Source organism: Streptomyces cyaneofuscatus (assembly GCF_033109485.1).
In the GTDB taxonomy this organism is placed as follows: domain Bacteria; phylum Actinomycetota; class Actinomycetes; order Streptomycetales; family Streptomycetaceae; genus Streptomyces; species Streptomyces cyaneofuscatus.
On sequence record NZ_CP137002.1, the window covers coordinates 1,371,948 to 1,487,290 of the forward strand.

The 115,343-nt window shown below is 71.5% G+C and carries 91 protein-coding genes and 2 pseudogenes (1 of these 93 only partly in view); 48 read left to right on the plus strand and 45 right to left on the minus strand.

Translation table 11 applies throughout. The features are described 5' to 3' along the window. Positions 1 to 561, minus strand: partial view of a GH1 family beta-glucosidase gene (locus R2B67_RS05735; protein WP_317816731.1) — the 5' end (the start) only. 837 nt of this gene lie to the left of the window's left edge; only the first 561 of its 1,398 coding nucleotides appear in the window; its start codon is at positions 559 to 561; its stop codon lies beyond the left edge, outside the window. Between the two features lie 220 nt (positions 562 to 781). On the opposite strand from R2B67_RS05735, the gene treZ reads away from it, so the two are divergent. Continuing rightward, on the plus strand, positions 782 to 2,542 hold the full coding sequence (gene treZ / locus R2B67_RS05740) for a malto-oligosyltrehalose trehalohydrolase (protein WP_317816732.1): 1,761 nt from the start codon (positions 782 to 784) through the stop codon (positions 2,540 to 2,542). 51 nt (positions 2,543 to 2,593) lie between these two features. Here treZ and R2B67_RS05745 read toward each other — a convergent pair whose 3' ends face one another. Beyond that, positions 2,594 to 3,733: a M24 family metallopeptidase gene (locus R2B67_RS05745; protein ID WP_317816733.1), complete on the minus strand. Its 1,140-nt coding sequence runs from the start codon at positions 3,731 to 3,733 to the stop codon at positions 2,594 to 2,596. A 159-nt stretch (positions 3,734 to 3,892) separates the two neighbouring features. Next, positions 3,893 to 4,558 carry a nucleoside/nucleotide kinase family protein gene (locus R2B67_RS05750; protein ID WP_317816734.1) on the minus strand — a complete coding sequence of 222 codons (666 nt, stop codon included), beginning with the start codon at positions 4,556 to 4,558 and terminating at the stop codon, positions 3,893 to 3,895. 72 nt (positions 4,559 to 4,630) lie between these two features. Here R2B67_RS05750 and R2B67_RS05755 point away from each other — a divergent pair, with 72 nt between their 5' ends. Beyond that, positions 4,631 to 5,023: a VOC family protein gene (locus R2B67_RS05755; protein ID WP_317816735.1), complete on the plus strand. Its 393-nt coding sequence runs from the start codon at positions 4,631 to 4,633 to the stop codon at positions 5,021 to 5,023. 62 nt (positions 5,024 to 5,085) lie between these two features. After that, entirely contained in the window at positions 5,086 to 6,360 is a 1,275-nt protein-coding gene (locus R2B67_RS05760; RefSeq protein WP_317816736.1) for a low temperature requirement protein A, read from the plus strand. A 22-nt stretch (positions 6,361 to 6,382) separates the two neighbouring features. Here R2B67_RS05760 and R2B67_RS05765 read toward each other — a convergent pair whose 3' ends face one another. From R2B67_RS05765 to R2B67_RS05780, 4 genes are all read right to left on the minus strand, one after another. Next, positions 6,383 to 7,306: a LysR family transcriptional regulator gene (locus tag R2B67_RS05765; RefSeq protein WP_109980096.1), complete on the minus strand. Its 924-nt coding sequence runs from the start codon at positions 7,304 to 7,306 to the stop codon at positions 6,383 to 6,385. A gap of 48 nt (positions 7,307 to 7,354) precedes the next feature. Further along, positions 7,355 to 8,557 carry a glycine C-acetyltransferase gene (locus tag R2B67_RS05770; protein ID WP_317816737.1) on the minus strand — a complete coding sequence of 401 codons (1,203 nt, stop codon included), beginning with the start codon at positions 8,555 to 8,557 and terminating at the stop codon, positions 7,355 to 7,357. Between the two features lie 43 nt (positions 8,558 to 8,600). Next, a complete protein-coding gene (gene tdh / locus R2B67_RS05775; protein WP_317816738.1) occupies positions 8,601 to 9,629 on the minus strand; it encodes an L-threonine 3-dehydrogenase in 1,029 nt (342 codons plus the stop codon). A gap of 341 nt (positions 9,630 to 9,970) precedes the next feature. Next, positions 9,971 to 10,813 carry an alpha/beta fold hydrolase gene (locus R2B67_RS05780; protein ID WP_317816739.1) on the minus strand — a complete coding sequence of 281 codons (843 nt, stop codon included), beginning with the start codon at positions 10,811 to 10,813 and terminating at the stop codon, positions 9,971 to 9,973. 283 nt (positions 10,814 to 11,096) lie between these two features. On the opposite strand from R2B67_RS05780, the gene R2B67_RS05785 reads away from it, so the two are divergent. From R2B67_RS05785 to R2B67_RS05825, 9 genes are all read left to right on the plus strand, one after another. Continuing rightward, entirely contained in the window at positions 11,097 to 14,183 is a 3,087-nt protein-coding gene (locus R2B67_RS05785) for a 3-keto-alpha-glucoside-1,2-lyase-like domain-containing protein (protein ID WP_317816740.1), read from the plus strand. 164 nt (positions 14,184 to 14,347) lie between these two features. Then, on the plus strand, positions 14,348 to 16,591 hold the full coding sequence (locus R2B67_RS05790) for a hypothetical protein (RefSeq protein WP_317816741.1): 2,244 nt from the start codon (positions 14,348 to 14,350) through the stop codon (positions 16,589 to 16,591). 1 nt (position 16,592) lies between these two features. Further along, on the plus strand, positions 16,593 to 17,858 hold the full coding sequence (locus R2B67_RS05795) for a TRAFAC clade GTPase domain-containing protein (RefSeq protein ID WP_317816742.1): 1,266 nt from the start codon (positions 16,593 to 16,595) through the stop codon (positions 17,856 to 17,858). Continuing rightward, positions 17,855 to 20,464, plus strand: a complete 2,610-nt coding sequence (locus tag R2B67_RS05800; RefSeq protein WP_317816743.1) for a GTPase-associated protein 1-related protein — start codon at positions 17,855 to 17,857, stop codon at positions 20,462 to 20,464. Before R2B67_RS05795 ends, R2B67_RS05800 begins: the two co-directional genes overlap by 4 nt. Continuing rightward, positions 20,461 to 22,098 carry a TRAFAC clade GTPase domain-containing protein gene (locus R2B67_RS05805; protein ID WP_317816744.1) on the plus strand — a complete coding sequence of 546 codons (1,638 nt, stop codon included), beginning with the start codon at positions 20,461 to 20,463 and terminating at the stop codon, positions 22,096 to 22,098. The genes R2B67_RS05800 and R2B67_RS05805 overlap by 4 nt, the downstream gene beginning before the upstream one ends. Positions 22,099 to 22,159: 61 nt before the next feature. Further along, on the plus strand, positions 22,160 to 22,306 hold the full coding sequence (locus R2B67_RS05810) for a hypothetical protein (protein ID WP_317816745.1): 147 nt from the start codon (positions 22,160 to 22,162) through the stop codon (positions 22,304 to 22,306). Positions 22,307 to 22,391: 85 nt separating this feature from the next. Further along, positions 22,392 to 23,054: a vWA domain-containing protein gene (locus tag R2B67_RS05815; RefSeq protein ID WP_018514556.1), complete on the plus strand. Its 663-nt coding sequence runs from the start codon at positions 22,392 to 22,394 to the stop codon at positions 23,052 to 23,054. Further along, complete coding sequence (locus R2B67_RS05820) at positions 23,051 to 23,950, plus strand: protein phosphatase 2C domain-containing protein (RefSeq protein ID WP_317816746.1); 900 nt, start codon at positions 23,051 to 23,053, stop codon at positions 23,948 to 23,950. The genes R2B67_RS05815 and R2B67_RS05820 overlap by 4 nt, the downstream gene beginning before the upstream one ends. Next, the gene (locus R2B67_RS05825; protein WP_317816747.1) at positions 23,947 to 25,281 is read left to right on the plus strand and encodes a protein kinase domain-containing protein; all 1,335 of its coding nucleotides are present in this window, start codon (positions 23,947 to 23,949) and stop codon (positions 25,279 to 25,281) included. Before R2B67_RS05820 ends, R2B67_RS05825 begins: the two co-directional genes overlap by 4 nt. Positions 25,282 to 25,299: 18 nt before the next feature. On the opposite strand, the gene R2B67_RS05830 is transcribed toward R2B67_RS05825, so the two are convergent. From R2B67_RS05830 to R2B67_RS05840, 3 genes are read right to left on the minus strand one after another with little or no spacing between them, the layout of a single operon-like run. Then, entirely contained in the window at positions 25,300 to 26,121 is an 822-nt protein-coding gene (locus R2B67_RS05830) for an inositol monophosphatase family protein (RefSeq protein WP_317816748.1), read from the minus strand. 1 nt (position 26,122) lies between these two features. Then, a complete protein-coding gene (locus tag R2B67_RS05835) occupies positions 26,123 to 26,452 on the minus strand; it encodes a hypothetical protein (protein ID WP_317816749.1) in 330 nt (109 codons plus the stop codon). 29 nt (positions 26,453 to 26,481) lie between these two features. Next, positions 26,482 to 27,960: an AbeC-like domain-containing protein gene (locus R2B67_RS05840; protein WP_317816750.1), complete on the minus strand. Its 1,479-nt coding sequence runs from the start codon at positions 27,958 to 27,960 to the stop codon at positions 26,482 to 26,484. Positions 27,961 to 28,187: 227 nt separating this feature from the next. Here R2B67_RS05840 and R2B67_RS05845 point away from each other — a divergent pair, with 227 nt between their 5' ends. From R2B67_RS05845 to R2B67_RS05870, 6 genes are all read left to right on the plus strand, one after another. Beyond that, on the plus strand, positions 28,188 to 30,683 hold the full coding sequence (locus R2B67_RS05845; RefSeq protein ID WP_317816752.1) for a GTPase-associated protein 1-related protein: 2,496 nt from the start codon (positions 28,188 to 28,190) through the stop codon (positions 30,681 to 30,683). 286 nt (positions 30,684 to 30,969) lie between these two features. After that, complete coding sequence (locus R2B67_RS05850) at positions 30,970 to 35,142, plus strand: SpoIIE family protein phosphatase (protein WP_381073577.1); 4,173 nt, start codon at positions 30,970 to 30,972, stop codon at positions 35,140 to 35,142. Then, positions 35,142 to 35,423 (plus strand): STAS domain-containing protein, encoded by a 282-nt coding sequence (locus R2B67_RS05855; RefSeq protein ID WP_317816753.1) that lies wholly within the window; start codon positions 35,142 to 35,144, stop codon positions 35,421 to 35,423. The genes R2B67_RS05850 and R2B67_RS05855 overlap by 1 nt, the downstream gene beginning before the upstream one ends. A gap of 77 nt (positions 35,424 to 35,500) precedes the next feature. Then, on the plus strand, positions 35,501 to 35,911 hold the full coding sequence (locus tag R2B67_RS05860) for an STAS domain-containing protein (RefSeq protein ID WP_275428498.1): 411 nt from the start codon (positions 35,501 to 35,503) through the stop codon (positions 35,909 to 35,911). Next, positions 35,908 to 38,133, plus strand: a complete 2,226-nt coding sequence (locus R2B67_RS05865; RefSeq protein WP_317816754.1) for a SpoIIE family protein phosphatase — start codon at positions 35,908 to 35,910, stop codon at positions 38,131 to 38,133. Before R2B67_RS05860 ends, R2B67_RS05865 begins: the two co-directional genes overlap by 4 nt. A 117-nt stretch (positions 38,134 to 38,250) precedes the next feature. Next, positions 38,251 to 38,610, plus strand: coding sequence for a GvpU-like protein (locus R2B67_RS05870; protein WP_317816755.1), 360 nt, complete (start codon positions 38,251 to 38,253; stop codon positions 38,608 to 38,610). A gap of 21 nt (positions 38,611 to 38,631) precedes the next feature. Here R2B67_RS05870 and R2B67_RS05875 read toward each other — a convergent pair whose 3' ends face one another. Next, the gene (locus tag R2B67_RS05875) at positions 38,632 to 39,054 is read right to left on the minus strand and encodes an ATP-binding protein (RefSeq protein ID WP_317816756.1); all 423 of its coding nucleotides are present in this window, start codon (positions 39,052 to 39,054) and stop codon (positions 38,632 to 38,634) included. 341 nt (positions 39,055 to 39,395) lie between these two features. Here R2B67_RS05875 and R2B67_RS05880 point away from each other — a divergent pair, with 341 nt between their 5' ends. Together R2B67_RS05880 and R2B67_RS05885 are read left to right on the plus strand one after the other, a co-directional pair. After that, positions 39,396 to 39,890: a DUF5753 domain-containing protein gene (locus R2B67_RS05880; protein WP_317816757.1), complete on the plus strand. Its 495-nt coding sequence runs from the start codon at positions 39,396 to 39,398 to the stop codon at positions 39,888 to 39,890. Continuing rightward, entirely contained in the window at positions 39,887 to 40,132 is a 246-nt protein-coding gene (locus R2B67_RS05885) for a DUF397 domain-containing protein (protein ID WP_317816758.1), read from the plus strand. The genes R2B67_RS05880 and R2B67_RS05885 overlap by 4 nt, the downstream gene beginning before the upstream one ends. Before the next feature lie 36 nt (positions 40,133 to 40,168). Here R2B67_RS05885 and R2B67_RS05890 read toward each other — a convergent pair whose 3' ends face one another. The 4 genes from R2B67_RS05890 to R2B67_RS05905 all read right to left on the minus strand — a co-directional run bounded on the left by R2B67_RS05890 (position 40,169) and on the right by R2B67_RS05905 (position 44,266). After that, on the minus strand, positions 40,169 to 40,897 hold the full coding sequence (locus R2B67_RS05890) for a polysaccharide deacetylase family protein (RefSeq protein ID WP_317816759.1): 729 nt from the start codon (positions 40,895 to 40,897) through the stop codon (positions 40,169 to 40,171). Between the two features lie 217 nt (positions 40,898 to 41,114). Continuing rightward, positions 41,115 to 41,723 (minus strand): DsbA family protein, encoded by a 609-nt coding sequence (locus tag R2B67_RS05895; RefSeq protein WP_317816760.1) that lies wholly within the window; start codon positions 41,721 to 41,723, stop codon positions 41,115 to 41,117. Positions 41,724 to 42,058: 335 nt separating this feature from the next. Next, positions 42,059 to 43,630 (minus strand): alpha/beta hydrolase, encoded by a 1,572-nt coding sequence (locus R2B67_RS05900; protein ID WP_317816761.1) that lies wholly within the window; start codon positions 43,628 to 43,630, stop codon positions 42,059 to 42,061. Positions 43,631 to 43,837: 207 nt separating this feature from the next. Next, positions 43,838 to 44,266, minus strand: a complete 429-nt coding sequence (locus R2B67_RS05905) for a hypothetical protein (RefSeq protein ID WP_317816762.1) — start codon at positions 44,264 to 44,266, stop codon at positions 43,838 to 43,840. Positions 44,267 to 44,403: 137 nt separating this feature from the next. Between R2B67_RS05905 and R2B67_RS05910 the strand changes: the two are divergent. Further along, a pseudogene (locus tag R2B67_RS05910) lies at positions 44,404 to 44,956 on the plus strand (mycothiol transferase). Between the two features lie 63 nt (positions 44,957 to 45,019). Further along, positions 45,020 to 45,853 (plus strand): NAD(P)H-binding protein, encoded by an 834-nt coding sequence (locus R2B67_RS05915; RefSeq protein ID WP_317824786.1) that lies wholly within the window; start codon positions 45,020 to 45,022, stop codon positions 45,851 to 45,853. Positions 45,854 to 45,874: 21 nt separating this feature from the next. On the opposite strand, the gene R2B67_RS05920 is transcribed toward R2B67_RS05915, so the two are convergent. Then, a complete protein-coding gene (locus tag R2B67_RS05920) occupies positions 45,875 to 47,440 on the minus strand; it encodes a variant leucine-rich repeat-containing protein (protein WP_317816763.1) in 1,566 nt (521 codons plus the stop codon). Positions 47,441 to 47,613: 173 nt separating this feature from the next. On the opposite strand from R2B67_RS05920, the gene R2B67_RS05925 reads away from it, so the two are divergent. Together R2B67_RS05925 and R2B67_RS05930 are read left to right on the plus strand one after the other, a co-directional pair. Beyond that, positions 47,614 to 48,084 (plus strand): hypothetical protein, encoded by a 471-nt coding sequence (locus tag R2B67_RS05925; RefSeq protein WP_317816764.1) that lies wholly within the window; start codon positions 47,614 to 47,616, stop codon positions 48,082 to 48,084. Positions 48,085 to 48,176: 92 nt separating this feature from the next. Continuing rightward, on the plus strand, positions 48,177 to 48,323 hold the full coding sequence (locus R2B67_RS05930; RefSeq protein WP_010072536.1) for a hypothetical protein: 147 nt from the start codon (positions 48,177 to 48,179) through the stop codon (positions 48,321 to 48,323). 106 nt (positions 48,324 to 48,429) lie between these two features. On the opposite strand, the gene msrB is transcribed toward R2B67_RS05930, so the two are convergent. The 4 genes from msrB to R2B67_RS05950 form a co-directional block, all read right to left on the minus strand. Beyond that, on the minus strand, positions 48,430 to 48,837 hold the full coding sequence (gene msrB, locus R2B67_RS05935; protein WP_030562242.1) for a peptide-methionine (R)-S-oxide reductase MsrB: 408 nt from the start codon (positions 48,835 to 48,837) through the stop codon (positions 48,430 to 48,432). A gap of 50 nt (positions 48,838 to 48,887) precedes the next feature. Then, positions 48,888 to 50,288 carry a UDP-N-acetylmuramate--L-alanine ligase gene (gene murC / locus R2B67_RS05940; protein ID WP_317816765.1) on the minus strand — a complete coding sequence of 467 codons (1,401 nt, stop codon included), beginning with the start codon at positions 50,286 to 50,288 and terminating at the stop codon, positions 48,888 to 48,890. 66 nt (positions 50,289 to 50,354) lie between these two features. Further along, the gene (locus R2B67_RS05945) at positions 50,355 to 50,807 is read right to left on the minus strand and encodes a hypothetical protein (RefSeq protein ID WP_018514530.1); all 453 of its coding nucleotides are present in this window, start codon (positions 50,805 to 50,807) and stop codon (positions 50,355 to 50,357) included. Between the two features lie 217 nt (positions 50,808 to 51,024). Beyond that, on the minus strand, positions 51,025 to 51,822 hold the full coding sequence (locus tag R2B67_RS05950; protein WP_317816766.1) for a pyrimidine reductase family protein: 798 nt from the start codon (positions 51,820 to 51,822) through the stop codon (positions 51,025 to 51,027). Between the two features lie 37 nt (positions 51,823 to 51,859). Between R2B67_RS05950 and zapE the strand changes: the two genes are divergently transcribed. From zapE to R2B67_RS05975, 5 genes and pseudogenes are all read left to right on the plus strand, one after another. After that, positions 51,860 to 52,954: a cell division protein ZapE gene (zapE, locus tag R2B67_RS05955; protein WP_317816767.1), complete on the plus strand. Its 1,095-nt coding sequence runs from the start codon at positions 51,860 to 51,862 to the stop codon at positions 52,952 to 52,954. Positions 52,955 to 53,064: 110 nt separating this feature from the next. Further along, positions 53,065 to 53,490: an OsmC family protein gene (locus tag R2B67_RS05960; protein WP_317816768.1), complete on the plus strand. Its 426-nt coding sequence runs from the start codon at positions 53,065 to 53,067 to the stop codon at positions 53,488 to 53,490. Between the two features lie 138 nt (positions 53,491 to 53,628). Then, positions 53,629 to 55,041, plus strand: a complete 1,413-nt coding sequence (locus tag R2B67_RS05965) for an alkaline phosphatase PhoX (RefSeq protein WP_317816769.1) — start codon at positions 53,629 to 53,631, stop codon at positions 55,039 to 55,041. Positions 55,042 to 55,128: 87 nt separating this feature from the next. Continuing rightward, the gene (locus R2B67_RS05970; RefSeq protein ID WP_317816770.1) at positions 55,129 to 55,983 is read left to right on the plus strand and encodes a polysaccharide deacetylase family protein; all 855 of its coding nucleotides are present in this window, start codon (positions 55,129 to 55,131) and stop codon (positions 55,981 to 55,983) included. A 94-nt stretch (positions 55,984 to 56,077) separates the two neighbouring features. Then, a pseudogene (locus R2B67_RS05975) lies at positions 56,078 to 56,885 on the plus strand (IS5 family transposase). A gap of 5 nt (positions 56,886 to 56,890) precedes the next feature. Here R2B67_RS05975 and R2B67_RS05980 read toward each other — a convergent pair. Together R2B67_RS05980 and R2B67_RS05985 are read right to left on the minus strand one after the other, a co-directional pair. Continuing rightward, positions 56,891 to 57,292: a DUF6896 domain-containing protein gene (locus R2B67_RS05980; RefSeq protein ID WP_317816771.1), complete on the minus strand. Its 402-nt coding sequence runs from the start codon at positions 57,290 to 57,292 to the stop codon at positions 56,891 to 56,893. A gap of 90 nt (positions 57,293 to 57,382) precedes the next feature. Beyond that, positions 57,383 to 58,096 (minus strand): restriction endonuclease, encoded by a 714-nt coding sequence (locus R2B67_RS05985; protein WP_317816772.1) that lies wholly within the window; start codon positions 58,094 to 58,096, stop codon positions 57,383 to 57,385. Positions 58,097 to 58,393: 297 nt separating this feature from the next. Here R2B67_RS05985 and R2B67_RS05990 point away from each other — a divergent pair, with 297 nt between their 5' ends. Next, on the plus strand, positions 58,394 to 59,365 hold the full coding sequence (locus R2B67_RS05990) for a GNAT family N-acetyltransferase (RefSeq protein ID WP_317816773.1): 972 nt from the start codon (positions 58,394 to 58,396) through the stop codon (positions 59,363 to 59,365). Positions 59,366 to 59,386: 21 nt separating this feature from the next. Here the strand turns inward: R2B67_RS05990 and R2B67_RS05995 are convergent, their stop codons facing one another. Both R2B67_RS05995 and R2B67_RS06000 read right to left on the minus strand, forming a co-directional pair. Further along, complete coding sequence (locus R2B67_RS05995; RefSeq protein ID WP_317816774.1) at positions 59,387 to 59,587, minus strand: hypothetical protein; 201 nt, start codon at positions 59,585 to 59,587, stop codon at positions 59,387 to 59,389. A gap of 26 nt (positions 59,588 to 59,613) precedes the next feature. Beyond that, positions 59,614 to 60,288 carry an AIM24 family protein gene (locus tag R2B67_RS06000; RefSeq protein WP_317816775.1) on the minus strand — a complete coding sequence of 225 codons (675 nt, stop codon included), beginning with the start codon at positions 60,286 to 60,288 and terminating at the stop codon, positions 59,614 to 59,616. Positions 60,289 to 60,360: 72 nt separating this feature from the next. Between R2B67_RS06000 and R2B67_RS06005 the strand changes: the two genes are divergently transcribed. Beyond that, entirely contained in the window at positions 60,361 to 61,119 is a 759-nt protein-coding gene (locus tag R2B67_RS06005; RefSeq protein ID WP_317816776.1) for a peptidyl-tRNA hydrolase, read from the plus strand. Positions 61,120 to 61,211: 92 nt separating this feature from the next. Here the strand turns inward: R2B67_RS06005 and R2B67_RS06010 are convergent, their stop codons facing one another. Further along, positions 61,212 to 62,054: an NmrA/HSCARG family protein gene (locus R2B67_RS06010; protein ID WP_317816777.1), complete on the minus strand. Its 843-nt coding sequence runs from the start codon at positions 62,052 to 62,054 to the stop codon at positions 61,212 to 61,214. 153 nt (positions 62,055 to 62,207) lie between these two features. On the opposite strand from R2B67_RS06010, the gene R2B67_RS06015 reads away from it, so the two are divergent. The 4 genes from R2B67_RS06015 (at position 62,208) to R2B67_RS06030 (ending at position 67,210) form a co-directional block, all read left to right on the plus strand. Then, positions 62,208 to 62,954 (plus strand): DUF4142 domain-containing protein, encoded by a 747-nt coding sequence (locus R2B67_RS06015; RefSeq protein WP_317824787.1) that lies wholly within the window; start codon positions 62,208 to 62,210, stop codon positions 62,952 to 62,954. Positions 62,955 to 63,064: 110 nt separating this feature from the next. Next, the gene (locus R2B67_RS06020) at positions 63,065 to 64,405 is read left to right on the plus strand and encodes an MbnB/TglH/ChrH family RiPP precursor modification enzyme (RefSeq protein ID WP_317816778.1); all 1,341 of its coding nucleotides are present in this window, start codon (positions 63,065 to 63,067) and stop codon (positions 64,403 to 64,405) included. Between the two features lie 5 nt (positions 64,406 to 64,410). After that, complete coding sequence (locus R2B67_RS06025) at positions 64,411 to 65,448, plus strand: TIGR04222 domain-containing membrane protein (protein WP_317816779.1); 1,038 nt, start codon at positions 64,411 to 64,413, stop codon at positions 65,446 to 65,448. A gap of 193 nt (positions 65,449 to 65,641) precedes the next feature. After that, entirely contained in the window at positions 65,642 to 67,210 is a 1,569-nt protein-coding gene (locus tag R2B67_RS06030) for an alpha/beta hydrolase (RefSeq protein ID WP_317816780.1), read from the plus strand. 167 nt (positions 67,211 to 67,377) lie between these two features. On the opposite strand, the gene hemQ is transcribed toward R2B67_RS06030, so the two are convergent. Next, complete coding sequence (hemQ, locus tag R2B67_RS06035) at positions 67,378 to 68,106, minus strand: hydrogen peroxide-dependent heme synthase (RefSeq protein ID WP_026241928.1); 729 nt, start codon at positions 68,104 to 68,106, stop codon at positions 67,378 to 67,380. 4 nt (positions 68,107 to 68,110) lie between these two features. Beyond that, the gene (gene hemG / locus R2B67_RS06040; RefSeq protein ID WP_317816781.1) at positions 68,111 to 69,598 is read right to left on the minus strand and encodes a protoporphyrinogen oxidase; all 1,488 of its coding nucleotides are present in this window, start codon (positions 69,596 to 69,598) and stop codon (positions 68,111 to 68,113) included. A 126-nt stretch (positions 69,599 to 69,724) separates the two neighbouring features. Between hemG and R2B67_RS06045 the strand changes: the two genes are divergently transcribed. Together R2B67_RS06045 and R2B67_RS06050 are read left to right on the plus strand one after the other, a co-directional pair. Then, entirely contained in the window at positions 69,725 to 70,738 is a 1,014-nt protein-coding gene (locus tag R2B67_RS06045) for a DUF4349 domain-containing protein (protein ID WP_317816782.1), read from the plus strand. Between the two features lie 77 nt (positions 70,739 to 70,815). Beyond that, positions 70,816 to 72,195, plus strand: a complete 1,380-nt coding sequence (locus R2B67_RS06050; RefSeq protein ID WP_317816783.1) for an FAD-dependent oxidoreductase — start codon at positions 70,816 to 70,818, stop codon at positions 72,193 to 72,195. A gap of 48 nt (positions 72,196 to 72,243) precedes the next feature. On the opposite strand, the gene hemE is transcribed toward R2B67_RS06050, so the two are convergent. Further along, positions 72,244 to 73,329 carry a uroporphyrinogen decarboxylase gene (gene hemE, locus R2B67_RS06055; protein ID WP_317816784.1) on the minus strand — a complete coding sequence of 362 codons (1,086 nt, stop codon included), beginning with the start codon at positions 73,327 to 73,329 and terminating at the stop codon, positions 72,244 to 72,246. Positions 73,330 to 73,421: 92 nt separating this feature from the next. Here hemE and R2B67_RS06060 point away from each other — a divergent pair, with 92 nt between their 5' ends. The 5 genes from R2B67_RS06060 to R2B67_RS06080 all read left to right on the plus strand — a co-directional run bounded on the left by R2B67_RS06060 (position 73,422) and on the right by R2B67_RS06080 (position 80,017). Beyond that, the gene (locus R2B67_RS06060) at positions 73,422 to 74,081 is read left to right on the plus strand and encodes a DUF3000 domain-containing protein (protein ID WP_317816785.1); all 660 of its coding nucleotides are present in this window, start codon (positions 73,422 to 73,424) and stop codon (positions 74,079 to 74,081) included. 213 nt (positions 74,082 to 74,294) lie between these two features. Next, complete coding sequence (locus R2B67_RS06065; RefSeq protein WP_018491682.1) at positions 74,295 to 74,957, plus strand: helix-turn-helix transcriptional regulator; 663 nt, start codon at positions 74,295 to 74,297, stop codon at positions 74,955 to 74,957. Between the two features lie 116 nt (positions 74,958 to 75,073). Next, the gene (locus tag R2B67_RS06070) at positions 75,074 to 76,348 is read left to right on the plus strand and encodes an HRDC domain-containing protein (protein ID WP_109980055.1); all 1,275 of its coding nucleotides are present in this window, start codon (positions 75,074 to 75,076) and stop codon (positions 76,346 to 76,348) included. Positions 76,349 to 76,670: 322 nt separating this feature from the next. Continuing rightward, complete coding sequence (locus R2B67_RS06075; RefSeq protein WP_069739262.1) at positions 76,671 to 77,891, plus strand: thiolase family protein; 1,221 nt, start codon at positions 76,671 to 76,673, stop codon at positions 77,889 to 77,891. Further along, complete coding sequence (locus R2B67_RS06080; RefSeq protein WP_317816786.1) at positions 77,888 to 80,017, plus strand: 3-hydroxyacyl-CoA dehydrogenase NAD-binding domain-containing protein; 2,130 nt, start codon at positions 77,888 to 77,890, stop codon at positions 80,015 to 80,017. The genes R2B67_RS06075 and R2B67_RS06080 overlap by 4 nt, the downstream gene beginning before the upstream one ends. 66 nt (positions 80,018 to 80,083) lie before the next feature. On the opposite strand, the gene R2B67_RS06085 is transcribed toward R2B67_RS06080, so the two are convergent. From R2B67_RS06085 to galE, 7 genes are all read right to left on the minus strand, one after another. Then, positions 80,084 to 80,827, minus strand: a complete 744-nt coding sequence (locus tag R2B67_RS06085; RefSeq protein WP_317816787.1) for an Ig-like domain-containing protein — start codon at positions 80,825 to 80,827, stop codon at positions 80,084 to 80,086. Then, positions 80,824 to 81,642 (minus strand): rhamnogalacturonan acetylesterase, encoded by an 819-nt coding sequence (locus tag R2B67_RS06090; RefSeq protein ID WP_317816788.1) that lies wholly within the window; start codon positions 81,640 to 81,642, stop codon positions 80,824 to 80,826. Before R2B67_RS06090 ends, R2B67_RS06085 begins: the two co-directional genes overlap by 4 nt. Further along, positions 81,632 to 86,164, minus strand: a complete 4,533-nt coding sequence (locus tag R2B67_RS06095) for a bifunctional glycosyltransferase/CDP-glycerol:glycerophosphate glycerophosphotransferase (RefSeq protein ID WP_317816789.1) — start codon at positions 86,162 to 86,164, stop codon at positions 81,632 to 81,634. Before R2B67_RS06095 ends, R2B67_RS06090 begins: the two co-directional genes overlap by 11 nt. Before the next feature lie 10 nt (positions 86,165 to 86,174). Next, positions 86,175 to 87,479 (minus strand): CDP-alcohol phosphatidyltransferase family protein, encoded by a 1,305-nt coding sequence (locus R2B67_RS06100; RefSeq protein ID WP_317816790.1) that lies wholly within the window; start codon positions 87,477 to 87,479, stop codon positions 86,175 to 86,177. A gap of 182 nt (positions 87,480 to 87,661) precedes the next feature. Beyond that, complete coding sequence (locus R2B67_RS06105) at positions 87,662 to 89,188, minus strand: DUF8189 domain-containing protein (RefSeq protein WP_317816791.1); 1,527 nt, start codon at positions 89,186 to 89,188, stop codon at positions 87,662 to 87,664. Next, positions 89,185 to 90,282 (minus strand): PLL family lectin, encoded by a 1,098-nt coding sequence (locus R2B67_RS06110; protein ID WP_317816792.1) that lies wholly within the window; start codon positions 90,280 to 90,282, stop codon positions 89,185 to 89,187. Before R2B67_RS06110 ends, R2B67_RS06105 begins: the two co-directional genes overlap by 4 nt. Before the next feature lie 140 nt (positions 90,283 to 90,422). After that, entirely contained in the window at positions 90,423 to 91,433 is a 1,011-nt protein-coding gene (galE, locus tag R2B67_RS06115; RefSeq protein WP_317816793.1) for a UDP-glucose 4-epimerase GalE, read from the minus strand. Between the two features lie 178 nt (positions 91,434 to 91,611). Between galE and R2B67_RS06120 the strand changes: the two genes are divergently transcribed. Further along, positions 91,612 to 92,691 carry an LCP family protein gene (locus R2B67_RS06120; RefSeq protein WP_317816794.1) on the plus strand — a complete coding sequence of 360 codons (1,080 nt, stop codon included), beginning with the start codon at positions 91,612 to 91,614 and terminating at the stop codon, positions 92,689 to 92,691. 39 nt (positions 92,692 to 92,730) lie between these two features. Then, a complete protein-coding gene (locus tag R2B67_RS06125; protein WP_317816795.1) occupies positions 92,731 to 93,138 on the plus strand; it encodes an NTP pyrophosphohydrolase in 408 nt (135 codons plus the stop codon). A 170-nt stretch (positions 93,139 to 93,308) separates the two neighbouring features. Here the strand turns inward: R2B67_RS06125 and R2B67_RS06130 are convergent, their stop codons facing one another. The 9 genes from R2B67_RS06130 to ngcE form a co-directional block, all read right to left on the minus strand. Continuing rightward, positions 93,309 to 94,811, minus strand: coding sequence for an amino acid permease (locus R2B67_RS06130; RefSeq protein WP_317816796.1), 1,503 nt, complete (start codon positions 94,809 to 94,811; stop codon positions 93,309 to 93,311). A 215-nt stretch (positions 94,812 to 95,026) separates the two neighbouring features. After that, a complete protein-coding gene (dxs, locus tag R2B67_RS06135; protein WP_317816797.1) occupies positions 95,027 to 96,940 on the minus strand; it encodes a 1-deoxy-D-xylulose-5-phosphate synthase in 1,914 nt (637 codons plus the stop codon). A 163-nt stretch (positions 96,941 to 97,103) separates the two neighbouring features. Continuing rightward, complete coding sequence (locus tag R2B67_RS06140) at positions 97,104 to 98,417, minus strand: sugar ABC transporter permease (RefSeq protein WP_030572396.1); 1,314 nt, start codon at positions 98,415 to 98,417, stop codon at positions 97,104 to 97,106. Further along, positions 98,414 to 99,202, minus strand: a complete 789-nt coding sequence (locus tag R2B67_RS06145; protein WP_031127054.1) for an ATP-binding cassette domain-containing protein — start codon at positions 99,200 to 99,202, stop codon at positions 98,414 to 98,416. The genes R2B67_RS06140 and R2B67_RS06145 overlap by 4 nt, the downstream gene beginning before the upstream one ends. A gap of 283 nt (positions 99,203 to 99,485) precedes the next feature. Continuing rightward, positions 99,486 to 100,598, minus strand: a complete 1,113-nt coding sequence (locus tag R2B67_RS06150; protein WP_026241919.1) for a sugar ABC transporter substrate-binding protein — start codon at positions 100,596 to 100,598, stop codon at positions 99,486 to 99,488. A 120-nt stretch (positions 100,599 to 100,718) separates the two neighbouring features. Then, a complete protein-coding gene (locus R2B67_RS06155) occupies positions 100,719 to 101,918 on the minus strand; it encodes an ROK family transcriptional regulator (protein ID WP_018514490.1) in 1,200 nt (399 codons plus the stop codon). A gap of 172 nt (positions 101,919 to 102,090) precedes the next feature. Further along, positions 102,091 to 103,041 carry a carbohydrate ABC transporter permease gene (locus R2B67_RS06160; protein WP_018514489.1) on the minus strand — a complete coding sequence of 317 codons (951 nt, stop codon included), beginning with the start codon at positions 103,039 to 103,041 and terminating at the stop codon, positions 102,091 to 102,093. Further along, positions 103,041 to 103,961, minus strand: coding sequence for a carbohydrate ABC transporter permease (locus R2B67_RS06165; RefSeq protein WP_317816798.1), 921 nt, complete (start codon positions 103,959 to 103,961; stop codon positions 103,041 to 103,043). The genes R2B67_RS06160 and R2B67_RS06165 overlap by 1 nt, the downstream gene beginning before the upstream one ends. A gap of 49 nt (positions 103,962 to 104,010) precedes the next feature. Next, positions 104,011 to 105,456 (minus strand): N-acetylglucosamine/diacetylchitobiose ABC transporter substrate-binding protein, encoded by a 1,446-nt coding sequence (gene ngcE / locus R2B67_RS06170; protein WP_030572407.1) that lies wholly within the window; start codon positions 105,454 to 105,456, stop codon positions 104,011 to 104,013. A 509-nt stretch (positions 105,457 to 105,965) separates the two neighbouring features. Between ngcE and R2B67_RS06175 the strand changes: the two genes are divergently transcribed. Continuing rightward, positions 105,966 to 109,838 (plus strand): GH92 family glycosyl hydrolase, encoded by a 3,873-nt coding sequence (locus R2B67_RS06175; RefSeq protein WP_317816799.1) that lies wholly within the window; start codon positions 105,966 to 105,968, stop codon positions 109,836 to 109,838. A 71-nt stretch (positions 109,839 to 109,909) separates the two neighbouring features. On the opposite strand, the gene R2B67_RS06180 is transcribed toward R2B67_RS06175, so the two are convergent. Beyond that, the gene (locus R2B67_RS06180) at positions 109,910 to 110,527 is read right to left on the minus strand and encodes a histidine phosphatase family protein (RefSeq protein WP_018514485.1); all 618 of its coding nucleotides are present in this window, start codon (positions 110,525 to 110,527) and stop codon (positions 109,910 to 109,912) included. 95 nt (positions 110,528 to 110,622) lie between these two features. On the opposite strand from R2B67_RS06180, the gene R2B67_RS06185 reads away from it, so the two are divergent. The 3 genes from R2B67_RS06185 to R2B67_RS06195 all read left to right on the plus strand — a co-directional run bounded on the left by R2B67_RS06185 (position 110,623) and on the right by R2B67_RS06195 (position 115,281). Then, complete coding sequence (locus R2B67_RS06185; protein ID WP_317816800.1) at positions 110,623 to 111,276, plus strand: FxLYD domain-containing protein; 654 nt, start codon at positions 110,623 to 110,625, stop codon at positions 111,274 to 111,276. Positions 111,277 to 111,652: 376 nt separating this feature from the next. Continuing rightward, complete coding sequence (locus R2B67_RS06190) at positions 111,653 to 113,944, plus strand: transglycosylase domain-containing protein (RefSeq protein WP_317824788.1); 2,292 nt, start codon at positions 111,653 to 111,655, stop codon at positions 113,942 to 113,944. Positions 113,945 to 113,994: 50 nt separating this feature from the next. After that, the gene (locus R2B67_RS06195) at positions 113,995 to 115,281 is read left to right on the plus strand and encodes a polysaccharide deacetylase family protein (RefSeq protein ID WP_109980035.1); all 1,287 of its coding nucleotides are present in this window, start codon (positions 113,995 to 113,997) and stop codon (positions 115,279 to 115,281) included. Positions 115,282 to 115,343 lie beyond the last annotated feature (62 nt).

The following is a 115,343-nucleotide window of genomic DNA, read 5'->3' on the forward strand; positions in this document are numbered from 1 at the left end:
CAGGAGGGTACGGCCGGGGGCGTGCTCGCCCAGCGCGTAGCCGAGCATCGTGACCTCGGCGGGTTCGTTGATGGTGATCCACATCGGGACCCGGTCCGCGAGGCGTTCGGCGACGATTCCGGCGTACTCGGCGAAGCGGTAGGCGGTGTCCCGGTCGAGCCAGCCGCCCGCCTCCTCCAGCGGGAGCGGGGTGTCCCAGTGGTAGAGGGTCGGGGCGGGGGTGATGCCGTGGGCGCAGAGCTCGTCGACGAGCCGGTCGTAGAAGTCGAGCCCGTCGGCGTTGACGGCGCCGCTGCCGCCCGGGACGACGCGGGGCCAGCTGATGGAGAACCGGAAGGCGTCGGCGCCGAGCCCGGAGAGCAGGGCGACGTCCTCGCGGTAGCGGGCGTGGAAGCCGGTGCCCCGGGTGGTGTCGGTGCCGTCCTTGATCCGGCCCGGCCGGGCGGCGAACGCGTCCCAGCCCGAGGGGCCCTTGCCGTCGGCGTCCACCGCCCCTTCGGTCTGGAAGGCGGAGGCGGAGGCTCCCCACAGGAAGCCGGGCGGGAACTGCGGTACGGGCATCGCGGCCTCCATGAGCCGTACGGATGAACGGAACCTGTATGAGCGGGGAGCAGGCCGGGCAATGATCAGGACCAGACCTTAATGGCCGGTAACCGGCGGTTCCAGAGGCCGGCGGTCATGGATGGTGGTGAGCCGGGCGCGGGGCCGCCTCCGGACACCGGGACGGCCCGGCGGTCTCTCTGTCACGCATGTGGCGGACGGTACGGACGAGGAGTGGTGGATGCGGTTCGAGGTGTGGGCCCCCGAGGCGGACACGGTCGTGCTGGAGGCGGCGGAGGTCCGGTACCCGATGGAGCGCGATCCGGAGCGGGAGGGGTGGTGGAGCGCCGAGGCGGAGGCGGCGGACGGGGAGCGTTACGGGTTCCGGGTGGACGACGGGCCGCTGCTGCCGGACCCTCGCTCGCGGCGCCAGCCGGACGGGCCCGACGGGCCGAGCGCGGTCGTCGACCAGGGGGCGTACGCCTGGCGCAACGGCTGGGCGGGGCGGCGGCTGAACCGCGCGGTCCTGTACGAGCTGCATGTGGGGACGTACACCCCGGAGGGCACGTTCGACGCGGCGGCGGCCCGGCTGGGCCATCTGGCGGAGCTGGGGATCACCCATGTGTCGCTGATGCCGGTCTGTCCGTTTCCCGGCACCAACGGGTGGGGGTACGAGGGGGTCTCGCTCTGGGCGGTGCACGAGCCGTACGGAGGCCCTGAGGGACTTAAGCGCTTTGTCGACACGGCGCACGGGCTGGGGCTCGGGGTGGTCCTGGACGTGGTCCACAACCATCTGGGCCCGTCCGGCAACTACCTGCCCGCCTTCGGCCCGTACTTCACCGACACCCACCACACGCCGTGGGGCGCGGCGGTCAACCTGGACGCGCCGGGCTCGGACGAGGTGCGGGCGTTCCTGCTGGGGAGCGCGCTGGCCTGGCTGCGGGACTACCGGCTCGACGGGCTGCGTCTTGACGCGGTGCACGCGCTCGCCGACACCCGGGCGCTCACCTTCCTGGAGGAGCTGTCGACGGCGGTCGACGCGCTCGCGGTGGAGCTGGGCCGTCCGCTGGGGCTGATCGCCGAGTCCGACCTCTGCGACCCGCGCACCACCACCCCGCGCCCGGCGGGCGGCCTCGGACTGCACGCCCAGTGGAACGACGACTTCCACCACGCCCTGCACACCGCGCTCACCGGGGAGTCCCAGGGCTACTACGCGGACTTCGCCCGGGCCCCGCTCGCCGCCCTGGCCAAGACGGTGACGTCGGCGTTCTTCCACAACGGGACGTGGTCCAGCTTCCGGGGCCGCACCCACGGCCGCCCGGTCGACGTCTCCCGCACCCCCGCCCACCGCTTCGTCGGCTACGCCCAGACCCACGACCAGATCGGCAACCGGGCCCTCGGCGACCGCCTCGCCGCCGCCCTCTCCCCCGGCCTCCAGGCCTGCGCCGCCGCCCTCGTCCTGACCGGCCCGTTCACGCCGATGCTCTTCATGGGCGAGGAGTGGGGGGCGCGGACCCCGTGGCAGTTCTTCACCGACCACACCGACCCGGAGCTGGCGGAGGCCGTACGCAACGGCAGGCGGCGGGAGTTCGGCGCGCACGGCTGGGCGGAGGAGGAGATCCCCGACCCGCAGGACCCGGCGACCCGCGACCGCTCATGTCTGGACTGGTCCGAGCCGGAACGCGAACCGCACGCCCGGCTGCTGGCCTGGTACCGACAGCTGATCGCACTGCGGCGGACGCTGCCCGACCTCCACGACCCCGACCTCGCCGCGGTGAAGACCGCGTTCGACGAGGACGCCCGCTGGATCGCGTACCGGCGGGGCGATCTACGGATCGCGGTCAACCTGGCGGACAAGCCGGCCGCGATCCCGCTCGGCTCCGGCCGCCACCGGCGCGTCGGCGGACGGGTGGTGGCGGCCTGGGAGCCGGTGGAGGCGCCGGGGGCGGACGGGGTGCTGCATCTGCCGCCGGAGTCGTGCGTAGTACTGGCCGACGACTGAACTCGTCGGGGTGCGCCGCCTGCCGACGACTGAACTCCCTTGTCCACAGGGCTACTCCACGATCGCCAGCTCGCGCGCGGTAGCGTTGAGGCGGCGGCCGCCGTCCTCGGTGACGGTCACGATGTCCTCGATACGGACCCCGAAGCGGCCGGGGAGATAGATGCCCGGCTCCACGGAGAAGCACATGCCGGGGACGAGCGGCTGCTCCTCGCCCTCGATCATGTAGGGGGGTTCGTGGGTGGTGACACCGATGCCGTGGCCGGTGCGGTGGATGAACCGGTCGCCGTAGCCGAACTCGGTGATGACCGCCCGGGCCGCCCGGTCGATCTCCTGACAGGCGACACCGGGCCGGACGGCGGCGCACCCCGCCTGCTGGGCCTCGCGGACGATGTCGTGGACCCGCTGCTCCTCGGCGGTGGGCTCCCCGACATGGACCGTACGGGAGGTGTCGGAGCCGTAACCGTGCTTCAGGCCGCCGAAGTCCAGGACGACCATGTCCCCGCTCTCGATGGTGCGTTCCCCCGCCTCGTGGTGCGGGTTGGCACCGTTGGGGCCGGAGCCGACGACGGTGAAGTCGACCTGGGAGTGGCCGAAGTGCTTCAGCAGCGCGGCGAGATCGGCGGCCACGTCGGTCTCCCGGCGGCCGGAGAACCGCACCTTCAGGATCTCCTCGTACGTGGCGTCCGCCGCTTCCCCCGCCGCCGTCAGGCGCTCCAGCTCGGCGGCGTCCTTCACTGCCCGGAGCATCGGGAGGGCCTCGGTGAGGGCGGTGTACGTGGTGCCGGGCAGCGCCCGCTGGAGGCCGAGGAGGTGCATGGCCCAGGCGTTGTCGCTGACGCCGAAGCGGCCCTGGGGCGCGAGCAGCGGGGAGGCCACCGCGTACGGGTCCACGCCGTCGGTCCAGTCCCGCAGGGCGAGCGCGGGCGCCCCGGCGGCGGCCGCGGCGTCGGGCGCTTCCAGGGTCGGGACCACCAGGACGGGCTCCTCACCGGCCCGCAGCACGAGGAGGGTGAGGCGTTCGGTGGAGACGGGCTGGTAGCCGGTGAGGTGGACGAGGTCGGGGCCGGGCGCGACGATCACACCGGCCAGCCCGGCCTCGGCGGCGGAGTCGGCCGCCTTCGCCATCCGGGCCCGGTAGACCTCGGCGGTGAAGGGCACGGGGTGCGGGGCGGGCGGGTTCGGGCTGGACATCGGACCTCCTGGCGGTGCGGGGGTGCGGGGGGGGTGCGGCAGGGCGTGGCTCCCTGCATCCTGCCCGCCGGGCGGGACGTACGCGAACAGGTTCGGGGGCGTACGGGAGCGGGCGGCGTACGGGAGCGGGCCGCCGGGAAGCCGGGCGCGGCAGTCCGGTCACGACGGCAGCCGCACCACCACATCCGCCCGGTCGCGGCCGCGCTCCACCAGCCGGGCGTTCGCCTCGTCGGAGCGCTCCACCCACGCCCGCGCGTACGCCGGAGGCTTCCCGTACCGCACATGGCGCTCGACAAGCCGCCGCACCCGGACCTCCGGGTCGAGCTCCAGGAACCAGACCTCGTCCAGCAGCCCGCGCACCGGCGCCCACGGCCCCTCGTCGAGCAGCAGGTAGTTGCCCTCGGTGATGACGAGCGGGACGTCCGGGGTGACGGCCAGGGCCCCGGCGACCGGCTCCTCCAGGGCCCGGTCGAAGGCGGGGGCGTACACCGCGTGGTCCGGGTCCGGGTCGCGCAGCCGTCGCAGGAGGGCCGCGTACCCGGCCGCGTCGAAGGTGTCCGGGGCGCCCTTCCGATCGGCCCGACCCAGGCGCTCCAGCTCGGCCCCGGCGAGGTGGAAGCCGTCCATGGGGACGAGGGCGGCGCGCCCCTCCAGGGCCTCGACCAGCCGCTGCGCCACCGTGGACTTCCCGGCCCCGGGCGGCCCCGCGATGCCGAGGATGCGGCGCCTGCCGGTCTGCGCGAGGCGGCGGGCCCGCTCCGTCGCGTCGGCGAGGCCGCGGGGGGTCGTGGCGTCCAGGATGTCCGGGGAGTCCATGCGGGGCATTGTGCGGGGGCGGGGACGGGAAGCGTTAGTGTTACGTATAACTCAGCTGTCCGAAGCCGTGGAAGGAACCCCATGTCCCACATCGCCCTGGTCACCCTGGTCGTCCGCGACTACGACGAGGCCCTCGCCTTCTACCGCGACGCGCTCGGCTTCGAGCTGGTCGAGGACACCGACCGGGGCGACGGCTCCCGCTGGGTGGTGGTGCGCCCGCGCGGGGCGGCGTCCGGTACGGGGCTGCTGCTGGCCCGCGCGAAGGACGGGGCGCAGGAGGCGAGCGTGGGGGCGCAGACCGGCGGCCGGGTCGGGTTCTTCCTGCACACCGAGGACTTCGCGGGCGACCACGCCCGGATGAGCGCGGCCGGGGTGCGCTTCCTGGAGGAGCCCCGGCACGAGACGTACGGCTCGGTCGTGGTCTTCGAGGACCTGTACGGCAACCGCTGGGACCTGCTCCAGCCGACGGACTGACCCGTCGCCGTTCGGCCCACGGTTTCGGGCGCGGCCGGGCGCCCTGCGCCGACCATGAGGTCATGGAGTCCACGGAGAGCGCCGCCCCGGCCGAGCCCGAGCGGCACGCCGGCTGGAACGAGCTGTTCTTCGACCTGGTGGTCGTCGCCGGGGCGGGGCAGCTGGCCCACCTCCTGCACGACGGCCCGCACCTGGCGGACCTCGCCCTGTTCGGGGTCCTCTACCTCGCCTTCTGGACGGTGTGGGCCGGGTTCGCCGTCTACGGGGACATCGCCGCCTCCGCGACCCGCGTCAGCACGCTGCTGATCGCGATGCTCGGCATGGCCGTGATGGCGGCCTCCGTCCACGCGGTCCTCACCCACCACGCGATCACCTTCGTGGTCGCCTACGTGGCCCTGCGCTGGCAGGCGGGGCGCGTCTGGCAGCGGGGCAGCGTCGTCGTCGACTGGCCGCTGGCGCAGTTCGGCGCGGGGGCGCTGCCCTGGCTCGTCTCGCTCTTCGTCCCGACGCCGTGGCGCTACTGGCTCTGGGCGCTGGGCATCGCCGTCGACATCGTCACCCTGCTGGTCGCCACGCGCGGCCGCACCCTCCGCCGCGCGTCCGAGCGGGTCGCCGCCCGCCGGGGCGACCGCCCGCCGCCGGGCCCGCCGCACGCCGCCACACCCGCGCCTGAGCCCGCGCCCGCCCCTCCCCAGCTCAGCGAGGAGCGCATCGACACCGCGCACATGGGTGAACGGCTCGGCCTGTACGTGATCATCGTGCTGGGCGAAGGGGTCATCCAGATCATCGGCGCCGCATCCGGGCGCGACGACTGGGACCTGCCGCTGGCCGCCACCGGGCTCGGGGCGTTCTGCCTGCTGGCCGGGGTCTGCACCCTGAGCCTGCTGTACGGCACCAACGGCATCCCGCACCTGCGCAAGGACGCGCTCCCGCCCCGGCTGGCGATGCTGCTGCACGCCGTGATGACCGGTTTCCTGGTCGCCCTGGCCACCGCCCTGGGCTCGGCGATCACCCACTTCGACGACGTCCTGCCGAAGGGGCAGCACTGGCTGCTGTGCGGGGCGATGGCGGGGTACTTCGCGGCTGGCGTGGTCGCCGTGCTGCCGCTCGCGGAGCGGGCCGACCGGGTGTGGGTGCTGGGCTGGGGACTGCCGTGCGTGGCGGTGGCCGTGGCGCTGGCCCCGCTGGGCGTACGGCTGCCGACCTGGGCGACGATCGGGATCCTGGTGGCGCTGGTGGGCTGGCAGATCCTCTACGACCCGGGGCGGGCGGGGATGTCTGCGGCCGGTGGGCGACGGTGGGGCGGCAGGATCAGGCGTACGGCCCGGATCGGCTGAGCAGCAGGCGTATGCCCTCCGCTCACGCCCGGGCCAGCCCCGCCTCCCGTACCGCCACCGCCTCCATCGCGTCCAGCACCGGCCGGATCAGCGGATGGCCCTCGGCCCCCTGGCGTACGGCCGCGAAGACGCGGCGGGTGGGGGCGCTGCCCTCCACCGGGCGGACCACCACCCCGGTCAGCTCCATCCCGCGCAGCGCCGAGCGCGGCACCAGCGCCACCCCCGCGTCCGCCCCGGCCAGCGCCACCACCGCCCGGAAGTCGTCCGACGAGTGCTCCAGGCGCGGCTCGAACCCGGCGAACTCGCAGGCGAGGACCACCACCTCATGGCACGGGTTGCCCGGGTACGGCCCGATCCACGGGTCCTTGGCCAGGTCGGCGACCGCCACCTGGTCCTGGTCCGCGAGGCGGTGGTCCACCGGGAGCACCGCGTCGAACGGCTCCGAGTAGAGGGGTACGCGAGTGAGGCGACGGTCGTCCTCGGCAGGGGCGCCCCGGTATTCGACGGCCACCGCCACATCCACCTGCCGGTCCAGCACCATCGGGACGCTCGCGTCGCCCTCCGCGTCCTGGACCTTGACCCGGATGCCGGGCGCGGTGCGGGCCAGCTCGGTGAGGGCGGGGGCGAGGACGAGGCCGATGCCGGTGGCGAACGCGGCGACCGTGACCGTACCGGCGACGCCCGCGCTGTAGTCCGCCAGCTCCGCCTCCGCCCGCTCCAGCTGGGCCAGGACCACGTTGGCGTGGCTGAGAAGGATCTCCCCGGCGGCGGTGAGCCGGGCGCCGCGCGCGCCGCGTTCGACGAGGCGGTGGCCGGTCTCCTGCTCCAGGGCGGCGAGCTGCTGGGAGACGGCGGAGGGCGTCAGGTACAACGCGGCGGCGGCCGCGGTCACCGTGCGGTGGTCGGCCACCGCACGGAGGATTCGCAGCCGCCGCGCATCGATCATGTGCCCATTGTCCCAGCTCGCGGCGGAGGCCCCGACCCGGCCGTCAGGTCAGACAATCTCCGTCTCCAGGGCCGCCCGCGCGTCGACGAACGCGTCCACGGCGCGGTTGACGTCGGCGGTGGAGTGGGCGGCGGAGAGCTGGACGCGGATGCGCGCGGCCCCCTGCGGGACGACCGGGTACGAGAACCCGATCACGTACACCCCGCGCTCCAGGAGCAGCTCCGCCAGCCGGGCCGCCTTCGCCGCGTCCCCGATCATCACGGGGGCGATGGCGTGGTCGCCGGGCAGGATCTCGAAGCCCTCCTCGGTCATCCGGGTGCGGAAGAGCGCGGTGTTGGCGTTGAGCTGGTCGCGCAGGTCGCCGGCGGACTCCAGCAGGTCGATGACCTTGAGGGAGGCGGCGGCGATGACCGGGGCGAGGGAGTTGGAGAAGAGGTACGGGCGCGAGCGCTGGCGCAGCAGGGCGACGATCTCGGCGCGGGCCGCGACGTAACCGCCGGAGGCGCCGCCGAGCGCCTTGCCGAGGGTGCCGGTGATGATGTCGACCCGGTCCATGACGCCGTGCAGCTCAGGCGTGCCGCGGCCGCCGGGGCCGACGAAGCCGACGGCGTGCGAGTCGTCGACCATGACCATCGCGTCGTAGCGGTCGGCGAGGTCGCAGATCTCCTGGAGCGGGGCCACGTACCCGTCCATGGAGAAGACGCCGTCGGTGACGATCAGCCGGCGGCGGGCGCCGGACGCCTCCTTGAGCTGCTTCTCCAGGTCGGCCAGGTCGCGGTTGGCGTACCGGTAGCGCTGGGCCTTGGAGAGGCGGATGCCGTCGATGATCGAGGCGTGGTTGAGGGCGTCGGAGATGACCGCGTCCTCGGGGCCGAGGATCGTCTCGAAGACGCCGCCGTTGGCGTCGAAGCAGGAGGAGTAGAGGATCGTGTCCTCCTGGCCGAGGAAGGCCGAGAGCCGCGCCTCCAGCTCCTTGTGGACCTCCTGGGTTCCGCAGATGAAGCGGACGGAGGCGAGTCCGTAGCCCCAGCGGTCCAGCGCCTCGTGGGCGGCGGAGATGACCTCGGGGTGGTCGGCGAGGCCCAGGTAGTTGTTGGCGCAGAAGTTCAGCACCTCGCCCGGGCGGCCGCCCGCGGTGACGGCGACGGTCGCGGACTGCGGGGTGCCGATGACGCGCTCGGGCTTGTGCAGGCCGGCGGCGCGGATCTCGTCGAGGGTGGTGCGCAGATCGTCGCGTACGGATTCGAACATGCGGATTCCTTAAGAGGTCAGGTAACGGACCAGGGGGAGGCGGTCAGGCGGTCCAGTCGAGGATGACCTTGCCGCCGAGGCCGCTCGCCGCGTCGTCGAAGGCCGCCTCGAAGTCGCGGAAGCCGTACCGGCCGGTGATCACGGGGGCGAGGTCGAGGCCGCCCTCCAGCAGGACGGACATGGCGTACCAGGTCTCGTACATCTCGCGGCCGTAGATCCCCTTGATGGTGATCATCGAGGTGACGATCCGGGACCAGTCGACGGCGAACTCCTCGGCGGGCAGGCCGAGCATCGCGATCCGGCCGCCGTGCGTCATGTTCGCGACCATGTCGCGCATCGCCTCGGGGCGGCCGGACATCTCCAGGCCGATGTCGAAGCCCTCGCGCAGGCCCAGCTCGCGCTGGCCGTCCGCGATGGTGCGGTCCGCGACGTTGAGGGCGAGGCTGACGCCGACCTTGCGGGCGAGGGCGAGGCGGGCCTCGCTGACGTCGGTGATGACGACGTTGCGGGCACCGGCGTGCTTGGCGACGGCGGCGGCCATGATGCCGATCGGCCCGGCGCCGGTGATCAGGACGTCCTCGCCGACCAGCGGGAAGGAGAGCGCGGTGTGCACGGCGTTGCCGAACGGGTCGAAGATCGCCGCGATGTCGAGGTCGACGGGGACCCGGTGCACCCACACGTTGGAGGCGGGCAGGACCACGTACTCCGCGAACGCACCGTCCCGGCCGACGCCCAGGCCGATGGTGGAGCGGCAGAGGTGGCGGCGGCCGGCGAGACAGTTGCGGCACTTGCCGCAGACGAGGTGACCCTCGCCGCTGACCAGGTCGCCCACCGCGATGTCCGCGACGTCGGAGCCGAGGGCCGCGACCTCGCCGACGAACTCGTGGCCGAGGATCAGCGGGGTGGTGACCGCCTGCTGGGCCCAGCCGTCGTAGGCGCGGATGTGCAGGTCGGTGCCGCAGATCCCGGTACGCAGGACCTTGATCAGGACCTCGGTGGGGCCGTACTCCGGCTCCGGCACGTCCATCAGCCACAGTCCCGGTTCGGCCTTCTGCTTGACGAGTGCCTTCACAGCTGCGGCTCCCTGCACGTGGTACGCGGGTGGTGGATACCCCGGGCCTGGGGGCCTGTCGGAGGAGCCCTGCGGCCCGGGGTGGTCTTCGGGGGGTTTCCACCCCCATGGTGGGGGCGGGGATACGGCGGGACGGGACGGAACACGCCCGTGCGGCTCCACGCACCGTCCCCGGCCGTCACCCAGAAGGCTGCCGTACGGCGGGGTCCCGGGTCCATCGAGGATTTCTTAAGCAGGGTCGCAGGAGATCTTCACGCCTGGGCAACGCTTCACGGACCGCAGCCGACCGCGCGCCTTCGATCGCGCGGTGACCGCTTCTCCGGCGTCCGGCGCCTCAGCCGTCAGGCCGCCGTCTCCGCCAGGAACGCCGTGATGTGCTCGACGAGGGCGTCCGGCCGGTCCTCCGGCAGGAGCGTGTAGCTGTCCGCGACCTCCACCAGCCGCCCCTGCGGGAGGAGGGCGGCGAGCCGCCGTCCGTGGTCGAGGGGCATGACCCGGTCCTCGGTGGCCCAGATGACGAGCGCGGGGCGGTCGAACGTCCGCAGCTCCTCCGCCCAGCGCAGCAGCTCGGCCCGGTCCGGCACTCCGAGCACATACGTCCGCAGGTCGCGGCGGATCTCCCTGGAGGCCCACAGCGGCCGGAACCAGCCGTCCATCACGGCGTCCGGCACGGGCCGCTTGCTCATCCATCCCCAGGTCATGGGCAGCCGCCGGGCGCGCTTCAGCCTCAGCAGGGTGAAGGCGAACTCCAGCCCGCCGGGCAGCCTGGCCAGGGTGGCCAGGTTCCGGCCGGGGAGCCCGGGCGGGTAGTTGTCGAACGCCTCGCAGGACGTGATGACGAGCCGGCCGATCCGGTCGGCCCGCCCGTCGGCGACGAGGGCCTGGGCGCCGCCCCAGTCGTTCATCACCAGGGTCACACCGTCCAGCCGGAGCACTTCCAGGAACTCCGCGACCAGCCGGGCGACGCCGAGCACCGTCAGGTCCGCGTCGGGTTCCATCGGCCGTCGGTGCCCGCCGAGCGGCAGGGTCGGCACGATGCACCGGACCCCGTCCCCGAGCCCGGCGACGACGTGGCGCCAGAGGGAGCCGTCCATGGCGACACCGTGCAGGAGGACCACCACGGGTCCGTCGCCGCCGCTGTCCTCGTACGTGATCACACCGCCGGAGAGCCTCACTTCGTCCATGGCGGCCAACGTAGTACGAACCGGGAGCTGATAAACCAACAGAAACCCTCAGGCCCCACCACGTTCAGACCTTTGCACGAAGACCGGCGAACTTTGAACACAGGGGTGACGAAGTATGGACGGCGTCAGCAGAAGCCTCCTACTGTTTCGGTCGCGACCCGCCGGAGTTCCACCCGGGTCACGCCAGCTTGACCCGCACGAGCCGAACCGTTCACCCCCGGGCGCCGGGTGGCCCCACCCACCGCCGCGACGTGCCCCTCGCTGCGAGGGGCCAGGAGGAAGAATGCATCCACGGCCGTTCCACCGCTCCCGCAGACGACCCGCCTTCAGGCCCTCTGCTCTCAGGCCCCCTGCTCTCAGGCCCCCTGCTCTCAGGCGCCTCAGGCACCGACCGTTCCTCCGCAGGCATCTGACGGGCCTGCTGGTCTCCTCGTTCCTCGTCGGCGCCTTCTCCGCCGTCCCGGCCACCGCCGCCCCCGCCGCGCCGGCCGAACTCCCCCCGCAGGAACCGGGGGTGACCCTGCGCGTCTTCGATGTCCAGGTGCCTCTGGACGAGCTGTGCGACATCAAGGCGGGCCAGACGCCGAACGTCGACAAGCTGATGCCGCAGATCGACTGGGACGCGGCGGACGACTTCGGCTTCGAGGACCGCTTCGTCTCCCAGGTGACCGGCAACATCAAGGTGCCCGAGGACGGTTCGTACACGTTCCGCCTTACCAGCGACGACGGGTCGCGGCTGCTGATCGACGACCAACTCGTCATCGACCACGACGGGTTGCACGGCGCCGACCCCAAGGACGGTGCGGTCACCCTCACCGCCGGCTACCACTCCCTGCGTATCGACCACTTCGACCGCACCGGCGGCCAGCAGGTCACGCTCGCCTGGCAGCCCCCGGGCGCCGGTGACTTCGCCGTCGTACCGAACTCCGTGCTGTCCACGGACGCCGACGTCGTACGGGTGACGGCGCCGGGCCGCAAGGAGTGCGAGGGCGCTCTCGACTCACCGGGCGACGGGCTGCCGCTGAACGACGTGCACCCGGACTACGCGCTCACCGATCTGCGCCCGGCGGGCTTCGAGCCGCAGGTCTCCGCGATGGACTGGCTGCCGGACGGCCGCCTCGCCGTGACCACCTGGGGCGGTACGGACAACGAGACCGGTGAGGTCTACCTCCTCGACGACGTCCAGGGCGAGACCGGCCCGGGCCAGGTGAAGGCCAAGAAGGTGGCCGAAGGGCTCAAGGAGCCCATGGGCATCAAGGCCGTCGACGGAAAGCTCTACGTCTCCCAGAAGCACGAGCTGACCGAGCTGACCGACACGGACGGCGACGACGTCACCGACGAGCAACGGACCGTGGCCACCTGGCCGTTCGGCGGCAACTTCCACGAGTTCGCCTTCGGCCTGCTCTACCGGGACGGCCACTTCTACCTCAACCTGTCCGTGGCGATCGACTACGGCGGCGCGACGACCGACCCGCAGCCGGCGGAGAACCGCGGCACGACCATCAAGGTGAACAAGGAGACCGGCAAGGTCGACTACATCGCCGGCGGACTCCGTACGCCCAACGGCATCGGCTGGGGACCGGAGAACGACCTGTTCGTCCTGGACAACCAGGGCGGCTGGCTGCCCTCGTCGAAGCTGGTCCACGTCAAGCAGGACCGCTTCTTCAACCACTACACCAACCCGTCGGGCCCCTTCGACGCGAAGCCGGTCACCAAGCCGGTGCTGTGGCTCCCGCAGAACGAGATAGCCAACTCACCGAGTACGCCTCTCCAGTTGACCGAGGGCCGGTTCGCCGGGCAGATGCTGTTCGGGGACGTCACGTACGGCGGTATCCAGCGCGCCTACCTGGAGAAGGTCGACGGCGAGTACCAGGGCGCGGTCTTCCGCTTCACCCAGGGCCTGGAGGCAGGGGTGAACCGGATCAGCATGGGTCCGGACGGCGCGATCTACGCCGGCGGGCTCGGCGCGGGCGGCAACTGGGGCCAGGAGGGCAAGCTCACCTACGGCCTCCAGAAGCTCTCCCCCAGCGGGGACAAGGCGTTCGACATCCTGGCGATGCGGGCGAAGCCCGGCGGCTTCGAGCTGGAGTACACCGAGCCGCTCTCGGAGGAGACGGCGGCGAAGCTCGCCGAGAGCTACCAGGTCGAGCAGTGGACGTACGCGCCCACCCCGGAGTACGGCGGCCCCAAGATCGACGAGGAGACCCTGAAGGTCGGCTCGGCGACGCTCTCCGAGGACCGCAAGAAGGTCACGCTCGCCCTCCCCGGCCTGAAGGCGAACCGCGTCGTCCACGTCCGCTCCCCGCGCCCCTTCTCCTCCGCGAGCGGCACGGAGCTGTGGTCCACGGAAGCCTGGTACACGCTCAACTCCCTTGCCGGTGACCATCCTTCACCCACCCTGTACGAGGCGGAGGAGGCCGCCCTCACCGGCGGCGCGGGCGTCGACACCGAGCACGCGGGCTACTCGGGCGGCGGCTTCGTCGACAACTTCGGCAACCAGGGCGCGGCGGTCACCTTCGACGTGCGGACGGAGAAGGCGGGGACGTACGACGTCGGCCTGCGCTACTCCAACGGCCCGAACCCGGCCCCCGGCACCAAGACGATCAGCGTCCACGTCAACGGCACGAAGGTCCGGCAGACGAGCCTGGCCTCCACCACCGACTGGAAGACCTGGGCGACGAAGAACGAGCAACTGGAGCTGGCCGAGGGCCGCAACACCATCACGTACTCCTACGACAGCGGCGACACCGGCCATGTGAACCTCGACATGATCGCCGTCCACCCGAAGGGCGCCCGTATCCCGCTCTTCGACGGGACCGGCCAGGCGAACTGGCAGCACCCGGACGGCCGGACACCTCAATGGCCGGTGAGCGGCGGGGAGATGGAGGTGAAGGACGGTGATCTCCGGACCAAGCAGGGGTTCGAGGACTTCCGCGTCCATGTGGAGTTCTGGCTGCCGAACCTCCCGCCGGACGTGACCGGCCAGGACCGGGCCAACAGCGGGGTCTACCTCCAGGAGCGGTACGAGGTGCAGATCCTGGACTCGTACGGTGACACCACGCTCGCCGACAACGAGGCCGGGGCGATCTACACGAAGAAGGCCCCGGACGTGAACGCGGCCACCGCGCCGGAGACCTGGCAGACCTACGACATCACCTTCCGCGCCGCCCGCTTCGACTCCTCCGGCAACAAGACGGAGGACGCGAGGATCAGCGTCGTCTGGAACGGCGTCACCGTCCACGACGACGTGGCGGTCGACGGCCCGACCGGCGGCGGAGCGGCCGAGGCCGCGACGGCGGGGGCGATCAAGCTCCAGGACCACGGCAGCAAGATCAAGTACCGGAATGTGTGGGTGGAGCCGCTGACGTAAGGGGCGGGACCATGAGGGGGGGCGGCGGCCGCTTCGGGCCGCCGCCCCTTTGCCGGTCTCGCTCGGTCTCGCTCGGGCCGCAACATGGCGAAACACCGTCGCGCAGGCCCTGGATCTGCTGGGATGGGTGGTGGGAGCACGAGTGGTGAGCACGGGGGCGCACGGTGGGGCTGGAGTTCGGGCACAACCTCGGGCTGCGCCGTGCCCTGCGCGGGCTGCCGCTCTCCCCGCTCGTCCCGGGGTACGGCCGGCTGGTCGCCCGGCAACGGGCCCTGGGGTTACGGCACATCGGCGACGCGCTGGTCGAGCGCGGGCGGGTGCTTGGGGTGCTCGACGGAGTCTTCGAGGAGGGCGGCGCGCGCCGCCGGCGGCACATCGGCGCCGACCGGCTGCGTCAGCTGGGTGCCGCGCGCGGCGGGGCGTACGGGCCGCTCCTCGCCCAGCTGGAGGCGGTCCAGCTCCGGGACCCCGCCGCCCTGCGCCGCATCCTTCTCTACCAGCTCGTCGAACTCCTCCAGGCCCACCCGCAGGGCTCCGACCCCGCGACCGCCGTCGCGCTCGGGGTCTGTCCGCAGGAGGCGGGCCCCCTCGTCCGCGTGGCCGCCGCCCACCTGCGGCTGGACGAGGAACAGCGGCGTGCCGTGGAGGAGTTGGCGGACGCGTGGGCCGACGGGAAGGTGCGGCGCGCCGCCGGTCTTGCGGCCCTGCTTCCGGCGGGCGGCGGGGGCGACGCGCTGCTGCGCGGGCGGCTGGCGGAGATCGCCGGGCGGGTGAAGGAGGCCGACGACGCCCTCGACGCGGCGCGGGAGGCCGAGCAGGCGGGCGATGCGCGGGCGGCCGAGGACTGCATGCTCCGGGCCGCCCGCCTGGCCTCGGACTGCCCCCGCGCCCTGCTCGGCCTGGTGCGGCTGCATCGGGCGGGGAAGGACGATCCTGCCGAGGCCCGTGAGGTGCTGACGGTCCGCCCCGCGCCGGAGACCGTGACCGTGGCGCTCTCCCCCGCGCCCCCGGCCGCCGACGTGGCGAACGGCCGGCGGGTCCTCCGGCTGACCCGGGTGCCGGGCGGCCCCACCGGGATCACCGAGATCACGGACCTCTCCCCTGCGGGCGGCTGGGTGGACCCCAGCCCCCCGTTCGGCCAGGAGGTCCGCTACGCCGCCCTGCCCCTGCGGGACGGCAGGATCGACGGCCCGCCCGTCGTCTCGGACGTGCTGCTCGTCGCCCCGGACGTGTCGGGGCTGCGGTCCACCACGGGCCGGGGCCGTATCGAGGCCACCTGGACCGAGCCGTCGGGCGCGCTGGGCGTACGGGCCCAACTCGTCGGCCCCGCAGGCCCGGTGGACGGCGCTGACGTACGTACGGGGGCGCTGACCGCGACCGGGCTGGGCGTCGGCGCGTACAGGCTCCGCGTCCACTGCCGCTACCGGTCGCCGGACGGGACCGTCATCGAGTCGACGGGCGCGGAGCACCCCGTCTCCGTCGACCCCTGGCCCACCCCGGTGGACCGGCTCGACGCCACGGCCGCCCACGGGTCCGTCCGGTTCTCATGGAGCGGCGGGGACGACGCCGACGTACGCCTCGTCGCCTGGCCGGCCGGCCCGCCGGAGCCGGGGGCCGAGCTGACCGACGACCCGGCGCGGCCCTGGCCCGCCCCGCTGCCCTGGGCAGCCGGGTCGGGCGGCGGTCTGGTGCCTCCCCCGGGCTCGGTCACCCGGGTGTCCGCCCTGGCCGTGCTCGGCCCGCGCGCGGTGGCGGGGCCCGGCCTCGTCGTCGAGTGCCCACCCGCCGTGGCCGGGGCCCGGGTGGAGCGGGTGGGCGGAGGCCGGGCCCGCGTCACGTTCGACTGGCCAGCGGAGGCGGGCGAGGTCGCGGCCACCGTGGAGCAGGACGGGGCGGGCACCGCGCACCGGGTGGTGGCCCGCAGCACCTACGTACGGGAAGGGCTGTACGTGGACGTGGCGCCCTCCGCGTTCTCGGTCACCCTGTCCGCCGCACCCCGGACGCCGGACGCGGTGGTCGTCCCGCCGCCGGGCGGCGCGGTCCGGGTGCCCGCGGACATCGCCGTCAGCTACCGCATCGTTCCCGGTGCCCGCCGGGCGCTGCGCCGGGGGCCCTCGCTGCTGCGGGTCACCCTGTCCTGCCCGGGTGAAGTGCCGGACGGTCTACCGGAGTTCGTCCTCGTGGCAAGGCCGGGCAACGGCCGGGATCCGGTCCGGCCGCGCACCCCCACGGACGGCACGACCCTGCTCCGCATCGGCGGCGGCACCCTGAGCCCCGGTAGCCCCGTCGAGCTGCCCGTGCCCTCCGGCCTCCGGCCCCCGTACGCCCTGCGCGGCTTCCTCCTCGGCGAAGGGGCCGCCGACGTACGCCTCGACGAACCCTCTCCCACGACCCTGGTGGTGCGCTGACATGACGACCGTCATCTGTCCCTACTGCTTCGACCGCGCACCGGCCGCGCGCCTGCCCTACCGCTGTCTGATGATGGCCACCGGGGTACGCGGCGGCACCCCGTGCGACGCCGAACCCGACGACGTCTGGGCCGACTTCATGGGTCCGAGCCTGCCGCCGTCCCGGCGGCTGCGGGGCCCGGTCTTCCCCGCGCCCCGCACCCTCTCGGCCCTGCGCGGCGCCTCCGCCCGGCAGCCGTGTCCCCGGTGCGGTGTGGCCACCTCGGTACGGGTCTGCCGCGGCTGCCACAACGACTTCCCCAGCGAGTACTGCGACCAGGACAGCCGCATCATCGCCCTGGTCGGCGCCAAGGCTTCCGGGAAGAGCACCTATGTGTCGGTGCTCGTGAACGAGCTACGGGGCAGGGTGGGGCGGGAGTTCACCATCTCGCTGCCCGCGATGGGGGCCGAGACCCAGCGCCGGGACCGGGAGATGGAGGAGGACCTGTACGAGCGGCTGCGGCTCCCGGACACGACGCGTCCGGCCGCCATGGGCTTCAACGACCCGCTGCTCTACCGGCTGAGCGTGCCGCGCCGGGGCAGGTACGCCAAGGGCAGCAGGCACACCACGCTGGTCTTCTTCGACGCGGCGGGCGAGGACCTCAAGAGCGCGGAGGCGATGGCCCGTTACACCCAGTACCTGGCCGCCGCGGACGGGATCATCCTGCTCGTCGACCCGCTTCAGATGGGTTCGGTACGCGACCGCAGCGCCTCGGCCGACGGCCCGCCGCTGCCCGCCGTCGAGACGTCACCGCAGCAGATCGCCTCCGACCTCGCCGCCCAACTCCGTTCCCACGGACGGAGTGTGTCGCGGGGCCGGGTCACCACACCGATGGCCGTCGCCGTGACGAAGACGGACGCACTGCGGGCACTGCTCGGGGCGCACTCACCGCTGCTGCGCAACGCCACCCACACCGGCGGCGAACTGGACGACGACGACCGGCTGGCCGTGCACGAGGAGTTGCGCTCCCTGCTGAGCGACTGGGACTCCGGGGTGCTCTGCCGCCAGTTGGAGAACGACTTCGCCGAGCTGTCGTACTTCGGCCTCTCGGCGCTGGGCGCACCGCCGCCCGCCGACGCACCGGCCGACGCCCCGAAATCGGGTCCGCAACCGCTGCGGGTGGAGGATCCGCTGCTCTGGCTGCTGGGGCGGCGCGGTCTGGTCCCGGTGCGCAAGAGCCGGCCGGAGGGCCGACAGGAGAACCGTACGGGGAAGGCCGACGCATGAGCCTGGGACAGCTGCACTACACCTCGGCGCCGCCCGGCCCGGACGGCTCGGGGTTCCGCTTCACCGCGCTCACCCCGGGGCTGCCGCAGTCGGTGCTCCGGGAGGCCGAACAGCTCATCGGCTACGAGCCACCGCGCAACGCCCCCTCACGCCCCTCCGCCACCGAACTCGAAGCGTTCCCTCGGGCGTTCAGCTACAGCGAGCTGTCCGACGGCAGCCGGCTGCTGGCCCGTACGGTCTACACGGGCGCCGACTACAGCGGCCGCTGGGGCAACTTCCACGCCCACGCCGTGCACCTGGCCCCGGGAGAGCATCTGCCGGACGGGGCGCTGGCCGTCAGCGCGTGGGAGTCCCCCGGATGGGCCGCCGCCACCCCGCAGGGAGACGCCCCGCCGGCCCTGGCCGCGCTGCCGCCCTCCACCCTGCTGGACCCGGCCGGACTGATCGCCTTCGCCGCCTCCCGGGCCCCCTGGCTCGCCGCCGTGTTCACCGACCTCCAGCGCCAGGCCGAGGACGAGACCGCGCCGCAGGTCGTCCTCGTGGAGCGGGACAGCGCCGATGTGGCCCGCTGGGTGGCCCTGGCGAGCGCCGCGCTCCCCCGCGAGGCCGCTCACCGGCTGACGTTCACCACGTACACCCGGCGCCCGCACCTAGCCGGGCAGCGGATCGTCGGCGTTCTGCCGGACGACGCGCACGGGCTCGCCGGTTCGGGGCGCCGCTACCGGGTCCACGACTGCTCCGCCCCGCCACCCGCCCCGGACGGGCCGGCGCCCGGCCCGCACGGATCGGCGCCCGGCCCCGACGGTTCGGAGCAGGCCCCCTGGTCGGTGGCCGCCGCCCGCATCTGGTCGGCCGGTGCCTTCGAACTCTTCCAGCACGCCCACCGCCTCCCGGGAGAGCCGTTCACGGCGGGTCCCGTCTCCGCGCTCGCCCTGTGCGCCGGGATCGACCTGCCGTCGTCGCACCGCACGGCGGCGGCCCTGTGGGCGTGCGACCACCCCGCCGAGCTGGACGGGCAGGAGCTGGACGGGCTCGTACAGACCTTGGCGGCGCCCCGGCAGGAGGCGGCGGTACCGGCGGCCGAGACCGCCGCCCTGGCCGAGCTGTTCGCCCGGGTCGGCGGGAACCTGCGGCCGGAGACCGCCGCCCCGCTCGCCGCACGGCTGCTCACCGCCGCCGTCCGCTCGGACGAACCGGTACGTCCTCCCGAGCGCGAAGCCCTGACCGACGAGGTGGCCCGGCAGCTGGCGGCCGAGCTGGGCCCGGAGCTGCGGGCCGGGATCGCGGACCCGGCGGGCGGCTTCGCCCGTCCGCTGCGGCTGCTGCGGGTGGCCGGCCTCCTCGCGGTGGACTGCTCCGACCTCGTCACCCCGCTCGCGCACCGGCTGGCGGCCGCGCTGCTGGCCGATCCGTCGGCGTACGGAGGTGAGCTCCACGAGACACTGGCGGACCGGCCCGACCTGCACACCGCCCTGCTGCGCGACCTGGACGCGGCGGCTCTGGCCGGTCCCGCCTCGGTCACCGTGCTGCTGGAGCGCGCTCCGGTGGAGCTGGAGAGCCGGGAGCTGGGGAGCCGGGAGCTGGGGAGCCGGGAGCCGCTGCCGTATCTGCGTATGTGCGGCTGGAAGGCCCGTGGCCCGGCCGGGGGCGGGGGCGGCGACCGGAACGGTGAGCTGCGCGCCGTCCTGGAGGCGGCCCGGGTCTCCGTCTTCGCGCATCCGCCGCTCCTGCGCGTCGCCTTCCGCCTGGTGTGGGGCTCCGACACACCGACGCCGGAGGAGGCCCGGTACGTCCTCGCGGAGACCGGGGCCGATGTCCACCGTCCGGCGGAGACCTGGCCCTTCCTGGTCACGGCGGCGCTGAACGGCCGGCCGGGAGACCCGCACGCGGACGAGCTCGCACACGAGCTCCTCGCGGCCTTCCCCACGCAACTGCGGCCCGACGACCGGGCGGCGCTCCTGCTGCTGGAGTTCGCGCGGGACCTGCGGGCGGGCGGTGCGGGGCCGGGTTGGGTGGACCGGTACCTCGGCCTGCGGAGGGCCGCCGAACCGGTGAACCCGACGGTGCTGGAGCACGTCTGCGGCCGCATCGCCCGGCGGCTGCTGACCGACCCCGGGGCGGGCCGCGAGCTGGACGACCTGATCCGCAGCCGCGACGCCGACCTCTGCGCGGCCTACGAGCGGGCCGCCCGCGAGGATGCGGTCCATAGCCAACTCCTGCGCGAACCACGCTACTTCGCGGACCGGTTCGTCGACTGGAACGCCCATCCCCAGGCGGGCGGGGCCTGGGGCAAGGTGCGCGGTGCGCTGCTGGACGGGGTGCTGCGGCCGGCCGCCCGGGCGCTGGCCGCCGAGGACCTGGCCGCCGTCGAAGCGGCTCTCGCCAAGCGGGGCGCGCGGCACGCGGAGGACTTCCGCGCCTGGAACCGGCCGGGGGCGCTGAGCCGGCTCGGGCTGCGGTTCGGCGGACGGGACAGCCGCGCGGGCAGGACCGCACCCCGCCGCCGAGGCTCCGGCTCCGATCCCGGTTACGGCTCCGGCTCCGGTTCTGGTTCCGGTTCCGGTTCCGGTTCCGACGACCGGTACCGGGACGGGGGCGTCCGATGAGCGGGCTTCTCGCGGCGGCCGCCTGGCTGACGGTGGCCGTCTGGGCATGCGTGTGCCTCTTCCGCGCGTTCTGGGAGTTCCTCGCGCTGGCGCTCCGCGCCTCCGCGCAGGCGCTCCGCCCCCGGACGCCCGGCACGCCCGACCCCCGGATCCCGCCTGTCGGGACCGAGCCCGCGCAGCGCGCGTACTGGTCGCAGCTCATGTGGGTGGACGCGTACACCTCCACCCGCGCCGCCGCCTCGGCCGTACGGCACCGGCTGCTGGGCCGCTGGATGGCGGTCACCGCCCGCCGTATGTTCACCGGCCACCAGCCCTCCACCGGCTACCGCTTCGACCACTGGATCGCCCGCTTCGTCGTCCGCCTCCTGGCCCCGGGCACCGCGCTCGGGGCGATCACCGGGGCACTCCTCGCCTCGGCGGTCCTGGTGCTGGTCCACCTCGTGATGTGGCTGCTGGTGGCCCTGGTGTGGCTGGCGGCGGTGGCCGGGGTAGCCGTCCTGCGCGGCGCGGACCGGGCCGGGGCACTGGGGCGGCGGGTCCGGATGAAGTGCCCCTATCCGGGCTGCTATCGCGCGTTCCCGCTCGCCGTGCACCGCTGCCCCGGGTGCAGCCGGGCCCACCGGGAGCTGCGGCCGGGCCGGTTCGGCGCGCTGTGGCACGTCTGCGCGTGCGGGCGCCGGCTCACCACCGTGTCCCTGGCCGGCCGCGACCGGCTCGCGGTCGAGTGCCCGCACTGCGACCGGTCGCTCCCGGCCGGGATCGGCCGGCTGCGGATCGTGCACGTGCCGGTGATCGGCGGGACCTCGTCGGGCAAGACGATGCTGATGGCGGCGGCGGTCACCGGGCTGCACGCGACGGCCGGGCGGAGCGCGCTGAAGGTCACGTTCGCGACGGACGACGACCGGCGGGACGTCGTGGACCTCAACGGGCAGCTCAAGCAGGACGGCTGGGTGCGCAAGACCCAGGGCGGCCAGCCCCGGGCCCTGATGCTGCGGGTCACCCACCGCCGCAAACACCGGCTGGTCTACCTCTACGACCCGATGGGCGAGTCCCTGTACGACGTGGACTCCACCCGTCGCCAGGAGTATCTGGCCCACGCGGACGGGGTGGTCCTGGTCGTCGACGTGCTGGCCGAGCCCCAGGTGCGGCGGTCCCTCACGGCCGCCGAGGAGGAGCTGGCGCGGGCGGCCAACCCCTCGGAGCCGGGGCCCTGGCAGACGTACCAGACGTTCACCGGCGAGCTCTCGGCGCTGGCCGGACGGCGTCGGCGCGGCCGGCTGCCGCTGGCGGTCGTGGTGACCAAGCGGGATGTGCTCGACCGGATCGAGCGCCTGCGGGTCCCCGCGACGGGGATCGGTCCCTGGCTGGCCACGATCGGCCTGGATCCGCTCGTGCGGGACCTGGGGCACCGGTTCCGGACCCGGCGGTACTGGGCGCTCAGCGCCTACGCGGCCACCGGTACGGGCCCCCTGGTGAGCGAGCAGCAGCGGGCGGCGGAGGCGGTGTTGTGGATTCTGGCCCGCACGGGCCTCCGGGTCGGCAAGCTGCTCTCCGAGGGCTCGTCCGCAGACCGTGCCGCCGCATCCGTACCGGGCCCGCGCAACGCCCCCGTACAAGATCGTTCAACCCGCTGACGGAGCCTGACGTGGTCGTTAAGGTCGGTCACGTCCGAGAAGAGAGGGACGGTCCACGCCCATGACGGTCGTCACACCGAACATCGCGCGAGGGCGTCGGCTGCTCCTCACCCTGTTCGTCATCGCCTCCGTGCTCACGCTCGCCGGGCTCCTGGCCTGGGGGCTGGCGCACCTCGGAGAGCTGCTGACCGAATGGCAGAGCGAATGACGGCGCCGCCCGTCTCCCCAACAGCACCACGCATCACACACCACCACAAGGAGGGCTTCGAGTGAGTGACATCCCCGGCGGTCCCATGGCGAACCGGCCGGTCCACTTCATCTGGCTGCTGGACTGCTCCTATTCCATGCAGGGTGAGAAGATCGGACAGCTCAACTACGCGATCCGGGAGGCCGTTCCCGAGATGCGGTCGGTGGCCCACGACAACCCGGCGGCCCAACTCCTGCTGCGGACGCTGACGTTCTCCACGGAGGCGCGGTGGCACCACAAGGACCCGGTGCCGGTCGACGACTTCACCTGGCAGGACGTCCAGGTCGACGGCATGACCAACCTGGGTGAGGCGCTGGAGGTGGTCTCCCGGGAGTTCCAGACCCCGCCGATGCCGCAGCGGGCCCTGAAACCGGTGCTGGCCCTGGTCTCCGACGGGGTGCCGACGGACGACTGGAAGTCGGGCCTGCGGGCGCTGGACGCCACCCCGTGGGGCAAGAAGGCGGTGCGGGTGGCCATCGCGATCGGGGCGGACGCGGACCGCAGCGTGCTCCAGGAGTTCCTGGGCAACCCCGAGCTCCAGCCGCTGGACGCCAACAGCCCCAAGCAGCTGGCGGCGGCGATCCGCTGGGCCTCGACCGCCGCGGTGAAGGCGGCATCGCAGCCGGTGGCGGCCCCCACCGATGCCACGGTGAAGCAACCGCCCTACGCGCCGCCGCAGTTGGACGACGACGATGACGACGTCTGGTGAGCGCTCCTGAGCGGCCGCTGTGGGAGACGCTCGAACACAGCGTGCAGGGGGTCAACAAGCAGACCAACCAGGACTGGTACGTCGCCGAGGGGTCCGGGTCGCAGGGCGATCCGCTGATCCTCTCGGTGGCGGACGGCCATGGCTCGGCGGCGCACGCCCGCAGCCATATCGGGGCGCGGTGCGCGGTCGACCTGTTCGCCGTCGAGGCCCGTAGATTCGCCGAACTGGCCCGCTCCGAGGGCCCGGACGGGGCGACGCACAGCCTGAGCTGGCTGATGAACTACGCGCGCAACGAGCTGCCCCGGCAGCTGGTGGCCGCCTGGCAGGAGCAGGTGCTCGCCCACTGGGACCGCTACCCGGAGACGGTGAACCCGGCGGCCGAGCCACCGCACAAGGGCCGGAAGCTCCTGCTGTACGGGGCGACGCTGGTGGGTGCGGTGCTCACCCCGCAGATGTTCGCGGCCTGGCAGCTCGGTGACGGTGAGCTGACGGTGATCGACGCCGACGGGGCGATCGCGCTGCCGCTGGCTCCGGTGGAGGCGGATCTCGGCGACGAGACGGAGTCCTTGTGCAGCCGGCAGGCCTGGAAGATGGTGCGGGTGCACTGGGCGCCGGTCGTCGCGCGCGACCGCACCCCGCGGCTGGTCGCCCTGTCCACCGACGGCCTCTCCAAGAGCTTCGCCTCCGACGAGGGCTTTGCCCAGTTCATGACCGGGCTCGACCAGCGCCTCGCCAAGGACGGCGGCCCCGACGACGTACGCGACGCCCTGCCCGGGTGGCTGGCCGAGGCGGCCCGCTACTCCGGCGACGACACGACCCTGGTCGCCGCCCGGCGGCCCGGCCCCGACGCGGCGGACCACGGCGCCGCGGCAGACAGACCACGGAGTGACGCATGACCGGCATGCTCGACGGAGGAACGCTCCTCACCGCTGACGACGGGGAGTCCGTCCGCGTCATCGACATGCTCGGGGCCGGCGGCCAGGGGGAGGTGTACCGGGTGGCGACCGCGTCCGGCGAGCGCGCCCTGAAGTGGTACTACCCGTCCTGCGCGACGCCCGAGCAGTCCGACATCGTACGGGAGTTGGTCGCCCGGGACTTCGACGACGACCGCTTCCTGTGGCCGACGGCGTACGTGCCGTCCGGCACGGGCGGCGCGTACGGCTATCTGATGGATCTGCGGCCGGACCGGTTCAAGGGGCTGCCCGATCTCTTCCGCCGCAGGCTGCGGACCACACCGCGCGCTCTGCTGACCGCCGCGCTCTTCACGGTGGAGGCCTACCAGGCCCTGCACTCGCGGGGGATCGCCTACCGGGACATCTCCTGGGGCAACATCTTCTTCGACCCGGCCACCGGTGACGTCCTGGTCTGCGACAACGACAACGCCGTGGTCGAGGGGGATACCACCGGCATCTCGGGGACCATGGAGTTCATGGCGCCCGAGCTGGTGCGCGGCGAGAAGGGGGCAAGGCCGGGCACCCAGTCCGACCTCCACTCGCTGTCGGTGCTGCTGTTCATGCTGCTGATGAACCATCACCCACTGAAGGGGAAGCGGGAGTTGGAGATCCACTGCCTGGACGAGGCGGCGGAGAAGCGGCTGTACGGGAAGCAGCCGCTGTTCGTCTTCGACCCCGCCGACCAGGCGAACGCCCCCGATCCCGTCGAGCAGTCCACCGTCCTGCACACCTGGGCGGCGGCTCCCCCGGCGCTCCAGGACCTCTTCACGCACAACTTCACCGTGGGTCTGCACCAGCCGACCGCCCGGGTGCGGGAGTCGCAGTGGCGGGACGCGCTGCGCTCGGTCCTGGACGCCCTCGTGGACTGCGCCGACTGCGGCCGCCAGAACATGACGCAGCCCGCCGCGACCACGGCGGGGACGTGCTGGTCCTGCGGCAGCTCCCTGATCCTGCCGCCCCGGCTGAGCATCATCACGCCCCTGCCCCGCTCCGAGCGCCATGTCCGGCTGCGCCGAAACGCCCGGGTGCACGAACACCACCTGGCGCCGGAGCCGTCCCGGCACGACTACAGCGACGCCACGCTGGTGGCCGAGCTGACCGAACACCCCAGCAGGCCGGGGAAGTTCGGGCTGGCGAACCGGTCGTCGACGAGCTGGACGGGGACGCGTTCCGACGGCACCTCGCAGGAGATCGCCCCGGGCCAGACGGTCCCGCTCCGGGCGGGCCTGCGGCTCGACCTGGGCGGGGCGCAGGCGGCGGTCCACGCCCAGTAGGCCCGGGGCGACCGGACGTCAGCCGTCGCGGAATCCGTCGCGGAATCCGCTGCGGAAGCCGCCGCGGATCAGCGACATCAGCAGCCCGTGGGTCTCCTCGTCGGCGGCGGCCACCAGCCCGTGGCCCTCACCGACGGGGGCGCCGTCGACCCCGGTAACGACGCACCCGGCCGCCCGGCACAGGGCGATACCGGCGGCGAAGTGCACGCTCCCGGAGAGGTCGCCGCCGTCGGTGACGTACGCGGCGCGCTTCCCGGCGGCGACCCAGGCCAGCGCCAGGGTCGTGGAGACGACGCGCGGCCGGAAGTGCTCGACGAACCCGGGGCGGGCCAGCAGCTCCACGGCCCGGAATTCCGGCGCGCTCGGGAACGGCGGATCGAGGTTGACGTCCACCAGCCGGGTGGCGGAGGTGGGCGCCAGCAGCGCGTCACCGGCCCCGTCCTGCCGTAGGTGGGCGGTCTCCCCGTCGGTGAAGTAGACCTCGCCGCCGAAGGGGTCGGCGACCGCCGCCGCCCCGTCGCGCAGCGCCACGTTGACGGCGACCAGCAGGTTGCCGACGGCGTAGTTCAGCGTGCCGCACAGGGGGTCCACGAGCCACTGGCGTACGGCCTCGGCGGGACCGGCCCCCTGCTGCCCGCCCTCCTCGCCCAGCACGGCGTCACCGGGCCGGGCGGCGCGGAGGATGTCGAGGATCGCCTTCTCGGCCTCCACATCGGCGGCGGTGGCGAAGTCCCCGGCGCCCTTGTCGATACGGGTGAGCCGCTGCCCGTACAGGTTGCGGACCACCTCGGCGCCGGCCCGCGCCCCGGCTATGGCTACGTCGACATCAGCAGGTGCCATCTCAGAGCCCGACCAGCCGGCCGATCTCCTGGGCGAGGGCGATTCCGCCGCTGCCCGCAGCGAGCCCCACCGTCAGCGTCTCCAGCGCCTGCCGGATCCGCCCCTGGTCGGCGGGGCGCCCCTCCTCCCCCGCCCGGACCAGCTCGCCGCGCACGATCTCCGCCTGCGCCGCGAGCTCCGGCCGCGCCGCCTCCTGGCGGACGAGCTGGACGAGGTCGGCGGCCAGCTTCAGCGCCTCCGCCGGGGGTGTGCCGTAGGTGACCTCGATCTTTCCGTGGTCGCCGAAGTTGCTCGGTCCGGAGATGTTGCCGTGGAAGTTGTACGTGCTCATGTCGCTCCTGGTGCTCGGTGGGTGCGGGCTCAAGGCGTGGGGCCCGCGGCCGCCGGGGCCTGGGCTCCCTGCCCGTAGGCGGCGGAGATCTGGCCGTTGTTGCCGATGTTGGCGGGTCCGGTGATGTCGCCGGAGATGTTGTACGTCTGGGTGTTGATGACCTGCTGGGCCTGGTCGAACGAGCTGGTGTCCACGTTGTGGTCCTTCAGGAACCGCTCGGTGGCGATGAGCACGCCCTGCTGGAGCCGGTGCAGGAAGTCCTGCGAGTCGGTGCGCTCGGAGTGGCCCAACTGGTCCCAGGAGGCGACCCGTTCGCGCAGGCTGTCCGTGGTGCCGTAGTCGTACAGCGCGTGCTTCTTGGTGATCTCCTTGCGCGCCTTCTCCAGCTCGCGGGCGCGCCGCTTGTGCTCGGCGTTGCGGCGCCCGATCCGCCCGGGGGCGCCGGTCAGCCCGGACCAGGTGTGCGAGGTGGCGAACCGGACCAGGCTCCACCAGCGTTCGAACCCGTCGCGCGGGATGTAGTCCGCGCCGTAGTAGCGGGAGTGCAGCGGCGGGATGCAGTAGGCGGCGACCTCCCAGGAGAGGCTGGGGTGCTGGAGCCGGGCCCGCAGGTGCATGGAGACGATGACCCGGCCGCCCTCGCCGACCCGCTCCAGGCTGAGGTAGGTCCGCATCCCCGCGCCCGGCTTCAGCAGTCCCGCCTTGACCAGCGGCGGCGGGATCTCGCTGTTGGGGGGCCGCAGCCGGTCGGGCAGCACATCGTCGCCGAGGTAGAAGACCTGGGGGCCGAGCACGTAGAGCCGGTTCTGCGCGCGCAGCCCTTCGAGACCGGCGAGGTTCCCCAACTCCCTTGCCAGGTACGTGTGGAGGTCGACGGCGTCGAAGGGGACCAGGGTCGCCTTGCCGCCGCCGGGGGCGTCGGCGGGGCGGCTGATGTCGATCGGCTGCCAGACCGTCTCCTTGATCTTGTCCCCGCTGCCGACGAAGGGATTCTGCCGCTCCGCGCTCTGCGTGTACGGCACCATGTTCGGGCGCCGCAGCCCGCGCAGCCGCCGCTCGGCCTCGTCCGCCACCTCGGGCGCGAGATCCTGGGGGCGGGCGGCGGAGTAGCGCACGGCGAGGGCGTCGCCGCGGGCCTCGGCCTCGGCCCGCCGCATCAGCCACCAGGTGCAGCCGAGCACGAGCAGCAGCACGGCGACGGCCGCCTCCGCCACGCCGGGCGCACCGCTCACCAGGCCGCCGACCACGCTCAGCACGGCGAGCCACCACACCGCGCAGAGCCAGGCCAGCCTGCGGTCGCGGAGGTCGGTCCGCCCGGTCGCGCGGCTCGCGTGGCGGGCCAGGGCCAGCAGGTTCACGCCGAGCGGCAGGCCGGGTGCGGTGAGGCGGTCCCCCGAGAGCTCCTGGTGCGCGTACCGGGCGAACGCGTCGTCCAGGTGCACCGACGAGCAGAGCAGTCTGGTGGTCGCGTCCTTGTCGTACGTGGGCAGATTGGGCACCTGCCGCATCGCTTCCCCCCTTTCGGCGCGCCCGGTCCGGCGCGCCCCTCACAGTCTTCTACACAACGGCCTCTCGCACGTCCCGGATCACTCCTGAGGCCAGGACCTGACGCAGCGTAGGGATACCGCCCCCGTCCTTGATAACGTCGCCCCCGCGGCCGTGGACTTCTCCCCCGACCCGGTCGCGTGTGGGTGGAGCGGGGACCCGGTCGCGGCAGGACGAAGAGGGCCGACAATTGAGCCTTGCACAGGTGCACCACATCTCCGCCGCGCCGGGGGACGCGGAGGAGACGGGCCGGTTCACGGCGGTGGGGCCGGGGGTGTCGGCGGCGCTCCTCGCGGAGCTGGAGCCACTGGTCCGCTACGCGCTCCCCGACGGAGCCTCGCACCGCCCCGCCGACGCCGAACTCCGCTCCCTCCCCCAGGCGTTCACGTACGCCGTGTTCTCCGACGGCAGCCGCGTGGTCGGTCGTACGGCTCCGGCGCGCGGCGACGGCACGGCACCGGTCCGGTTCCACACGCACGCGGTGCACCTGCCCCCGGGCGTCCCGCTGCCCGGCGGCCGGCTGCCGGTGGAGGCGTGGCGCTCGCCGCACTGGGTGTCCGCGACGCCGGTCGGCGGCGGCGCGCTGTCCGACCCGCTCGGCCTGCTGCCGCCGGGCCCCGCGCCCGTACGGGAGGGGCTCGACGACTTCGCCGTGTCGCGCGGCCCGTGGCTGGCGGCCGTCCTCGCCGATCTGCGCCGGGCGAGCGAGGAGGAGGCCCCTGCGGGCGGGCCGGTGGTGCTGGTGGAGAAGCAGAACGCGGATGTGGCGCGCTGGCTGGGGCTGGCGGCGGTGGCCCTGCCGAGGGAGAGCGTGGAGCGGCTGACGTTCACCACGTACACGCGGCGGCCGGGGAGTTCGGTGCTGCGGGTGGTGGGGGCGCCGCCCGAGGACGCGGCGGCGGCGCGGGAGGCGGGGCTGCGGGTCCATGTGTGCGCGGAGCGGCCCCCGGTGGACGGTACGGCGGACGCGTGGGCGCGGACTGCGGCGCGGGTGTGGCGGAGCCGGGCGCCGGAGCTGTTCGAGGAGGCGCGCGGGCTGCCCGGGGACCCTTTCGCCGCCGGGCCGTTGGCGGTGATCGCGCTGTGCGCGGGGGTCGCGCTGGGGCCCGAGGAGCGTGCGGCGGCGGCCGGCTGGGCGGCGGAGCGGCCGTACGCGCTGGACGCGAAGCGGACCGGCCAGTTGGTGGAGGCGCTGACGTCGCCGGGGATCGATGACCGTACGGGCTCCGAATTCGACGCGGTGGGCCGGCTGTTCGGGGCGCTGGACGGACGGTGCCCGGCCTCGGTCACCGCGCCGCTCGCCGCGATGCTGGTGACGGAGGCGGTGCGGGGCGGCAACGGTTCGCTGGAACTGCCGCGCCGGGACGCATTCGTGGGCCCGGAAGGGGAGGCGATCGCGGGGGTGCTGGCCCCGGAGATCCTGACGGAGCTGGAGAGCGGTGCGGGCGGGGCGCGCCCGGTGGCTCGGACCGTACAACTGCTGCGGGTAGCTCGGCTGTTGGGCGTGAACGGTAGGGAGGTGCTGCCGGAGGTCGTCGAGCGGCTGGCCCGGACGATCCTGATGGAGGCGGACGGGTCCGAAGGGGCGCCTGCCTTCGCCCCGGCGCTCCTGGAGTTGCTGGACGAGCAGTTCGACGTACGTACGGCGCTGCTGGGCGCGCTGGACCGGATCGCGCCGGATGCCCCCGGGGCGGTGGCCCGGTTCCTGGAGCGGGTCGCGCTGCCGTTCACCGGGACGCAGGCGCTGCCGCACCTGCGGATGTGCGCCGAGGCACCGGGCGCGATGACGACCCTCGGCCGGGACCGGACGGCGGTCTGGCACCGGGTCCTGCGGGCGGCCGGCCTCTCCCCGTTCGCCGAGCCCCTGGTCCTGCGTACGGCGGTGGGCCTGGTCTGGGAGGACCGGCCGCCCTCGGTGGCGGAGGCCCGGCTGCTGCTGGAGGCGGCGACCTCGGACGCGCACCGGGCGGCCGGGACGTGGGCCCGCCTGGTCGACGCGGCGCTCGGCGCCCCGGCGGAGACGGCGGGAACTGCGGGAACTGCGGGAACGGCGGAGACGGCGGAGACGGCGGGAACAGAGGACGGCACCGCGCTCGCCCACGACCTGCTGCGGGCCTTCCCGCAGGAGATCGGCGGCCGGGAGCGGGCCGCGCTCCAGCTCCTCGAACTCTGCCGCGACCTGCGCACCGGCGCACCGGAGCCCGGCTGGACGGAGCAGGTCCGCACCCTGCGCGACCGGGCCGCCCCGCTCGAACCGGCCATCCAGGAGCGGGCGTTCACCGCCCTGGTGGAACGCCTGCTGGCCCCGGACCGGCCGGGCGCGGAGCTGTACGCGTTCGTCCGGAGCGACGACCCGGACCTGATCGCCGCCTACGACCGCGCGGCCCGCGCCGAGCCGACCCGCGCGCGGCTGCGCACCCACCCCGCCTACGCGGCCGACTGCTTCACCCACTGGACCGCCCACCCCCACGCGGGCACCGCCTGGACGACCACGGCCGCCGCCCTCCTGGACGAGGTGCTGCGCCCGGCGGTGCGCGGGATGACGGCGGAGACCGTGGCGGAGGTGGAGGAGACGGTGGGCCGGACGGGCAGCAGCGGCCGGGCGAACGCCTTCCGGGACTGGAACCGGTCCCGCGCGCTGGGGCGGCTGGGGCGGCGGATCGCGGGGCGGGTGCGGCGGGGCTGACCCGGACCGTCGGTCCCGGCCGCGCGCACCGCCCCTGCATGCGTTCCACCCGTCGATCCGCGCCGCCGCCGTACGGGCTGCCGCCAGGTGCTGCCTACCATGGCGTCTGCACCAGGCCCGGTTGTCTTATCCTACGTATTGCGCCGGCGGATCTTCGGGCGGTGGGAGAGCTTCTCGTGGTCTCCGCGGGGTAGAGGGTTGGGTGTTTGCCGGTCGGTGGCGCTGTGGAGCAGCCTCGGGCGGTACGTCGCGTGAAGAGGCTGAGGTCAGTGAAGGGGTGTCTGCTGTGACGTGCTCGGAGGACGGTGAGCTCGCCATTCCCTCGGCTGCGATGGACGAGGCGTTCACAGCCGACCGGAACATCGGCCGGGAACTGGCCAAGGTGGACTGGTCGGCGACGCCGCTGGGAGAGCCTGAGGGCTGGCCGCAGAGTCTGCGGACGGCAGTGAGCATCCTGCTGTCGTCGAAGTTCGCCATGTGGATGGCGTGGGGACCGGAGCTGACGTTCTTCTGCAACGAGGCCTACCGGCGCGACACCCTGGGCCAGAAGTACCCCTGGGCGCTGGGCCGGCCCAGCGCCATGGTGTGGTCGGAGATCTGGGACGACATCGCCCCTCGGATCGACACCGTCCTGAACAGCGGTGAGGCCACCTGGGACGAGGGGCTGATGCTGTTCCTGGAGCGGTCCGGCTACACCGAGGAGAGCTACCACACCTTCTCCTACAGCCCCCTGCGCGATGAAGGGGGCGCTGTGGTCGGTCTGCTGTGCGTGGTCAGCGAGGACACCAAGCGGGTCATCGGTGACCGCCGGATGGCGACCCTGCGCGACCTGGGCTCCGACCCCAGCGTCATCCGCACCGAGCAGGAAATGCTCGACTTCGCCGGGGGGCAGCTGAGCCGCAACCCGTACGATCTGCCCTTCACCCTGACCTATCTGTTCCAGGACGACGGCAGTGCCCGTCGCGCCGCGGTGACCGGGATCGGGACGGCGCATCCGGCCGCGCCGGACATCCTTCCCCCGGACTCCGTCTCGCCCTGGCCCGTCGACGTACCGGCTCGGGGGGATTCCGTGCTGGTGCCCCTGGACGGCGAGCCTTTCACGGACCTGCCGGCCGGGGCCTGGGAGAAGGCGCCGACCCATGCCATGGTCGTGCCCCTGCTGCAGCAGGGTGGAGTGCCGTACGGATTCATGGTGGCGGGTCTGAACCGTTTCCGTGCCCTGGACGAGGACTACCAGGGCTTCCTGGATCTGGTCGCCGGACACATGGCCGCCGGCGTCGCGAGCGCCCGCAGCTACCAGGCCCAGCAACGGCGTGCCGAGGAGCTCGCGGAGCTCGACCGGGCCAAGACGACGTTCTTCTCCAACATCAGCCACGAGTTCCGCACCCCGCTGACCTTGATCATGGGGCCGGTCGAGGAACTGCGGGAGCGGCTCGCCGACGCGGAGCCGCGCGTGCGCGAGGATCTGGAGGCCGTGCACCGCAACGGTCTTCGGCTGGGCAAGCTCGTCAACACGCTGCTGGACTTCTCCCGCCTGGAGGCGGGCCGGATGCAGGCGGGCTACGAGCCGGTCGACCTGGCCACGGTCACCGGCGCGCTGGCCAGTGTCTTCCGTTCCGCCGTCGAGAACGCCGGCCTGGACTTCCGCGTCGAGTGCGAACCCCTGCCCGAGCCGGTGTACGTCGATCGCGGTATGTGGGAGAAGGTGGTCCTCAACCTGCTCAGCAACGCGCTGAAGTTCACCTTCGAAGGCTCGATCCGGGTGGGCGTGGGCGTCCAGGACGACGAGGCCGTGGTGCGGATCACGGACACCGGGATCGGTGTGGCGGCCGAGGAGATGCCACGGCTGTTCGAGCGGTTCCACCGCATCGAGAACGCCCGCTCCCGCTCCAACGAGGGCAGTGGCATCGGCCTGGCGCTGGTGAAGGAACTGGTCGACCTGCACGGCGGTGTCATCACAGCCGCCTCCGCCGAAGGCGAGGGCACCAGCTTCACCATCCGCCTGCCGTTCGGCTCCGCCCACCTGCCGGCCGACGCCGTCCGTACCCACGGGGGCGACGACGTCACCTCTCCCGGTGCCGCAGCCCCCTTCGTCCAGGAGGCCCTGCGCTGGCTGCCGGGCGGGCAGACCGGTGTGCCGGCCGGCGAACCCTACAGCGGGCCGCAGACGAACGGCGAAACTTCCGCGGCCCGCCTGTCGGCTCAGGCGCGGGTACTGATCGCCGACGACAACGCCGACATGCGCGAATACCTCACCCGGCTGCTGCGCGACGCCGGATACCAGGTCGACGCGGTCGTCGACGGACAGCAGGCCCTCGAGGCCGTTCGCGTCGACGCCCCCGATCTCGTGGTCAGCGACGTCATGATGCCCCGCCTGAACGGCCTGTCCCTGGTGCGAGCGCTGCGCACCGACTCGCGTACCGCCTCGGTCCCGGTGGTGCTGCTGTCCGCCCGCGCCGGGCAGGAGGCGTCCATCGAGGGTCTGCAGGCGGGCGCGGACGACTACCTCGTCAAACCGTTCGCCGCCGCCGAACTCCTGGCCCGCGTCGAGGCCAACGTGAAACTGGCCCGGCTGCGCAACCACCACGCCCGGTGGCGTACCGCTCTGATCGACTCGCTCCAGGAGGCGTTCTTCGTCTGTGACGAGGACGGCGCGGTCATCGAGATCAACACCTCCTTCACCGGCATCCTCGGGTACGGCCCCGAAGACCTGCCCTACCAGCCGGTGCACCCCTGGTGGCCGGATGCCGCCACCGACCCCGAAGCCCACCGCCTGGTTGCCGAGGCCTTCGCCACACTGACCGGCCAGGAACGCGGTAGCTACACCATTCCCGTCACCCACCGCGACGGACATCGCCTGTGGGTGACGGCCACGTTCAACCAGGTCCAGGACCCCGACACCGGCCGTACGGTCATCGTCGGCACCTTCCGCGACGTGAGCGCCGAGCACTACGCCATCCAGCGGGAAACCGCCCTGGCCGCTCTGAGCACGCGGCTGTCCCAGGCCCCCAGTCTGGGCGAGGCCCTCGGAGGCTCTCTCGAGGAGCTGAAGAAGCTGTGGCACGCCCAGCACGTGACGGCTGTGGTCTTCGGTCCCCGTGACGAGCCCGCTCTCACCGGCACCGACACCGGCCTCGTCTGGCAGGATCTGCCCGCCGAACGACGCCGGATACTCACCGGTCTGCGGGAACAGCCGGCGCTCACCGCCGTTCCGGGCCAGGGCGAGGCCACCGTCGTCCTGGAACACCCGCAAGGCGTCCTGGCCTTGTGGATCGCCCTGGGCGAGCGGCGCCCCTTCACCGGCGAGGACCAGCTCCTGCTGTCCCTGCTGGCCGGCCGCCTGGCCCAGGGCCTGGCCCGCGCTCACCAGATCGACCAGCAGCGCGAGACCGCCATCGCGTTGCAGCGGGCCATCCTCGGCCCGTCCCGGCTCCCGGACGGCTTCGCCGTCCGCTACGAGCCCGCCACCCGTCCCCTGGAGGTCGGCGGCGACTGGTACGACACCTTCGCCCTGCCCGACGGCCGCATCGGCATCGTCGTGGGCGACTGCGTCGGCCGCGGCCTGGAGGCCGCCTCCGTGATGGGGCAGCTGCGCAGCGCCTGTCGCGCCCTGCTGCTCCAGGACGCCGGTCCCGCCCGGGCGCTCATGGCCTTGGACCAGTTCGCCGCCGGTGTCCCCGGCGCGATGTGCACCACCGTCTTCTGCGGAGTTCTCGACACCCGGACCGGGCACCTCGTCTACTCCAGCGCGGGGCATCCCCCCGGCATCCTCGTCCAGCCCGACGGCGCCACCAGGCTTCTGGAGGACGGACGTTCCCTGCCCCTGGCCGTTCGCCCCGACCGACCGCGGCCCGAGGGCAGCTGCACCATCTCCGCCCGTTCCACGCTGCTGCTGTACACCGACGGGCTGGTCGAACGCCGCCGCCGTCCGCTCAGCGCGGGCATCGACCGGGCCGGCGAGGCCCTTCAGGACGGCCGGGACACCGCGGTCGACGATCTCGCCAACGACGTGATGTCCCGGCTGGCTCCCGACGGCGGCTACGACGACGACGTCGCCCTGCTTCTCTACCGTCACCCGGCTCCGCTGGAGATCTCCTTCCCGGCGGAATCAGGCCAGCTCGCTCCCGTCCGGAAAGCTCTGCGCGGCTGGCTCGAACAGTGCGACCTGCCGCCGCGCACCGCGCAGAGCGTCCTGGTGGCAGCGGGCGAAGCCTGTGCCAACGCCATCGAACACGGACACCGCGACGCCCCCGGCGACACCGTCTACTTCCGCGCCGAGGCGTCCGTCGACAACCTGCGCCTGACCATCGCCGACACCGGCCGGTGGAAAGTGCCCCAGCCCGAGCTCAACGCCCACCGCGGCCGCGGTATGGGGCTGATGCGTGCCCTGATGCAGCAGGTCACCGTCGTCCAAGGACCGACCGGTACCACCGTCGACATGCACACGAGGATCGCCTGATGACTACGCCCCTGACACTCACAGCCAGTCGGCGGCCGGACGGCGCCACCGTGCTGACCGCGGTCGGCGAGATCGACATGAGCAACGCCCAGAGCCTGGCGACCGCCCTCGACGACGCACCCGGCCCCCTCGTCCTGGACCTGAGCGACGTCGAGTACGTCGACAGCGCCGGCCTGAGCGTCCTGTTCCCGCACGCCGAACGCCTCGAACTCATCGCCAACCCGGTCCTGGAGCCCGTACTGAGCATCTCCGGACTCACCGACCTGACCACACACCACTGAGGGCCGCACCGTCCCTGCTGGCAGAGACCGCCCCATATCCTGGGCGGCACGGAGAAACCCATGTGGAGGAAACCGAAGTGTTCACGGTAGACGTCAGGCGGGACACACGAGGAGTGGTGTTCACTCTGCGCGGGGACCTCGACTTCCACAGCGTGGTGCAGCTGTACGAGGCCGGCGAAGAGGAACTGGGCACCGGCAGGGTGACGGGGGCCGTGGTGATCGACTGCGCCCACCTGGCCTACTGCGACTCCACCGGCATCAGCGCCCTGCTGAAGCTGTACCACCAGATGTCCGCGCAGGACGGGGTTCTGTGCCTGGCCTCCGTGACCGACAATCTCAACCGCCTGTTCGAACTGACCGGGCTGAAGCAGATCTTCTGTCTTCACACCGACCCGGAAGAGGCTCTCGACGCCCACCTGCATGTTCCCGGAGCCGTCGCGGCCGGCGCCGAAGGCGCAGCGCGGACCGGTACGGAGCACGGCGGATGACGGGCTCACCGGACCAGCAGGCACCCCCGCCTGTCCGGACCGGCCCGGTGCCGGCGGCACGTACCGCCGCATCCAGCGACGGGGAGGACGATCTACGGTCGTTGTTCGGGCAGTCGATGGCCTTGTTCGCCTCCATGGCCGGGCCGGCTCACCTGCTGGAGGCGGCGAACCCGGCGTTCTTCGCGGCGATCGGCCCAATCGAGCGCACCCGTACCGGCGTGCCGCTGGGGCAGCTCATGCCGGAACTGGTCGAGCAGGGGTTCATCGCTCTGCTGGACCGTGTCTACCGCACAGGTGAGGCCTATACCGGCCGGGACGCCCGCGTGATGCTGGGCGAGGGAGCGGATGCCCGCGAGGCGTTCTTCGACTTCACCTACGAGCCTCGTCTGGACTCCGGCGGCAACGTCATGGGCGTGCGGATGATCGGGGTGGAGACCACCCAGGTCAAACATGCGCAGCGTCTGACGGCCGAGCACCGGGCCCTGCTGGAGCAGATCGCCCGCCAAGCCCCTCTCTCCGAGGTGCTCGAAGGCATGGCACGGGCGATCGAGGATCTCACTCCTGAGGAAGTGCTGGTGTCGGTCCTGCTCGCCGACGCCGACGGCCGACACCTGCGCCACGGCGCCGCACCGAGCCTGCCCGACTTCTACAACCAGGCCATCGACGGTATCGCCACAGGTGAGGGCGTCGGCTCCTGCGGCACCGCCGCTCACCGCCGCAGGCCGGTGATCGTCGCCGATATCGCCACCGATCCGTTCTGGGACGACTTCCGCGACCTGGCCGAGAAGGCCGGTGTCGCCGCCTGCTGGTCCACCCCGATCCTGGCCCGCGACGGTTCGCTGCTGGGCACCTTCGCGATGTATCACCGCGTTCCGCGCGTCGCGCGGGAGGCCGACCTCGCCCTCGCCCGGGTCTTCGCCGGCACCGCTGCCCTGGCCATCGAACGCCACCAGGCCGAACAGGCGTATCAGGCGGCCGAAGCCCGCGAGAAGACCGCCCGCGACGACCTGGCCTTCCTCCTGAACGCCAGCACCCTCCTGAGTACCGACCTCGACGTCGCCCAGACCCTCAACCGTCTGGCTCAGGCGTGCAGCCCGCGCCTGGCACCGCTGTGCGCGGTCGATGTCATCGAGGGCGGACGGGTCCGCCGTGTGGCCACCGCCGCCCCGGCCCAGTGGCAGCAGGATCTGCTCGCCGGTCACGCCCCTGTCTACGACGACACCGACGACGCCGTCGCACGCGTCCTGGCCTCCGGCGTGACCGAAGTGGCCCGGCGAACCCCTACCGGCCCCGGCCCCTGGCACGATCTGGGCGTCACCGGCTATCTGTGCATCCCCCTGCTCGACCGGGACAGCGTCGTCGGCACCGTGACGCTGCTGTCCACCGACCGGTACACGTTCGACGGACACACCGTCGCCCTGGCCGAGGAGCTCGCCGGACGCGCCGCCCTGGCCGCGCGCAACGCCCGCCAGTACACCCACCGCGCCGTCCTCGCCCGCGATCTGCAGGCAGGGCTCCTCCTGCCGGAACTGCCCTGCGTGCCCGGCACCGAGGTGGCCACCTACTACCACCCCGCCGGTGAGGGACTCGACGTCGGCGGCGACTTCTACGACGTCTTCCCTCTGCCCGACGGCCGATGGGCGTTCCTGCTCGGCGACGTCTGCGGCCGCGGCGCCATCGCCGCGACCACCACCGCCCTGGTACGCCACACCGCCCGCGCCGTCGCCCCGCTCGTCCCCGGTCCCCAAGAGGTCGTCGAAGCGGTCAACCAGGCGCTGTGCAACCGGCCCGTCGGTCACGGCACCGGATTCGTCACCCTCGTCTACGGCCGGATCACCCCCACCGACGACGGCCTCGACGTCGAACTCGTCCGCGCCGGCCACACCCTCCCTCTGCACCTGGACGCCCATGGCACCGTCCGGGCGGTCGACGCGCCGGGCGTCCTGCTGGGCATCGGGCCCCAGACCCACCTCACCGCACGCACCCTGCGTCTGCGCCCGAACGAGAGCCTGGTGCTCTACACCGACGGCATCACCGAAGCCCGCCGCCACGACAACGAACTCTTCGGCGACCGACGCCTCGCCGACGCCTTGGCGGACGCACCGGCCGGACCCGCCGCCCAACAACTGATCGACGCCGTCACCCACTCCGTGCACGCCTTCACCGGAGGCCACGGCATCGACGACGACCAGGCCATCCTGGTCCTGACCGCCACCGGGTGACCCGTACGGTCCACCAGCCCGCCGCCCTGCGGATCTATCCGACCTTCGAAGAGACGCACACCACCTGAACCGGACCGCAGGGACCGCGGCCGGAGCCGCCGACTAGAATCGGCTTCCATGTCGAAGCCTGACGAGTTGCTCGTTGATGTGGCCGCCCTGGTGGAGTCCGGGCACAGCAACCAGATGTCGCTGACCGTCGTCGCCGGAGGTGCCGTCATCACCGGTCGGCTGGCCCCCGAGGCCGTCTGGCGGCAGCGGGTGTCGGAGGTCCTGGCGGACTCGGCCCGGCTGGGCGAGTTCGCCGCAGCCTTCACCGCCACCGCGCGCAAGGAAGGCCCGCCCACGCATCTGCACTTCCACGTGGCGCGGATCCTGCAAGGCGCGGTGGGAATCCCGGAGACGGGCGGGATGTACCGCGTGGCGATCGAGGACGTCAGCGCCTGGACGATGGGCGACTTCAGCTACTCCGACCACTGACCCCACGCGCGACCGCGTTCGTCACAGCAGGTCCAGTTCCACCCGAACGGTCTTGCCCGGCTGCGGTACGCGGTCGAGAACCGCCCACCGGTCCGCCAGCGCGTCCACGATCAGCATCCCGCGCCCACTGTCGTCACCGTCGGCCGGTACGGCGATCTCGCCGGGCCCCGGCGGCCGGCACTCGCCCCGGGTGTCGGACACCTCGATCCGCAGCACCCCGAGGATCTCCCGGCCGCCGGGCGTGTGCGTCAGGCAGAGCGCGAAGTCGCGCCCGGGGACCCGCCCATGGGTCACCGCGTTGGCCGTCAGCTCCCCGATGATCAGCGCCGCCGACTCCGAGGCGTCACTGAGGTACGGGACGCCCCAGGTGTGCAACTGGTGGAGGCCGACGCGGCGGGCGAGCCGGGCACCGCGCGGATTCGAGCTGAATTGCCGCTTGAACACACTTACGGTTACATCGGGTTGGGCCTTCGTAGGTGCTTCCACGCCCCCAGATTCCGGGCTTCGCCCCGCCATCACCAGGTCAGCGACCCGTACGCTGAGTCAGCGTACGGGCGCGAAGGGTAGACAGTACGAATCACCTTCCGTGAGCATGGACGGGTTGGCGAATCAGGACAGGCGCACGGGGAGGTGGCCGTACACGACGCACGGCACGGATGGCATCGACAGCACGTACGGGACGTTCGGCAACGGCGGCGCGGTCCGTCCCGGATCCGAACCGCACTACAACCTGAAGATGTTCGGAGAAATCGTCAAGTCCTTCTCTGTACACGTACGAGTGCCGGTTGATTCCGGGGCTGTTGCAGACGCCTGCGTACACGCGGACGCTGTTCGCGGACCGGTTGCCGCCGCTCGACGACGAGCAGATCGAAGCGCGGCTCGCGGCCCGGCTGGAACGTCAGGAACTCCTGCGGAACCGCCCCAACACCGCGTTCACCTTCATTCTCGAAGAGCACCTGTTCCTGCGGCAGTTGGGCGGCGACGAGGTCACCAGGGAGCTGATCGACCACATCCTCGACCTGTCCGAGCTGCGCAATGTGGACGTCCAGATCATGCCGTTGGTACGGCATCACCACGCAGCCATCGACGGGCCGATGCAGTTGCTGGAGACGCAGGAACACCAGTGGTTCGGCTACCTGGAGGGGCAGATGTACGGACAGTTCATCTCCGACCCCAAAGTGGTCAGCATGATCCAGATGCGGTGTGCCACTATGCGTTCACAGGCTCTCTCGTTGGACGAATCCAAGAGCCTGATGCGGCGGATGCGAGGAGCGAGATGAGCACCACAGCCCTGGCCTGGTTCAAGAGCAGCTACAGCAGCGCTGAAGGCGACTCCTGCGTGGAAGTCGCCCTGGAGTGGCACAAGTCGAGCTACAGCGGCGGATCCGGTGACGACTGCGTCGAGGTAGCCGCCTGCCCCTCCACCGTCCGCGTACGCGACTCCAAGATCGAGGAGAGCCCGCAGCTCACCCTCGCCCCCACCACCTGGACGCACTTCCTCGCGTACGCCGCCCAGGGCTGAGCCCCGGGCGGCTCGTGCGTTGCCGACCCCCTGGCGTCAACGCCAGGGCGCTGCCTTGGCATGGAAGGTCAGACCCGGCCACGCCTGGACCGGTGTGGGTGAGTACACGATCCGACCCGCACACAAGCTCCGCTCGGCGAGCCCTTGGACGATCTTCGGGATGGCCGCGAGGGTCGTCTGCAGACCCTCGTGCATCAAGATGATGCCGCCCGGCTTCACGGTGAGCGCGTTCGCCACGATCGTCTCGGTGGGGATCCCGCTCCAGTCGACGGTGTCGGCCGTCCAGATCACCTCGATCATCCCCAGTCGGGCCGCGTCCCGCCGGGTCCGCGCGTCGGTGCTCCCGAAGGGCGGCCGGAACAGCGTGGGCGCACGCCCCGTCTGGGTTCGGATGACGCGGCTGGTGTCGCGCAGCTCAGCGAATGCGGTGGTCGCGTCGAGCTCCACGAGATTCGCGTGGGTGTAGGAGTGGTTGCCGGCCTGATGGCCCTCGGCGACGATCCGCCGTGTCCCGGCGCGCTGCCCGTCGGCCAGTGTGCCGGTCACGAAGAACGTCGCCCGGACGCGTCCGGCATCCCGCAGCGCCTTCAGATACGCGGCCGTGAGATCCGTCGGACCGTCGTCGAAGGTCATGGCCACGTAGCCCCCGGAACAACGGCTCCCGGTAGCCGCCGGATGCGCGACCGCCGTCGGTAACGCGAACGACGTCATCAGCATCGCCACAGCCGCGCTGAACCATATGCGCGTTCTGTATCGCTTGCCCATACGAGGATCCTCTCCAGGGGTGGACTGGTGAACCAGCAAGGCACCGGGGCCGCACGAAGCAGCGGCTCACTCACCCATATCCGCCCTGGGTATGGCTGCAGCCGGACGTCACACACGTGACGCAGGACAGTCCTGTCCCACGGCCGAATGCGGCAAACGCGGGAAACGCGGGAAACGGGAAACGTAGTACGGGGCCCTGGAGAGCCCGGCAGGCGCGTCAGTCCAGGTCCAGCTCGGCGAGGAACGCCTCAGGTGTCACCGCGTAACCCATGGGGTTGACGACGGTGACGGGGCGGCCGTCGAGGAGCACGGTGGGCGTGCCGGTGACACCGCTGGACTCGAAGGCTGCCGAGACCCGGTGGGCCCAGGGGAGGTAGAAGCCCTCGGTCACCTTGCGGTCGAAGTCGGGGCCGCGCAGTCCCTCGACCTCCTCGGCCAGACGCAGCAGGACGCCGGTGTCGGCGAAGGCATCGTCGTCCTCGGCGGGCTGGGAGGCGAACAGGGAACGGATGTAGCGCTGGGCAGCCACCGCGCCCGCGTCGGACGCCGCTCCCACGGCGCTCAGTGCACACAGCGACCCGGTGCCGCCGGCTCCGTCGTCGATGAACGTGGCGAACTGATACTCGAGGGTGACGCGACCCTCCTCGGCAAGCTTCTCCATGACCGGGCCGAGGCCACGCTCCACGCGTTTGCAGAAGGGGCAGCGAAGGTCGGCATAGACCCGCAGGGTGTGACCGGGCTGCGACCCGGAGCCCCGGCCGTAGACGAGGATCGTGCCGCCGGGTCCCGTGGTGTTGGCCGGTGCGGAGGTGCTCGATGACGTCATGGTCGCCTTTCGGATGGCCGTGCGCATGCGTTTCCCCGACGAAGGCGGCGGCGCGGACCCCGTTTCGGTGAGCTGCCCACGACCGGCAGGTCCGCGTGATGCGCCCGGACGGGAATCGGCACCGATCGTGTCAGGAAGGCATCCGGCGCGGCAGCCCTGACAAGGCGTTACGCTCGCGAGCCACTCCCCCGGGTGACAGGTGTGCGGCCCTCTGCCGAAGTCGCTGGAGATCTCGGGCGGTCTGCTGACAAGTACGGGCTGTCCGGCCGGAGACCGGACAGCCCCACAACAAGATCTTCCGCAACTCCTCTACGAGGGGATACGTCTGCCGGCGCTCAGCGGCCGGAGAAGGGGAGGCGGGCCGGTGCCGTGGCAGGGCTCGGCGAGGCGGAACGGGAGTCGGCCGCGGGGAGCGGGTCGGCCGCGCAGGTGACGTCCCGGGCCGGAAGCCTGCCGGTGGTCAGATAGCGCGTGGCGACAGCGTCGGCGCACGCGCTGACGCCGAGCGAGTACACGCCGTGGCCCTGCCCCTCGTCCACGGTGACGAGCCGGGAGCCCTTCAGCGCCCGGCGCAGGCCGAGTGCGGTGGCCAGGGGGGTCTGCGAGTCCCATTCGTTCTGGACGATGAGTGCGGGCACCCTGTTGTCGATCTTGGTGGCCGCTTCGACGGGACGGTCCCAGTAGGCGCACGGGAAGATGTTCGAGACGGAGTCGCCGTACAGCGGGTAGCGGACGCTGTCACGCCGGGAGTCGGCTCGGTAGACGGCCGGGGCGGTGGGCCAGCGGGTGTCACCGCACACGATCGCCAGGTAACTCGCCAGCTCGTTGTCGGTCGGCACGAAGGTCGGGAAGGTGGGGACGGGCTTGCCCGCGGCGGCGTCCCGAAGCAGCCCCAGGGTCCTGGCGGCGACGGACGGGTGGGTGAGCTCCCAGCGTATGTACTCGCGGACCTCGGCACCGTCGAACCTGGTCCCGCCGAGGTCGAGCGGCTCCCGGTCGGCACGCGCCACGATGTCCCAGAACAGTCCCTCGACCTCGGCGGGAGTGTCACCGAGTCCGTACCGTGCCGAATGACGAGCGGTCCAGTCCGTCCACCGGTCGAACGCGGTCTCGGCCTGTTCCGCCCAGGACTGCCCCATGCCCCTCCAGATCCGCTTGGGGTCGACCGCGCTGTCCAGGACGAACCGGTCGACCCGTCGGGGGAACAACTGGGTGTACACAGAACCGAGATAGGTCCCGTACGACAGGCCGAAGTAGGAGATTCTCCGTTCCCCGAGGGCCGCGCGGATGAGGTCCATGTCGCGTGCCGTGTTGCGGGTGGTGATGTGCCGTAGCGTCTCCTTGTTGCGGTCACGGCACCGGTCCGCGATGTCGCGCGCCCACGCGACGTCCTTGGCGAACGTCGCGTCCTTGTAGGGGCGGTACGTCAGCCGTTCGTCGGCGGTGGTCGTGCCACAGGCGAGCGGACTGCTGGCGCCGACCCCGCGCGGATCGAAACCGATCAGGTCGTACCGGTCCTTCACGGACTGCGGCAGAAGACCGCTGAGCGCCAGGGGGTAGAAGAGCCCGGAACCGCTGGGGCCCCCCGGATTGAAGAACAGGACACCGCGGCGCTCGGCCGGGTCGGCGGCCTTGATCCGCGACAGCGACACGTCGATCCTCTTGCCGCCCGGCTTGCGGTGGTCCAAGGGCACCTTGAGGGTCGCGCACTCGACGGTGGCGGGGATGTCACCGCCACAGCCCTGCCAGGTCAATGAGGAGGGGGCAGGGGCGGCCGCCGACGAACCGGGACCAGTCGCGGGACCAGTCGCTGGCGCAGCCGTGGCCGCGGTGCCGAGGAGTGCGGGGGCGAGTAACGCGGCGACGCACCAGGCGATCTTGGAGGTCGCTCTTCGTCTCAGGAGCAAGGGAGTGCCTTCGTTCGCTGGGATGGTGAATGGCGCTCAGCGGCCCGGAGAGACGGACCACTGAGCAGATCGCTGGACAGGCTAACGGCCTTACGGATCAAGAGAGTTCGGATACGCAATTTCAGCGGGGCACCTTGGCCGGGGGGTGCGGTGCCTTTACGGAGGAGACGAGGGGCGTCGCGAGCGGGGTCGGATCGGCCCCACCGGTCAGCGGTCGTCAAGGTGCCGCCCGAAGGCGGCTTCGATGACGGCGGGCAGGTCGGCCTCGGGGACGGCGGCGCGCACCTGGTCGAGGACGTGCGGGAAGTCGGCGTCGTCGATGGCACCCATGTGCTCCTGGCGCAGGTCGTGAATGACCGCCACCAGTTCGGGCCGCAGCCGTATCCAAGCGCGGGGCGTCCGGATCTCGGCGTCCACCCGGTCCATGAACCACCGCATGACCTCGTACGGAATGTCCGGATGCGGCCCTCGGGAATCGAAACAGACCGTCGGTTCGCGCGCCGGGTCCTCGTCGGGGACCATCGCGGTCACGCGGGTTCGTCGATCCCGGACGCGGTCCAGTTCCAGGTACCAGGCGTCGTCAGGTACGGAGTACATCTCGGTGATCGCGTAGTCGCCGCCCGGGTCCGCGAACATCGGCCTTGGGCCCTTCTCTCGACTCTCTCGATCGAGCCGTCTCCTCAACGGACCGAGCCGTTCAGGCTTCTGTCCCGGCGCGTGCCGACGGCGGCCGCAGACCGGGCCCGCCGACGGCCCACGGCAGGCTCAAGCCCATGATCGATGATTTCGCGAAAGAGTACCTGCACAACGATTTGCGAGAGATCCGCGAGGTGATGCCCTGGAAGCCCGACGGACTCGGCGAGTCCGACATCCGCCGCCCTCTGACCTCGACGGGCACCAACCTTCTCGGCTTGGTCAAGCACCTGTCGATGGTGGAGTCCAGGTACTTCGGCGAGGTCTTCGACCGGCCGTTCGCCGACCCTCTGCCTCGGTGGAACGATGCCGAGGAACACGGTGCCGACATGTGGGCAACCGAGCACGAGACGCGCGCCGAGGTCGCCGGGCGTTACCGTCACGCCTGGGAGCACTCGGACGCGACGATCACCGCCCCTCGCCATCGACTCGCCCGGCCACGTGCCCCGGTGGCCACGCCCCGACGTGAAACTGTTCAACAGCCTGGTCCATGTGCTCACCGAGACAAACCGGCACGCGACTCCACATCGCGACGCGACCTTCTGGGAAGCCCTGCGCGCGAAGATCGAGCGAGCCGCCGAAGCTGCCGCCACCCAACCCGATCACGCCGGTCCCCATACCACCTTTACCTGAAGCATGGTTGAGGTCCTATCGTCATGTCACGTTGATCACCACATGACGGCGGGAGAAGACCCCATGATCCTTGTGACCGGCGCCACCGGAAACGTAGGAAGCGCCCTCTTGAAGGAGCTCCAGCAGTTCGGAGCCGGACCGTTGAGAGGGCTCACCCGTGACACCGCACGGGCCGCTTTTCCCGTAGGAGTCGAAGCCGTTGAAGGCGACTTCGCTCGGACACCCTCGCTGGAGCGCGCATTACAGGGGGTGCGTTCGCTGTTCCTTCCGTCGGGCATGGGCGCAGACGCCGAGATCCTCGATGCCGCCCGGCGAGCGGGTGTGGAACACGTTGTGCTGGTGTCCTCCATCACCGTCCAGACCCATCCGCATCTGGGCCCCGCCGAAGAGAACCTGACGGTCGAAGATCTGCTCAAGGCCAGTGGCATGGCGTGGACGATCCTGCGGCCGACACAGTTCGCCTCGAACGCCCTGTGGTGGGCTGATGCGATCCGTGCACACGAGACGGTCCGCGTGCCCTATGCGGACGTCGGCCTCCCGACGATCCACCCCGCGGACATCGCATCGGTGTCCCGGCTGGCGCTGACCGAGTCCGGCCACCGGGGGCGGACGTATGCGCTGACCGGTCCGGAGCGGATCACACCCCGGCAACAGGCCGGGGCCATCGCGGCAGCGCTGGGACGGGAGGTGCCGTTCACCGAGATCAGCCGGGAGGCGGCCCGCCGCCAGATGGCCGCCTTCCTGGGCTACGAGGCGGCGGACGCGGTCCTCGACGTGACGGGCGGCGACGTCAACGACGAGCTGCTCACCGTGCGCGACACCGTTTCCCGGATCGTCGGTGCCCCGGCCAGGACGTTCCGGCAATGGGCCGCGGAGAACGCCGCCGCCTTCCGCTGAACGGCCCGACCCTGAGCACGTTCATCCGTACCTACCGAGCTGCCTGCTCTCCTGGTCCCGGCCGAGCACGCGCCTCTGCTGCACCAGCTCCAGCATCACGTGCGGCGGCAACGACGGGTTGGCGGCTGCCGCTTCCGCCACCTGGGGGTCGGAGTCGTCGAGCAGGCCCACGATGACCGGTGGCGGGAGGGCAGGATGCCGGGCAGCGACGGGCCGCGCTCGTCCGTTCTCCAAGCAGGCGAGCAACGCCGGAGCCGTCGCGCGGCGGTGCCGGGCGATCTCCCGGAGTGCCTTCTGCGTCGGCGGATCGTGCAGGGCCAGTTCCTCCAGCAGCTCCGACGGCGCGTCCGGGTTGGCGGCGACCTGGGCGAGGACCCGGATGCCGTGCCGGCCGGCCATGGAGCGCAACTGAGCTGCGGAGAGGCCCGGGTGCGGGGCGATGGACTTGACCACCTTCGCATCGGGGTCGGCCGCCAACGCGTCGCGTACACCGGCCGGAAGGTCGCGCCGCCGGGCCACGAGCATCCGTACGGCCGGGTGGGGTGACCGGGCCAGTTCCTCGGTCTCGGTGGCGGAGGCGGAGGCGATCCTCGGCAGCAGGGTTTCGCCGGTCTTCGTCGTGCCGGCCAGGTGTGTGAGCACGTCCAGGGGGACGCGGGGGTGGTACGCGAGGCCGCGGCGCACGTCGGGGTCGCGGTCCTGGGCCAGTACGCGGATCAGGTCGTCGTCGATCGCGGGGTTCGCGGCGAGGTCTGCCCGTACACCGGGGACAGGGTCCGCGGCGAGCCGTCGGCACACCGCCGGCGGCAGGTCCGGACGGGCGGCCAGGGCCCGGCGCAGCAGGAGGGAGGGGTGTTCGGCGAAGTGGACGGCTGCCCCGGTCGGGGTGGCCGGGTTCTGAAGGGCCGCCAGCCCTGTGTCGTGGGTGACGGACTCGTGGGAGCCGTCGCACGAGGCGCCCGGGAGCAGATCGCAGTCGGGCCTCGGGCCGTGCGGATCGTGCGTGAACGGAATCTCCTCGCGGTCGCAGACCAGGCAGTGGAGCGCGGGAGGCAGTCCTGCGCCGGTGATCAGTGCCGCGAGTGTGCCCGCAGGTGTCGCCTCGTTCGCCGCCACCGCGCGTCGGACCTCGGCGTGGGGGTGCTGGGCGAGCCGGGCGGCCACCTCCGGAGTGGCCCACCACGCCAGCTCGGCGGCCACGTGGACGTCCGGGTCCGCGGCGAGCCGCTCCACCACATCGTGCGGAAGCCCGGGGCAGGCGGCCAGCTTCGCCCTCCGCTCCCCGTCCGGATCCGCTGCGAGGAGACGCGCCCACTCCGGGCGGCCTGCTCGTCGGTCGAGCAGGGCCAGGGCGGCCTGCGGGTGCGTCACGGGATCGATGTCGGCGGCGGTCAGCCGGCCCTCGTACACGAGCCGCACCGCGCTGTCTCCGGCGCGGGCCGCCAGCGTGACCGCTCGGTCCCGGCCGAGATCCGGACGGCAGGCGAGGATGTCGGCGAGGTCGTCGTCCGCGAGCGCGATCAGCCGGTCGACCGCCTCGGGCGGCAGCGACGGGTTGGCGGCGAGACCGTGCAGAACGGGGGTCACGGACGCATCCTGCCGGTACCCGGGCCGGTGGGCCCGCGAATTTCAGGTGCGGGGCCCGGCCGGTGCGGGGCACAGCCGGTCCGGGGGCCGGTGCCGGGCGGGTAACGTAATGAGGTACTGATTGTGACTCGTGGGCCTCCTGGCGGGCTGCGTGAACCCCAGGAGGAGCCGATATGACGACCAACCGCGGACGCAAGGACGTCATCCGCGACCGGATGGCCGCCACCGGCGAGTCGTACAACGTCGCCGCCCGCAACCTCAAGGCCATGAAGGACACCGCCGCCACCCGCGACGCCGTCCTCGTGCAGCGCTGGACCCCCGCCGACAGCTTCGACGTGCCCTGTCCGTGCGGCGGGACCTGCGAGCCCGGTGAGACCTGCGGCCACTGCCACGCCCGCCACCGCCATGTGAAGCGCTACCCGGGCTCCACCACCGAGGTCGAGACCTGGGCCGACCGCTACGAGTGCACCGGCTGCTCCTCCTCGTACACCCTGACCGTCCACCTGGCCGGGCGGCCCTGGGGCGTCGCGGAGACGGTCGTGCAGGGCGGGTCGGCCGAGGAGGTCGTGCAGGCGACCGTCTTCCCCGGGGTCATCCACCCGCTGCTGCGCTCGGAGGCGGCCGAGGACTCCCAGCAGCGGTGAGGCCAGCCCCTCGGTGAACATCCCGTCACCGTGAGCGTGCGGTCGGCCGTTTACGGGGTAGGCGGGAGGCAGGCCCGCCCCGAGGAGGAACCATGTCCCGCCTGATCGCCCGCATCACCCAGTTCACCCGCAGCCCCCAGGGCCGACGGACCATCGAGTCGGCCCGCCGCGCCGCGGCCGACCCCCGTAAGCGCGCCCAGGCCCGCAGCCTGTTCGGACGGTTGCGCGGACGCCGGTGACTCCGGCGCTTCGGCGGACGGCCGGAGCGGTGCCGGGAGGCGTACGCAGAAGATGCCCGCACAGGTCCCCCCGTGCGGGCATCTTCGCGTTCCGTCGTCGTCCGGCTCAGCTCTCGTCCGGTGCCAGGGTCAGCGAGATCGAGTTGATGCAGTAGCGCTGGTCCGTCGGGGTCGGGTAGCCCTCGCCCTCGAAGACATGGCCCAGGTGCGAGCCGCAGCGGGCGCAGCGGACCTCGGTGCGGACCATGCCGTGCGTGCGGTCCTCGATCAGCTCGACCGCGTCCGTGTCCTTCGGGTCGTAGAAGGACGGCCAGCCGCAGTGCGACTCGAACTTGGTGTCGGAGCGGAACAGCTCCGCCCCGCAGGCCCGGCAGGAGTAGACGCCCGCCGTCTTGGTGTCGGTGTACTCACCACGGAAGGCGGGTTCGGTGCCGGCCTGGCGCAGGACCTGGTACTCGGCGGGGGACAGCTCCGCCCGCCACTGCTCGTCCGGCTTCTCGACGTCGTACGGCACGGCTCGCTCCTCAGCTCGACAGATGGTCGCTCGCTCCGGTCGCCCCTCGGCTACCGGGCGCTCGACAGGTGGTCCAGGATGCGCGGGCCGAGGTCGGTGACATCGCCCGCTCCCATGGTGAGAACGAGATCACCGGGCTTGGCCATTCCCGCGACGGCGGCGGGGACGCCCGCCTGGTCGTGGACGGCGGTGACCTCGGCGCCCGCCGCCTTCGCCGCGTCGATGATCAGGGCGCTGCTGATGCCGGGGATCGGGTCCTCCCGGGCCGGGTAGATGTCAAGGACCACGGAGGCGTCGGCCAGCGCGAGGGCCTGGCCCATCTCGGTGCCCAGCTCCTGGGTGCGGGAGAACAGGTGCGGCTGGAAGACGACCAGGATGCGGGCGTCGGCGGCGGCGCCGCGCATGGCCTCCAGGTCTGCGGTCATCTCGGTGGGGTGGTGCGCGTACGAGTCGATGACCTGCACGCCCGCCGCCTCGCCCTTGAGCTGGAGGCGGCGCTTGACTCCGGTGTACGAGCCGAGGGCCGAGGCCAGGTTGTGCGCCGGGATGCCGAGGGCGACCCCGGCGGCGAGGGCGGCGACCGCGTTGTGGGCGTAGTGGCTGCCGGGGACCGAGACGGTGAAGGTGAGGAACTTGCCGTTGAGGAGGACGGTGACCTCGCTGGTCAGGCCGCGCGGGGTGACCTTGTGGACACGGACGTCGGCGTCCTCGGCGGAGCCGTACGTGACGACCTTGAGGTCGGCGAGGTCGCGGACCCGGCGGGTCAGCTCGACCGCGCCGGGCTGGTCGGCGGAGATGACCAGGGTGCCGCCGGGGACGATCTTGCCGACGAACGTCTCGAAGGAGTCGTAGATCTCGTCCATCGAGGCGTAGTTCGCGTGGTGGTCCAGCTCGACATTGAGGACGATCGCGACCTCGGGGTCGTACTTCTGGAAGCTGCGGTCGCTCTCGTCCGCCTCCGCGACGAAGATGTCCCCCTCGCCGTGCGTGGCGTTGGTGCCGGGGCCCTCCAGGTCGCCGCCGATGGCGTACGAGGGGGCCAGGCTCAGCGAGGAGAGGGCGACGGCCAGCATCGACGTGGTGGTGGTCTTGCCGTGGGTGCCGGCGACCGCGATGGCGCGGAGGCCGTTCATCAGGGAGGCCAGCGCGTCGGAGCGGTGGACCACCGGGATGGCCAGCTCGGCGGCGCGCAGCAGCTCCGGGTTGTCGGCGCGGATGGCGCTGGAGACGACCACGCAGGACGCGTCGTCGGCCAGGTGCCGGGCCTCGTGCCCGATGTGCACGGTCGCCCCCAGCGCCCGCAGCGACTCGGCGGTGGCGGATTCCTTGGCGTCGCTGCCCGCCACGTTCGCTCCACGCTGGGCGAGGATCTTCGCGATGCCCGACATTCCGGCGCCGCCGATGCCGATGAAGTGCGGTCGTTCCATGGCGGCGGGAATGCCGGGTGCCATCTGTGCTCCCTCAGAGATTCTGGGTTCGGACTGCGGCCGAGGGCCAGCCCGGACCGCGGCTCCAGCCTATTCGCTGTGCGCGAAGAGCTTGAGCACCGGGACGCCGACCTTGTGCCGGGCCCGTGAGGCCCAGTCGCGGTGGAAGAACTCCTCCACATAGTGCGGGGCGGTCAGAACGATGACCTCGTCCGCGCCCGCGTCGTCGACGACGGTCTTCAGCTTGTCCAGGGGGTGGTCCTCGATCACCTGTCCGACCGCTTCGGCGCCCGCCTCGCGCAGGGCCCGTAGCGAGTATTCGAGGCCGATCTCGGCGGGTTCGCGGGCCTCCTTGCCCTCCGGTTCCTCGCCCTCGCGGACGGCATCCCTGAGCTCCCCCATCGCCACGTCGTCGATCGCGCGCAGCAGGACATCGGCCTGGTCGCCGCGCGGCTGCAACAGAACGACGAACGAGATCCGCTCCTCGCCGTGGAGGGTGGTGACGAAGTCCACGTCCTCGGGAGTGAGCGGCTTCTCGATCATCAAAACGCTTGTGAACACGACAGGCGCCCTTCCGCTTCTGCGTCTCGCCGACAGCCGGCTCGGCCGTCGACGGTCGTTTGCTGAAACCATCCTTCCCCGTGCTTCCACGGGGACTGCAGAGGTAAGTGTGCCCAGCCGAAGCTAAGCGGAACGAATAATTCCGCTAAGTGTCCCCGCACTGGTGACCCCCGCGCGCCTCCGTCGGTCACCCGGCTCCTTACCGCCGGTACCGCCCGAAGAGGAACCCGTCCTCCTCCAGCAGCGACGCCAAGGCGAAACGTTCCGGCACGATCACTCCGGGGCCGCCCGCGATGCGCTGCGCGTCCCCGGCCGTGAGCATCGGGGAGAGCGTCAGGCAGAGCTCGTCCAGCGCCCCCGCCGCGACGAACTGGCCGAGCAGCCGGGGCCCGCCCTCCGTCAGCTGCCGCCGCAGCCCCCGGTCCGCCAGCTCCCGCACCGCGCGCGCCGGGTCCACCCGGGTGCCCTCGCCCGCGATCACCACCTCCGCGCCCGCCTCCCGGGCCGCGGCGATCCGGTCGGCGGGAGCCCCGGAACCGGTCACCACGAGGGTCGGGACGAGCGGCTCGGTGAACAGCGGCAGCGAGAAGTCCAGGTCCAGCGAGCCGGTCACCACCGCGACGGCGGGCGCGGGGCCCTGCCCGGCCGCCGCCCGCCGCGCCGCGAAGGCCTCCCGGGCGCGGGCCGGACGGTACCCCTCCAGACGTACGGTCTCGGCTCCGGCGATCACCACATCGGCCAGGGCCCTCAGGGTGCCGAAGATCCGCATGTCGGCGGCGCAGGAGATGGGCTGCGAGCGGCCGTCGTGCTGGGCGGCGCCGTCCAGGGTGGAGACCATGTTGGCGCGCAGCCAGGGGGTCCCGGCGGGGAGGTCGGCGGGGTAGGCGTACGCGTCGGCCAGTTCGTCGAGGCTCCACTCGCGGTCCGTGAGCAGCCCCGAGGGGTCGGGGGCAGCGGCTGTTGTTGTCAGGTCCGTCACAGGGAACAGGCTTCGCATGGGGTGCAGTCTGGCACGGGCCTTAGGGTGGAGAGTTGTGTCGTCCTCCACCGCGTTTCCGGGGCAGAGCCCCCTTGCCGAAACGGCCCCGCTGTCCCTGTGCGCCCGCGAGCCGCGCGTCCCCGCCGACCGTCTGGTGGCGGAGATGGTGCCGCCGCCGCGCTTCGATTCGGTGCGCTTCGACACCTACGTGCCCGACCCGAACCAGCCCAGCCAGAGCGAGGCCGTGACCGTGCTGTCCGGCTTCGCGGCCGGGCTCGGCGGGTCGCACGCGACGGGTTCCGGGCGCCGCAAGTGGTTCGGAAGCAAGAAGCCAGCCGCACCGGCCGGGCCGCGCGGGGTGTATCTCGACGGCGGGTACGGCGTCGGCAAGACCCACCTCCTCGCCTCCCTCTGGCACGCCACGCCCGCGGAGCCGTCGCTGAAGGCGTTCGGCACGTTCGTGGAGCTGACGAACCTGGTCGGTGCGCTCGGTTTCCAGCAGACCGTGCAGACGCTGAGCGGGCACCGGCTGCTCTGCATCGACGAGTTCGAGCTCGACGACCCGGGCGACACCGTCCTGGTCTCCTCACTGCTCAGCCGGCTGGTGGAGCACGGGGTGGCGCTGGCCGCGACCTCGAACACGCTGCCGGGCAAGCTCGGCGAGGGCCGGTTCGCCGCCGCCGACTTCCTGCGCGAGATCCAGGGCCTGTCCGCGCACTTCCGGCCGCTGCGCATCGACGGTGAGGACTACCGGCACCGCGGACTGCCCGAGGCCCCGCCGCCGTACAGCGACGAGCAGGTCACCCGCGCCGCGTACGCCACGCCGGGCGCGTCGCTGGACGACTTCCCGGGGCTGCTCGAACACCTGGCGCGGGTGCACCCGAGCCGGTACGGGGCGCTGACCGACGAGCTGGGCGCGGTCTGCCTGACCGGGGTGACGGCGGTGCCGGACCAGTCGACGGCGCTGCGCCTGGTGGTGCTGGCCGACCGGCTGTACGACCGCGAGGTGCCGGTGCTGGCCTCCGGGTTGCCGTTCGACAAGCTGTTCAGCGACGAGATGCTGAACGGCGGGTACCGGAAGAAATACTTCCGGGCGATCTCGCGGCTGACGGCACTGGCGCGTGACGCGAAGGGCCTGGTGGCGCAGTAGGTTCGGGGGGTGACAACGGGTGCCCGTTCGGCGGCGTGCCCGTAACTCCGTTCGCGTACAACCGCGTACGGCTCCCGTACCACCGCATACACCGTTTGAAGGGATCCAGCATGGCTACCACGCGTCAGGCCCACACGAACTGGGAAGGCAACCTGCTCGACGGCAAGGGGGTCGTCACCCTCGACTCCTCCGGCATCGGTGAGTACCCCGTCTCCTGGCCGGCCCGCTCGGAGGCGGCGAACGGCAAGACCAGCCCGGAGGAGCTGATCGCGGCCGCGCACTCCAGCTGCTTCTCGATGGCGCTCTCGCACGGGCTCGCCGGGGCCGGCACTCCGTCGACCCGGCTGGAGACCAAGGCCGAGGTCACCTTCCAGCCCGGCACGGGTATCACCGGCATCCACCTCACCGTCGTGGGCGAGGTCCCCGGCCTCGACGAGGCCGCCTTCGTGAAGGCCGCCGAGGACGCCAAGGCGAACTGCCCGGTCAGCCAGGCGCTGTCGGGTACGACGATCACGCTGTCGGCCTCGCTGGCCTGACCCTCCGCGTCGGCGGCCCCCCTCCGGGCCGTCCCAGCGGCAACACGAGGCGCGGGGGCGCGCATGGTTCCCCCGCGCCTCTGTGCGTGCTACACACATGCGGGTCACGTCACCTGTCCGCCAACAGGGAGTTGCCTCATGTCATCCGAAACCCGGAACACAGCGACCGCAGCGACCGCGACGACCGCCCCCCGGAACACCGCGACACGGCGTCAGGTCCTGGCAGGCAGCGGCGCAGCGGCCGCGATCGCCTTCACCGGGGCCTTCTCCGAACTCTTCGCGGGCACGGCAGCCGCCCGCGGCCACGGCGGTCACGGCCCCCTCGTCCCCGACCCGGACGGCCTGCTCGACCTGCCGAAAGGTTTCCGCTACCGGGTGCTGTCCCGGGAGGGCGACCCGCTGCGCTCCGGCGAGGGCAAGGTGCCGAGCAACCACGACGGCATGACCGCCCTCGCGGGCCGCAACGGCCGCGTCCACCTGGTCCGCAACCACGAGAACCGCCACACGGCGAAGATCGGCGTCCCGACCGTCGCGGGCCTGACCTACGATCCGGCGGCCAAGGGCGGCTGTACGTCCCTGGAGCTGGACGGCCGGAACAAGGTGCTCGGCGAACGGGTCGCCATCGCCGGTACGGCGGTCAACTGCGCGGGCGGGCCCACCCCCTGGCGCACCTGGCTGACCTGCGAGGAGACCGAGGACAAGGCCGGGACCAACGGGTACACCAAGGACCACGGTTTCATCTTCGAGGTGGACGGCGCCGACCCGCGCCGCACCGGGGCGGTCCCGCTGACGGCGATGGGCCGCTTCCAGCACGAGGCGATCGCGGTCGACCCGAAGAACGGGATCGTGTACGAGACGGAGGACGCGTTCGACAAGCCGTTCGGCCTCTTCTACCGCTTCCTCCCGGAGAAGCCGCTCGGCGGCACCGGTTCGCTGCGGGCGGGCGGGGCGCTGGAGGCGATGCGGGTGCCGGGGCTGCCGGACCTCTCCGTGGTGCAGGAGACCGGGGCGAGCTTCGACCGGGTCGAGTGGGTGCCCGTACCGGACCCGCTGGCGGCCGAGACCCCGATCCGGCTCCAGGACTTCGGCCCGAAGGGCATCACGCACGCCCAGAAGCTGGAGGGCTGCTACTGGGGCGGCTCGTCCGTCTACTTCGTCTCCAGCTACGCCCGCAGCGACGAGGGCTCGGCGGCCGACCACTACGGCCAGGTCTGGCGGTACGAGCCGAAGAAGCGCCGGCTCACCCTGGTGGTGGTCTTCGGCCCGGACACCGACATCCGGCTCCCCGGCGAGTCCCCGGACAACATCTGCCTGGCCGCCGACGGGGGCCTGATGGTCTGCGAGGACGGCGGCGGCGCGCAGCACGTGCTGGGGGTGACGCGGCGGGGCGAGGTCTACACGATGGCGCGCGGGCGGCAGAACATCGGGACGCCCGAGGAGCCGGAGTGGGGCGAGTTCGCGGGGGTGACGTTCTCGCCGGACGGCTCGACGATGTACGTGAACTGCTACACGCCGGGGACCACGTTCGCGGTGACGGGGCCTTGGTGCTGAGGCGGCGACACCGGAGCGCCGAATAGACCCTAAAAGAAGAATGTCAGATATTTTCCGTAAGTGATCACTACTGCACGGAAACGGAAGATGACTGTCCTGATGGCCGCGGGGGTGGTGATCGGTGGCGCCTTGGCCGGGTGCGGGGGCGCCGCTCCCGCACCCGCCCCCGTACCCACCCCCACGTCTCCCGCCTCCGCCGCTCCCGCGCCGCCGAAGAAGCCGCCCACCATGGCCCCCGGCCCCGCCGGGCGCACCCCGGTCTTCGAGCGGCGCCCGACAGGCGGCGGCGCGGCGGCGAAGGATGCCGCCGAGAAGGTCGTCGCGCTCACCTTCGACGCGGACATGACGGCCGATCAGGGCCCCCGCGCGAAGGCGGGCGAGCGCTTCGACAACCCCGAGCTGATCGCGCTGCTGCGGCGGCTGAAGGTGCCCTCGACCGTGTTCATGACCGGGCGGTGGGCTGAGGAGTACCCGGCGCAGGCGAAGGGGATCGGCACGGACGACCTGTTCGAGGTCGCCAACCACTCGTACAGCCACTACGCCTTCACCGCCGACTGCTACGGCCTGCCGGTGGTCGCGAAGGACGCCATGACCCGCGACGTGGAGCGGGCCTTCTCGGCGTTCCGGCAGGCCGGGGCACGGAACGTGGTGCCGTACTTCCGTTTCCCCGGCGGCTGCTACGACGACGCGGCCCTGCGCGCGCTGGGCCCGGCGAACGTGACGGCGGTGCAGTGGGACGTGGTGAGCGGCGACGCGTTCGCGACGGACGCGGGGGCGGTGGCCGAGCAGGTGTTGGACGGGGTGCGGCCGGGGTCGCTGGTGGTGATGCACTGCACGCGCAGCGCGGCGCCGGTCACCGCGGAGGCGATCAGCAGAATCGTTCCGGAGCTACGGAAGCGGGGCTACCGGTTCGTGAAGGTGTCGGAGCTGATGGAGGGGTGAGGGGGCTGCCCCCCTCACCCCCTAACTGATCGTTTCAGAATGAGTTGAGCTGCGGGTCTTGTGCTCGACGATCTTGGTCGGCAGGGTGTCCGAGGTGCGTGCTGATCTTGTTCCTGACGACCTGTGGAAGCGGGTGGCCCCGTTGCTGCCGCCTGCTCCCGAGCGGCGCCACCGGCATCCCGGGCGGTTGCGTGTTCCTGACCGAACAGCACTCGCCGGCGTCCTGTTCGTGCTGCGGACCGGTGTCGCCTGGCGGGACGTCCCGGCGGAGACCGTGGGCTGTTCCGGCGTGACGGCCTGGCGCCGGCTGCGGGACTGGACCGAGGCCGGCGTCTGGCCCCGCCTCCACGCCGCCCTGCTGACCGAGCTGCGACGCGCCGAACTACTGGACCTGGACGACTGTGCTGTGGACGGATCGCACGTCCGGGCCCTCAAAGGGGGGACCACGTTGGACCCTCACCCGTCGACCGCGCCCGCCCCGGCTCCAAGCACCACCTGATCGTCGACCGGCACGGAACCCCACTTGCCGTCACGCTCACCGGCGGCAACCGACACGACGTCACCCAGCTCCTGCCCCTGCTCGACGCGGTCCCGCCGATTCGGGGAGCCCGGGGACGCCCCCGCCGCAAGCCCCGACGTCTGTACGCGGACCGGGGCTACGACTTCGACAAGTACCGCCGACTGCTGTGGAAGCGGGGCATCAAGCCTTGATCGCCCGACGCGGCGTCGCCCACGGTTCCGGACTGGGCAAGGTGCGCTGGGTCGTCGAGCGCGCCTTCGCCTGGCTGCACCAGTTCAAACGGCTCCGCACCCGCTACGAGCGACGCGCCGATCTCCATCAGGGCCTGCTCGAACTGGCCTGCAGCCTCATATGCCTCCGCCGTCTGCGGACATCATCCTGAAGCGATCAGCTGGCTACGCTGAACCACCCCGGCCGCACCTCGGTCAGAAGCGGTTGCAGCGACCGCACTGCGGACCGCAGGTCCTCATCCGTGACGTCAACAGCCTCCGGCAGGCTCAGCCCATACCAGCGCAGCCGCCAGAGGTCGAAGACTTCACTCCCGTCGGCTTCGAAGTCCACATCAACCTCAGTGCCGTTGCCACTGACGAAGCGGCAGCCCGCCCCATGAACCGTGTAGGAGTAGGTACCGATGTGCCCACTCCGGCTGATCCGGCGCGAACGGGCCAGGCCAAGGACGTCTGCCAGCCGCTCAAGCGAGGGGATCGCCACCCTCATGGCCTCATCAATCGCGTTCAGAGCACGGACGTAACCGAGCACGAGGTCTCGCGCAGCCCCAACCCGTTCCATACGGCGTCACCCCCTGAGCCCGTGGCTGAAGGGATTGTTCCATGGACCGCCAGCGTCTCCGCAGGACGGCATTCTGAAACGATCAGTAAGTCAGGACAGCGGGCTCGGGCTGCGCGGCGGCGGTACGGCCCGCAGGATTTCCCAGAGAGGCCGGCCGCCGGCGGCCCAGGCGGCGAGGGTGGTGCGGTCGACCAGGTGCAGCCGCTGGGACTGCGCGAACTCCACGGCGGGCCTGGAGAAGCGGCCGTTGGTGACGAGGACGATGACGTCGCCCCGGTGCACGGGCCGGCCGGTGCCGTTGAGGACATGCAGATCCGGGGTTCCGACCGGAGTCCCGGCGGCACCGGCCTTGCGGTGCTTGCACTGGATGACCCAGCGGCGCCCGTACGGGTCGGTGGCCTTGACGTCGGCCCCGTGGTCCCCGGCGCCGCCGACCTGGACGGCGTCGGTGCACCCGTCCCGGAACATCAGGTCGCGTACGGCGTGCTCGAACGCCCGGTGGTGCAGGTGGTCCAGCTGCTCCACCTGGTATCGCAGGGCCCGGGCGCGCTCCCGCTCCTCGCGGAGCTGTGCGGCCCGGCGGCGGTGCCACAGGAAGCCGCCCGCCACGGCGAGGGCCAGGGCGACGACCACGACCCACCGGTTCGCAGCGACCCAGTCGAGCAGTCGGCCGACCACCCACAGGGCGATGACCAGGGGGATGAGGACCGCCGCCGGGTGCCGTTGCGGCCGCTTGCCCGACCGTTGCCTCTTTCGCGGCCGGGAGGCGGCACGGCGGGCCGGAGGACGGCGACGGGCACTCATCGGCTGGAGTCGGAGACGCCGGTGACCAGCTGCGTCACGATGTCGAGGAGCCCCTGCCCGTAGATGGTCAGCATTCCCACCTGCCTCTCCCCCGATCACCGACGTCCGTTTCTAACGCGGGCGGAGCGACGCCGTGCCGGGATCGGAGGGAGTTGGCGCTTTCCGGTGCTGTCCTGGCCGGATACGACGACCGCGTCGGACCAGACCTCGCAGCGGACTTCACGGTCTCCAGGTGCGGGCGGCATGCTGCTGGTTCACGTACCGAACGCTCGTCACGAACCTGGAGAACGAGGCCTCATGTTCACCCTGCCGCTCGGCGACCGTGCTCAGCTCCGCCCCTTGGAGCCCCGGCAGGCTCCGGAGTTCCTGGCCCACGTCGACCGGGCCCGGGCCACCGTCGGCCCGTGGATCCCCCGGGCCTCCCTCAGCACCGACCTCGCCTCCGCCACGGCCACGCTCCAGGGCTTCGCCGACCGGCGGGCCGCCGACGGCGCCCGGGTCCACGGCATCTGGCTGGACGGGACCCTGGTCGGCGGCGCCACGTTCACCAGCTTCGACGCCGCCCCCGGAGTGGGCGAGGTGGGCTGCTGGCTGGAGCGGGCGAGGGAAGGGCAGGGGCTGGCCACGCGGGCCTGCCGGGCGCTGATCGACCGGGCCTTCAGCCACCACGGGATGAGCCGGGTCGAAGGGCGGGCCGCCTCGGGCAACGCCCCCGGTATCGCGCTCGCCCGCCGGCTCGGCATGCGCCGTGACGGTGTGCTGCGGCGGCACTCCGTCCACCAGGGAGGACGGCGCGACATCGAGGTGTGGTCGGTCCTCGCCGAGGAGTGGCCGGCCACCGGTGGCACGTCCGAGGCCGCCGTCCGCGCCGAACTCGACCGGCTGATGGGCGTGTTCGTCGGCGCCTTCACCAACACGGGCGGCAGGCGGCCGGACCTCGGCGTCATCCGTGACGTCTTCGTACCGGAGGGGCGGATCATCGCGAACGTCGGCGACGAACCCGTCATCTACGACCTCGACGGGTTCATCGCCCCACGCCAGAAGATGCTGACCGACGGGACCCTGACGGAGTTCTCCGAGTGGGAGGTGGCCGAGCGCACCGAGGTCTTCGGGTCGATCGCCCACCGGTTCAGCGAGTACCGCAAGTCCGGCTACCACCGAGGCGAGTGGTTCGAGGGCGGCGGCCACAAGACCACGCAGTTCCTCCGCACCCCCGCGGGGTGGAGGATGTCCTCCCTGGCCTGGGACGACGCCCCCGCGAAGCCCTGAGAGCCGTGGCCGGAGCAGGGCTCAGCCGGAGCAGGCCGAGCGCCCCGCCTCCTGCCAGGCGCAGACCGGGCAGAGCGTGGCGCCCCTGGCCGACTCGGGGTACTCGGTCGGCTCGCGGCACAGCACGCACTCCGCGAACGGCGGGCCCGCGTCCGCTTCCGGGCCGACGGGGGCGGGTGCGGGGGCGGGTGCGGGCGTTGCGCAGTACGAGGCGTCGTCCATGTCCACGAGCCTACGTAACGCGGCCCTCAGTTGGCCGTCTTCTCGGGCCGGGCCTCGCTGGGCCGCACGATGACGAACCCCTCGCCCTGGAGCATCAGCTGCACGGCCTCGCCCGAGCCGCCGCGCACCATCGACCCGACGCTCTGCGAGCGGTGCAGGGTGGTCGTGAGCTGCTGGCTCCAGCCGACGACCGCGTCCGTGTCCACGTACACCGGCTGCGCGCCCGTCACCGGGATCACTATGGGGGTGCCCTCGCACATCAGGCCGATCTTGCCGTACCCCGTGAAGACGCTGTTGAAGAGGCCGCCCCCGATCATTCCGGCGCCCTTCACCGTCTTGATCTCGTACGAGAGGGTCGCGTCGAAACAGAGGACGTTGCGGCCGTTGATGGTGATCTGGTCGCCCTGGTCCATCTCCAGGATGAAACAGTTGGCGGCCTCGTGCGCGAACCACGCCTCGCCCTGACCGCGTACGGCCATGAGCGCGAGGCCCTCGCCGGTGACCGCGCGCTTGAGCATGCCGCCGATGCCCTGGCCCTTGCGCTCGAACTGGAGGTTGCCGCGGAAGGCGATCATCGAGCCCTGGCGGGCGTGCATCTCCCCGTTGACGGCGTATTTGATCGACTTGGAGTTCTGCAGGGTCATACCGGGGGCGGTGGCCGGCTGGGCCATGTGCTCGCTGGAAAAGAGATCGCTCTTCATGCGGAGCATCCTCACCCGGACCGGCCCCGCAAGCCAAGGGAGGTGACACCCGCCGCCTGGCAGACTGGGACGGTGAGCAGCGACGACACCTCCCAGAGCCCCGCCCGCGAGACCGCCCCGAGCCCCTTCCACCACGGTCCGACCGACCGGGACGCGGCCCCGCAGTACGTGCTCCCCCTCGTGGTGCACCTGGAGAAGACGGCCCCGCCCGCCCGGACCGACGCCCTGCGCACCGCCGCCCGCGCGGTGCTCACGATCCTGGCCGACGAGCGGTCCACGGGCGAGGGCGAGTGGGCCGGGGCGATGCGGGACTGGGAGGACGCCCGCATCCGCAAGGTGGTGCGCCGGGCGCGCGGCGCGGAGTGGCGCAAGGCGGCCGCGCTGCCCGGGATCACGGTGACGGGCGGGAGCGCGGAGGTACGGGTGTACCCGCCGATCCCCCTGGACGGCTGGCCCAAGGAGCTGGCCAAGCTCCAGGTGTCGGGCACCGACCTGGACGACCCCGAGCCGCCCGCCACCCCCGACCCGGCGGGCCCGGTGCTCTGGCTCAACCCGGAGCTGGAGATGTCGGCGGGCAAGACGATGGCGCAGGTCGGCCACGGCGCCCAGCTCGCCTGGTGGGAGCTGTCCGACACCGAGCGCAAGGCGTGGCGCGAGGCGGGGTTCCCGCTCTCCGTGGCCACCGCGACCCCGGAGCGCTGGCGTGAGCTGACGGCGAGCGGCCTGCCGGTGGTGCGCGACGCGGGGTTCACCGAGATCGCCCCCGGGCCGACGGTGGTGGCCGAAGGGCACCACCGCGTCGGTTCCCTCCCGCCCGCGCAGCGGCCGTAGGGGCGGGCTGCCCCGCCCGGCGCCGGCCTCGCGTGCGGCCTCCAGGGGCCGGGACCGGCCGCGGTGCTTCCCGGAGACCCGCTCGCGCCGGGTCAGGACGTGCCGAGGCGCTGGGCGAGGAACTGCTCGAACGTCAGCAGCCCCGGGTGCAGCTCACGCAGGGCCGGGATGTCCGCCTGGTAGCCCTCCTCGGCGAACCACGCGAACATGCGCTCCCCGATGGGCGTGGCCTCCAGGCGCGAGGGCGTGCCCGTGATCCGCTCGTAGACCTCGGCGACCTGCGGGAAGGTGATCTCGTCGCCCGCGAGCTCGGTCTCCCTGCCGATGAACTCGGCAGGCCGGTCGAAGGCGTCGGCCGCGAAGACACCGATGTCGTCGCAGGCGATGAACTGCATCGGCTTGTCCGGCTCGACCGGCAGCGACATCACCCGCTCGCCCTCGACGTCGGCGAAGTGGAGCAGGTTGTTCATGAGGAACACGGGCCGCAGGATGGTGGCCGGGAGGCCGAGCGCCTTGATGTGGCGCTCGATCTCGGCCTTGCTCTCGAAGTGGTCGATGCCCGTCCCACGCTCGGCGCCGCCCACGGAGCTGTAGACGAAGTGGGTGACGCCGGCCTCCTTCGCCACGTCGGCGACGGCCTTGCCGTGACGTACCTCGGCGGCGAGCGTCTCCGGCTCGCAGGCGAGCGCCTGCACACCGAAGATGCCGTAAACGCCCTCGGCGGCGGTGCGCAGCGAGGCGACGTCCTCGAGATCCCCCCGCACCAGCACCGCGCCCAGCTCCTTGAGCGCCTGGGCCTCGGGCTTGTCGGGGTCACGCACGAGTGCGCGCACCGACCAGCCCCGGGACAGCAGTTCGCGAGCCGTCGCGCCACCCTGGTTGCCGGTACCACCGAGGACGAGAATGATCTTCTGGTCGGGGCGGGCCGGGACCATGGCCCCGTCGCAGCTGAACGTTCCCGCGCCCGATGACGTATCTCCCGATGCCGCCCCACCGGCACCACCGCCAAGTAGCCTGCGGGACACGCCGGTCGGCGGTTGACTGACGCCTGATCAACGCTGTCACGCTTCGTCCCGGGAGACACCTTGTTGCGACGCATCAACGGAACGGCCCTCATCATCGCGGCACTGGTCGCCACGGTGGGCGCACTCGCCTTCCCCGTCTGGTCCTACGCGGACCGCTTGGGCACCGGCGAGGCGAATCTCAACGCCTCCAGCGTCGCCACCCAGTGGGGCCCGCTCTCCGCGACCGACCGGGACTTCCTGGTCAAGGTGCGGCTCGCCGGGCTGTGGGAGCTCCCCGCCGGGCAGCAGGCGATCGAACGGGCGCCCAGCGAGGCGACGAAGGCCGCCGGGGACCACCTGGTCGTCGGCCACACGGACCTGGACCGGCGGGCCCGGGACGTGGCGGCGAAGCTCGGCGTCGAGCTGCCCAACCAGCCGACCGACCAGCAGCAGGCGTGGCTCAACGAGCTGACGGCGGCGAGCGGGGACGAGTACGAGCGGAAGTTCGCCAACATCCTGCGGGCCGCCCACGGCAAGGTCTTCGGCCTGATAGGCCAGGTCCGGCACACCACCCGCAACACCCTGATCCGGCAGCTCGCCAGCGACGCCAACCAGACCGTGCTGGACCACATCACCATGCTGGAGGGCACCGGCTTCGTCGACTTCGACGCCCTGGCGCGCGAGGCGGCCGGCGGGTCCACCGCCAGTCCCTCGGGGCCGTCCATGCCGCAGGGTGGACAGGTGCCGCCGGTCCCGGTACCGGTGACGCCGACCGGCGACCAGTCCTTCACCTCGCGCCCGGTGCCGCCGACGATGCCTCCGATGCCGTAACGACACCGAAGCACCGGAACCTCAAATCCTCCTCTGAACGTCCCACGGTTCGGGTTGGACTCCGCTCGCCGGGGCCATCACCCCGGGACGGAGCGGAAAAGGGGGACACCATGAAGCTGGGCATCGGAATCGGCTGGCGGCCGGAGATCGCGGCCGAGGTGGAGGCGCTCACGGGGGTCGACTGGGTCGAGGTGGTGGCGGAGAACCTCTGCGCCGACCACCTCCCGGACTCCCTGGTGCGCTTGAGGGAGCGGGGCGTGACCGTCGTACCGCACGGCGTGTCGCTCGGCCTGGGCGGCGCGGACCGCCCGGACGCCGAGCGGCTCGCCGGTCTGGCGGCGCGGGCCGATCTGCTGGGGACGCCGCTGGTGACCGAGCACATCGCGTTCGTCCGGGCCGGGGGGCCGCTGACCGCGTCGCCGAGGCTGGAGGCCGGCCACCTGCTGCCCGTGCCGCGCACCTGGGACGCGCTGGAGGTGCTCTGCGAGAACGTGGCGATCGCCCAGGACGCGCTGCCCGTGCCGCTGGCCCTGGAGAACATCGCGGCGCTGGTCTCCTGGCCCGACGAGGAGCTGACGGAGGGGCAGTTCCTCGCGGAGCTGGTCGAGCGGACCGGGGTGCGGCTGCTGATCGACGTCGCCAACCTGCACACCAACCACGTCAACCTCGGCCAGGACCCGGCGAAGGCGCTGGACGAGCTGCCGGTGGAGGCGATCGCGTACGTCCATGTGGCGGGCGGCGTCGAGAAGAACGGCGTCTGGCACGACACCCACGCCCACCCGGTCACCGCCCCGGTGCTGGACGTGCTGGCCGAGCTGCGCTCCCGCGTCGACCCGCCGGGCGTCCTGCTGGAGCGCGACGACGCCTTCCCGCCCGGCGCGGAGCTGGCGGCCGAGCTGGAGACGATCCGGGGAACGCTGCGGGCGGCGGGCGAGCTGGAGACCGGCCGAGCCACGCTGCGGGCGGCGGGCGGCCCGAGCGGGGTCCGTACGGGGACCTGGACGGGGACGACCGCCCCGCCCGCGCCCGCCCCCGCGCGCCCCGGAGCCCGTGACCGTACCGCCGTCGCCCAGACCGCACTGCTCTCCGCGCTCGTCGCGGGCACCCCGGCGCCCGAGGGCTTCGACCACCGGCGGCTGCGCGTGCAGAGCCGGGCGCTGGCCGCCAAGCGCGCCGATGTCGTCGCCAAGGTGGCGCCCGAGCTGCCGGAGATCCTCGGCGACGGCTACCGCGCCGCCTTCCTCGACTACGCCAGGGCCCGCCCGATGAGCGACGGATACCGGCGCGACGCCCTGGACTTCGTGGAGCGGATCCTGGTCCACGGCGGCCTCGCCGACCCCGTGGCGCAGCGCCGGCTGACCCACTGGTGGGAGGACCGCTCCGGGCCCCGCCCGCCGAGCCGGACCACCCGTATCGTCCGGGCGGCGCGTGCCGCCCTCGCAGGGAAGTGACCGCCATGGACACGCTCGCTCTGGCACTGACCCTGGCGGTCGCGCTCTCCACCGGGCTGCTCCTGGCGAAGGTGGCCGTCTCCCGGTCCCGCCGCCCCTCGGCCGGCCCCTCCCCCACCGTCCACGACCTCTACGAGGCGGCGTTCCTGAACGGCGGCCCGGCCAGGGTCACCGACACCGCGCTCACCGCGCTGTACGCGGACGGCCGGGTGCTCATCGGCGGCCCCGGCATCATCTCCGTACAGCGTGCGCACGCGCAGGACCCGGTGGAACGCGCCGTGCTCCAGGCGCTGTCGGCCGCGCCGAGCGGGGCGCTGCACGCGGTACGGGAGGCCGTGATGCACCACCCGGCGGTGCAGGAGATCGGCGACGGGCTGTCCCAGCGCGGGCTGCTCGTCCGGCCCGCCGAGAGCCGTCCCGTACGGCGGTGGGCGCTGATCCAGGGCGTGAGCTGCTTCGTCGCGCTCCCGCTCTCCATCATCCTGACGGTCATCCAGTACACGTCGCTCGAGGACTCGTTCGACATGCCGGTCCCGTTCGTCCTGAAGATGCTGCCCGCGATCCTGCTCGGCGGGATCGGCGGGCTCGTCGTGGCCGCGTCCGCCGCCAACCGGATCACCCGGGCGGGCCGCCGGGCCGCGCAGGCGTTCCGGACCGCGAACGCGTCCGTGCTGACCCCGCCGTACCTCGTCGCCAACCGGGGGCTGCGCGCCCTCTCCGACCCCGTGCTCCAGGCCCAGCTGATCGCGGCGGCACGGCTGCACACGCGGACCCGCCGGACGCGGCCCGGCTCCTCGGGGCGCCGGTCGACGGGGTACGTGGGCGGTACGGCGGGGGCGTCGGCCTTCGCGGCGACCACGGTGTGGTGCGCCGACGCGGGCCCCGGACACACGAGTTGCGGTGGCGGGGGCGGAGGGGGCTGCGGCGGAGGCTCCGGGTGCGGTGGCTCCGGCTCCAGCTGCGGGGGCTCGGGATCAAGCTGCGGTGGCAGCTCGGGCGGCTCCAGCTGCGGTGGCGGGTCCAGCTGTGGCAGCAGCTCCTGAGCCACGGACCGTAAGGCTCCTGAGCCATGCCCCACAGCGGCTCCTGAACCACGACCGGTAAGGGCTCCTGAGCCACGAGCGGCGACCGAAGTGCGGCAACCGGGTCGTTCCCCGCAACACACCGGCCCGGTGCTGTACTTCACCCGCCCCGCACCCCATCCTCCCCTCTCCGCATCCGCAGAGAGGTCCCGCCGTGAGAGCAGTACCGCTGTACGCAACGATCGGCTCCCTGGTCCTGTCCGCCTTGGCCGCCGTCCCCGCCACCGCCGACGGCGGCCCCGGACCGGCGGCCTCCGCCGAGGAGCACGGTACGGCGGTGGCGGCGGCCCGCGCCTCGGCCGCCGGGATCTCCTTCGGCGCGTGCCCGGAGGAGGAGATGCTGCCGGACACCCTGAAGTGCGGCACCGTCAGCGTCCCGCTGGACTACGCGCGGCCGGACGGGCGGACCATCGACCTCACCGTCAGCCGCACCCTCGCCACCGGCCCCGCGGCCGGCCGGCAGGGCTCCTTCGTCTACAACCCGGGCGGCCCCGGCGCCTCCAGCATCACCTTCCCGCTGATGGGCGAGATGTCCGAGTGGAAGGAGGTCGCCGAGGCGTACGACATGGTCGGCTACGCCCCGCGTGGTGTCGGCGCCTCCGCCCCGCTCTCCTGCCAGAATCCCGCCGCCTTCGCCAAGAGCCCCACCGACTCCCCCGCCCACCCCACGGCCGCGTACAAGGAGCAGCGGATCGCGCAGGCGCGGGCGTACGCGCGGGGGTGCGAGAAGCACGCGGGTGAGGCGCTGCGCCACTACACGTCGCTCAACAACGCCCGTGACCTGGAGGTGCTGCGCGCCGCCCTCGGGGACGAACGCCTCACCTTCATGGGTGCCTCCTACGGCACGTACCTGGGTTCCTTGTACGCGACCCTCTTTCCCTCACGCGTACGCCGTATGGTCTTCGATTCCGCGGTCGACCCGGACCCGGAGCAGATCTGGTACCGCTCCAACCTCGACCAGTCGCTCGCCTTCGAGTCCCGCTGGGAGGACTTCCGGCGGTGGGTCGCCAAGCACGACGACGTGTACGGGCTCGGCCCCACGCCCGAGGCCGTGCAGGGCCATTACGAAGACGTCCGCACCGCCCTCGCAACGGAGCCGGCGGGCGGGAAGGTGGGGCCGGGGCAGTTCCACGCGGCGTTCCGGGAGGCGGCGTACTACGACGACTACTGGGCGATGCGGGCCACCGCCCTCTCCGAGTACGTCCGGGGCAACCCGGAGCCGCTGGTCACCCAGATGTCGCCGCGCGCGATCACGGCGAAGGACGACGAGAACGCCCGGGCCGTCTACACCGCGATCGAGTGCAACGACGCGCCGTGGCCCGAGGAGTGGGAGGTCTGGGACCGCGACCACACCGACCTCGCCCGTATCGCCCCGTTCCAGACCTGGGACAACGCCTTCACCAACCTGCCGTGCGCCTTCTGGCCCGCGCCCCGGCAGCAGCCGTTGGACGTCTCCACCGGGTGGGGCGAGCTGCCGCCGGTGCTGATCCTGGCGGCGGAGCGCGATGCGGCGACCCCGTACAAGGGGGCGCTGGAGCTCCGGCGGCGGCTGCGCGGCGCGGTGCTGGTGACCGAGCGGGACGCGGGGACGCACGGCGTCGGCGGGGCCGGGAACACCTGCGTGGACGCGCACCTGCGGCGCTATCTGCTGACGGGCGCGACACCGGACGGGGACGCGGAGTGCGCCCCGCGCGCGGAGCCGAACCCGGTCTCGCTGGACTAGAGAAGTGGCTGAGCCAGGAACGCGGAAGGGCCCTGCCGGAGTGCGGTGAGTGCACTCCGGCAGGGCCTCAAGCCGAACCCGGTGTCGCTGGAACGGCGGGCGGCACGGTCGGTGCCTGGTGCCCGTCTTCTGATCTTCCGGGTTGGGGTGGTGCGGGAACTCGCTGGCTATGCGAGCCCGGCCACCAGGTCTGCGACGCTCTTCCTGCGGCCCGTGTAGAACGGGACCTCCTCGCGCACGTGGAGCCGTGCCTCGGAGGCGCGCAGGTGGCGCATCAGGTCGACGATGCGGTACAGCTCGTCCGCCTCGAACGCGAGGACCCACTCGTAGTCGCCGAGCGAGAACGAGGCGACGGTGTTGGCGCGGACGTCGGGGTAGCCCCGGGCCATCTTGCCGTGGTCCGCGAGCATGCGGCGGCGGTCCTCGTCGGGCAGCAGGTACCAGTCGTAGGACCGGACGAAGGGGTAGACGCTGATGTAGTCGCGGGGCGTCTCGTCGGCGAGGAACGCCGGGACGTGCGACTTGTTGAACTCGGCGGGCCGGTGCAGGGCCATGTTCGACCAGACCGGTTCCAGAGCGCGCCCGAGCTTCGTGCGGCGGAAGAGGTTGTAGGCCTCCTGGAGCTCGTCCGAGGTCTCCGCGTGCCACCAGATCATCAGGTCCGCGTCCGCGCGCAGACCCGAGACGTCGTAGGTGCCGCGCACGGTGATGTCCTTGGCCGCGAGCTGGTCGAACAGCTCCTGGACCTCGTCCGCGTACCCCGCCCGGTCCAGCGGCAGGACGTCGCGCAGTTTGAAGACCGACCAGAGGGTGTAGCGGATGACCTCGTTGAGGTCCTTGGCCTTCTTTCCGGCGTTCGGACTCTTGCTGGATGTCACAGTCTCAGGAGCACTCATACGGCTATTGTCCCGCCTCGCTCCCGGTGCCCTGAACCAGGGTGGGCGTGGCGATGATCTCCCCCGCGATCTTCCCGGTGATCTCCCCCGCGATCTCGTCGGCTGCCTGCCGTGCGCTCGCGATGCAGGCCGGGATGCCGACCCCGTCGTAGACCGCGCCGCAGACCCGCAGGGCGGGCAGCTTCGCCACCTCGTCGCGGATGCGGGCGACGCGGGTGTGGTGGCCGACCGGGTACTGCGGCAGTCCGCCGATCCAGCGGGTGACCTCGCTGTCGACGGGGCGGGCGGCGAGTCCGGTGGCCGCCCGGAGGTCGCGCAGGGATACGGCGACGAGTTCGCCGTCCTCGCGGTGCAGGTGGTCCTCCTCGCCGTACCGGCCCACCGAGGTGCGGAGCACGAAGAGGTCGGGGGCGGCGTCGGCGACCCACTGCCACTTGTTGCTGGAGAAGGTGGAGGCCTTGACGGTGCGGCCGTCGACCGGCGGTACGAGGAAGCCGGAGCGGCCGCGCAGGGCCTCGTACGCCTCGATGTCGGTACGGCGGAAGGCCAGGGTGACCAGGGCCATCGACGCGTACTCGACGCCGGTCAGCTCGGCGGAGGCGGCCGGGGACTCGGCGGCGAGCAGGGCGGAGGCGGACCAGGCGGGGGTGGCGAGGACGATGCCGTCGGCGGTGATCACCCCGGTGTCGGTGCGGACCGCCCAGCCCGCGTCCGTACGGGTCAGACCGAGGACCGGGGTCTCCGTGAGGATCGCGCCGCCCCCGGCCCGTACGGCGTCGCCCACGGCGTCCGGCAGGGTGCCGATGCCGCCCGCGATGCCCTGGAAGACGGGCCCGGTCTGCTGCCGCGCCGCTGCTCGCTCCTGGATGCGGCGGACGGCCTCCAGCAGCGGGCCGCCCTCCTTCACGGCTTCGAAGAGCTGCGGTACGGCGGCCCGCATCGAGATCCGGTAGGCGTCGCCCGCGTAGACCCCGCCGAGGAGGGGCTCCACCAGGCGGTCGACGACCTCGCGGCCGAGCCGGTCGGCGACGTACGCGCCGACCGCCACGTCGTCGCCGACGGGCGTCGGGGTGAGCTCGCGCTCCTCGGCGATCCGGGCGAGGCCTTCGGGGGACAGCACCCCGTCGAGCGCCGCCGGGTCGCCGGGGACGCCCATCACGTGCCCCTTGGGCATGGGGCGCAGCGCGTCGCGCGTCCAGAGGGAGGCGGTCGCGGTGGCGGGCGGCTGGAGCCGGCCGCCGAGGCCGACCGCCTCGGCCAGCGAGACCGCCTCGGGGCGGCGGGCGAGCATCGACTCGGCACCGAGGTCGACCTGGACGCCCGCGACCTCGCCGGTCATGAGCTTGCCGCCGAGCCGGTCCGTGGCCTCCAGGAGCGTGACCCGCAGGCCGGTGGCGACCAGGCGGTGGGCGGCGGCCAGTCCGGCGATGCCGCCGCCGATGACGACGACATGGCGGGCGGGCGGGTCCGCATCCTGATGTGAACGCTGCATGGGTCCACTCTCTCAAACCCTCTGCGGGCACCGACCGTGACCACTTCGAAACCCACGGCCGGAAACCGGTTCGGGAGGGCCTGCGTCGAACCGGCAGTATCAACACACGTCCTGGGGGGACCTGTTATGAACAGCGACAGCGATCGCCGCTTCCACCACCGCCGCTCCCGTCTCCGTGCCGCTCTGACGGCAGGCGCGCTCGGCGCGGTGCTGCTCGTCGGTGGCTGCGGGGCCGGCGACGCGTCCGACGCGGGCGGGGGGTCGAACGACCTCGAGGCGAGCGCGCAGAAGGGGGTCGTGGACCAGCGGTACGCCCCGGGCGACGCGGCGGCCTCCGCCGCTCCGGGGGGCGCGACGGCGGAGGAGGCGGAGGACGGCAAGCAGACGGAGAAGGCGCCGAAGCCGGGGGCCGCGGGCAGCCATGTCATCCGGACCGCCGAACTCCTCGTGGAGGTGAAGAGCGCGCCGAAGGCGGCCGCCGCCGCCCGGAGCGCCGTGGAGGCGAGCGGGGGCCTGGTGGCGTCCGAGAACACCGAGCGGATCGACGACCGGCACGAGTCCTCGAACCTCGTGCTGCGCGTACCGCAGGACAGCTACCAGGAGGTGCTGCGCAAGCTCGCCGGCTCCGGGAAGCTGCTCTCCCGCTCCTCGAACGCGAAGGACGTCACCGAGCAGGTGGTCGACGTGGAGAGCCGGATCGCCACCCAGCGCGCGAGTGTGAAGCGGGTCCGGGAGCTGATGGACAAGGCGGAGAAGATCACCGATGTCGTCGCCCTGGAGGGTGAGCTGAGCAGCCGTCAGGCCGATCTGGAGTCGCTGCTGGCCCAGCGGTCGAGCCTGAAGGACCGCACCTCGCTGGCGACGATCACGCTGGAGCTGACCGAGCCGGACGCCCCGCGCAAGGCCGGGAAGGACGACGACCCGGGGTTCCTGGACGCGCTGGGCGGCGGCTGGGACGCGTTCGTGACGATGTTCCGGTGGATCGCGGTGGCGATCGGCGCCTCGGCCCCGTTCCTGGTGACGGCCGCGCTGCTGCTGGTGCTGTGGCGGGTGCTGCGCGCCCGGCGGACGGCCCGTACGGCCCCGGCCCCAGACCCGGCGGCACCGAAGCCGGAGCAGGAGACCACACCGGCCCCCTGAGGCCCTGGCGCCGTAGCCTGGGCTCCCTGACGGCTGGTACAGGCTGGTACGGCCGGCACGGCGAAAGGGACCCGGACATGGCAGCGGAGCGACTCGTGGTCATCGGCGGCGACGCGGCGGGCATGTCCGCCGCGTCGCAGGCCCGCAGGCTGAAGGGGCCGGACGAGCTGGAGATCGTCGCCTTCGAGCGCTCCGCGTTCACCTCGTACTCCGCCTGCGGCATCCCGTACTGGGTGAGCGGGGACGTGGAGCACCGGGACGACCTCATCGCCCGGACCCCCGAGGAGCACCGCGAGCGGGACATCGATCTGCGGATGCGCACCGAGGCCACCGAGATCGACGTGGCCGGGCAGCGGGTGCGGGCGGTGGACCTGGAGAGCGGGGACACGTACTGGACGGGCTTCGACAAGCTGGTGATCGCCACCGGGGCCCGTCCGGTCCGCCCGCAGCTGCCCGGCATCGACGCGCCGGGCGTGCACGGGGTGCAGACGTTGGGCGACGGGCAGGCGCTGCTGGACTCGCTGGACCACGCCACCGGCCGGCGGGCGGTCGTGGTGGGCGCCGGGTACATCGGCGTCGAGATGGCCGAGGCGATGCTGAAGCGCGGTTTCGAGGTGACCGTCCTCAACCGGGGGAAGCAGCCGATGGCCACCCTCGACCCGGACATGGGCAAACTCGTCCACGACGCGATGGACGGGCTCGGCATCACCACGGTCAACGGCGCATCCGTCACCAAGATCCTCACGGGTCCGGACGGGCGGGTCAGCGAGGTGGCGACGGAGGAGCGGACCTACCCGGCGGACGTGGTCGTCCTCGGCATCGGCGTGGAGCCGGAAGCGGAGCTGGCCAGGGAGGCGGGGCTCACGGTGGGCCCGCACGGCGGGATCCTGACCGACCTGGCGATGCGGGCGGTGGGCCACGAGAACATCTGGGCGGGCGGCGACTGCGTGGAGGTCCTGGACCTGGTGGCGGGCCGCCCCCGCCACATCGCGCTCGGCACGCACGCCAACAAGCACGGCCAGGTCATCGGTTCCAACGTCGGCGGCGGCTACGGCACGTTCCCGGGCGTCGTCGGTACGGCGGTGAGCAAGGTCTGCGACCTGGAGATCGCCCGGACCGGGCTGCGGGAGAAGGACGCCCAGGCGGTCGGGCTGCGCTATGTCACGGCGACCATCGAGTCGACGCAGCGGGCGGGGTACTACCCGGGGGCGAAGCCGATGACGGTGAAGATGATCGCGGAGCTGCGTACGGGGCGGCTTCTCGGGGTGCAGATCGTCGGCCGTGAGGGGTCGGCGAAGCGCGTGGATGTGGCGGCGGTGGCGCTGACGGCCGGGATGACGGTGGAGCAGATGACGGCGCTGGACCTCGGCTACGCCCCGCCGTTCTCGCCGGTCTGGGACCCGGTGCTGGTGGCGGCCCGTAAGACGGTGGCGGCGGTGCGGGGCGCGGGGAGCTGACGGGTGTGGTCCCGGGGGCTTGAAAGCCCCCGGGAGACACGCCTGACGTCAGCGCGCGGTCTGCTCGTGCACGTACTCCACGAGCCGGGTCAGCGCGTCCGGGTCCATCGACGGCATGACGCCGTGGCCCAGGTTGAAGATGTGGCCCTCCAGACCGGCTGCGGCGTCCAGCACCTCGCGGGTCTTCTCCTCGACCGCCGGGGTGGGCGCGAAGAGCACGGCCGGGTCGAGGTTGCCCTGGAGCGCCTTGCCGGGGCCGACGCGGCGGGCGGCCTCGTCGAGCGGGACGCGCCAGTCGACGCCGACGACGTCCGCCCCGGCCTCGCCCATCAGCCCGAGCAGCTCGCCGGTGCCGACGCCGAAGTGGATGCGGGGGACGCCGTACGGGGCGACGGCGTCGAAGACCTTCGCCGAGGCGGGGAGCACGGCGCGGCGGTAGTCGGCCGGGGCCAGGGCGCCGACCCAGGAGTCGAAGAGCTGGACGGCGGAGGCGCCGGCCTCGATCTGGACCTTGAGGAAGGCGCCGGTGATCTCCGCGAGCCGGTCCACGAGGTCGGCCCAGAGCTGCGGGTCGCCGTACATCATGGCCTTGGTGCGCTCGTGGTTGCGCGAGGGGCCGCCCTCGACGAGGTAGCTGGCCAGCGTGAACGGGGCCCCGGCGAAGCCGATGAGCGGGGTGGCGCCCAGCTCGGCGGTGAGCATCCCGATGGCCTCGGTGACGTACGGGACGTCCTCGGGGGTCAGGTCGCGCAGCCGGGCCAGGTCGGCGCGGGTGCGGATGGGCTCGGCGATGACGGGGCCGACGCCGGGCTTGATGTCGAGGTCGATGCCGATGGCCTTCAGCGGGACGACGATGTCGCTGAAGTAGATCGCGGCGTCGACCTTGTGGCGGCGTACCGGCTGGAGGGTGATCTCGGTGACCAGCTCCGGCATCATGCAGGAGTCGAGCATCGCGATGCCCTCGCGGACTTTCAGGTACTCGGGCAGCGAGCGCCCCGCCTGCCGCATGAACCAGACCGGCGTGTGCGGCACGGGTTCGCGCCGGCAGGCCTTCAGGAACGCCGAGTCCTGGGTGGCGTCGTTGCTGGCGGCGGTCGTCGTCTGCTGGCCCGTGGGGCTGGTGTTGGCACTCACGCACCAAATCTTCGCACGCATGGCGAAGGAGCCCGGCGCCGCACGGGTGTCTCTCCCTGCACGAGGCCCGCGTTCCGCCTACTCTTCCCGGCATGGCTCCGGCTCAGGGACAATTTTCCGATCATTCCGATGGCGCTGACAGCAAGGACAGTGCGGAGGGTCCTCCCGTCCCGCCCGCGTTCCGGTCGGCGGTCGACGCGCTGCGCTCGGCCCGGCTCCGCCCGGAGCTGGAGGTGGAGACCACACGGCCCCCGCAGCGCCTCGCGCCCCACGCGTACGCCCTGGAGGCGGCGGTGGTCGACGGCGAGGACGATCTCGCGGACGGCCGCCTCGTCCTGCTGCACGATCCGGCGGGCCACGACGCCTGGCAGGGCGCGTTCCGGCTGGTGACCCTGGTGCGGGCGGAGCTGGAGCCGGAGATGGCCGCCGATCCGCTGCTGCCGGAGGTGTGCTGGTCCTGGCTGACCGGGGCGCTGAACGCGCGCGGATTGTCGTACGGGGAAGCCGGAGGGACGGTGACACGCGCCGGATCGCACTACTTCGGTGCGCTCTCCGCGCGCCGTCCGGCGACGCAGATCGAGATCCGGGCCTCGTGGACGCCGCGCGAAGGGCGCGGCGGGGTACCGGACGCGGCGTCGCACCTGATGGCCTGGGGTGATCTGCTCTGCCAGATCGCGGGGCTGCCGCCGTCCGACCCGACGGACGCGGCGGTGGTGACGCTGCCGCAGCGGCGCGGGCCGCAGGTTTCGTAACACCGCGTCACCCATTTCGCACACCTGCCGACTCTCTTTTCGTACAATCGATCGCGCGTCCTATTTGCCCGAATTGTTACTCACCAAATCGTGATCTTCCTCTAAAGGAGGACGGGTCTGCTGCCGAAGAGGTCAATGACCCTTCAAGCACGGTTCGCCCCGGCTTCATCCCCCGAGCCGGCCCCCGTCCCGCCACTCCCCCCAGGAGGCCTGGTGTCCGTTCTCCTTGAGCAGCCCGCAAGCCTGGTCGCCTACCGCCCGAACAAGCCGACGGCCATGGTCGTCGTGGCCGACCCGCGCGTCCGTTCCACCGTCACCCGCCATCTGTGGGCCCTCGGAGTACGTGACGTCATCGAGGCGTCGTCCATCGCGGAGGCACGTCCCCGCGTCGGCAACCCGCGCGACATCTGCATTGCCGACGTCCACCTGCCCGACGGTTCCGGGCTGACCCTGCTGTCCGAGACCCGTGCCGCAGGCTGGCCCAACGGTCTCGCCCTCTCCGCCGCCGACGACATCGGCGCCGTTCGCAACGCCCTCGCGGGCGGTGTGAAGGGGTACGTCGTCACCGGCACCCGAACCAACATCGGCCACCCCGGCCGCCCCGGCGTCGCCCCCATCGGCGCCAATGCCGCCCGTATGCACCGCCGGCCCCCCGGGTCCCCGAGCCACCCGGGCGGCTACCGCGAACTGTCCGGACGTGAGGTGGAGGTGCTCCGCCTGGTCGCCGAAGGCCAGTCCAACAAGGCCATCGGCGTCTCGATGGGCCTCTCCGCCCTGACCGTCAAGTCCCACCTCGCCCGCATCGCCCGCAAGCTCGGCACCGGGGACCGCGCCGGAATGGTCGCCGTCGCCCTGCGGACGGGCATCATCCACTGACCCCCACCCCCGCCGGGACGTGCACCGATGCGTCTCCGGCTGGAATACGCGCATGGCCACCCGTCGACGGAACGTTCCGTCGACGGGTGGCTCGTATACACAGATACCCTTGACGCGTGACCGACGCCCAAGAGACCGCAGCAGACAGTTCACTGCGAACCACCGGGGGCGCTCCCCCGGACGACGTCGCCCCGGCGCCGATCCCCTTGCTCGAACCTCGCGAGGGCATTCCCCCGGTGGTGGCCTCCGACGACGCCCTCGCCCGGGTGGTCGCGGCTTTCGCCGCGGGCACCGGACCGGTGGCCGTCGACGCAGAGCGCGCCTCCGGCTACCGCTACGGCCAGCGCGCCTACCTCGTGCAGCTGCGCCGGGAGGGCGCGGGCAGCGCGCTCATCGACCCGGTCGGCTGCCCCGACCTCTCCGGCCTGTCCACCGCCCTCGACGGTTCCGAGTGGATCCTGCACGCCGCGACCCAGGACCTGCCCTGCCTGCGGGACATAGGCATGGCTCCCACCTCGCTCTTCGACACCGAGCTGGCCGGACGGCTCGCGGGCTTCCCGCGCGTCGGCCTCGGCGCCATGGTGGAGAACGTCCTCGGGTACGCCCTGGAGAAGGGCCACTCCGCCGTCGACTGGTCCACCCGCCCCCTGCCCGAGCCCTGGCTGCGGTACGCCGCCCTCGACGTGGAGCTCCTGATCGACCTGCGCGACGCGCTGGAGGACGAGCTGGAGCAGCAGGGCAAGCTGGAATGGGCCCGGGAGGAGTTCGACGCCATCGCCTCGGCGCCGCCCGCCCCGCCCCGCAAGGACCCCTGGCGCCGCACCTCGGGCATGCACAAGGTCCGCCGCCGCCGTCAGATGGCGGTCGTCCGCGAGCTGTGGAACGCCCGGGACCAGGTGGCCCAGCGCCGCGACGTCTCCCCCGGCAAGGTGCTCGGCGACGCCGCGATCGTGGAGGCCGCGCTCGCGCTGCCCGCCAACGTGGCTGCGCTCACCGCACTGCCGGGATTCGGCCACCGGATGGGCCGCCGTCAGCTGGAGCAGTGGCAGGCGGCCGTGGAGCGGGCGAAGGCGCTGCCGGAGTCGGAGCTGCCGCAGCCCGGCCAGCAGCCGGCCGGTCCGCCGCCCCCGCGCTCCTGGGCCGACAAGGACCCGGCCGCCGCGGCCCGGCTCTCGGCGGCCCGCACGGCCGTCTCCGAGCTGGCCGAGCGGCTCCACATGCCGCAGGAGAACCTGATCACCCCGGACACCGTGCGCCGGGTCTGCTGGGAGCCGCCGAAGATCGTGACGCCGAGCGCCGTCGAGGACACGCTCGCCGGGTACGGGGCCCGGCACTGGCAGATCGAGCAGGTCGGCCCGCTCCTGGTCCGGGCGCTCGCCGCCACCGCCTGACCCGCTCACGCGGACGCCACCCCCGGTCACCGGCCGGGGGTTCTCCGCTGTCCGGGGCCAGGTCCGGAGCCTGTCCGGGCCCGGCGCGAGCCCCGTCCGGGCCCTGTTCGCGGTCCGAACCGATGGTCGAAATCGCGCCAGGTTCGGAGCCTTAGCCTCCGCCTCACGAGCGCTTCGACGGGTACCGGACCGATGTGACCTTCGACGCTCCGGCCATGGGGGGTGGGCAGTCTGGTTACCCGCAAGTAGCATGAGGGCAGGCGGTGCGCCCCACGGGCGTGCCCCGCAGCAGTGCCATCCCGCACCCTGGAGGAGAGCCATCGTGCCTCGTACCATCCGGGACGTCGTCTTCGTCGACGGCGTCCGCACCCCGTTCGGCAAAGCGGGCCCGAAGGGCATCTACCACGAGACCCGCGCCGACGATCTCGTCGTGAAGGCCATCCGGGAGCTGCTGCGCCGCAACCCGGACCTGGACCCGAAGAAGATCGACGAGGTCGCCATCGCCGCGACCACCCAGATCGGCGACCAGGGCCTCACCCTCGGCCGTACCGCCGGAATCCTGGCCGGTCTGCCGCAGTCCGTCCCCGGCTACTCGATCGACCGCATGTGCGCGGGCGCGCTGACCGCCGTCACCTCGACGGCCGGTTCCATCGCCTTCGGCGCGTACGACGTCGTCGTGGCCGGTGGCGTCGAGCACATGGGCCGCCACCCGATGGGCGAGGGCGTCGACCCGAACCCGCGGTTCGTGTCGGAGAAGCTGGTCGACGAGTCCGCCCTCTTCATGGGCATGACGGCGGAGAACCTGCACGACCGCTACCCCACGATCACCAAGCAGCGCGCCGACGAGTACGCGGTGCGTTCGCAGGAGAAGGCCGCCAAGGCGTACGCCAACGGCAAGATCCAGCAGGACCTCGTACCGGTGTCGGTGCGCCGCACCAACGCCGAGGCGGGCGAGACGGGCTGGGGCCTGGTCACCGCCGACGAGCCGATGCGCCCGGGCACCACCCTGGAGTCCCTGGCCAACCTGAAGACCCCGTTCCGCGCCCACGGCCGCGTGACGGCCGGTAACGCCGCGGGTCTCAACGACGGCGCCACCGCATCCCTGCTCGCCGCCGAGGACGTCGCCCGCGAGCTGGGCCTCCCGGTCAAGATGCGCCTCGTCTCCTACGCCTTCGCGGGCGTCGAGCCGGAGGTCATGGGCTACGGCCCGATCCCGGCGACGGAGAAGGCGCTGGCCCAGGCCGGTCTGACCATCGACGACATCGGTCTCTTCGAGATCAACGAGGCGTTCGCCGTGCAGGTGCTCGCCTTCCTGGAGCACTACGGCATCGCCGACGACGACGCCCGCGTGAACCAGTACGGCGGCGCGATCGCGTACGGCCACCCGCTCGCCTCCTCCGGTGTCCGGCTCATGACGCAGCTGGCCCGGCAGTTCGAGGAGCAGCCCGAGGTCCGCTACGGCCTGACGACGATGTGCGTCGGCTTCGGCATGGGCGCCACGGTCATCTGGGAGAACCCGAATTTCGACGGAGGCAACAAGTGAGCTCCACCACTGAGCTTCTGAAGGGTGCGGCCGAGCAGTTCCCCGGCGAGGTCGTCACGCAGGCGCACGTACGCCACCTGGACCTGCCGTCCGGTGCCGGGCGGTTCGCGCTCATCACGCTGGACAACGGCCTGGACCACACCAAGCCGACCACCTTCGGACCGCAGTCGCTGGCGAACCTGAACGCCGCGATCGACCAGGTCGAGAAGGAGGCGTCGGACGGCACCATCACCGGTGTCGGCATCACCGGCAAGCCGTTCATCTTCGCGGTCGGCGCCGACCTCAAGGGCGTCGAGCTGCTCGGCCGCCACGAGGACGCGCTCGCCATCGGCAAGGGTGGCCACGACGTCTTCCGCCGCCTCTCCGGCCTCGCGGTCCCCACCTTCGCGTACTACAACGGCGCGGCGATGGGCGGCGGTGTCGAGGTCGGTCTGCACTGCTCCTACCGCACCGTCTCCACCGCCATCCCGGCGTTCTCGCTGCCCGAGGTCTTCCTCGGCCTGGTCCCCGGCTGGGGCGGCTGCGCGCTGCTCCCGAACCTGATCGGCGCGGACCGCGCGGTCTCGGTGATCATCGAGAACTCGCTCAACCAGAACCGTCAGCTCAAGGGCAAGCAGGTCTTCGAGCTCGGGATCGCCGACGCGATCTTCGAGGGCGCGGACTTCCTGGAGCAGTCGCTGATCTGGACCGCGGCCGTCCTCAAGGGCGAGCTCGCCGTCGAGCGCCCCGAGATCGACCGCGGCGAGGGCTGGGACGCGGCCGTCGCCCGCGGCCGGGCCATCGCGGACTCCAAGGTGCACGGCGCGGCCCCGGCGGCGTACCGCGCGCTGGACATCATCGCGGCGGCCAAGGACGGCGACCTGTCCGCCGGCTTCGACGCCGAGGACCAGGCGCTCGCGGACCTGATCATGGGCGGCGAGCTGCGCAGCGGCATCTACGCCTTCAACCTGGTCCAGAAGCGCGCCAAGCGCCCGGCCGGTGCCCCGGACAAGAACCTGGCCCGCCCGGTCACCAAGGTCGGCGTCGTCGGCGCCGGTCTGATGGCCTCGCAGCTGGCGCTGCTGTTCCTGCGCCGCCTTGAGGTACCGGTCGTCCTCACGGACATCGACCAGGAGCGCGTCGACAAGGGTGTGGGCTACGTCCACGCCGAGATCGAGAAGCTCCTCGGCAAGGGCCGCATCAACCAGGACAAGGCCAACCGTCTCAAGGGCCTGGTCTCCGGTGTCCTCGACAAGGCCGAGGGCTTCGCGGACGCGGACTTCATCATCGAGGCCGTCTTCGAGGAGATCGGCGTCAAGCAGCAGGTGTTCGCGGAGGTCGAGGCGGTCGCCCCGGCGCACGCGATCCTCGCCACCAACACCTCCTCGCTCTCGGTGACCGAGATGGCGTCGAAGCTGAAGAACCCGGAGCGGGTCGTCGGCTTCCACTTCTTCAACCCGGTCGCGATCCTCCCGCTGCTGGAGATCGTGCGCGGCGAGCAGACCGACGACGCCTCGCTGGCGACGGCGTTCGGTGTGGCCCGCAAGCTGAAGAAGACCGCGGTCCTGGTGAAGGACGCCCCGGCGTTCGTCGTCAACCGCATCCTCACCCGCTTCATGGGCGAGATCCAGAACGTCATCGACGAGGGCACCCCGGTCGAGGTCGCGGAGAAGGCCGTCGAGCCGCTCGGCCTGCCGATGTCCCCGCTGGTCCTTCTGGAGCTGGTCGGCCCGGCGATCGGCCTGCACGTCTCCGAGACCCTGAACCGCGCCTTCCCGGAGCGCTTCACGGTCTCCGAGAACCTCGCGGCGGTCGTGAAGGCCGGCAAGCGCGGCTTCTACGTCTACGACTCCGGCGCGCCGGTCCTCGACCCCGAGGTCGCCGCCCTCCTCAAGCAGGGCGACACCGTCCTCACCGAGGAGCAGACCCGCGACCGCGTGCTCGACGCGGTGGCGCAGGAGATCGGCCTGATGCTGGACGAGGGCGTCGTCGCCGAGGCCCAGGACATCGACCTGTGCCTGATCACCGGCGCGGGCTGGCCCTTCCACCTGGGCGGCATCACGCCGTACCTGGACCGTGAGGGCGTCTCCCAGCGGGTGAACGGCAAGCCGTTCCTGGCGCAGGGCGTGGCGAGCGTCCCGGCCTAGTCCCCGATACGGGAAGGGGCCCGGCGCACCGTTCGGTGTGCCGGGCCCCTCTGCGTTCGTACGGTGTCAGCGTCCCGCTGCGGAGGGACGCAGCACTCCCGGTGCGGCGCCCAGGTCACCGACATGGACCGTCACCCGTCCTCGCACGGGGACGCCGGTGCCCGGGTCGAGGACGTAGTCGAACCAGTCGTACCCCAGGTGGCCGTGGAACGGGTCGTAGATCACCGATCCGTCCGGCTCGACCGCGGTGACCCCGTGCCGGGCCGGGCCGACGCCGATGAGCCGTACGCCCTCCCCCAGCCCGTCGGCGAGGCCCTTGAGGACCCCGCGGTGGCCCGGCAGCAGCAGCATGCTGCGGCCCTGCGGGGGCAGGGCCGCGATCCGGAAGCCGCGGTCCTTGAGGGAGGAGGTCGTTGAGGTGAGGCCTGTACCGCCGCCGGCGATGATGCCCGCGCGCAGGACGGGGACCAGGAAGGCGTCGGGCGGCACATAGGCGTTCACCCGGAGGGTGAACCTGGCGATCCGCTCCACGCCGGGTGTGGTCGACGTGGCGTAGCGGTCGCCGGTGGGCAGCAGCTTGAGACCGGCCAGGTTCTCGATGGTGGCGACCCGGGTGAACGAGTCCGCCATCAGGTAGCCGTAGAAGCGGGCGCCGTCGCCCTCCGGGGTGAGGATCCACTCGCAGGCGATCTGCTCACCGGGCCGCACCGGCAGCCCGGGGTCGCGGTCGCAGCGCAGCTCCGAACGGCAGACGATCGAGGGGTTGTCCTGCTGGACGCTGTGCAGGCGCGCCAGGGTGAAGGTGCTCATGAGGGTTCCGCCTCCCAGCCCGTGCCCAGGGTGCGTGCCCGGGTCAGCTCGTGGTGGGTCGCGTCGTCGAGCCAGGTCACCGCGTCCGGCGGGAAGTGCGCGCGGTCGAGGTCGACGGCCCACTGCGCGGGCACGACCTGCTCCGCCACCAGCGAGTAGGCGACGAAGCGGGCGCAGGCGAGGGCACCGTCCGGCGTCATATGGACCGGGTCGCGCAGCCCTTCGGGGTAGTTCGGGTGTTCGCCCGGCTCCAGGTTGACGAAGAAGGGCCGTACGCCTTCGGGCCCGAGCTCCGCCCACCACTGGTGGCTCCGGTTGTACAGGTCGACGTAGGGGACGCTGCATTCGGCCGCCACGTCGGCCATCGCCATCGGGTACTCCGTGATGCTCCTCGGCAGGTTGCCGTGGGCGTCGTGGGTGTCGCGTTCCGGCGGGCTGACGAGGACCGGGTGGGCGTTGCGCTCGCGGGCCCCGTCGATGAACGCCCGCAGGTGCACGGGGAAGTCGCCGTAGGCCTCGGTGTGGAGCCACTCGTCCGGTTTGGCGTCGTTGATCCCGAAGCAGATGAGCAGGTAGTCGCCCGGGGCGATGTTCGCCAGGATCCAGTCGAGCCGGCCCCGCTCGTGGAAGGTCCGCGCGCTCGCCCCGGCCCGGGCACAGTTCACGACCTCGATCTCCGGCGTGAGGAAGAAGTGCAGCACCTGCCCCCAGCCGGTCATGGGGGCCTTGCTGACTTCGCGCGTCACGGTGGACGAACCGCCGGCCAGGAAGATCCTGGGCGGCCGCGGCGGCTGGTGGAACCCCTCAGACAGCACGCTCCCAGCCGCCCTTCTCCTGGATGTGCGGAGCGCCGTGGAAGCCGGCGTCGGCGAGCGGCGCCATCTCGGGGGCCGGCAGCAGTTCCGCCACCGGGCCGGCCGGGCCGAGGGCGATGGCGCTCGCATCGCCGAGGGCGTCGATCTCCTCGTACACCCGCGCGCAGTTCCCGCCGCCCCGGTGCGCGAAGAAGTACTCGGCGCGCTCCCGGTAGGGACTCTGGACCGTGAACTTCCGGGCCATGGCCGCGATGATCTCGTCGACGGCGGTGTCGACGGTGCGGCAGACCGGGCCGAAGCCGTCCTCCGACAGGTTGAAGTAGCCCCGCTTGTAGTGCCGTCCGTAGAAGTCCTCCTCGTCGAAGGGGACATGGACCAGCGGGATTCCCATGTAGGCCACGTCGAAGAAGACCGAGGAGTAGTCCGTGACCATGAGGGAGCACTCCTTCATGGCCTGTTGGACATTGCGGGTCTTCGGGTCGGCGACCTGGATGGCGGGCGAGTCCAGGCGGAAGTGGTGCAGGTGCGGCCGGATCTCGTAGTGGGGGAAGAACTCCAGGTCGACGCCGAAGTGTTCCAGCGCCTCGGCAAGCCTCCGGTCGGAGAGCAGCGACCGGTAGAACCGGAAGTACTCGGACTGGGTGAAGGCCGTCTTGGCCGGTCCGGCCGCCTTCTTGTAGGAGGCCGTCACGATCCACTGCCGCCAGGTCGGCATGAGCAGGATCCGCGGCCGCTCCGTCGCCTCCCGGCGCAGGGCGTCGAAGCGGGGCAGGCCCGCCAGCACCGCGCGGTCGCCGAACCCGGCCTCCAGTGCGAGGTATTCGCGTTCCTGGCGGCCGGCGGCGACGATCAGGTCGTAGCTGGTGATCCGCTGATCGATCCCGGACGTGACGTCGTTGTAGCTGATGCCGTGCGTCAGGAAGACCCGCTGGTACTTGACCAGCTCGCCGAAGCGGTGCAGGAAGAGCACCTTCCGGTAGCCGTCGGGCACCAGATAGGACTCGGAGTCGTACGAGCCGATCAGTTTGGTCGCGTGCAGCAGGTACATCCGGTGCTTGAAGGAATTGAGCTTGAGCACCCTGCCGAACCCGGCGACCTTGGCGTGGTCGGGGGACTTCCCGTCGATGACGTAATACGCCTTGCGGCGCTTGCGGTTGGTCCGTATCCACTTGAAGAAGTGGTACGAGTTGTCCTGGGCGGTGTCCGACCGCTCACCGATGAGCCAGATCTCCCGGGAGTTGAGGAACGGGTAGGTCAGCCAGTAGGCGAGCCGCATCCGCCAGCCCGGGTTGCGGGTCTTGAGGATGCGGATCTCGCGGGCGGTGCGCCACAGCGCGTGCTTGGCCCGGGCCCGGAGCTTCCGGTCGACGAGCCGCAGGTGAAGCGCCTCCTGGGCGCCGATGGTGAGCATGTAGGGGTGCCGGCCGATCCGCCCGGGGCCCTTGAGACGGTGGAGCGGCAGCCGCGCCTTCATGATGACGTTGCGGTGGCGCACCCCGTCCACCCGGTGGACGCGGAGCCGGAAGTCCCCGACCCCGAAGCCGCCGCGGACCAGGTCCGCGAGAGGGATCTCGGCGTACCAGCCGGCGTACAGGTCACGGTTGTTGCGGGTGTTCCACAGGTCGCGGCGGGCCACCTGCCGCAACGGGACGCTGATCTTGGCCTTCGCCGTCTGGTGGACGAACTCCAGCCGGTTGTCCAGGGGGCCGCTGATGTCCATGCCGGGGAAGGCCATGCAGCCCTCCACCACCAGCACGTCGCCTCGGGTACGGACCGACTCGACCACGACGTTGGGGTCGTTGACCCGGGCGGTCCGGGTGTTCCCGGCACCGCCGTCGAAGTCGCGGTGGAACCCGTCGTCGTCGATCTCCAGCCGCAGGGGCGCCTCGGCGAGGGCGGGCGCCGGATCGCAGAAGAGCTCCAGGTTGCCGCTCTTGGCCGCGTAGTGGTCGAGCTGCTGGGCCGGGTTGGTCGCGTACTCCAGGATGATGTCGTCGGGTATCTCCGCGTAGTGGCGGTGGAGGTCCGGGAACATCTCCTCCAGCTGCCTGCGGCCCATGACGCTGCGGGCGTTGCAGAGGAAGCCCTTGTAGGTACGCGTCACATAGCGCTGGAACATCCGCCGGACGTCGGCCGGCTCGGTGACGGTGTAGTTCAGCAGGAAGTGGTTGAGCCGCAGGTGGTCCCGGTAGTTCGCCGGTTTGCTCCAGAGGGAGTCCATGATGGACGACCCGTCCGGGCGGCCCCGGTAGTAGTAGACCGGGCGGTCGACGATGCTGATCGCCTCGGCCCGCAGCATGCTCGGCAGGGTGACCCAGGCGTCCTCGAAGTGGACTCCCTCGCCGAAGCGCACCCCCAGGCGGCGCAGCAGGCTGGTGCTGAACACCTTGTTGCAGGCGGAGCCGCTGAAGATCAGGTCCGGCACCGAGGCCAGGTCGTCGATCCGGCGGTCGCCGCTGCCGAAGTACTGCTTCCAGGGGCCGTAGGGGCGGTCCGGGAAGTTCACCAGATCCCCGACGACCACCTCGGAGCCGTCCCGCCAGGCGGCTTGGAGCATCAGGGAGAGGGCCTGCTCGCCGAGGATGTCGTCGGAGTCGAGGAAGGTGACGTAGGGGGCGGTGACGAGGTCGAGGCCGTTGTTACGGGCGTTGCCGAGCCCGCCGTTCTCCTGGTGGACCACGGTCACGTTGGCGTAGTGGAGCGCGAAGTCGTCCAGGATCTGCGGCGTCTCGTCGGTCGCGCCGTCGTCGACCAGGATGACCTGGGTGGCGGCGAAGCCCTCCTGGGCCGCGATGGAGGAGAGGCAGTCGTCGAGGTACTGGGCGACGTTGTAGCAGGGGACGACGACCGCCATCTCGAAGGGGTGGTCCTGAGTGGCGAACGGGCGGTGGAGCCGGCCGCGCCACCACATCCACGGTGCGTCGGGGTCGTTCTGGGCGGACTCGAAGGTGCGGTGGCCGGCGGTCGCGCCGCGCAGGGCCAGGTTGCCGCTGACGGTGCGGTAGCCCTCGAACTCCTCGTCGTCCGAGGTGAAGCGGAGCCCGCCGAGTTCGGCGTCGCGCACGTTGAGGGGGGAGCGCGACCGCGCCCGGTTCCACTCGACGACGAGGGAGACGTTCCAGACGGTGCTGTCCGCGTACGTGTCACCGATGAGGGCCGCGAGGTCCGCCGCCCCGCCGAAGGAGACGAAGCGGTCGTCGATCTCGACGCCCGGGACGGGGGCCGTGATGTCCTTCTTGGTGTGCCGGTTGCGCACGGCCAGGGTGAGCTTGAGGTCGTCACCGGCCTTGATGCGCCCGAACCGGTTGACCAGCCGGCCCTGGAACCGGAACTTCGACGGCGCGTCCAGCGACCAGGTGTCGAGCTGGGCGAAGAGCGGCTCACGGGCGAGCTTGTCCTGTGTCAGCCCGAGCTCGGTGACGTCGAGCATGCGCCGGGCGTCCGGCAGGTGCAGGTGGTCGCCCGACCAGTAGACGCGGCCCTCGTCCTCCAGGAGGAAGGACGACAGCACGCTCTTGCGCTGGGCGTAGTCCAGCGTCGTCAGCGCCGCCTCGATCTCCTGGTACATGACGAGGTACGCCCGCACGCGGTCGACCGGGTCGCACAGCTCGAAGGCCTCGTCGCTGACCGTGCGGAGATAGCTGCTCGCGATCTCGGCGAAGCCCTGCTGGAACTCCGGGTCGCCCTCGGAGAGCGCCCGCATGTAGAGCCGGAGGTCGTGCGCGAGGAACTTGGAGTCCTTGCGCACCTTGAGCTGCCACAGCCCCCGGTCCAGGAGGAAGGCGTCGGTGGCGCGGTGCACGGCGACCCGGTCCGTGATGCTGCGCAGCTCACCGGTGCGGCCGGTGATGGATGCGCCGTCGGGCTCCCACATCCACCGGTAGACGGGGTCGGTGACGATGGTGATGCCGTCGGCCAGGCAGCCCGCGACGGTGGAGAAGTAGGTGTCCTCGTAGAAGACCCCCTCGGGGAACCACACGCCCGATCCGCGCAGGAAGTCCACCCGGTAGAGCTTCGCCGCCGCGATGGGGTCGGTCAGCATCAGCGGGAACTCGGCCAGGCCCGGCACCGTACGCGCCATCGCGTACACCTCCGGCGCCCATCCCTCGGTGTCGCCGGTGGCCCGGTTGACCCGGACCGCCCGGCCGGCGGTGATGTCGCTGCCGCTCTCCAGCGCCCCGGCGAGCAGCAGTTCGCAGGCGCGCGGCGGCAGTTCGTCATCCGCGTCCAGGAACGTCACGTACCGGCCGGCCGCCTGCGCGATGCCCAGGTTGCGGGGTGCGCCGACACCGCCGCTGTTGGTGGGCCTGCGCAGCACGCGGACGCGGTGGTTGTCGCCCGCGAAGCTCTTCACGACGTCGAGGGTGCCGTCGGTGGAGGCGTCGTCCACGACGATCACCTCGACCAGTTCGTACGTCTGGTTGACGGCGGACTGGAGGGCCTTGCCGATCGTCGTGGCCGCGTTGTAGGCGGGGATGACGACGGTGACCCAGACGTCGGGGGTGTCCTGTTCGTAGCTCATCGAGGCTCCCTCACTCGCCCGGGCGACCGTGCTGCTGCGGCTGGTGGGTGTGGGGGGCTGCGTACAGGGGCCGGATCTGTGTCCGGGTGGCGGCCCCGTCGTCGTAGGGACGCTCGTAGGTCTGCGGGAAGTCCTGCGCGTACGGCGGCGGCCATTCGTCGCGGACCGGCGGCTCGTAGGGGTCCGTGTAGGGCTGGTCCGTGTAGGGCTGGTCCGTGTAGGGCTGGTCCGTGTAGGGCTGGTCCGTGTAGGGCTGGGGGTACGGGTGGAAGCCCGGGTCGTCCTCCGGCTGCGGGTTCAGCAACTCGGCGTCGGCCAGGATCTGTTCCGGCACTCCGCGGCGGTGCCGGCCGCGGTGGAGGTGGGGGGATATGGTCCCGGACGTGCTCGGGGCGTTCGCGTTCAGCTCGGCCATGACCTCGGTGAAGTCGCGGGTGGAGAGCCAGAACTTGTACATGATGATGAGCTCGAACAGGCCCATCAGCACGGCCGAGACCAGGACCGTCATCAGGATGTGGCCGATCAGCGGCCCCACGATGAAGATGAACATCTGGAACTCGATACCGCTGATGAGGTGCGGCCTGATCCGGCTGCGCAGCAGGGCCTGGCGCACCCTGCGGTACCAGGGGAACCGGTGGCGGAACTGGGCGTGCAGGTCGACGACCTGACCGGCGCCCGCCTGCTTGAGCAGTTCGGCCTCGGCCTCGGGGTGGTCGCGCAGGAGGTCCTCCATGAACTGGACCTTCGGCGCCTCCTCCTCGCCCCGGGAGGCCTGGGCGGCAAGCTCCGCCTCGCGCTGCTCCTGGGTGACCTTCTCGATCTTCGCCCGCATCGACATGCGCATCTTGTAGATCTGGAGGGCGTCGACATAGCGGAGCATGTCGAGGAAGACCACCGCCAGGGCGGCGAGGAGAAACCTTTCGTCCTCGGTGCGGAGGTACTGGCCGCCCATCAGGGCCAGGGCGCAGAACAGCACCCGGATACGGTCGAAGACGTAGTCGAGCCAGCCGCCGAAGACCGTGCCGTTGCCCTTGAGCCGGGCGAGCTTTCCGTCGATGCAGTCGAGGATGAAGCTCAGGTGGTAGAGCGCCGCCCCGATGACGAGGGACTGCGTGTCCCCCTTGAGGAAGAACCCGGCCGAGCCGAGGCCGATGAAGAGCGCCGCCCACGTGACCCGGTTGGGGGTGATGAAGCCGAACCGCGCCATGACGATGAGCATGCGGGTCGCGACCGGGTCGACCAGGGCCACCGTCCACCAGGCGTCACGTTTCTTGCAGGTGAGCTTCTGGACAGCACGCAGGGAGAGTTTGGCCATGACCCCTCAGTCACGAGAACGACAGCGAACCCCCCGGGCCTCGCACGGGGGGCCTCCATGTTCACGTAACCCCCGTGGGTTCTTCACATGAGAGACACTTGGACTTTATCAAAACCTGAACTGCAAACCGCCAGGTTTGTCATCGATGAGATGTCAGGGCGATCAACAATGACGAGCCGTCGTCACACTGCGTTCCACGCGCCGAAGTGGAAGGCCCCGGTCGGTGACAGACGGTTCGCCACCGACAGCCGGCCCTTCGCGCCGACGGTTGCCAACGTCACTCCCCCGGTGCGGTCGCGGACCATCGCGGGCAGCAGGGGTGAGGGGGCGCCGAGGTCGTCCCACCAGACCCCCGCCTCGGGCCGCCCCTGGGCATGGGCGCCCACCACACACGCGCCGTCGGGCCCGGAGCGTACGAGAGCGGAGTAGGTCCAGCCCTCCGACTCGACGCCCGGCACTCCGGTGACCGGTCCCGCCCCGTCCGCGCCGCCGAGCGGCAGCACGGACGCGGTCTCCGGCTGCCAGACGCAGGGCTCGTTGGTGCGCAGGTCCCGGAAGAGGAGCGTGCCGGGCTCGGGGCCGGCCGCCAGCGATCCCGGCGCCGGGGAGACGGCGATGCTCCGGTCCTCGGTCCAGGGCGCGCCGGCCCCGGGCCGGAACCACCGCACCACGGCGGCGGAGTCCCGGGCGCGGGCGAAGACCTCGACGTCCCCCCGGGCGGTGACGACGGTCACGATCTCGTCCGCGATCCGGACCCCGCTCAGGTGCTGCCACGGCGTCCAGTCACCGTCCGCCCCCTGCATGCGGTAGCTGACGCTGTGTCCGAAGTTCCGGGCGAAGACGAGGAGCGCGCCGGACGCGTCGAAGGCCGCCGCCGGGAACCCGCCCTCGCGGCTCTTGTGCCCGTCCCCGGGGTTGGGGCTGCCGAGGGAGTGCCACGGGGTGAGGGGGCCGCCGGTGCGGTACTGCGCGGCCCGGACGACGGACACGTCCTCGCCGCCGTCCCTACGCCGCGTCCTGCGGAGCGCGAAGAGGTGCACGAATCCGTACGGGTCACGGCAGACGGTCAGGGCGGGCATCAGCCGGGGCCCGGGGAGGGTCTCGGGCCCCCGCCAGTCGCGGCCGCCCGGTTCGGTCTGGGTCCAGCGCAGCACTCCGCCCGCCGAGGGCAGGAAGGCGGTGAGCCTTCCGTCGAAGCCCTCGGCCAGCCAGTTCACCGTCGGCGGGTAGCGCAGCGGAGCGGTGATGTCGCCCCGCTCGTCCGCACCGGCCCTGCGGCATTCGACGAAGACCGGCTCCCCCGTGGCGAGTTGGTGGTCACGGGCGGCCGCGAGCGCGTCGAGGGCCGTGGTGGCGTGGCCGGGTGGTACGTCGTACGCGGGCACGCCGGTGCTCTCGTCGTACGCCGACCGGACCGGGTCGGGGTCCTGTACGAGCAGCCGCTGCGGGCGGAGCTCGCGGAACTCCTTGAGCAGGCTCTCCCGGCCACGCCCCTGCGGCCCGCCGAGCGTGCGCGGGGCGTGGGCCACCCGGCAGCCGCGCCCCTCGGCTTCGGCGAGGGCCCGGTCCAGGGCGGCCCGGCCCTCCTTGCCGTCCTCCTCGGAGCAGATCACGCCGATGGCGACGGCACGCTGCCCGGCGACGAACGGCACCGCGTCCCGGTGCTTCGCGACGACGACCGTCACCCTCGGGAGGGCGGCGGTACTCATATCCGCCTCCAGTCGCTGAGGGTCAGGCCCTGGCCGTCCTCCTGGCGGGCGACCGCCGGCCGGCCCTCGGTGTCCAGGGCCGCCACCACCACGCGCCCGTGGCCGTCCCGAGCGAGCGACGGATCCCCCTGGCAGCGCATCGCGGTGTCGGTCCACCACACACCGGACTGCTCGCCCTCGGTCGCGCACACCCCGAGGGTGACGGTCCCGGCGATGCCCCGGACGGCCAGCACCGTGCAGTCGACGCCGTCCAGTTCGGTCCGCAGAGCGGCGATACGGCCGTCCGCCGGGGCCCCGCCCAGCGGCACGGGCCACGAACCGGGACGCAGGGCGACCACGCCCCCGCCGGCCGCGTCGGTCAGGTAGTACGTGATCCGGCCGGCCGCGGTCTCCAGCGGGGCCACCGAACCCGGCACCGGAACCACCTGTGCCTCGTCCCCCCGCTCCATGGGCCTTCCGGGCGTCAGCTGGCGCAGGTGCAGGGCCGACACCCGGGTGGGGACGAGAACCTGCACCAGGGCGTCCGAGGTCGCCGCCGGGGCCGGACCGTCCGTCGCCCCGGCCGCGTCGAGCACGGACCAGGGGACCCAGGCCCCCTTCCGGTTCTCACGGCGCAGCGCCACACCGCCGGGACCGGTCGGCACACAGACGTAGAGAGCTCCGTCGGACCGGACGACCCCTGTCGGCGCCCCCACCTCCGCGGCCTTCTCGATCTCCTTGAAGGGGTTCCCGAGCGAGTGCCACGGGGTCATGGGCCGGCCCGTCTGGTACTGGGTGGCGTACATGACGTCGACGTGGGACAGGCCGTCGGCCCTCGGGCGGGTCCGGAGCCCCAGGAAGTGCACGTAGCGGTCCTGTCCGTGCACCACGTCGAGGTGGGTGATCCCCTTGGCGGAGAGGGATTCCGGCCCCTGCCACCGGGAGCCGCCCGCCGTGGTCTGCGTCCACCGCAGGATCGTGTCCTCGGCATGGACGTAGGCCGTCAGCCTGCCGTCGTATCCGGTGACCAGCCACGGGCCGCCCAGGGGGCGGGTGGAGGCGGTCGGGGCGGAACCGTTCCGTGGTGCGGCGAGGCGCGGGGAGGCGCTTGGCATGCTGGTGGTCACCCTCCGGGGCTGGTGGCCCTCGCCGGGCGAGGGGGGCAGGTCGGTCGTGGGGGCAGGGCAGGGCAGGGTCGGTCAGGCGGTGGCGGCAGGGCAGGGTCCGGCAGGCGGTGGCGGCAGGGCAGGGCCCGTCAGGTGGTGGGGGACTCGGCGGACGTCCGGCGCGCGGCCGGGTGGAGCCCGCACCAGCCTTCCCAGGCCGAAGCCACCATCGCGCGGACGTCGTGGCGGGCCGACCAGCCCAGCTCCCGCGCGATGCGGTCGGCCGAGGCGACGACCCGGGCCGGGTCGCCGGGCCTGCGGGGGGCGGAGACCGGCTCGGCGGCGGGGCCGTACCCGGTCACCTCGCCGATCAGGTCGATCATCTCGCGTACCGAAACGCCTTCACCGCGGCCGATGTTGACCGTCAGATCCGTTCCGGGGCCACGGCCGAGGAGAGCCTTGGCCGCCGCCAGATGGGCCGAGGCGATGTCCTCGACGTGGATGAAGTCGCGCTCGCAGGTGCCGTCCGCGGTGTCGTAGTCGTCGCCGAAGACCACCGGCGCGGCGCCCTCGGTGAGCTTCTCGAAGACCATGGGCACGAGGTTGAAGACGCCGGGGTCGACGAGGTGGGGGGCCGCCGCGCCCGCCACGTTGAAGTAGCGCATCGAGGCGGTCGCCATGCCGTGGGCCCGCCCCGCCGCCCGCACCATCCACTCACCGGCCAGCTTGGTCTCGCCGTACGGGTTGACCGGGGCGCACGGCGTGTCCTCCGTGACCCGCTTCACGTCCGGCATGCCGTACACGGCGGCCGACGAGGAGAACAGGAACGCGCGCACCCCGCTGTCCGCCGCCGCCTCCAGCAGCGTCCCGAGCCCCTGGACGTTCTCCCGGTAGTAGTGGAGGGGCCGCTCCATGGACTCCGCGACCTGCTTCTTCGCCGCGAGGTGCACGACTCCGCGCACCGAAAGATCGCTCATCGCGCGCCGCAGGCAGGCGGCGTCGAGCGTCGCCCCGTGCACGAAGGGGACGCCGTCGGGGACGCGCGCACGGTCTCCGGTGGAGAGATCGTCGTAGACGGCGACGGGTTCACCGGCCGCCATCATGGCGCGCACGACGTGGGCCCCGATGTAGCCTGCACCGCCCGTTATCAACCAAGTCATGAGCGAATAATAGTTCGACGCGCCCACGGCCCCTTATCCACGTCGGCCCATCCGTGCCAGGGCTCATCTGTTCTATAGTGCTCGGTCTGTCGAACATTCACGGACCGGTCACACCCCCCACCCGAGTCCCCCGCACTCCCCTGCTCCCTGGGCGAAGAGATATGAGGACTCGAGCACGATGAGCCATGACGAGACGGCACCCGGCCCCCGCGCCTCCCGACGCGCGGCGAAACCGCGCAAGCGCCGCCGCGGCCTGAAGATCACCCTCGGTGTCCTGCTCGTCCTGCTGCTCGCCGGCGGGGGCACCGTCTACTGGCTCTACAGCCAGCTCGACGGCAACATCAAGGGCGTCGACATCAACAAGGCGCTCGGTGAGGACCGTCCGGAGAAGCTCCCCACCAGCGGGCAGAACCTGCTGGTCCTGGGCTCGGACTCGCGGGCCGGAGCGGAGAACAAGGAGCTGGGCGGCGGCGGGAGCGTGAGCGGCGCCCGCTCCGACACCGCGCTGGTGGTCCACATACCCGAGGGCCGGGCGAAGGCCGTCGCCGTCTCCATACCGCGCGACACCCTGGTGACCCGGCCCGAGTGCGTCAAGGACGGCGGCTCGACGGTGCCCGCCAAGGACCGCGTCATGTTCAACTCCGTCTACTCCCAGGTCGGTCCGGCCTGTGTGGTGAAGACGGTGGAGAAGATGTCCGGCGTCCGCATCGACCACTACCTGGAGATCAACTTCGCCGGGTTCAAGGATCTGGTCGACGCCATCGGCGGGGTCACCGTCGACGTGCCGCAGGACATCGACGACAAGGCGAGCGGGCTGAACCTCACCGCGGGCCCGCAGAAGCTGGACGGCACCGAGTCCCTCGCCTACGTACGGACCCGGCACGGCATCGGCGACGGCAGCGACCTCGGCCGTATCGGGCTCCAGCAGCAGTTCCTGATCGCCCTGCTGAGCGAGGTCAAGTCGCAGGACCTGCTGGGCAGCCCGACGAACTCGTACAAGATCGCCAAGTCGGCCACCAAGTCGCTCACCACCGACTCGGGGCTCGCCTCGCTCACCTCGCTGGCGGAGTTCGGCCGCTCGATGAACGGGGTCGACCCGGCATCGATGGAGACGATCATGCTGCCGGTGGCGTACGACAAGATCGACCCGAACCGTGTGGTCGCCGCCGAGCCGCAGGCCGGTCAGCTGTGGAAGGCGATCCGCGAGGACACCTCGATCCCCGAGGAAGCGAAGAAGTCCCCCGCCACCGGCGGCTGACGGTCCATCGCGGCCCGCTCGCCGTGGCACCCTGCCGGGATGAGCGAGGACACGGCGGTACTGGTGATCGTGGACGGAGCCAACGTGGTCGGGTCCGTGCCCGACGGCTGGTGGCGCGACCGGCGCGGGGCGGCGGAGCGGCTGCGGGACTCCCTGGTCCCGTACGCGACGGCCGGGCTGCCGGGACTGCCCGGCCCGGCCGAGATCGTGCTCGTGGTCGAGGGAGCCGCCCGGGGTGTCGCGTCCGTGGCCGGGGTCCGGGTCGAATCGGCCCCCGGCAGCGGTGACGATCTGATCGCCGGGCTGGCGGCGGCCGCCGGCCCGGACCGCGAGTGCGTCGTCGTCACCGCCGACCGCGGGCTGCGGCAGCGGGTCGAGGCGTACGGGGCCCGGTGCGTCGGGCCCCGTACGGTACGGCCGGCTTCGGACCACGAGCGCCCGTCCTAGGGCCTGTCGTCCAACTGCCGTCGTCGCCCGGAGGGCGGCCGGGCGGCGTCTGGTGCGTGCGATCGCAAGGCGCCGGAATGGTCTTGTAGCGGAGCTACCAGGGCATTTCGGCAACGCCGCGAGCGTGCGTGCCAGGCGTCGCCCGGCAGGCGGCAGTTTGACGACAGGCCCTAGGGGGCGTCCGGCCTTGATCCGCCGGACAGCCCCTGGCGCTCCTCCTTGGCCATTCGGCTGTGGGTGCGCCCGTAGACGAAGTAGATGATCACGCCGAGCACCATCCAGGCGCCGAAACGCACCCAGGTCTCCACCGGAAGATTGAGCATCAGCCAGACCGACGCCGCCACGGAGACGATCGGGAGTAGCGGGACCAGCGGGGTGCGGAAGGCGCGGGGCAGGTCCGGGCGGGTGCGGCGCAGGACCAGCACACCGAGGGCGACGACGACGAACGCGAAGAGCGTGCCGATGTTCACCAGCGTCGCGAGCTCCTCGATGCTGGTGAATCCGGCGATGATCGCGATCAGCACACCGAGCAGGATCGTCGGACGGTACGGGGTGTGGAAGCGCGGGTGGGTCTTGGAGAAGAAGCGCGGGAGCAGACCGTCGCGGCTCATCGCGAAGAAGACCCGGGTCTGGCCGAGCAGCAGGATCATGCAGACCGTGGTGAGACCGACCGCCGCGCCGAAGCTGATCAGGCCGGCGTAGAACGGGTGCCCGGAGGCCTTGAAGGCATCGGCGAGCGGGGCGCTGACGGACAGGTCCTTGTAGTTCTGCATGCCGGTGACCACGATCGACACCGCCACGTAGAGGACCGTGCAGATGATGAGCGAGCCGAGGATGCCGCGCGGCATGTCGCGCTGGGGCAGTTTGGTCTCCTCGGCGGCGGTGGCGACCACGTCGAAGCCGATGAACGCGAAGAACACGATGGAGGCGGCCGTGAAGATGCCCATCACACCGAAGTTGGTCGGTTCGTAGCCGAACATCAGCTGCACCAGCGGGGCGTCCCAGCCGCCGCCCGACTCCTGCCCCTCGGCCGGCGGGATGAACGGCTTGTAGTTCTCGGCCTTGATGAAGAAGAGGCCGGCGATGATCACCATGAGGACCACGCCGACCTTGATCGCCACCACGACCGAGGTGACCCGGGCGGAGAGCTTCATGCCGACCACCAGGATGACGGTCAGCACCAGCACCAGGGCGAAGGCCAGGATGTCGAAGCCGAATCCTTCCGCCACGTCCGTCCCCGAGAGCACGTCGGGCAGGGCCCAGCCGGCGTTGTCCATCAGGGACCGGATGTAGCCGGACCAGCCGACGGCGACCACCGCGGTGCCGAGCGCGAACTCCAGCACCAGGTCCCAGCCGATGATCCAGGCCACCAGCTCACCGAGTGAGGCGTAGGAGAAGGTGTACGCGGATCCGGCCACCGGGACGGTGGAGGCGAACTCCGCGTAGCAGAGCGCGGCGAGACCGCAGACGACGCCCGCGACGACGAAGGCGATCGCGGTGGCGGGGCCCGCCGTCTCCTTGGCCACCTGGCCGGTGAGGACGAAGATGCCGGTGCCGATGATGACGCCGACGCCGAAAACCGTCAGGTCGAGGGCGGAGAGGGACTTCTTGAGCCCGTGTTCCGGCTCCTCGGTGTCGCGGATCGACTGTTCGACGGATTTGGTGCGGAACATGCCCTTTTTTCCGCGGGGTGGTGTGACCTGCGCGCTCACCTGCGTACCTCCACGCACTCGTTGTGAACGCCATGATGCGGACCGAAAAGCGCAGGAACACGCCAGATGGCCCGTTTCATGCGAATGGGCCGGGAGAACCACCCGGACAGGGGTCGTCTTCCCGGCCCATCGGCCCGAAAACAGGTCGGTACAGCTCAGTACCGGTCGGTCGCAGGTCAGTCGCGGGCGGGCTCCACCGCGCGGCTCTCGAAGCGGCCGTCCAGCTTGGCGACCAGACCGGTGACCTGGCGGGCGATGTCCGGGGCGGTCAGTCCGATCTCGGCCATGACCTCGCCGCGGGAGGCGTGGTCGAGGAAGACCGGCGGGATGCCGAAGTCGCGCAGCGGTACGTCGACGCCGGCGTCACGCAGGGCCTGGGCGACGGCGGAGCCGACGCCTCCGGCGCGGCTGTTGTCCTCGACGGTGACGACGACGCGGTGGCGCTCGGCGAGCGGGGCGAGCGCCTCGTCCACCGGTTTGACCCAGCGCGGGTCGACGACGGTGGAGGAGATGCCCTGGGCGTCCAGCAGGTCGGCGATCTCCAGGCACATCGGGGCGAGCGCGCCGACGGAGACGACCAGGACGTCGGGGCGGGCCGCCTTCGGCTCGCGCAGGATGTCCATGCCGCCGGCCCGGCCGACGGCCTTGACCGCCGGGCCGACCGCGCCCTTGGAGAAGCGGACCACGGTGGGCGCGTCGTCCACGGCGACGGCCTCGCGCAGCTGGGCGCGGACCTGGTCGGCGTCGCGCGGGGCGGCGATCCGGAGCGTGGGCACGCACTGGAGGATCGACATGTCCCACATGCCGTTGTGCGAGGCGCCGTCCGTGCCGGTGATGCCGGCCCGGTCCAGGACGAAGGTGACGCCGCACTTGTGCAGGGCGACGTCCATCAGGACCTGGTCGAAGGCGCGGTTGAGGAAGGTCGCGTAGACCGCGAAGACCGGGTGGAGGCCGCCGGTGGCGAGGCCCGCCGCGGAGACCGCGCCGTGCTGCTCGGCGATGCCGACGTCGTAGATCCGGTCCGGGAAGGCCTCCTCGAACTTGCCGAGGCCGACGGGCTGGAGCATGGCCGCCGTGATCGCGACGATGTCCTCGCGCTCGTGGCCGAGCTTGACCATCTCCTCGCCGAAGACGGAGGTCCAGTCGAGGCCGGAGGTGGAGATCGGCAGACCGGTGTCCGGGTGGATCTTGCCGACGGCGTGGAAGCGGTCGGCCTCGTCCTGGAGGGCCGGGGTGTAGCCGCGGCCCTTCTGGGTGATGCAGTGCACGATGACCGGGCCGCCGAAGCGCTTGGCGCGCTGGAGCGCGGACTCCAGGGCCTCGATGTCGTGGCCGTCGATGGGGCCGACGTACTTCAGACCGAGGTCCTCGAACATGCCCTGGGGGGCGATGAAGTCCTTGAGGCCCTTCTTGGCGCCGTGCAGCGTCTCGTAGAGCGGGCGGCCGACGACGGGCGTGCGCTCCAGGATGTCCTTGCCGCGGGCCAGGAACCGCTCGTAACCGTCGGTGGTACGGAGAGTGGCGAGGTGGTTGGCCAGGCCGCCGATCGTCGGAGCGTACGAGCGCTCGTTGTCGTTGACGACGATGACGAGGGGGCGGTCCTTGGCGGCGGCGATGTTGTTCAGCGCCTCCCAGGCCATACCGCCGGTGAGCGCGCCGTCACCGATGACCGCGACGACGTGGTCGTCCTTCTTCAGGACCTCGTTCGCCTTGGCCAGGCCGTCGGCCCAGCCGAGGACCCCGGAGGCGTGGCTGTTCTCGATGATGTCGTGCTCGGACTCGGCCTGCGAGGGATAGCCGGAGAGGCCGCCCTTCATCTTGAGGCGGGAGAAGTCCTGGCGGCCGGTGAGCAGCTTGTGGACGTAGGCCTGGTGGCCGGTGTCCCACAGCACCTTGTCCTGGGGCGACTCGAATACCCGGTGCAGGGCGATGGTGAGCTCGACGACGCCCAGGTTGGGGCCGAGGTGTCCGCCGGTCTTGGACACCGCGTCCACGAGGAAGGTGCGGATCTCGTCCGCGAGCTCCTCCAGCTCACCGAGGCTGAGCCGGTCCAGGTCGCGCGGTCCCTTGATGCGGGTCAGCAGATCCACCCGTGCCTCCTTGCGTTTGAGCTGATCGAGCGTGCCGATCCGATGAGTCTAATGTTCCGCCACCGGACGCGGGCAGCGGGCGGCCCTGTTCGTAGCCGTACCCGGACATGCGCAGGTGCCCGGCCCCCCCTCGGGGCGCCGGGCACCTGCGCGGATCCGCGGGTCAGGCGCGGCCTGCGGTCTTCTGGGTCTTACGGGTGACGGAGTCGATGACGACCGTGGCGAGCAGCACGGCGCCGGTGACCATGTACTGGATCGGCGTGGCGATGCCCTCCAGCGACAGTCCGTACTGGATGGAGACGATGACCATGACACCGAGCAGCGCGTTCCAGGTGCGGCCACGGCCGCCGAAGAGGCTGGTGCCGCCGATCACGGCCGCCGCGATGACGTTCATCAGCAGGTCGCCGGTGCCGGAGCCCTGGTTGGCCGCCGCGATCTTGGAGGCCCAGAACAGGCCGCCGATCGCCGCGAAGGTGCCCGCGATGGAGAAGACGGAGATCCGGATCGCGGTGACGTTGATACCGGCGCGCCGGGAGGCCTCGACGCTGCCGCCGAGCGCGAAGATCTTCCGCCCGTAGGCCGTACGGCGCAGCAGGAAGTCCGTGCCGACCAGGACGATCAGGAAGAGGACCAGGGCGAGCGGCAGGCCGCGGTACTGGTTGAACATGTACGCGGCGGCGAACGCGAACACCGCGAGGACGCCGGTGCGCACCGCGATGTCGGCGATCGGCCGGGACGGGATGCCCGCGGCCTCGCGGCGGCGGGTGTCCAGGAAGGCGGCGGCGAAGTAGCCGATGACCGCGATCGCGGCCAGCCCGTAGGCGGCGGCGACGTCGGAGAAGTAGTACGTGGTCAGCTTGCCGACCACCCCGTCGCCGTCCAGGTTGATGGTGCCGGAGTCGCCGAGCAGCTGGAGCATGAAGCCGAGCCAGAACAGCAGGCCGGCCAGGGTGACGGCGAAGGCGGGTGCGCCGATCCGGGCGAAGAAGAAGCCGTGGATCGCGCCCATCACGGCGCCGCTGACGATGGCGACGAGGATCGCCAGCCACTCGTTCATGCCCTGGGTGACGCTGAGCACCGCGACCAGGGCGCCGGAGACGCCGGAGACGGAGCCGACGGAGAGGTCGATCTCACCGAGCAGCAGGACGAAGATGATGCCGACGGCCATCATGCCGGTGGCGACCATCGTGGTGGCGATGTCGCTGATGTTCTTCGCGGAGAGGAACTCGGAGTTCATGCTCTGGAAGACGATGGCGATGATCGCCAGGCCGACGACGACCGGGATGGAGCCCAGGTCACCACCGCTGATCTTGCGCTTGAACTCGGTGATGTAGCCGCCGAAGCCCTGCTCACGGATGAGCAGGCGGGGGTCGACGACCGTGGCGGCACCCTCGGCCGCGTCCGGGTTGCCGACCGGCGGCGCGTCCGCCGGGGCGGAGGTCTTGTCCAGCGAGGTCGCGGACTTGTCGGTGGTCACTTGGAAACCTCCGCGTTGCGCGCCGCACGTCGGGTCACGGCGTTGTCCGTGGCGCCCGTGATGGCGGAGATGATCTCTTCCTGCGAGGTGGTCTTCACATCGAAGACCCCGTTGTTCCGGCCCAGCCGGAGCACGGCCACCTTGTCGGCGACGGCCTTCACATCGGCCATGTTGTGGCTGATGAGGATGACCGCGTGGCCGCGCTCGCGCAGCCGCTCGACGAGGTCGAGGACCTGGGCGGTCTGCTCGACGCCGAGGGCGGCGGTCGGCTCGTCGAGGATGACGAGCTTGGGCTCACCGAGCATCGACCGGGCGATAGCCACCGTCTGGCGCTGGCCGCCGGAGAGCGAGGCGATCGGGATGCGGACGCTCGGGATGCGGATGGAGAGCGTGGACAGCAGCTCGCGGGAGCGGCGCTCCATCTCCACCTCGTCCAGGATGCCGAACTTGCGCAGCTCCCGGCCCAGGTAGAGGTTGCCGACGACATCGATGTTGTCGCACAGCGCGAGGTCCTGATAGACGGTCGCGACGCCGAGGTTCTGGGCGTCGTGCGGCTTGTCGATCTGGACGGCCTTGCCCTCCCACTCGATGACTCCCTCATCGATGGGGTGCACTCCGGCGATCGTCTTGACCAGCGTTGATTTACCGGCGCCGTTGTCGCCCACCAGGGCGACCACCTCACCGGCGTGGACCTCAAGCTCTACATCGGTGAGTACCTGGACGGCACCGAATCGCTTGGAGACCCCTCGCAACGCCAACACGGGCGTAGCGGTCACGTGAACCATCTCCTTCGCCGCCTGACCGGCGGGGGATGCCGCGCCCGGGGGAAGGCGCGGCGGTCGAGCAGAAGAAAAGAAAAAGGGGGAAGCGTTCCGTCCGGCGCCCCGCCCGGTAGCGGGACGGTTGGTGGGCGGGACACCGGACAGGCTTCGTGGCGCGCGCGGGCCGGCTGTGCGGCGGCGCGTGCGCGGCGGGGGTGCCGTGGCACCTTCGCGTGGACGCGTCGGGCGGTACGGCGGGGCCTGGCGGGACCGGCCGCGCGGGCGGCCGGTCCGAGGGCCCTGGGGGCTACTTCAGGCCGATCTTGTCGCAGGAGGCCTTGTACTTGCCGGAGCAGATCTCGTCCAGCGTCCAGATGCCGTCCTTGATGACGGTGTCCTTGATGTTGTCCTGGGTCAGCGAGATGACCGGGACGAGGACCGTCGGGATGCCCTTGGTGGTGGCGCTGTCGACCTTCGAGGTGGCGATGGAGTCGAGCTTCTCGCCCTTGGCGAGGGCGACGGCCATCTCCGCGGCGACGATGCCCTCGGCCGGGTAGGACTTGTAGACGCTCATGAACTGCTCACCGGTGACGATGCGCTGCACGCCCGCCAGCTCGGCGTCCTGGCCGGTGACCGGGGGGAGCTTCGGCAGACCGGCGGCCTTGAGGGCGGTGATGATGCCGCCCGCCATGCCGTCGTTGGCGGAGTAGACGCCGTCGATCTTGTCCTTGCCGAGCGCGGTGATCGCCGCTTCCATGTTGGCGTTGGCGTTCTCCGGCTTCCACTCCTTGGTGTCGTACTCCTTGCCGTACTTCACCTTGCCGTCGAGGACGGACTTGGCGCCCTTCTTGAAGAGCGCGGCGTTCGGGTCGGTGATCGCGCCGTTCATCATCACGATCGTGCCGCCGTCGGCCTTGTCGCCCAGGGCCTCCAGCAGGGCCTTGCCCTGGGCCCGGCCGACCTCTTCGTTGTCGAAGGAGGTGTAGGCGTCGATGGGGCCCTCGGCGAGGCGGTCGAAGGCGACGACGGGGATGCCCGCGTCCTTGGCCTTCTTGACGCTGTTGGCGATCGCCTTGGAGTCGACCGAGCCCACGATGAGGGCGTCGACCTTGTTGGTGATCATGGTGTCGACCTGCTGCGACTGCGTGTTCGCATCCTGCTTGGCGTTGGCGTAGATGACCTTCGCCTTGCCATCGGTGAGCTCGCCGATCTTCTTCTCGATGATCGGGCGGTCGAACTTCTCGTAACGGGCCGTCTGGTTCTCGGGGAGGAGCAGACCTATCTTCAGGTCGTTGCCCTTCTTCTCCGAGCCCTGTTCGGCCTTGTCGCCGGACTCCTTGGCGCTCCCGCAAGCGGCCAGCGAGATCGCCATCGTGGTGGCGGCAACGGCAACGGCGGCACGACGCATACGCGTGTTCATTCTCGAACCTCCCTGACGAGGCCGCGACGTTGCGGCCGAGGTGGCTGGAAGTCAACTCGGCCGCAGAGCCAGCGTCAAGGAGTAAATCCTTAACGAGATGACAACGGTGCCATTCGTTATCTAAGTGAAGGCAGGAGTCGCTGCGGGGAGGGTGCTCTCCAAAAGGGTTGAATCCCCCATCTCGCTCAGCACGAGGGCCAGGGCGCCCAGCACCTCGGCACGGCCGCCCAGGGCCCCGGGAAGCACGGAGAGCTGCCGGGCGGCGCTGGGGATCGCGTAACGCGACACGGAGTCCCGTATGGGCCCCAGGACGAGCTCCCCGGCCTCCGCCAGCGAGCCGCCGAGCACGACCCGGCTGGGGTTGAGCAGGTTGCACAGGTTGGCGACACCGCTGCCTATGTGGCGGCCGACGTCACCGATCACCCGGCGGCACCCCGGATCGCCCTCACGGGCCAGCTGGACCACCCGTTCCATGGTGAGCCCGGGACCGTGGCTGGGCTGGAGCAGCGGCAGGACGTAGCGCGCGGCGGTGAAGGTCTCCAGGCAGCCGCGGTTGCCGCAGCGGCAGACCGGGCCAGACTCGTCGAGCGTGATGTGCCCGATCTCGCCGGCCGTGCCGCCGGGGCCCCGGTAGATGGTCCCGTCGATCACCAGACCGGCGCCGACACCGCTGGCGACCTTGATGTACGCGAGGTCCTTGACGCCCCTGCCGCTGCCCCAGACCAGCTCACCCAGGGCTCCGAGGTTGGCGTCGTTGTCGACGTACACCGGGACGCCGAGGCGGCCGGAGAGCTCCTCGCTCGGGTTGATGCCCGTCCAGCCCGGCAGGATCGAGGTGGAGCCCAGCGTTCCGGACTCCACGTCGATGGGTCCGGGCACACCGAGGCCGACGCCGATGATCTTGTCCGGGCCGATGCCGGTCGCCTCGATCAGCCGGTTGACCAGCACTTCGGCCCGGTCGAAGCCCTCGGCGGAGGACGCGTCGACGTCCAGCGGCTCGGACTCCTCGGCCAGCACCTGGTGGGCCAGGTTGCCGACGGCGACCCGCAGGTGCGTGTGGCCGAAGTCGACCCCGATGACGATGCCCGCGTCCCCGCTGAGGGAGACGCTGCGGGCCCTGCGGCCGCCCGCCGAGGTGGGCGTCACCTCGACCGTTCCGCCGTCCTTCAGCTCCCGGACGATATTGGAGACCGTGGCTGCGGAGAGCCCGGTGCTCCGGGCGATCTCCGCCTGGGTGAGCGACCCCGCCATCCGTACGGCGCGTACGACCCGCTCCAGATTGGCCCTGTGCAGCGATGTCTGCGACCCGGGAGTCTCCATCGACTCATCCACTCCTGCCCTTGGCGGGCGGTCCAGAGGACCGCCCCGGCCGGGGCAGCAGCGATGACACCCCGGCTTCCTCCAACATGTGAACTCTAAGCTGACCGTTCGGGGGTACCTTCCGTCAAGACCTGAGCACCGGTCCGTTGTGGACACGTGACCTTCGCGTGGCCTACTTCAGCGCGCCCGCCGTCAGACCGGAGACGACCTGGCGCTGGAAGATGATGTACGCCGCCAGCACCGGGAGCATCGCGATCACCAGGCCGGCGAAGAGGCCGGAGTAGTCGCCCTTGTACCCCTGGCTGGAGGCGAGCTCCACCAGGCCCTGGGCGAGCACCCTCTTCTCCGGGTCGGTGTTGAGCACCGTCGGCAGCATGTACTGGTTCCACTGCCCCAGGAAGTTGAAGATGCCGACGCTGATCAGGCCGGGCTTGGCCATCGGCAGCATCACCTGGAAGAACGTCCGGGTGTGCGAGGCCCCGTCGATGATCGACGCCTCCGCGACCGAGGTCGGCAGCGTCCGGAAGAACGAGGTCAGGAAGAACACGGTGAACGGCAGCGAGTACGCGATGTACACGAGGATCAGGCCGTGGATCGTGTTCAGCAGCCCCATGTTGTCCATGACGTAGAACAGCGGGACCAGCGCCAGCATGATCGGGAAGCTCATGCCTCCGACGAACAAGAAGTAGATGAAGCGGTTGCCCGGGAACTCGAAGCGCGCGAGCACATAGGCGGCCATCGAGCCGAGGACCAGGGTGCCGACGAGCGACCCGCCCACCACCAGGATGGTGTTCAGGAAGTACTCGCTCATATGGGCCTGGCTCCAGGCCCGGCCCCAGGCGTCGAAGTTCAGCGAGCTCGGCAGCGACCAGGGGGTGTTGAAGATGTCCGAGTCGGTCTTGAACGAGGACATCACCGCCCAGAACAGCGGCAGGACGACCATGACCGCCCACAGGATGAGCATCCCGTGCGAGAAGACGTTGAGGACCTGGCCCTCGCTCTTCTTCGCGGGGGCGGAGGAGCCCGTGGGGGCCGTACCGGTGCGCTGGGCGGGCACCTTGGCCGCGTCGGTGCCGGAGGAGGGCCCGGAGGCGCCGGAGGCAGGGGTGTCAGTGGTCTTCATCAGAACTCCAGCCGCTCGCGCCGGCCCACCCGCATGACGATGGCGGCGAACGCCAGGGTCACGAGGAGCAGGGCGACACCGATCGTGGTCGCGTAGGCCGCCTGTCCGTCACGGAACGCCGACTGGTAGACGTACAGCGGCAGGACGGTGGTCGAGTAGTCGGGTCCGCCGGGGCCGACGCTCATGATGTGGACGATGGCGAAGCCCTCGGCGCCGAGCGCCAGGATGCCCATGTAGACCCAGCCGGACTGGACCGTGTCCCACAGCAGGGGCAGCGTGATCCGGAAGAAGGTCGTGAAGCGGCTCGCCCCGTCCAGCAGGGCGGCCTCGTAGAAGTCCTTGGGGATGGAGGCCATGCCCGCGGAGAACAGCACCACGAAGAAGCCGGTGGTGCACCAGACGAGGACCCCCATGATGACCCACAGGGCCAGGTCCGGGTCGCCCAGCCAGTCGGGGACGTCGTCGAAGCCCACGGCCTTGAGCGTGCCGTTGATCATGCCCTGGGCCGGGTCGAAGGCGAACTGGAACAGGATGGCCACGATCGCGATCGAGAGCACCTGCGGGAAGAAGTAGGCGATCTTGTAGAAGCCCGAGCCCCGGACGCCCGCGATGGCGGCGCCCTTGCGGCGCCGGCCACCCACATTGAGCATGAAGGCGAAGAAGAGCGCGAGGCCCAGCGTCACCAGCGGCAGCAGAACCGCCAGCAGCACACTGTGCTGCAGCGATTTCCAGAAGATGTCGTCGTCGAGCATCTTGGCGTAGTTGTCGAACCCGACCATCTTGAAGTCGGGGCTCAGCCCCGTCCAGTCCGTGAACGAGTAGTAGATGGACTGGATGAAGGGCCAGATGACGAGGATGACGTACAACGCCATCGGGACCACCAAGAACCCGACTATGAACCGGTATTTACCGTGTTGCATCGTTACCGACTCCGACCTTCCCCGAGCTGCCGCCGCTGGTGACGCGTGATCACGCGTGCTTGAAGTGCTTGATGGACTGGTCCTTGGCGGTCGCGTCGGCGAAGGCCTGGATCTTCTTGATGGTCTCGGCCGGGGTGGCGCGGCCGGCCATCATCTCGCCGAGCGCGGCGACGCCGATCTGCTCCTTCTGGAGCTTCACGTACCAGTCCTGCAGGCGCGGGTTGACCACATTGGTGCCCGCCTTCTCCAGGGCCGCGACACCGGACTTCAGGCCGTCGGAGAGCTCGATGCCGTCGGTGCCGCCGTTGAAGGCGGAGAGCGACTTGGTGTTGGTGGTGAAGGACTTGGAGGAGGCCTCGCTGAGCATGATGCGCAGCTGCTCCATGCCGCCCGCCGGGTTCTTCGCCTTGGACGGGACGATGAACGGCTCGCCGCCGGACGCCCAGATGGTGCCGAAGGGCAGCTTGTCCGAGGAGTCGAGGCTGGAGGGGGCGCCCACGGACAGCTTGAAGTCCTTGGGGATGATCGCCGCTTCCTCGTTCTCGACCCAGGAGCCGTTCGGGATGAACAGCGCCTTGCCGCGGGCCCAGGCGCCCTGCGAGCCGCGGTGGTCCAGGCCCGGGGTGCCCTTGAGGATGTAGCCCTTGGCGTAGAGCTCGTAGTACGCCTCGAAGGCGGCCTTGACCGCGGGGTGCTCCCAGGCCTTCGGCTCCAGGTTGTCGATGGCGTTCAGGACCTCGACGCCGCCGATCTTCCCGATGAACGGGTAGAGCGAGAACGGGATGTAGTAAGGGTGCTTGCCGGGGTAGGTCCAGCCGGCGATGCCCTTCTTCTTCGCCTTCGCACAGAGGGCGAGCATGTCGTCCCAGGTCTCCGGGTACGTGGCGTCGAGCTTGTCCAGCGCGGTCTGCGAGTACCAGACGCCGTAGACCGTGTACGCGTAGTACATGATCCAGACCGGGTCGCCGTCGAACTGGCCCATCTCGACGATGCCCGGCCGCAGGGTGTCGCGGACCGTCTTGGCGGGGTCGTCGATGGAGGGGGCGTCGAGCAGCGGGGTGAGGTCGGTGAGCTGCTTCTTGCCGACCAGGACGCCCATGTCCATCTGCTGGGCGCCGGAGTTGTCGATCAGGTCCGGCGGGGTGCCGCCGTTGAAGCGCGGCTGGAGGACCGACTGGATCTTCTGCGTCGCCGAGAACTTGATCTGCGCCTCGGGGTAGGTCTTCTTGTAGACGTCCCGGGCGTCCTCGGCGTACTTGGTGCCGAACCCGCCGTCGAAGATGACGATCTCCAGCGGGGCGCTGCCGTTGACGGCCAGCGGGTTCTTGTCGGTCTTCTCGCCCTTTTCGACCTTGTCGTCGGTGCCGCTGTCGCCGCTCGCGCAGGCGGACAGGAAGCTCATCGTCGGAACAGCGATCAGGCCGAGTGCGGCAGAACGCTTGATCAGATCGCGACGGCCAAGGCCCTCATTGTTCTGAGCGGAGGTGGATCCCATGCTCAAGTCCTCGCCTTCTCCAGGACTCAGGCGGTGTACCGGTCACCCGTCGAAAATTCGCCTCAGGCGAAGGGCCCCGCCACCGCGGTCGGTTGCGCTCGGGTCGTGCGGATATGCAGGTGTACCGGAGAAAAAGAACCGGCGGAGTGGGGGTGGTCGGAGAACCGTACCGCCAGGGAGTCCATGACTCCCCCGCGACCGTCCCCTTGTTCCCCGTGTGCGCACCCGTCGGAAACGGCTGTGCAGATGGCGACAGGTATAGTCCACTTGTCGCCAACTGAGCAAGATCGAATGCACGTTGGGACGGCAGTCTTTCCCGAGTTGAGACCTCGCGGACTCCTCGGCACCGTGCGCCCTCACCAAGGGGCGGCTTTCTCCCCTTACGGCCGATTCGCGCCGCACGCCTTCGGCAACACCCTTGACACGTCCTGTCACTTGGCTCCCTACTGGACCTTGCATCCCGCTATGACAACGTTGTCCAAGCACGCTCCGGGGAGGAATGGCTCGGTATGCAGCCACCACGAGGTCTCCACCATGGCGCTGGGAAGGTCTTCAGCAGCGCCGCCCGTACGAGACGGAGCCGCACGGCCGCCGTCCTCGCGGCATCACTCGCCCTGGCCCTCGCGGCCCCCACGGCCGCCGTCGCCGGCCCGTCCCAGACGTCCCAGAAGCCTTCGGGCGAGCGGACGTTCCGCTCCTCGTTCGAGGCGGACGAGAAGCAGCCGGACTGGCGCAACACGGTGGAGGAAGGGCCGGACGGCACCGAGCGCTCATCGGGTGTCGACGGCGGATTCTCCGCCGGGATACCGGGCAATGTCACCGACCGGGTGACCGACGTCCGCGCCAGCGCCGAGAACACCGCGGGCGGCGAGGTCAAGGAGAACCTGGTCGACGTCGAACCCGGCTCCAAGTGGCTGGCGTTCGCGAAGACCGGCTGGGTCGAGTTCGACCTGGACGAGCCGGTCAAGGTGGTGACGTACGCGCTCACCTCCGCCAACGACCATGCCCCGCGCGACCCGAAGGACTGGACGCTCAAGGGCTCGGCCGACGGCAAGGAGTGGACCGACCTGGACAAGCGCACGGGCGAGAGCTTCGCCAAGCGGCACGAGACCAAGTCGTACGATTTCACCTCCGACACCGCCTACCGGCACTTCCGCCTGGAGATCACCGCCAACAACGGCGCGCCGGACATCCTCCAGCTCGCCGACGTTCAGTTCTCGAACGGTGACACCTCCGCGCCCGTCCCCGACGAGATGCGCAGCCAGGCCGACCGCGGCCCCTCCGGCTCGCCCACCGCGAAGGCGGGTGCGGGATTCACCGGAAAGAAGGCACTGCGTTACGCGGGTACGCACAAGCCGGACGGCCGGGCGTACTCGTACAACAAGATCTTCGACGTGAACACGGCCGTCACCAAGGACACCGAGCTCTCCTACCTCGTCTATCCGCAGATGGGCGAGACGGACCTCAACTACCCCGCGACCCACATCGCGGTGGATCTGGCCTTCACCGACGGCACGTACCTGAGCGAGCTGAAGGCCGCCGACAGCCACGGCGGGCTGCTGACCCCGCAGGGCCAGGCGGAGGCCAAGCGCCTCTACGTCAACCAGTGGAACAAGGTCGCCTCGCGCATCGGCACGGTCGCGGCGGGGAAGACGGTCGACCGGATCCTGGTGGCGTACGACTCCCCCAAGGGCGCGGCGAAGTTCCAGGGCTGGGTCGACGACATCGCGATCGCCCCGAAGGCGCCCGAGAAGCGCAAGGCCCACCTCTCGGACTACGCGCTCACCACCCGCGGCACCAACTCCAGCGGCGGCTTCTCGCGCGGCAACAACATTCCGGCCACCGCGGTCCCCCACGGCTTCAACTTCTGGACGCCGGTGACCAACGCCGGTTCGCTGAGCTGGCTGTACGACTACCACCGGGGCAACAACGAGGACAACCTCCCCACGCTCCAAGCCTTCAGCGCCAGCCATGAGCCGAGCCCCTGGATGGGCGACCGGCAGACCTTCCAGGTGATGCCCTCGGCCGCCGCCGGCACACCGGACGCCGCCCGTACGGCCCGTGCGCTGCCGTTCCGGCACGAGAACGAGACCGCGAAGCCGCACTACTACGGCGTCACCTTCGAGAACGGCCTCAAGACCGAGATCGCGCCGACCGACCACGCGGCGCGGATGCGGTTCACCTATCCCGGCAAGGACGCCAGCCTGGTCTTCGACAACGTGTCGAACGCCGGCGGTCTGACCCTGGACCCGGCGACCCGCTCCTTCTCCGGCTACACGGACGTCAAGAGCGGCCTCTCCACCGGCGCCACCCGCATGTTCGTGTACGGCGTCTTCGACGCGCCGGTGACGGACAGCGGCAAGCTGAAGGGCGGGGGCGGCGACGACGTCACCGGCTACTTCCGCTTCGACGCGGGCAAGGACCGCACGGTCAACCTGCGGCTCGCGACCTCGCTGATCGGCGTCGACCAGGCGAAGAAGAACCTGGCGATGGAGATCCCGGAGTCCACCTCCTTCGAGAAGGTGCAGCGCAAGGCGCAGCAGGCCTGGGACAAGATCCTCGGAACGATCGAGGTGGAGGGCGCCAACGAGGACCAGCTCACCACGCTCTACTCCAGCCTCTACCGCCTCTACCTCTACCCGAACTCCGGCCACGAGAAGGTCGACGGGAAGAACAAGTACGCGAGCCCCTTCTCCAAGCCGACCGGCACGGACACCCCGACGCAGACCGGCGCGAAGATCGTCGACGGCAAGGTGTACGTCAACAACGGCTTCTGGGACACCTACCGCACGACCTGGCCCGCCTACTCCTTCTTCTCCCCGAAGAAGGCCGGCGAGCTGGTGGACGGCTTCGTCCAGCACTACAAGGACGGCGGCTGGACCTCCCGCTGGTCCTCCCCCGGCTACGCGGACCTGATGACCGGCACCAGCTCGGACGTGGCCTTCGCGGACGCGTACGTCAAGGGCGTCAAGTTCGACGCCGAGGCGGCGTACGACGCGGCGGTCAAGAACGCCACGGTGGCCCCGCCCTCCTCGGGCGTCGGCCGCAAGGGCATGGAGACCTCGGTCTTCACCGGTTACGCGAACACGGCCACGCACGAGGGCCTGTCCTGGTCACTTGAGGGATACCTCAACGACTACGGCATCGCGCGCATGGGCCAGGAGCTCTACAAGAAGACGAAGAAGGCGCGGTACAAGGAGGAGTCCGCCTACTTCCTGAACCGGGCGCAGAAGTACGTCAAGCTCTTCGACGAGAAGGCGGGCTTCTTCCAGGGGAAGAAGCCGAACGGCGACTGGCGCCTCCCCTCCGACAGTTACGACCCCCGCGTCTGGGGCTACGACTACACCGAGACCAACGGCTGGGGCTACGCCTTCACCGCCCCGCAGGACAGCCGGGGCCTGGCCAACCTGTACGGCGGCCGCGCGGGGCTCGGCAAGAAGCTGGACACGTACTTCTCGACGCCGGAGACGGCGGGCCCGGAGTTCGTCGGCAGCTACGGCGGGGTCATCCACGAGATGACCGAGGCGCGTGACGTGCGGATGGGCCAGTACGGGCACAGCAACCAGGTCGCCCACCACGCCACGTACATGTACAACGCGGCCTCGCAGCCCTACAAGACGCAGGAGAAGGTCCGCGAGGTGCTGGGCCGCCTGTACGTCGGCAGCGAGATCGGGCAGGGCATCCACGGCGACGAGGACAACGGCGAGCAGTCGGCGTGGTACCTCTTCTCCGCGCTGGGCTTCTACCCGCTGGTGATGGGCAGCGGGGAGTACGCGATCGGCTCGCCGCTCTTCAAGAAGGTCACCGTCCGCATGGACAACGGCCGCAAGCTGACCGTGAAGGCCCCGAAGAACAGCGACAAGAACATCTACGTGCAGGGCGTGAAGGTCAACGGCAAGAAGTGGACCTCCACCGCGCTCCCGCACGATGTGCTGGCCAAGGGCGGCACGCTGGAGTTCGACATGGGTCCGAAGCCGTCGGCCTGGGGCACGGGCAAGGACGCGGCGCCGGTCTCCATCCAGAAGGACGACAAGGCTCCGGCGCCCAAGGGCGATGTGCTGAAGGGCGACGGCGCGCTGTTCGACAACACCTCGGCGACGTCGGCGGAGGTCACCTCGGTCGAGCTGCCGGTGGCCGCGTCCACGAAGGCGCTCCAGTACACGCTGACGTCGTCGGCGGCGGACAAGGCCCCGAAGGGCTGGACGCTCCAGGGTTCGACGGACGGCAAGAAGTGGACGGACCTCGACCGCCGCTCCGGCCAGTCCTTCGCCTGGGACAAGCAGACCCGGGCCTTCTCGGTGGACCGGCCCGGCACGTACGCGCAGTACCGGCTGGTGCTGACGGGTCCGGCGACGCTGGCGGAGGTGGAGCTGCTCTCCTGATCCGTGACTGACGTAGGCAGGCGGCCGGTACCCCGAAGCACGGGGTGCCGGCCGCCGGCGCTTCAGGCCTCTCAGGCCTCGTGCATGCTCTCCGGCAGGGCCACGTTGAGCGCGGCGACGACCGGCCGGCCGTGCTCGGTGCCGAGCCGGGAGACGGCCCCGGTGGCGAGCTGGAAGAGCCGCCCCTCGGCCGGGGTCAGCCCCAGATAGCGGGCGGTGAGGACGCGCAGGAAGTGCGAGTGGGCGACGAGCGCGATGTCGGCGCTCCCGATCCCCTCGGCGGCCGACCGGACGCCCGCGAGCACCTGGTCGGCGCGCTGCCCGACATCGGCGGGGCTCTCGCCGGGGTGCTCGTCGGAGCCGGGGTCGACGCCGTCGGTCCAGAGGTTCCAGAAGGGGCGGGTGCGGCGGATCGCCTGGGTGGTGATGCCCTCGTAGCCGCCGTAGTCCCACTCCCGCAGCTCGGGGGTGACCCGGGGGGCGTGGAGCCCGGCCAGCTCGGCGGTGCGGCGGGCCCGGATCGAGGGGCTGACGAGGGTGAGCCCGATGTTCCGGTCGGCGAGCAGCGGCACGAGGGCGCGGGCCTGGCGCTCGCCGGTGGCGGTCAGGGGGAGGTCGGTCCAGCTCGTGTGCTGCCCGGAGCGGGACCATTCGGTCTCGCCGTGCCGGATGAGGATCAGCTCGCCCATGGTGGTCCGTTCGCTCTCTGTACGGGTGGTGGTGGCGTGGGTGGGGCCACGTACCGTAAGTCCCTCACCTGGCCGACTTCCCGTGGGGGGACCTCATGTCCGACAACTTGCCGCCTCCGCCGCCCGAACAGCCGCAGCCGTCGCCCTGGGCGCCTCCCGCCACGCCGCCGGGCAAGTCGCAGCGTACGGGGCTGATCGTGTCGCTCGCCGTGGGCGGTGGGCTGGTCGTGGCGGGGGCGCTGGTGGCGCTCGTCTACTCCCTGCTGGACTCGGTCTCGGACTCCATCGCGCTGCCGCCCGCACGGTCGGACGCGCCCTACTCCGACCCGTACGACGAGGAGCCCTACGGCGAGCAGCCGTACGGCGAGCAGCCGTACGGCGAGCAGCCGTACGGCGAGCAGCCGTACGGCGAGGACCCGGCGGAGAAGAAGCCGGTCGGGGAGGAGCCCGAGACCGTCACCTCCGGGCCCGCCGCCGAGAAGGACGTCACCATCACGAAGTGCGTGCGGGACTCGCTGATCGGCTGGCAGCACGCCGATCTGACGATCGTGAACGGGAGCCGGAGCCCGGCGGGTTATGTCGTGTTCGTCGAGTTCCTGGACGCGAAGGGCACGGTGCTGACCGACGGCATCGCGACCACCGACGACCTGGCCCCCGGCGCATCGGTGAAGGTGAAAGCACAGGGGGTCGGCGAGGTGCCGACGGGCACGACGTGCCGCGTCAAGCAGGTGACGCGGGACCCGATGTAGCACGCCCATGCTGCGTGCGATGCGCTGGGGAGAACGCCGCGCGGACCCGACAGACACCGGTCAGCCATGATGTGACCGGATTCGCCCGGGCATCATGTGGAGATCGTGCGAAGCACGCTGGTAATTTGAGAGCCGCGATCCGTTGAGGTCGGGGGAAGTCAGGGTTTGCGACCGCCGTACGGCAACCGGATCAAGCCCTCGTACGTCTGTACTACCTGCCTGCCTGCGCGCGCCGCGCAGGGAGTACGGAGAGAGGCCGATCGTGACCCAGGCAGGGCAGGGAGCGCACGCTCAGGGAGGCGAGGGGGACCCCTCGGAGTCCCGCCCCTCGGCAAGCAGGCGTTCCCTCGGGCAGCGGCTCGTGCCCGACGAGACGATGCAGCTCCGCGTACCTGACGAAACGATGCAGCTCCGCGTACCCGAAGGCGGCATACCCACCGCCCCCTCCGGAGAGCCGTCGATACCCGGCGGAGGGCGGCGCGAGATATCCGACGACATCGCCGACATACCCTCCGAACCGGAGGAAGCCGGACGGACCGCACCGACCGGCGACTCCCCGACGACCGACTCCGGATCCCGCGCCTCCCGCCGCGCGGACACCAGAGCCGCCCTGCCCGGCCGGCCGGGTACCCGGCGCCGCCGCAAGGCGCCCAAGTCGGCGCCCGCCGCCCGCCTCACCGCCGCGGTCACCGCCGCCACCGCCGCCGTCGTCGCCGTGCTCGGCCCCTGGCTGCGCCGCGTGCGGCCGCACTACCCCCGGCCCGGCCGGACCGGCTGGAGGCGCTGGGTGCCCACCTGGCGGCAGGCCGGAGGCGCGGCCCTCGCCTCGTTCGGGCTCAGCGCCCTGACCCTGACCGTCGCCTACGCCGCCACCGACATCCCGGAGAACCTCAACTCCTACGCCACCCAGCAGGACACCGTCTACTTCTGGGCCGACGGCACCCCCATGGCCCGCGCCGGCTGGGTGCAGCGGCAGGAGATGGAGCTGGGCGACGTGCCCGAGGATGTGCGCTGGGCGGTGCTCGCCGCCGAGAACGAGAGCTTCTACAGCGACCCCGGCATCTCGGCCAAGGGTCTCACCCGCGCCGTCCTGCGCACCTTCGGACAGGGCAGCACCCAGGGCGGCTCGACCATCACCCAGCAGTACGTCAAGAACGTCTACCTCAGCCAGGAGCAGACCTACAGCCGCAAGTTCACCGAGGCCATGATGGCGCTCAAGCTCGACAACAAGATGAGCAAGGACGAGATCCTGGAGGGGTACCTCAACACCAGCTGGTTCGGCCGGGGCACCTACGGCATCCAGCGCGCCGCCCAGGCGTACTACGGCAAGGACGTGAGCGAGCTCAACGCCAGCGAGGGCGCGTTCCTCGCCACCCTCCTCAAGGGCGCCGGACTGTACGATCCGTCGCTCGGCGCGGCCAACCGCACCCGTGCGCAGGAGCGGTGGAGCTGGACGCTCGACCGGATGGTGAAGATCGGCAAGCTGTCGCCGGAGGAGCGCGCCGGCTACCGGACCTTCCCGAAGACGCTGGAGAGCAATCCGCTCTACAACACCGGTGAGCAGAGCGACTACCTGGTGGAACTCGCCACCCAGCACGCCAAGAAGGCGGCGGGCATCTCCGACAAGGACTTCGACCGCGGCGGCTACCAGATCTACACGACTTTCGACAAGAAGCGTGTGGACCAGCTCACGAAGGCAGTCGGCGCGGCCCGCGACAAGGCCCGCAAGGACAACCCGAAGGCCGCGAAGCACGTCCATTACGGCGCCGCCTCCGTCGCCGTGGACGGGCGGATCCTGGCCATCCACGGCGGGCCCGACCACCGTAAGCAGGGCTACAACGAGTCCAACGCGACCACCGTGCCCGCCGGCTCGGCGTTCCAGCCGTTCGTCTACGCCGCAGCCCTGGAACACGGCGTACGCAAGAGCCGGGACGGCGCCCCCGAGCCGGTGACGGGCGAGACGGTGTACGTAGGCGACGACAAGGTGCCCGTCACCACGCCGGAAGGGCCCTACTGGGACCGCAGCGGCCGCAAGGTCGCCGCGAAGAACGACGGCGGGCGGTCCTACGGGCAGATATCCCTGCACCGGGCCCTCGCCAACTCCGTCAACACCACCTTCATGCAGCTCGGCCTGGACACCGGACTGGACAAGGTCCGTGCCACCGCCCAGGACGCCGGACTGCTGCGCTCCAGCCTCGGCGCCCAGGTCCCCGCACTGGCCGCCGGCAGCTCCACGCCCAGCGCCATCCGGATGGCCAGCGGCTACACCACCTTCGCCGCCGAGGGCCGGCACACCGAGCCGTACACGATCCTCAAGGTCACCCGCAACGGCCACAAGGTCGCCACGGACACCCCGGACCCGCGCCGGGCCATGGACGCCGGCACCGCCGCCGAGGTGCAGTCCGCCCTGACGGACGCCTTCCGTACCGCCTATCCGGAGACCGCCGCGAAAGCCGGCGGCGAGGTCGCCGGAAAGCGGGGCACCACCGAGGGCGACACCGCCGCCTGGTACGTCGGCACCGAGAAGAAGGTCTCCACCGCGGTCGTCGTCTACCGCATCGACCTGGCCAAGAGCCTCGAACCCCTACCGCTGGAGGGACTGGGCGGCACGATCGCCGACAGCGTCCCCTACGGCATCTGGTCGGAAGCCCTGAGACCGCTCGGCTGACCACCGGCGCCGACCGGCACCGTCCACGCCCCCGAGAGATTGAGCCGCAGATGAACAAGCCGTCGGGCCGACGTCGTAAGGACCCCGCACCCCGCCGTCTCCCCGCCCGCCCCCGAACGCTCGCCGTGGCGGCGGTCCTCGTCGTCGCCTCCACCCTCGGCGGCTACCTGGTCCTGTCCGGCACCGACGACACCACCCCGACCGCGTCCGCGACGAACCGCTCGGAGCGCAAACCGCTGTCCGGGGCCTCGCGGGAACCGGCCTGGGACGGCAAGGTCGAGGTGCTCGGCGACGGCTCGACCTCCTACACCGGCCCGCAGAAGGGGCAGCTGAAGCCCCGGCCCCTCAAGCCCGGCGAGAAGCCGCCGCAGTTCGTGGTCTTCTCCTGGGACGGGGCCCTCCAGGGCGATGACGGACTGTTCGCGCACTACCGGGAGATGGCCAACCGGTACGACGCCCACATGACCTTCTTCCTCACCGGCATCTACCTGCTGCCCAAGGGCAAGAAGGACCTGTACGACCCGCCGCAGCACCCCCGGGGCAGCGCGGCCATCAGCTTCCCCACCGACGAGCACGTCTACACCACCCTGGAGCAGCTCGCCGGGGCCTGGAAGGACGGCAACGAGATCGGTACCCACTTCAACGGGCACTTCTGCGGCGCGCAGGGCGGCGGCGACTGGAGCGTGCCCGAGTGGAAGAGCGAGATCGACCAGTTCTACAGCTTCGTCGAGAAGTGGAAGACGAACACCGGCAGGACCGACCTCGACCCGCTGCCGTTCGACATACGCCGCGAGGTGACCGGCGGCCGGGCTCCCTGCCTCGAAGGCCAGGCCAACCTCCTCAAGGCGGCCAAAAGCTACAAATGGCGCTACGACGCCAGCTCCGCCGGTGACTTCCAGATATGGCCGCAGAAGAAGAACGGCATATGGGACTTCCCGCTCCAGATGCTCCCGTACGAGGGCGGCAAGTACCAGGGCCTGTCCATGGACTTCAACTTCCTCTACAACCAGTCCGACGGCAAGACCGACGGCGACCCGGCCATGCACCCGAAGTGGCAGCAGGAGACCCTGGACACCTACACAGCCGGGTTCAACCGCGTCTACTACGGCAGCCGCGCCCCGTTGTTCATCGGCAACCACTTCGAGGAGTGGAACGGCGGTATATACATGAAGGCCGTCGACCGGATGATAGAAACCGTGTGCACCAAGAAGGACGTCAAGTGCGTCTCCTTCAAGGAGCTCGCCGACTGGATGGACGTCCAGAAGCCCGCCACCCTGGAGCGGCTGCGCAGCCTGGACCCCGCCCAGTCCCCGGACTGGTCCACCGTCGTGAAGTGACCGGCCAACGGCCGTCAACCTCACGGGCGGTGACAGTCCGAAAACCTCCTTGCAACAGTCGC

Coding starts and splice junctions, on each gene's coding strand:
- R2B67_RS06160 (WP_018514489.1), bottom strand. CDS start 103,041: ATGAAGACCACTGACACCCCTGCCTCCGGCGCCTCCGGGCCCTCCTCC.
- R2B67_RS05770 (WP_317816737.1), bottom strand. CDS start 8,557: ATGTTCGAATCCGTACGCGACGATCTGCGCACCACCCTCGACGAGATC.
- R2B67_RS06145 (WP_031127054.1), bottom strand. CDS start 99,202: ATGGTTCACGTGACCGCTACGCCCGTGTTGGCGTTGCGAGGGGTCTCC.
- R2B67_RS06060 (WP_317816785.1), top strand. CDS start 73,422: ATGGCTCCGGCTCAGGGACAATTTTCCGATCATTCCGATGGCGCTGAC.
- R2B67_RS06100 (WP_317816790.1), bottom strand. CDS start 87,479: ATGGCCAAACTCTCCCTGCGTGCTGTCCAGAAGCTCACCTGCAAGAAA.
- R2B67_RS06180 (WP_018514485.1), bottom strand. CDS start 110,527: ATGGGCGAGCTGATCCTCATCCGGCACGGCGAGACCGAATGGTCCCGC.
- R2B67_RS06195 (WP_109980035.1), top strand. CDS start 113,995: ATGAACAAGCCGTCGGGCCGACGTCGTAAGGACCCCGCACCCCGCCGT.
- R2B67_RS05780 (WP_317816739.1), bottom strand. CDS start 10,813: ATGGACGAAGTGAGGCTCTCCGGCGGTGTGATCACGTACGAGGACAGC.
- R2B67_RS06045 (WP_317816782.1), top strand. CDS start 69,725: ATGAACAGCGACAGCGATCGCCGCTTCCACCACCGCCGCTCCCGTCTC.
- R2B67_RS06010 (WP_317816777.1), bottom strand. CDS start 62,054: ATGGTCCCGGCCCGCCCCGACCAGAAGATCATTCTCGTCCTCGGTGGT.
- R2B67_RS06085 (WP_317816787.1), bottom strand. CDS start 80,827: ATGAGCACCTTCACCCTGGCGCGCCTGCACAGCGTCCAGCAGGACAAC.
- R2B67_RS06050 (WP_317816783.1), top strand. CDS start 70,816: ATGGCAGCGGAGCGACTCGTGGTCATCGGCGGCGACGCGGCGGGCATG.
- hemG (WP_317816781.1), bottom strand. CDS start 69,598: ATGCAGCGTTCACATCAGGATGCGGACCCGCCCGCCCGCCATGTCGTC.
- R2B67_RS05885 (WP_317816758.1), top strand. CDS start 39,887: ATGAGCACCACAGCCCTGGCCTGGTTCAAGAGCAGCTACAGCAGCGCT.
- R2B67_RS05810 (WP_317816745.1), top strand. CDS start 22,160: ATGACGGTCGTCACACCGAACATCGCGCGAGGGCGTCGGCTGCTCCTC.
- R2B67_RS05895 (WP_317816760.1), bottom strand. CDS start 41,723: ATGACGTCATCGAGCACCTCCGCACCGGCCAACACCACGGGACCCGGC.
- R2B67_RS06155 (WP_018514490.1), bottom strand. CDS start 101,918: ATGGAGACTCCCGGGTCGCAGACATCGCTGCACAGGGCCAATCTGGAG.
- R2B67_RS05855 (WP_317816753.1), top strand. CDS start 35,142: ATGACTACGCCCCTGACACTCACAGCCAGTCGGCGGCCGGACGGCGCC.
- R2B67_RS05970 (WP_317816770.1), top strand. CDS start 55,129: ATGACTGTCCTGATGGCCGCGGGGGTGGTGATCGGTGGCGCCTTGGCC.
- R2B67_RS05755 (WP_317816735.1), top strand. CDS start 4,631: ATGTCCCACATCGCCCTGGTCACCCTGGTCGTCCGCGACTACGACGAG.
- R2B67_RS05930 (WP_010072536.1), top strand. CDS start 48,177: ATGTCCCGCCTGATCGCCCGCATCACCCAGTTCACCCGCAGCCCCCAG.
- R2B67_RS05815 (WP_018514556.1), top strand. CDS start 22,392: ATGGCGAACCGGCCGGTCCACTTCATCTGGCTGCTGGACTGCTCCTAT.
- R2B67_RS05985 (WP_317816772.1), bottom strand. CDS start 58,096: ATGAGTGCCCGTCGCCGTCCTCCGGCCCGCCGTGCCGCCTCCCGGCCG.
- R2B67_RS05750 (WP_317816734.1), bottom strand. CDS start 4,558: ATGCCCCGCATGGACTCCCCGGACATCCTGGACGCCACGACCCCCCGC.
- R2B67_RS06185 (WP_317816800.1), top strand. CDS start 110,623: ATGTCCGACAACTTGCCGCCTCCGCCGCCCGAACAGCCGCAGCCGTCG.
- R2B67_RS05840 (WP_317816750.1), bottom strand. CDS start 27,960: ATGCGGCAGGTGCCCAATCTGCCCACGTACGACAAGGACGCGACCACC.
- R2B67_RS05825 (WP_317816747.1), top strand. CDS start 23,947: ATGACCGGCATGCTCGACGGAGGAACGCTCCTCACCGCTGACGACGGG.
- R2B67_RS05795 (WP_317816742.1), top strand. CDS start 16,593: ATGACGACCGTCATCTGTCCCTACTGCTTCGACCGCGCACCGGCCGCG.
- R2B67_RS06190 (WP_317824788.1), top strand. CDS start 111,653: ATGCAGCTCCGCGTACCTGACGAAACGATGCAGCTCCGCGTACCCGAA.
- R2B67_RS05805 (WP_317816744.1), top strand. CDS start 20,461: ATGAGCGGGCTTCTCGCGGCGGCCGCCTGGCTGACGGTGGCCGTCTGG.
- R2B67_RS05865 (WP_317816754.1), top strand. CDS start 35,908: ATGACGGGCTCACCGGACCAGCAGGCACCCCCGCCTGTCCGGACCGGC.
- R2B67_RS05800 (WP_317816743.1), top strand. CDS start 17,855: ATGAGCCTGGGACAGCTGCACTACACCTCGGCGCCGCCCGGCCCGGAC.
- R2B67_RS06125 (WP_317816795.1), top strand. CDS start 92,731: ATGAGCGAGGACACGGCGGTACTGGTGATCGTGGACGGAGCCAACGTG.
- R2B67_RS05745 (WP_317816733.1), bottom strand. CDS start 3,733: ATGTCCAGCCCGAACCCGCCCGCCCCGCACCCCGTGCCCTTCACCGCC.
- galE (WP_317816793.1), bottom strand. CDS start 91,433: ATGACTTGGTTGATAACGGGCGGTGCAGGCTACATCGGGGCCCACGTC.
- R2B67_RS06000 (WP_317816775.1), bottom strand. CDS start 60,288: ATGAAGAGCGATCTCTTTTCCAGCGAGCACATGGCCCAGCCGGCCACC.
- R2B67_RS06175 (WP_317816799.1), top strand. CDS start 105,966: ATGCAGCCACCACGAGGTCTCCACCATGGCGCTGGGAAGGTCTTCAGC.
- ngcE (WP_030572407.1), bottom strand. CDS start 105,456: ATGGGATCCACCTCCGCTCAGAACAATGAGGGCCTTGGCCGTCGCGAT.
- murC (WP_317816765.1), bottom strand. CDS start 50,288: ATGGCACCCGGCATTCCCGCCGCCATGGAACGACCGCACTTCATCGGC.
- R2B67_RS06130 (WP_317816796.1), bottom strand. CDS start 94,811: ATGTTCCGCACCAAATCCGTCGAACAGTCGATCCGCGACACCGAGGAG.
- R2B67_RS05945 (WP_018514530.1), bottom strand. CDS start 50,807: ATGATCGAGAAGCCGCTCACTCCCGAGGACGTGGACTTCGTCACCACC.
- R2B67_RS06165 (WP_317816798.1), bottom strand. CDS start 103,961: ATGCAACACGGTAAATACCGGTTCATAGTCGGGTTCTTGGTGGTCCCG.
- R2B67_RS06150 (WP_026241919.1), bottom strand. CDS start 100,598: ATGAACACGCGTATGCGTCGTGCCGCCGTTGCCGTTGCCGCCACCACG.
- R2B67_RS05925 (WP_317816764.1), top strand. CDS start 47,614: ATGACGACCAACCGCGGACGCAAGGACGTCATCCGCGACCGGATGGCC.
- R2B67_RS06120 (WP_317816794.1), top strand. CDS start 91,612: ATGAGCCATGACGAGACGGCACCCGGCCCCCGCGCCTCCCGACGCGCG.
- R2B67_RS05990 (WP_317816773.1), top strand. CDS start 58,394: ATGTTCACCCTGCCGCTCGGCGACCGTGCTCAGCTCCGCCCCTTGGAG.
- R2B67_RS05995 (WP_317816774.1), bottom strand. CDS start 59,587: ATGGACGACGCCTCGTACTGCGCAACGCCCGCACCCGCCCCCGCACCC.
- R2B67_RS05950 (WP_317816766.1), bottom strand. CDS start 51,822: ATGCGAAGCCTGTTCCCTGTGACGGACCTGACAACAACAGCCGCTGCC.
- R2B67_RS05830 (WP_317816748.1), bottom strand. CDS start 26,121: ATGGCACCTGCTGATGTCGACGTAGCCATAGCCGGGGCGCGGGCCGGC.
- R2B67_RS05965 (WP_317816769.1), top strand. CDS start 53,629: ATGTCATCCGAAACCCGGAACACAGCGACCGCAGCGACCGCGACGACC.
- R2B67_RS05785 (WP_317816740.1), top strand. CDS start 11,097: ATGCATCCACGGCCGTTCCACCGCTCCCGCAGACGACCCGCCTTCAGG.
- R2B67_RS06110 (WP_317816792.1), bottom strand. CDS start 90,282: ATGCCAAGCGCCTCCCCGCGCCTCGCCGCACCACGGAACGGTTCCGCC.
- R2B67_RS05915 (WP_317824786.1), top strand. CDS start 45,020: ATGATCCTTGTGACCGGCGCCACCGGAAACGTAGGAAGCGCCCTCTTG.
- R2B67_RS05765 (WP_109980096.1), bottom strand. CDS start 7,306: ATGATCGATGCGCGGCGGCTGCGAATCCTCCGTGCGGTGGCCGACCAC.
- R2B67_RS06095 (WP_317816789.1), bottom strand. CDS start 86,164: ATGAGCTACGAACAGGACACCCCCGACGTCTGGGTCACCGTCGTCATC.
- R2B67_RS05760 (WP_317816736.1), top strand. CDS start 5,086: ATGGAGTCCACGGAGAGCGCCGCCCCGGCCGAGCCCGAGCGGCACGCC.
- R2B67_RS05980 (WP_317816771.1), bottom strand. CDS start 57,292: ATGGAACGGGTTGGGGCTGCGCGAGACCTCGTGCTCGGTTACGTCCGT.
- R2B67_RS05870 (WP_317816755.1), top strand. CDS start 38,251: ATGTCGAAGCCTGACGAGTTGCTCGTTGATGTGGCCGCCCTGGTGGAG.
- R2B67_RS06025 (WP_317816779.1), top strand. CDS start 64,411: ATGGACACGCTCGCTCTGGCACTGACCCTGGCGGTCGCGCTCTCCACC.
- R2B67_RS06105 (WP_317816791.1), bottom strand. CDS start 89,188: ATGAGTACCGCCGCCCTCCCGAGGGTGACGGTCGTCGTCGCGAAGCAC.
- R2B67_RS06020 (WP_317816778.1), top strand. CDS start 63,065: ATGAAGCTGGGCATCGGAATCGGCTGGCGGCCGGAGATCGCGGCCGAG.
- R2B67_RS05905 (WP_317816762.1), bottom strand. CDS start 44,266: ATGTTCGCGGACCCGGGCGGCGACTACGCGATCACCGAGATGTACTCC.
- hemQ (WP_026241928.1), bottom strand. CDS start 68,106: ATGAGTGCTCCTGAGACTGTGACATCCAGCAAGAGTCCGAACGCCGGA.
- R2B67_RS05835 (WP_317816749.1), bottom strand. CDS start 26,452: ATGAGCACGTACAACTTCCACGGCAACATCTCCGGACCGAGCAACTTC.
- R2B67_RS05960 (WP_317816768.1), top strand. CDS start 53,065: ATGGCTACCACGCGTCAGGCCCACACGAACTGGGAAGGCAACCTGCTC.
- treZ (WP_317816732.1), top strand. CDS start 782: ATGCGGTTCGAGGTGTGGGCCCCCGAGGCGGACACGGTCGTGCTGGAG.
- R2B67_RS05890 (WP_317816759.1), bottom strand. CDS start 40,897: ATGGGCAAGCGATACAGAACGCGCATATGGTTCAGCGCGGCTGTGGCG.